The organism is Pseudomonas sp. Z4-20 (assembly GCF_051131955.1).
In the GTDB taxonomy this organism is placed as follows: Bacteria; Pseudomonadota; Gammaproteobacteria; order Pseudomonadales; family Pseudomonadaceae; genus Aquipseudomonas; species Aquipseudomonas marvdashtae.
The window spans coordinates 57,672-173,014 of the sequence record NZ_CP071641.1; the positions used below are offsets into that span (position 1 = coordinate 57,672).

101 protein-coding genes (1 of these 101 only partly in view) are annotated in these 115,343 nt (G+C 61.2%); 44 read left to right on the forward strand and 57 right to left on the reverse strand.

Translation table 11 applies throughout. The annotated features are described in order from the left end of the window. Positions 1–386: 386 nt before the first annotated feature. Positions 387–1,718 (forward strand): glutamate/aspartate:proton symporter GltP, encoded by a 1,332-nt coding sequence (gltP, locus tag J3P82_RS00285; protein ID WP_434559782.1) that lies wholly within the window; start codon positions 387–389, stop codon positions 1,716–1,718. A 119-nt stretch (positions 1,719–1,837) separates the two neighbouring features. Next, entirely contained in the window at positions 1,838–3,067 is a 1,230-nt protein-coding gene (locus J3P82_RS00290; RefSeq protein WP_434559784.1) for a nucleoside recognition domain-containing protein, read from the forward strand. A 10-nt stretch (positions 3,068–3,077) separates the two neighbouring features. Here the strand turns inward: J3P82_RS00290 and J3P82_RS00295 are convergent, their stop codons facing one another. The 6 genes from J3P82_RS00295 to J3P82_RS00320 all read right to left on the reverse strand — a co-directional run bounded on the left by J3P82_RS00295 (position 3,078) and on the right by J3P82_RS00320 (position 10,408). Further along, entirely contained in the window at positions 3,078–4,085 is a 1,008-nt protein-coding gene (locus J3P82_RS00295) for a DUF5924 family protein (protein ID WP_434559786.1), read from the reverse strand. Between the two features lie 87 nt (positions 4,086–4,172). Then, positions 4,173–5,561: a M16 family metallopeptidase gene (locus J3P82_RS00300; protein ID WP_434559788.1), complete on the reverse strand. Its 1,389-nt coding sequence runs from the start codon at positions 5,559–5,561 to the stop codon at positions 4,173–4,175. Between the two features lie 168 nt (positions 5,562–5,729). Further along, positions 5,730–7,388 (reverse strand): Na/Pi cotransporter family protein, encoded by a 1,659-nt coding sequence (locus tag J3P82_RS00305; protein ID WP_434559790.1) that lies wholly within the window; start codon positions 7,386–7,388, stop codon positions 5,730–5,732. 249 nt (positions 7,389–7,637) lie between these two features. After that, on the reverse strand, positions 7,638–8,405 hold the full coding sequence (locus J3P82_RS00310; protein WP_434559792.1) for a TerC family protein: 768 nt from the start codon (positions 8,403–8,405) through the stop codon (positions 7,638–7,640). Positions 8,406–8,482: 77 nt separating this feature from the next. Then, the gene (locus tag J3P82_RS00315) at positions 8,483–9,790 is read right to left on the reverse strand and encodes a CitMHS family transporter (protein ID WP_186633441.1); all 1,308 of its coding nucleotides are present in this window, start codon (positions 9,788–9,790) and stop codon (positions 8,483–8,485) included. A 279-nt stretch (positions 9,791–10,069) separates the two neighbouring features. After that, entirely contained in the window at positions 10,070–10,408 is a 339-nt protein-coding gene (locus J3P82_RS00320; protein WP_434559794.1) for a DOPA 4,5-dioxygenase family protein, read from the reverse strand. Positions 10,409–10,492: 84 nt separating this feature from the next. On the opposite strand from J3P82_RS00320, the gene J3P82_RS00325 reads away from it, so the two are divergent. Continuing rightward, on the forward strand, positions 10,493–11,152 hold the full coding sequence (locus J3P82_RS00325; protein ID WP_434559796.1) for an NAD(P)-dependent oxidoreductase: 660 nt from the start codon (positions 10,493–10,495) through the stop codon (positions 11,150–11,152). 5 nt (positions 11,153–11,157) lie between these two features. Here J3P82_RS00325 and J3P82_RS00330 read toward each other — a convergent pair whose 3' ends face one another. Next, positions 11,158–12,108: a choline sulfate utilization transcriptional regulator gene (locus tag J3P82_RS00330; RefSeq protein ID WP_434559798.1), complete on the reverse strand. Its 951-nt coding sequence runs from the start codon at positions 12,106–12,108 to the stop codon at positions 11,158–11,160. 114 nt (positions 12,109–12,222) lie between these two features. Between J3P82_RS00330 and betC the strand changes: the two genes are divergently transcribed. From betC to J3P82_RS00345, 3 genes are all read left to right on the forward strand, one after another. Further along, on the forward strand, positions 12,223–13,731 hold the full coding sequence (betC, locus tag J3P82_RS00335) for a choline-sulfatase (protein ID WP_434559800.1): 1,509 nt from the start codon (positions 12,223–12,225) through the stop codon (positions 13,729–13,731). Positions 13,732–13,754: 23 nt separating this feature from the next. Next, positions 13,755–14,675 (forward strand): choline ABC transporter substrate-binding protein, encoded by a 921-nt coding sequence (gene choX / locus J3P82_RS00340; RefSeq protein ID WP_434559802.1) that lies wholly within the window; start codon positions 13,755–13,757, stop codon positions 14,673–14,675. Between the two features lie 184 nt (positions 14,676–14,859). Next, on the forward strand, positions 14,860–16,428 hold the full coding sequence (locus J3P82_RS00345; RefSeq protein WP_434559804.1) for a SulP family inorganic anion transporter: 1,569 nt from the start codon (positions 14,860–14,862) through the stop codon (positions 16,426–16,428). Here the strand turns inward: J3P82_RS00345 and aroE are convergent. Next, positions 16,418–17,248 carry a shikimate dehydrogenase gene (aroE, locus tag J3P82_RS00350; protein ID WP_434559806.1) on the reverse strand — a complete coding sequence of 277 codons (831 nt, stop codon included), beginning with the start codon at positions 17,246–17,248 and terminating at the stop codon, positions 16,418–16,420. The genes J3P82_RS00345 and aroE overlap by 11 nt on opposite strands. Positions 17,249–17,260: 12 nt before the next feature. Beyond that, on the reverse strand, positions 17,261–18,175 hold the full coding sequence (gene hemF, locus J3P82_RS00355; RefSeq protein WP_434559808.1) for an oxygen-dependent coproporphyrinogen oxidase: 915 nt from the start codon (positions 18,173–18,175) through the stop codon (positions 17,261–17,263). 163 nt (positions 18,176–18,338) lie between these two features. Here hemF and J3P82_RS00360 point away from each other — a divergent pair, with 163 nt between their 5' ends. Beyond that, positions 18,339–19,316, forward strand: coding sequence for an NADPH:quinone reductase (locus tag J3P82_RS00360; protein WP_434559810.1), 978 nt, complete (start codon positions 18,339–18,341; stop codon positions 19,314–19,316). A gap of 50 nt (positions 19,317–19,366) precedes the next feature. Here J3P82_RS00360 and J3P82_RS00365 read toward each other — a convergent pair whose 3' ends face one another. The 3 genes from J3P82_RS00365 to J3P82_RS00375 form a co-directional block, all read right to left on the reverse strand. Then, positions 19,367–19,924, reverse strand: coding sequence for an L-threonylcarbamoyladenylate synthase (locus tag J3P82_RS00365; protein ID WP_186614241.1), 558 nt, complete (start codon positions 19,922–19,924; stop codon positions 19,367–19,369). A 60-nt stretch (positions 19,925–19,984) separates the two neighbouring features. Then, the gene (gene dprA, locus J3P82_RS00370) at positions 19,985–21,079 is read right to left on the reverse strand and encodes a DNA-processing protein DprA (protein ID WP_434559812.1); all 1,095 of its coding nucleotides are present in this window, start codon (positions 21,077–21,079) and stop codon (positions 19,985–19,987) included. Positions 21,080–21,159: 80 nt separating this feature from the next. Next, positions 21,160–22,185 (reverse strand): LysM peptidoglycan-binding domain-containing protein, encoded by a 1,026-nt coding sequence (locus J3P82_RS00375; RefSeq protein WP_434559814.1) that lies wholly within the window; start codon positions 22,183–22,185, stop codon positions 21,160–21,162. Between the two features lie 170 nt (positions 22,186–22,355). Here J3P82_RS00375 and def point away from each other — a divergent pair, with 170 nt between their 5' ends. The 5 genes from def (at position 22,356) to J3P82_RS00400 (ending at position 27,063) form a co-directional block, all read left to right on the forward strand. Next, the gene (def, locus tag J3P82_RS00380) at positions 22,356–22,862 is read left to right on the forward strand and encodes a peptide deformylase (protein WP_434559816.1); all 507 of its coding nucleotides are present in this window, start codon (positions 22,356–22,358) and stop codon (positions 22,860–22,862) included. A gap of 71 nt (positions 22,863–22,933) precedes the next feature. Further along, positions 22,934–23,893 carry a methionyl-tRNA formyltransferase gene (gene fmt / locus J3P82_RS00385; RefSeq protein WP_434559818.1) on the forward strand — a complete coding sequence of 320 codons (960 nt, stop codon included), beginning with the start codon at positions 22,934–22,936 and terminating at the stop codon, positions 23,891–23,893. Further along, positions 23,890–25,200 carry a 16S rRNA (cytosine(967)-C(5))-methyltransferase RsmB gene (gene rsmB / locus J3P82_RS00390; RefSeq protein ID WP_434559820.1) on the forward strand — a complete coding sequence of 437 codons (1,311 nt, stop codon included), beginning with the start codon at positions 23,890–23,892 and terminating at the stop codon, positions 25,198–25,200. Before fmt ends, rsmB begins: the two co-directional genes overlap by 4 nt. A gap of 22 nt (positions 25,201–25,222) precedes the next feature. After that, entirely contained in the window at positions 25,223–26,596 is a 1,374-nt protein-coding gene (trkA, locus tag J3P82_RS00395) for a Trk system potassium transporter TrkA (protein WP_434559822.1), read from the forward strand. 155 nt (positions 26,597–26,751) lie between these two features. Next, positions 26,752–27,063 (forward strand): tetratricopeptide repeat protein, encoded by a 312-nt coding sequence (locus tag J3P82_RS00400; protein ID WP_434559824.1) that lies wholly within the window; start codon positions 26,752–26,754, stop codon positions 27,061–27,063. Positions 27,064–27,587: 524 nt separating this feature from the next. Here the strand turns inward: J3P82_RS00400 and J3P82_RS00405 are convergent. Together J3P82_RS00405 and J3P82_RS00410 are read right to left on the reverse strand one after the other, a co-directional pair. Next, on the reverse strand, positions 27,588–28,235 hold the full coding sequence (locus J3P82_RS00405) for a YkgJ family cysteine cluster protein (RefSeq protein WP_434559826.1): 648 nt from the start codon (positions 28,233–28,235) through the stop codon (positions 27,588–27,590). 191 nt (positions 28,236–28,426) lie between these two features. Then, the gene (locus tag J3P82_RS00410) at positions 28,427–29,200 is read right to left on the reverse strand and encodes a hypothetical protein (RefSeq protein WP_434559828.1); all 774 of its coding nucleotides are present in this window, start codon (positions 29,198–29,200) and stop codon (positions 28,427–28,429) included. Between the two features lie 340 nt (positions 29,201–29,540). Here J3P82_RS00410 and J3P82_RS00415 point away from each other — a divergent pair, with 340 nt between their 5' ends. The 4 genes from J3P82_RS00415 (at position 29,541) to J3P82_RS00430 (ending at position 32,501) form a co-directional block, all read left to right on the forward strand. Continuing rightward, positions 29,541–30,428 carry a serine hydrolase domain-containing protein gene (locus J3P82_RS00415; RefSeq protein ID WP_434559830.1) on the forward strand — a complete coding sequence of 296 codons (888 nt, stop codon included), beginning with the start codon at positions 29,541–29,543 and terminating at the stop codon, positions 30,426–30,428. A gap of 187 nt (positions 30,429–30,615) precedes the next feature. Beyond that, positions 30,616–31,158, forward strand: a complete 543-nt coding sequence (locus J3P82_RS00420) for an ATP-binding protein (protein WP_434563969.1) — start codon at positions 30,616–30,618, stop codon at positions 31,156–31,158. 178 nt (positions 31,159–31,336) lie between these two features. Next, on the forward strand, positions 31,337–31,750 hold the full coding sequence (locus tag J3P82_RS00425; protein ID WP_434559832.1) for a GNAT family N-acetyltransferase: 414 nt from the start codon (positions 31,337–31,339) through the stop codon (positions 31,748–31,750). A 139-nt stretch (positions 31,751–31,889) separates the two neighbouring features. Beyond that, a complete protein-coding gene (locus J3P82_RS00430; protein WP_434559834.1) occupies positions 31,890–32,501 on the forward strand; it encodes a hypothetical protein in 612 nt (203 codons plus the stop codon). Positions 32,502–32,739: 238 nt separating this feature from the next. Here J3P82_RS00430 and J3P82_RS00435 read toward each other — a convergent pair whose 3' ends face one another. Continuing rightward, positions 32,740–33,102, reverse strand: a complete 363-nt coding sequence (locus J3P82_RS00435; protein ID WP_434559836.1) for a DUF6124 family protein — start codon at positions 33,100–33,102, stop codon at positions 32,740–32,742. Positions 33,103–33,639: 537 nt separating this feature from the next. Here J3P82_RS00435 and J3P82_RS00440 point away from each other — a divergent pair. From J3P82_RS00440 to J3P82_RS00455, 4 genes are all read left to right on the forward strand, one after another. After that, positions 33,640–35,625, forward strand: a complete 1,986-nt coding sequence (locus J3P82_RS00440) for a M10 family metallopeptidase C-terminal domain-containing protein (RefSeq protein WP_434559838.1) — start codon at positions 33,640–33,642, stop codon at positions 35,623–35,625. 315 nt (positions 35,626–35,940) lie between these two features. After that, the gene (locus tag J3P82_RS00445; protein ID WP_434559840.1) at positions 35,941–36,585 is read left to right on the forward strand and encodes a hypothetical protein; all 645 of its coding nucleotides are present in this window, start codon (positions 35,941–35,943) and stop codon (positions 36,583–36,585) included. After that, entirely contained in the window at positions 36,582–37,289 is a 708-nt protein-coding gene (locus J3P82_RS00450) for a hypothetical protein (RefSeq protein ID WP_434559842.1), read from the forward strand. The genes J3P82_RS00445 and J3P82_RS00450 overlap by 4 nt, the downstream gene beginning before the upstream one ends. Further along, positions 37,286–37,969 carry a hypothetical protein gene (locus J3P82_RS00455; protein WP_434559844.1) on the forward strand — a complete coding sequence of 228 codons (684 nt, stop codon included), beginning with the start codon at positions 37,286–37,288 and terminating at the stop codon, positions 37,967–37,969. Before J3P82_RS00450 ends, J3P82_RS00455 begins: the two co-directional genes overlap by 4 nt. Before the next feature lie 104 nt (positions 37,970–38,073). On the opposite strand, the gene J3P82_RS00460 is transcribed toward J3P82_RS00455, so the two are convergent. Then, positions 38,074–38,340, reverse strand: a complete 267-nt coding sequence (locus J3P82_RS00460) for a DUF2790 domain-containing protein (RefSeq protein WP_434559845.1) — start codon at positions 38,338–38,340, stop codon at positions 38,074–38,076. A 286-nt stretch (positions 38,341–38,626) separates the two neighbouring features. Here J3P82_RS00460 and J3P82_RS00465 point away from each other — a divergent pair, with 286 nt between their 5' ends. The 5 genes from J3P82_RS00465 to J3P82_RS00485 all read left to right on the forward strand — a co-directional run bounded on the left by J3P82_RS00465 (position 38,627) and on the right by J3P82_RS00485 (position 45,074). Next, positions 38,627–39,367: a response regulator gene (locus tag J3P82_RS00465; protein WP_434559847.1), complete on the forward strand. Its 741-nt coding sequence runs from the start codon at positions 38,627–38,629 to the stop codon at positions 39,365–39,367. Next, the gene (locus J3P82_RS00470; protein WP_434559849.1) at positions 39,364–40,677 is read left to right on the forward strand and encodes an ATP-binding protein; all 1,314 of its coding nucleotides are present in this window, start codon (positions 39,364–39,366) and stop codon (positions 40,675–40,677) included. Before J3P82_RS00465 ends, J3P82_RS00470 begins: the two co-directional genes overlap by 4 nt. 197 nt (positions 40,678–40,874) lie before the next feature. Then, positions 40,875–41,753, forward strand: a complete 879-nt coding sequence (locus J3P82_RS00475; RefSeq protein ID WP_434559851.1) for an alpha/beta fold hydrolase — start codon at positions 40,875–40,877, stop codon at positions 41,751–41,753. Between the two features lie 43 nt (positions 41,754–41,796). Next, positions 41,797–42,609: an alpha/beta fold hydrolase gene (locus J3P82_RS00480; protein WP_434559853.1), complete on the forward strand. Its 813-nt coding sequence runs from the start codon at positions 41,797–41,799 to the stop codon at positions 42,607–42,609. A gap of 272 nt (positions 42,610–42,881) precedes the next feature. After that, entirely contained in the window at positions 42,882–45,074 is a 2,193-nt protein-coding gene (locus J3P82_RS00485) for a TonB-dependent receptor (RefSeq protein WP_434563971.1), read from the forward strand. 154 nt (positions 45,075–45,228) lie between these two features. On the opposite strand, the gene J3P82_RS00490 is transcribed toward J3P82_RS00485, so the two are convergent. From J3P82_RS00490 to J3P82_RS00510, 5 genes are read right to left on the reverse strand one after another with little or no spacing between them, the layout of a single operon-like run. Beyond that, a complete protein-coding gene (locus tag J3P82_RS00490; protein ID WP_434559855.1) occupies positions 45,229–45,864 on the reverse strand; it encodes an SCO family protein in 636 nt (211 codons plus the stop codon). Next, on the reverse strand, positions 45,861–46,760 hold the full coding sequence (gene cyoE / locus J3P82_RS00495; RefSeq protein WP_434559857.1) for a heme o synthase: 900 nt from the start codon (positions 46,758–46,760) through the stop codon (positions 45,861–45,863). Before cyoE ends, J3P82_RS00490 begins: the two co-directional genes overlap by 4 nt. Continuing rightward, on the reverse strand, positions 46,748–47,827 hold the full coding sequence (locus J3P82_RS00500) for a COX15/CtaA family protein (RefSeq protein ID WP_434559859.1): 1,080 nt from the start codon (positions 47,825–47,827) through the stop codon (positions 46,748–46,750). The genes cyoE and J3P82_RS00500 overlap by 13 nt, the downstream gene beginning before the upstream one ends. A 10-nt stretch (positions 47,828–47,837) precedes the next feature. Next, on the reverse strand, positions 47,838–48,431 hold the full coding sequence (locus tag J3P82_RS00505) for a hypothetical protein (protein ID WP_434559861.1): 594 nt from the start codon (positions 48,429–48,431) through the stop codon (positions 47,838–47,840). Then, entirely contained in the window at positions 48,397–49,134 is a 738-nt protein-coding gene (locus tag J3P82_RS00510; protein WP_434559863.1) for an SURF1 family protein, read from the reverse strand. Before J3P82_RS00510 ends, J3P82_RS00505 begins: the two co-directional genes overlap by 35 nt. 70 nt (positions 49,135–49,204) lie before the next feature. On the opposite strand from J3P82_RS00510, the gene J3P82_RS00515 reads away from it, so the two are divergent. Beyond that, complete coding sequence (locus tag J3P82_RS00515) at positions 49,205–49,408, forward strand: twin transmembrane helix small protein (protein WP_434559865.1); 204 nt, start codon at positions 49,205–49,207, stop codon at positions 49,406–49,408. Positions 49,409–49,416: 8 nt separating this feature from the next. On the opposite strand, the gene J3P82_RS00520 is transcribed toward J3P82_RS00515, so the two are convergent. From J3P82_RS00520 to coxB, 4 genes are all read right to left on the reverse strand, one after another. Further along, a complete protein-coding gene (locus J3P82_RS00520; RefSeq protein ID WP_434559867.1) occupies positions 49,417–50,304 on the reverse strand; it encodes a cytochrome c oxidase subunit 3 in 888 nt (295 codons plus the stop codon). 24 nt (positions 50,305–50,328) lie between these two features. Next, complete coding sequence (locus J3P82_RS00525; RefSeq protein ID WP_186643361.1) at positions 50,329–50,880, reverse strand: cytochrome c oxidase assembly protein; 552 nt, start codon at positions 50,878–50,880, stop codon at positions 50,329–50,331. A gap of 33 nt (positions 50,881–50,913) precedes the next feature. Further along, positions 50,914–52,506, reverse strand: a complete 1,593-nt coding sequence (gene ctaD / locus J3P82_RS00530; protein ID WP_135843045.1) for a cytochrome c oxidase subunit I — start codon at positions 52,504–52,506, stop codon at positions 50,914–50,916. Positions 52,507–52,588: 82 nt separating this feature from the next. After that, entirely contained in the window at positions 52,589–53,716 is a 1,128-nt protein-coding gene (coxB, locus tag J3P82_RS00535) for a cytochrome c oxidase subunit II (protein ID WP_434559869.1), read from the reverse strand. Positions 53,717–54,090: 374 nt separating this feature from the next. Between coxB and J3P82_RS00540 the strand changes: the two genes are divergently transcribed. Further along, entirely contained in the window at positions 54,091–54,741 is a 651-nt protein-coding gene (locus tag J3P82_RS00540) for a hypothetical protein (protein WP_434559871.1), read from the forward strand. 63 nt (positions 54,742–54,804) lie between these two features. Here J3P82_RS00540 and J3P82_RS00545 read toward each other — a convergent pair whose 3' ends face one another. The 3 genes from J3P82_RS00545 to J3P82_RS00555 form a co-directional block, all read right to left on the reverse strand. Further along, positions 54,805–56,334 (reverse strand): SulP family inorganic anion transporter, encoded by a 1,530-nt coding sequence (locus J3P82_RS00545; protein ID WP_434559873.1) that lies wholly within the window; start codon positions 56,332–56,334, stop codon positions 54,805–54,807. A 93-nt stretch (positions 56,335–56,427) separates the two neighbouring features. After that, a complete protein-coding gene (locus tag J3P82_RS00550) occupies positions 56,428–57,159 on the reverse strand; it encodes a carbonic anhydrase (RefSeq protein ID WP_186615599.1) in 732 nt (243 codons plus the stop codon). Between the two features lie 216 nt (positions 57,160–57,375). Further along, positions 57,376–58,434 (reverse strand): PA0069 family radical SAM protein, encoded by a 1,059-nt coding sequence (locus J3P82_RS00555; protein ID WP_434559875.1) that lies wholly within the window; start codon positions 58,432–58,434, stop codon positions 57,376–57,378. A 185-nt stretch (positions 58,435–58,619) separates the two neighbouring features. On the opposite strand from J3P82_RS00555, the gene J3P82_RS00560 reads away from it, so the two are divergent. After that, positions 58,620–59,294 (forward strand): phosphatase domain-containing protein, encoded by a 675-nt coding sequence (locus J3P82_RS00560; RefSeq protein ID WP_434559877.1) that lies wholly within the window; start codon positions 58,620–58,622, stop codon positions 59,292–59,294. Here J3P82_RS00560 and J3P82_RS00565 read toward each other — a convergent pair. The 3 genes from J3P82_RS00565 to prlC all read right to left on the reverse strand — a co-directional run bounded on the left by J3P82_RS00565 (position 59,270) and on the right by prlC (position 63,755). Continuing rightward, entirely contained in the window at positions 59,270–61,285 is a 2,016-nt protein-coding gene (locus J3P82_RS00565) for a M3 family metallopeptidase (RefSeq protein ID WP_434559879.1), read from the reverse strand. The two genes, J3P82_RS00560 and J3P82_RS00565, sit on opposite strands and share 25 nt — an antisense overlap. Before the next feature lie 116 nt (positions 61,286–61,401). Beyond that, positions 61,402–61,680 (reverse strand): YheV family putative zinc ribbon protein, encoded by a 279-nt coding sequence (locus J3P82_RS00570; RefSeq protein WP_434559881.1) that lies wholly within the window; start codon positions 61,678–61,680, stop codon positions 61,402–61,404. Further along, complete coding sequence (gene prlC, locus J3P82_RS00575; RefSeq protein WP_434559883.1) at positions 61,677–63,755, reverse strand: oligopeptidase A; 2,079 nt, start codon at positions 63,753–63,755, stop codon at positions 61,677–61,679. The genes J3P82_RS00570 and prlC overlap by 4 nt, the downstream gene beginning before the upstream one ends. Positions 63,756–63,827: 72 nt before the next feature. Between prlC and J3P82_RS00580 the strand changes: the two genes are divergently transcribed. Both J3P82_RS00580 and J3P82_RS00585 read left to right on the forward strand, forming a co-directional pair. Next, on the forward strand, positions 63,828–64,373 hold the full coding sequence (locus J3P82_RS00580; protein ID WP_434559885.1) for a gamma carbonic anhydrase family protein: 546 nt from the start codon (positions 63,828–63,830) through the stop codon (positions 64,371–64,373). A 28-nt stretch (positions 64,374–64,401) separates the two neighbouring features. Continuing rightward, positions 64,402–65,052 carry an HAD family hydrolase gene (locus J3P82_RS00585; RefSeq protein ID WP_434559887.1) on the forward strand — a complete coding sequence of 217 codons (651 nt, stop codon included), beginning with the start codon at positions 64,402–64,404 and terminating at the stop codon, positions 65,050–65,052. A gap of 186 nt (positions 65,053–65,238) precedes the next feature. Here the strand turns inward: J3P82_RS00585 and J3P82_RS00590 are convergent, their stop codons facing one another. The 14 genes from J3P82_RS00590 to tssA all read right to left on the reverse strand — a co-directional run bounded on the left by J3P82_RS00590 (position 65,239) and on the right by tssA (position 83,534). Then, on the reverse strand, positions 65,239–65,904 hold the full coding sequence (locus J3P82_RS00590) for a hypothetical protein (RefSeq protein ID WP_434559889.1): 666 nt from the start codon (positions 65,902–65,904) through the stop codon (positions 65,239–65,241). Next, on the reverse strand, positions 65,901–70,232 hold the full coding sequence (locus J3P82_RS00595) for an RHS repeat-associated core domain-containing protein (RefSeq protein WP_434559891.1): 4,332 nt from the start codon (positions 70,230–70,232) through the stop codon (positions 65,901–65,903). The genes J3P82_RS00590 and J3P82_RS00595 overlap by 4 nt, the downstream gene beginning before the upstream one ends. A 9-nt stretch (positions 70,233–70,241) precedes the next feature. After that, positions 70,242–70,679, reverse strand: a complete 438-nt coding sequence (locus J3P82_RS00600; protein ID WP_434559893.1) for a DcrB-related protein — start codon at positions 70,677–70,679, stop codon at positions 70,242–70,244. Positions 70,680–70,697: 18 nt separating this feature from the next. Further along, the gene (tssI, locus tag J3P82_RS00605) at positions 70,698–72,635 is read right to left on the reverse strand and encodes a type VI secretion system tip protein TssI/VgrG (protein WP_434559895.1); all 1,938 of its coding nucleotides are present in this window, start codon (positions 72,633–72,635) and stop codon (positions 70,698–70,700) included. A gap of 88 nt (positions 72,636–72,723) precedes the next feature. Next, positions 72,724–75,414, reverse strand: coding sequence for a type VI secretion system ATPase TssH (gene tssH, locus J3P82_RS00610; RefSeq protein WP_434559897.1), 2,691 nt, complete (start codon positions 75,412–75,414; stop codon positions 72,724–72,726). After that, positions 75,407–76,459, reverse strand: coding sequence for a type VI secretion system baseplate subunit TssG (gene tssG, locus J3P82_RS00615; RefSeq protein WP_434559899.1), 1,053 nt, complete (start codon positions 76,457–76,459; stop codon positions 75,407–75,409). The genes tssH and tssG overlap by 8 nt, the downstream gene beginning before the upstream one ends. Further along, on the reverse strand, positions 76,423–78,282 hold the full coding sequence (gene tssF / locus J3P82_RS00620) for a type VI secretion system baseplate subunit TssF (RefSeq protein WP_434559901.1): 1,860 nt from the start codon (positions 78,280–78,282) through the stop codon (positions 76,423–76,425). The genes tssG and tssF overlap by 37 nt, the downstream gene beginning before the upstream one ends. Then, on the reverse strand, positions 78,279–78,791 hold the full coding sequence (tssE, locus tag J3P82_RS00625; RefSeq protein WP_186615140.1) for a type VI secretion system baseplate subunit TssE: 513 nt from the start codon (positions 78,789–78,791) through the stop codon (positions 78,279–78,281). The genes tssF and tssE overlap by 4 nt, the downstream gene beginning before the upstream one ends. After that, entirely contained in the window at positions 78,785–79,234 is a 450-nt protein-coding gene (locus J3P82_RS00630; RefSeq protein WP_434559903.1) for a hypothetical protein, read from the reverse strand. The genes tssE and J3P82_RS00630 overlap by 7 nt, the downstream gene beginning before the upstream one ends. Next, positions 79,231–79,686, reverse strand: coding sequence for a type VI secretion system amidase effector protein Tae4 (locus tag J3P82_RS00635; RefSeq protein ID WP_434559905.1), 456 nt, complete (start codon positions 79,684–79,686; stop codon positions 79,231–79,233). The genes J3P82_RS00630 and J3P82_RS00635 overlap by 4 nt, the downstream gene beginning before the upstream one ends. Positions 79,687–79,767: 81 nt before the next feature. Further along, positions 79,768–80,256 (reverse strand): Hcp family type VI secretion system effector, encoded by a 489-nt coding sequence (locus J3P82_RS00640; protein WP_186633606.1) that lies wholly within the window; start codon positions 80,254–80,256, stop codon positions 79,768–79,770. 147 nt (positions 80,257–80,403) lie between these two features. After that, positions 80,404–81,900, reverse strand: a complete 1,497-nt coding sequence (gene tssC, locus J3P82_RS00645) for a type VI secretion system contractile sheath large subunit (RefSeq protein WP_434559907.1) — start codon at positions 81,898–81,900, stop codon at positions 80,404–80,406. 12 nt (positions 81,901–81,912) lie between these two features. Then, positions 81,913–82,428: a type VI secretion system contractile sheath small subunit gene (gene tssB, locus J3P82_RS00650; protein ID WP_186633609.1), complete on the reverse strand. Its 516-nt coding sequence runs from the start codon at positions 82,426–82,428 to the stop codon at positions 81,913–81,915. 80 nt (positions 82,429–82,508) lie between these two features. Further along, on the reverse strand, positions 82,509–83,534 hold the full coding sequence (gene tssA, locus J3P82_RS00655; protein ID WP_434559909.1) for a type VI secretion system protein TssA: 1,026 nt from the start codon (positions 83,532–83,534) through the stop codon (positions 82,509–82,511). Positions 83,535–83,937: 403 nt separating this feature from the next. Here tssA and tagH point away from each other — a divergent pair, with 403 nt between their 5' ends. The 12 genes from tagH to tagQ all read left to right on the forward strand — a co-directional run bounded on the left by tagH (position 83,938) and on the right by tagQ (position 101,232). Continuing rightward, complete coding sequence (gene tagH / locus J3P82_RS00660; RefSeq protein WP_434559911.1) at positions 83,938–85,365, forward strand: type VI secretion system-associated FHA domain protein TagH; 1,428 nt, start codon at positions 83,938–83,940, stop codon at positions 85,363–85,365. A gap of 69 nt (positions 85,366–85,434) precedes the next feature. Further along, positions 85,435–85,941 carry a type VI secretion system lipoprotein TssJ gene (tssJ, locus tag J3P82_RS00665; RefSeq protein ID WP_186615156.1) on the forward strand — a complete coding sequence of 169 codons (507 nt, stop codon included), beginning with the start codon at positions 85,435–85,437 and terminating at the stop codon, positions 85,939–85,941. A 15-nt stretch (positions 85,942–85,956) separates the two neighbouring features. Next, entirely contained in the window at positions 85,957–87,291 is a 1,335-nt protein-coding gene (gene tssK / locus J3P82_RS00670) for a type VI secretion system baseplate subunit TssK (RefSeq protein ID WP_434559913.1), read from the forward strand. A gap of 6 nt (positions 87,292–87,297) precedes the next feature. Next, positions 87,298–88,608, forward strand: a complete 1,311-nt coding sequence (locus J3P82_RS00675; RefSeq protein ID WP_434559915.1) for a DotU family type VI secretion system protein — start codon at positions 87,298–87,300, stop codon at positions 88,606–88,608. Next, the gene (tssM, locus tag J3P82_RS00680) at positions 88,605–92,105 is read left to right on the forward strand and encodes a type VI secretion system membrane subunit TssM (RefSeq protein WP_434559917.1); all 3,501 of its coding nucleotides are present in this window, start codon (positions 88,605–88,607) and stop codon (positions 92,103–92,105) included. The genes J3P82_RS00675 and tssM overlap by 4 nt, the downstream gene beginning before the upstream one ends. Then, positions 92,102–92,755 (forward strand): type VI secretion system-associated protein TagF, encoded by a 654-nt coding sequence (gene tagF, locus J3P82_RS00685; RefSeq protein ID WP_434559919.1) that lies wholly within the window; start codon positions 92,102–92,104, stop codon positions 92,753–92,755. Before tssM ends, tagF begins: the two co-directional genes overlap by 4 nt. Continuing rightward, positions 92,756–93,487 (forward strand): PP2C family protein-serine/threonine phosphatase, encoded by a 732-nt coding sequence (locus J3P82_RS00690; protein WP_434559921.1) that lies wholly within the window; start codon positions 92,756–92,758, stop codon positions 93,485–93,487. It abuts the gene before it with no gap. Continuing rightward, the gene (locus J3P82_RS00695; RefSeq protein ID WP_434559923.1) at positions 93,484–96,573 is read left to right on the forward strand and encodes a serine/threonine-protein kinase; all 3,090 of its coding nucleotides are present in this window, start codon (positions 93,484–93,486) and stop codon (positions 96,571–96,573) included. Before J3P82_RS00690 ends, J3P82_RS00695 begins: the two co-directional genes overlap by 4 nt. Continuing rightward, positions 96,573–97,289, forward strand: coding sequence for an ABC transporter ATP-binding protein (locus J3P82_RS00700; protein ID WP_434563973.1), 717 nt, complete (start codon positions 96,573–96,575; stop codon positions 97,287–97,289). Before J3P82_RS00695 ends, J3P82_RS00700 begins: the two co-directional genes overlap by 1 nt. Then, a complete protein-coding gene (locus J3P82_RS00705; RefSeq protein WP_434559925.1) occupies positions 97,289–98,485 on the forward strand; it encodes an ABC transporter permease in 1,197 nt (398 codons plus the stop codon). Before J3P82_RS00700 ends, J3P82_RS00705 begins: the two co-directional genes overlap by 1 nt. After that, entirely contained in the window at positions 98,478–100,205 is a 1,728-nt protein-coding gene (locus J3P82_RS00710; RefSeq protein WP_434559927.1) for a formylglycine-generating enzyme family protein, read from the forward strand. The genes J3P82_RS00705 and J3P82_RS00710 overlap by 8 nt, the downstream gene beginning before the upstream one ends. 85 nt (positions 100,206–100,290) lie before the next feature. Continuing rightward, positions 100,291–101,232: a type VI secretion system-associated lipoprotein TagQ gene (gene tagQ / locus J3P82_RS00715; RefSeq protein WP_434559929.1), complete on the forward strand. Its 942-nt coding sequence runs from the start codon at positions 100,291–100,293 to the stop codon at positions 101,230–101,232. Between the two features lie 364 nt (positions 101,233–101,596). Here tagQ and J3P82_RS00720 read toward each other — a convergent pair whose 3' ends face one another. Continuing rightward, positions 101,597–101,980, reverse strand: a complete 384-nt coding sequence (locus J3P82_RS00720; RefSeq protein WP_434559931.1) for a DUF6124 family protein — start codon at positions 101,978–101,980, stop codon at positions 101,597–101,599. A 460-nt stretch (positions 101,981–102,440) separates the two neighbouring features. Here J3P82_RS00720 and J3P82_RS00725 point away from each other — a divergent pair, with 460 nt between their 5' ends. Then, entirely contained in the window at positions 102,441–102,818 is a 378-nt protein-coding gene (locus tag J3P82_RS00725) for a helicase (protein WP_434559933.1), read from the forward strand. A gap of 165 nt (positions 102,819–102,983) precedes the next feature. On the opposite strand, the gene J3P82_RS00730 is transcribed toward J3P82_RS00725, so the two are convergent. From J3P82_RS00730 to exbB, 6 genes are all read right to left on the reverse strand, one after another. Continuing rightward, positions 102,984–104,381, reverse strand: coding sequence for an HDOD domain-containing protein (locus tag J3P82_RS00730; RefSeq protein ID WP_434559935.1), 1,398 nt, complete (start codon positions 104,379–104,381; stop codon positions 102,984–102,986). A 79-nt stretch (positions 104,382–104,460) separates the two neighbouring features. After that, a complete protein-coding gene (gene recG, locus J3P82_RS00735; protein WP_434559937.1) occupies positions 104,461–106,536 on the reverse strand; it encodes an ATP-dependent DNA helicase RecG in 2,076 nt (691 codons plus the stop codon). Positions 106,537–106,545: 9 nt separating this feature from the next. Then, the gene (locus J3P82_RS00740) at positions 106,546–107,466 is read right to left on the reverse strand and encodes a hydrogen peroxide-inducible genes activator (RefSeq protein WP_186615182.1); all 921 of its coding nucleotides are present in this window, start codon (positions 107,464–107,466) and stop codon (positions 106,546–106,548) included. Between the two features lie 171 nt (positions 107,467–107,637). Continuing rightward, positions 107,638–108,393, reverse strand: a complete 756-nt coding sequence (locus tag J3P82_RS00745; protein ID WP_305497900.1) for an energy transducer TonB family protein — start codon at positions 108,391–108,393, stop codon at positions 107,638–107,640. Next, a complete protein-coding gene (gene exbD / locus J3P82_RS00750) occupies positions 108,390–108,818 on the reverse strand; it encodes a TonB system transport protein ExbD (RefSeq protein ID WP_305497902.1) in 429 nt (142 codons plus the stop codon). Before exbD ends, J3P82_RS00745 begins: the two co-directional genes overlap by 4 nt. A gap of 6 nt (positions 108,819–108,824) precedes the next feature. Continuing rightward, a complete protein-coding gene (exbB, locus tag J3P82_RS00755; RefSeq protein ID WP_434559939.1) occupies positions 108,825–109,802 on the reverse strand; it encodes a tonB-system energizer ExbB in 978 nt (325 codons plus the stop codon). A 188-nt stretch (positions 109,803–109,990) separates the two neighbouring features. Here exbB and J3P82_RS00760 point away from each other — a divergent pair, with 188 nt between their 5' ends. Beyond that, the gene (locus tag J3P82_RS00760) at positions 109,991–110,848 is read left to right on the forward strand and encodes an SDR family oxidoreductase (protein ID WP_434559941.1); all 858 of its coding nucleotides are present in this window, start codon (positions 109,991–109,993) and stop codon (positions 110,846–110,848) included. 68 nt (positions 110,849–110,916) lie between these two features. Here J3P82_RS00760 and J3P82_RS00765 read toward each other — a convergent pair whose 3' ends face one another. From J3P82_RS00765 to gmk, 5 genes are all read right to left on the reverse strand, one after another. After that, the gene (locus tag J3P82_RS00765) at positions 110,917–111,657 is read right to left on the reverse strand and encodes a hypothetical protein (protein ID WP_434559943.1); all 741 of its coding nucleotides are present in this window, start codon (positions 111,655–111,657) and stop codon (positions 110,917–110,919) included. A gap of 56 nt (positions 111,658–111,713) precedes the next feature. Continuing rightward, complete coding sequence (locus tag J3P82_RS00770) at positions 111,714–112,094, reverse strand: RidA family protein (protein WP_085685905.1); 381 nt, start codon at positions 112,092–112,094, stop codon at positions 111,714–111,716. 36 nt (positions 112,095–112,130) lie between these two features. Continuing rightward, a complete protein-coding gene (spoT, locus tag J3P82_RS00775; RefSeq protein ID WP_434559945.1) occupies positions 112,131–114,236 on the reverse strand; it encodes a bifunctional GTP diphosphokinase/guanosine-3',5'-bis pyrophosphate 3'-pyrophosphohydrolase in 2,106 nt (701 codons plus the stop codon). Positions 114,237–114,296: 60 nt separating this feature from the next. Further along, positions 114,297–114,560 (reverse strand): DNA-directed RNA polymerase subunit omega, encoded by a 264-nt coding sequence (gene rpoZ, locus J3P82_RS00780; RefSeq protein WP_003177259.1) that lies wholly within the window; start codon positions 114,558–114,560, stop codon positions 114,297–114,299. Between the two features lie 166 nt (positions 114,561–114,726). Further along, positions 114,727–115,343 carry the 3' portion of a guanylate kinase gene (gene gmk / locus J3P82_RS00785; RefSeq protein WP_047735756.1) on the reverse strand. It continues 4 nt past the right edge of the window, so the window shows 617 of its 621 coding nt (coding positions 5–621); its start codon lies off the right edge, out of view; the stop codon is at positions 114,727–114,729.

Consider the following 115,343-nt stretch of genomic DNA (forward strand, 5'->3'; position numbering starts at 1 on the left):
GTATATCGGAGAGCGCTCAACCTGTTTGGCCGGTCAAAGTGCATTTCCCCGCGCCGCCTTTCATCGAATCCTCCTACCTGAAAAACCAAGCCCTACTACGCTGAAATGGCCGGTTGACGGCGTTTATGCCTGATCGAATGTCGTATCCGAACCGCTTGGGACGAACGTTTCGATTTGTAAATCTCATGCCGATTCGGCATAGGGTAGGCGTTTACGGCATTAGACGATCCCCTCTTGCGTGGCAATAGTTGCGCCTTTTTTCGCCTGCCAGTAAGCGCGCCGTACGCGCTCCGGGTGACCTTATACGGGGGCAGAAGCATGACTACTGACGTCATTGGCGGTCAGTCCGCGCCCTGCCCGATTCCAACTGAAGTAAGGGTAATGATATGAAGCAGGCAAAATTAAGCCTCGCCTGGCAGATCCTCATCGGTCTGGTCCTCGGGATTGCAATCGGCGCGCTGCTCAACCACTTCAGTGCCGAGAAGGCCTGGTGGATCAGCAACGTGCTGCAACCGGCAGGCGATATCTTTATCCGTCTGATCAAGATGATCGTAATCCCAATTGTCATCTCCTCGCTGATTGTCGGCATTGCCGGGGTGGGAGATGCGAAGAAGCTGGGGCGGATCGGCTTCAAGACCATCGTTTATTTCGAAGTCGTCACCACAATCGCTATCGTCGTCGGCTTGCTCCTGGCGAATTTCTTCCAGCCGGGCAATGGCATTGATATGAGCACCCTGGGAACTGTGGATATTTCCAAATACCAGGCCACCGCCGCCGAAGTCCAACATGAACACGCGTTCGTCGAGACCATTCTCAACCTGATTCCTTCCAACATTTTCGCGGCCGTCGCGCGTGGCGAAATGCTGCCAATCATTTTTTTCTCGGTCCTGTTCGGCCTCGGGTTGTCCAGCTTGCAATCGGATCTGCGCGACCCGCTGGTGAAAATGTTCCAGGGCGTATCGGAAAGCATGTTCAAGGTCACGCACATGATCATGAAATACGCCCCTATCGGCGTGTTCGCCCTGATCGCGGTGACCGTCGCCAACTTCGGTTTCGCTTCCCTGCTGCCGCTGGCGAAGCTGGTGATCCTGGTTTATGTCGCTATCGCGTTCTTCGCCTTCGTGGTGCTGGGTCTGATTGCTCGGCTGTTCGGCTTCTCGGTGATCAGGCTCATGCGCATCTTCAAGGATGAGCTGGTGCTGGCCTACTCCACCGCCAGTTCCGAAACGGTGCTGCCGCGCATCATCGAGAAGATGGAAGCGTATGGTGCGCCAAAAGCCATTTGCAGTTTCGTGGTGCCTACCGGTTATTCCTTCAACCTTGACGGTTCGACGCTGTATCAAAGTATCGCGGCGATCTTCATTGCCCAGCTCTATGGCATTGACTTGTCCCTCAGCCAGCAATTGCTGCTGGTATTGACTCTGATGGTGACCTCCAAGGGCATCGCTGGCGTGCCGGGCGTATCGTTCGTGGTGCTGCTGGCGACCTTGGGCAGCGTTGGCATTCCATTGGAAGGCCTGGCGTTCATCGCGGGTGTAGATCGCGTCATGGACATGGCCCGCACGGCGCTGAACGTTATCGGCAACGCCTTGGCCGTGCTAGTCATTTCCCGTTGGGAAGGCATGTATGACGATGCCAAGGGCCAGCGCTATTGGAACTCCCTGCCGCACTGGCGCAGCAAAGAGTCGCTGCCGGCGGGTGAAACGTCCAACCGTTGATTCCTTGCTTGGATCATCGCGAGCGTTGTCAGCGTGCCAGGCAAACCCCGGAGAAATCCGGGGTTTGTCGTTTTGGCCAGCCCCGCTATCATTCGCCGCATCTTCCGGGGGACTTACCGATGCTCAATGGCCTGTGGCTTGGCTTCTTTATCGTGGCGGCCGTGTCGGCAATGGCGCAGTGGCTGATCGGCGGCAACGCCGGGATTTTCGCCTCCATGGTGGAAAGCATCTTCGCCATGGCCAAGCTCTCGGTCGAGGTCATGGTCTTGCTGTTCGGCACATTGACGCTGTGGCTGGGCTTCCTGCGCATCGCGGAAAAAGCCGGCATCGTCGATTGGCTGGCCAAGGCCCTCGGCCCGCTGTTCTTGCGCTTGATGCCGGAAGTGCCCGCCGGGCATCCGGCGATCGGCCTGATCACCCTTAACTTCGCTGCCAATGGCCTGGGACTGGACAACGCCGCCACCCCCATCGGCCTCAAGGCCATGCGCGCCTTGCAAGACCTCAACCCCAGCCCGACCATCGCCAGCAACGCGCAGATCTTGTTCCTGGTGCTCAACGCGTCGTCGCTGACGCTGCTGCCAGTGACGATCTTCATGTACCGCGCCCAGCAAGGCGCGCCGGACCCGACGCTGGTGTTCCTGCCGATCCTGCTCGCCACCAGCGCGTCGACGCTGATGGGGCTGCTTTCGGTGGCCTTCATGCAGCGCCTGCGCCTGTGGGATCCGGTGGTGCTGGCTTATCTGATCCCGGGTGCGCTGGTGCTGGGCGGCTTCATGGCGTTGCTGGCGACGCTCTCGGCCACGGCATTGGCGGGGCTGTCGTCGATTCTTGGCAACCTGACGCTGTTCGGCCTGATCATCCTGTTCCTGGTGGTGGGCGCGCTGCGCAAGGTCAAGGTGTATGAGGCGTTTGTCGAAGGCGCGAAGGAGGGGTTCGACGTTGCGAAGAACCTCTTGCCGTACTTGGTGGCGATGCTCTGTGCCGTCGGCGTGCTGCGTGCGTCGGGCGCGCTGGACTTCGGCTTGGACGGCATCCGGCACTTAGTGGAGTGGGCCGGCTGGGACACGCGCTTCGTCGATGCGCTGCCGACCGCCATGGTCAAGCCATTTTCCGGCAGTGCCGCCCGGGCGATGCTGATCGAAACCATGAAGACGTCCGGGGTGGATAGCTTCCCGGCCCTGGTGGCGGCGACCATCCAGGGCAGTACCGAAACCACGTTCTATGTCCTGGCGGTCTATTTCGGCGCGGTAGGTATCCAACGGGCGCGCCACGCGGTGGGTTGCGCGCTGCTGGCCGAACTCGCCGGTGTGGTGGCGGCGATCGGGGTTTGCTACTGGTTCTTTGGTTGAGGGTCAGGGTTCAAGGGTTCACCTTGAACCGCAACACGCCGATCAACTGGCCGTTCTCGGTCAGCACCCGCACTTGCCACTTGCCCGTCGGGTCGCCCGGAAAGTTCTGCTTGTGGGTCCAGGCGCGATAGCCTTCCTTGCGCCCGCCATGAATATCCAGGGCGATACGGTCGACCTCTTTGCCGTTGAATTGCCAGACGTGGTAGATCCGCTCATCGAGCCCTCGCGGCGCGTTGATGGCGGTGTAGGCGTACAGGCCATTGCTGCGGATCTGGGTGGCGCTGACTTCCTTCAGGCTGGCGCCCGGCGTGCGGTCTTCCAGCTGGGTGCTGATCGCGACTTCGGTCATCCACAGCGTGGCGGGTGGCACCCAGGAGCGCAGCACCCAGCCGGCGGCGCCAATCCCCAAGGTGATGCACAGAATCGCCAGGGCGTTGCGCACGGTGCGGATCGGAAAGATCGAGGCCAGGCTCGGGAACGACAACAGCATGGCGATGCCCAGCGCCAGCTTGAAGCTCTGGTCGGTGGTCAGGTGCAGGATCACCGGCAACGCCGTGAGCAGGGCGGCAAACAGGGTCAGTGTATGCAGCGCCAGGAAGGCCCAGCGCCGGGGGGCGAGCCATTTGTAGTACAGCGGATCGATGATCGAGACCAGCGCCGCCGCGGCGAGCAGCCCGGTAAAGAGCAATTGGCTACTGTTCCAAGTGGTGGTGATGAAGAAAAACGGCAGGACGAAAAACAGGCTTTCCTGGTGAATCATCTGCGTGGCGTAACGCAACAGCGGCTGGGGGATTTCCCGTTTGAAAACCTTGGTGAACAGCCGGGTCAGGCTGTTTTCCAGCATCAGCCAGAGCCAGCTCACCAGCATCATGATGGCGATCCAGGTCGCCAGGCCTTGCTGACGGTCCACCAGCATGAAACTGCCGACCCCGGAGATGAAACCGCCGAGGGCGATGACCCCTGGGTAGCGCTTCATCAGTTCGAGGATGCGCTGGATAAACTGAGTCAGGTTCGGCATTCGGCGGTTTCACAGTAAGTCGTAGGAAATATCCCTGACAGAGTATCGCCAGGACCTCGATGTGACGAGCGTCGCCTTGGCGAGGGTTTATGCCGTTTTGCGAAGCGCCCTTCGGCGCAAGCGCCACGCCAACAGCAGTAGCAACAACGCCACCAACCCGCTCAGGCCCCAGACAAGCTCGTCATCGCTGACCAACGGTTTTTCGATGCGTAAATACCCAGGATCCTTCAATAGTTCGCGCACGGCCTGGTTAGCCTGTTCCAGGCTCACAGCCTGCAAGCGGGCGGCGGGGTTGGCGAAGCGGCCATCCTCGTAATCGCCCAAGGCGCTCCAATAGTAATCGGCCAGTGCGCTGTTACCTTGAACGGCCCAGGATTGATGGGCAATGGCCGCGCGTTTTATCCGCACGAAGCTCTCGGGATCCAGGCCGTCCTTGAGCAGGGTGGTACGCAGCGCTTCCAGCGCCTGCTCGGCCTGGGGCAGATCCTCGCGGCTCAGGTCGGCGTTCAGGCCCATGAAACCGACGCCACCCAACACTTCCCGCTCGGCCCAGGGGCCATAAGACAGGTTGTTGGCCAGGCGCAGCTGGCGATAGAGCGCCCAGTCCAGGTAATCCTTGAGCAAGTCGAAGGTTTCGTCGTGTTGCTGCCCCAGCACCGGCTCTGGAAACAACCAGTGAAGCTTGGCGCCATCGCCGACCAGGCCGCGGGTCAGGTTGCGTTTGGTGACCGCGCTGTAGCGGATTTGCGGCAGCGGCGCGTGGACGCTGGGCTCGACCGGTTCGAGTTCGCCATACGTGCGCTCCAGGTAGGCCGGGAGCAGACGGTCGAGGTCTCCGACGACAATCAGCGTCATGTTGTTGGGGGCATACCAGGCCTTGCGCACCTGCTCGACCTTCGCAAGGGTGAGGTGCTCGACTTCGGCCCGTTCCGCGCAGCGCAAGCCCAGCTCCACGGCCAGCTGATTGCTGGCCTTGTGGCCGATGTCCTGGCGGTCCAGCCAACGTTGCAGATGGGTGTAATGCCCGCCGTCTTCGCGTTCAACCACTCGTTTGGCCGCTTGCAGGGCCTTGTCGTCAATGCGGGTGCGGGTCAGCAGCGCCAGCAACAAATCCAGGACCTTGCGTTGATTGCTCGCGGGCGCCTCGATGACGAACGTGGTATCGGCATTGCTGGTAAAGGCGTTCCATTCGCCGCCCAACGCCTGCATGCGTTCTTCCAGGCCGCCTTCGCCGCTATCGTCGACACCGCTGAACAGCAAGTGCTCAAGCAGATGCGGCAGCTCCTTGTCGGCGCACTTGAAATCATCAAGGCCCACGCCGACCACCAGCCGAATCGCTACGTGTCCACGGTCATTGCCGGGCTTGAGCAACAGCTGCATACCGTTGGGCAATGTGTAGCCTTCGACCTGGAACCGGTCCAGGGCAACCACGGGTAGGGAACCGAACAAAAGCAGGGCGAGTAACAGACAACGCATGGCAGGCTTCCTGGCGGCTGAATGACGATCCATGGTTCCGGGCCAGCCCTATCGCGAGCAGGTGCGCTCCCACTTTGGATTTGCGCTGTGTTCATGACCGTGGGAGTTGTCTGGCTCGATTGGCTTGAGGTCCGGCCCTTTTTAATGACTGGCCCAGGCGCCAGTCGTTCAAGGTGAATGCGTGATGTCGGAAATTTCATCAACGGCCAGCGCACCGATCTCCGAGGTTTCCAGCACCACGTACGCGCTGCCGCAGAACAGCGAATTCAAGCGCCTCATGTCGGCAATCAGCTCCAAGTGCAGGGAGCTGGTCTCGATACTCTGCACGACCTTGCGGTGCAGACGGCTGACATGGGCGTGGGCCATGCGCCGTTCCTGTGCGCGAAAACGCCGTTTCTCCCGTAGCAATTGGCGGGCGCTTTCCCGGTCGGCGCTAAGGAATACCGACAACCCCAGGCGCAGGTTGGCGATCAGGTGGCTGTGCAATCCCGCCAGCTCTTCCAGGCCCACCTCGGAAAAAGATCGACGTTGCGAGGTTTTCTGTTGCTGGACCTTACGCAACATGCGCTCGATGAGGTCGCTAGCCAGCTTGAGATTGATTGCAAGCTCGATGATTTCCGCCCAGCGACGACTGTCCTGCTCGCTGAGGTCCTCACGCGGCATTTGCGCCATATAAAGCTTGATGGCGCTGCACAGCGCCTCGACATCGTCGCTCATGCCGCGCACTTGCTGGGTGATTGCCGTTTGCTCGCCACGCAACACGCCGAGCATGGCTTCGAGCATGTTTTCGATCAGATCGCCGATGCGCAAGGTTTCCCGGGCCGCGTTCGCCAGCGCCAGGCTCGGGGTGGCGAGGGCGGCGGGGTCCAGGTGCCGGGGCGCGGCCGTACCCTTGATTTCCGCACGTTCCGGCAGCAGCCATGCGCACAACCTGCCCATGGGTCCGACGCTTGGCAGCAGGACCAGGCAACGCACGGAGTTGTAGAGCAAGTGGAAGCCAATGACGGTTTCCTGGGGGCTGAAATCCAGACCGTCCAGCCAGCCCACCAGTGGATCGAGCACCGGAATGATCAGCACCAGGCCGATCAGCTTGTACAGCAGGCTGCCCAGCGCTACTTGGCGTCCGGCGGCGTTCTGCATGCTGGTGCTGAGGAAGGCCAGGATGCCGCTGCCGATGTTGGCACCGATCACCAGGCCGATGGCCACTGGCAAACTGATCACGGCGGCGCCCGCCAGTGTCGCAGTCAGCAACACGGCCGCCAGGCTGGAATAGGAAATCATGGCGAACAGCGCGCCGACCAAGGCATCGAGCAGGATATCGCCGGTCAGCGAGGCAAAAATCACTTTTACGCCCTGGGCCTGGGTGATCGGCGCAGCGGCTTCGACGATCAATTGCAAGGCCAGGATGATCAGGCCGAGGCCGATGCCGACCCGGCCCATCTGCCCGACACGGGTCTGCTTGCGCGACAGAAAGAAAATCACCCCGAGGAAAATCAGTAGCGGTGACAACCACGACAGGTCCAGGGTCAGTACGCGGGCCATCAAGGCGGTGCCGACATCCGCGCCGAGCATGGTCGCCAGGGCAGGGGTCAGCGTCATCAGCCCTTGGCCGACGAAGGACGTGACAAGCATCGCCGTGGCGTTGCTGCTCTGGACCATGGCCGTGACCATGATTCCTGCAATAAACGCCAGCCAGCGCTTGGACATGTTCTGGCCAATGACATGGCGCAGGTTCGAGCCGTAGACCCGCAAAATGCCGGTACGGACGATATGCGTGCCCCAGATCAGCAAGGCCACGGCGGAGAGTAGATTCAGCAGGGTCAGCATGAGGAGCCCCCTGTTAGCGTCCCAAAGGGACAAATTGACGGTGCCACATCGTTCTACTTGTACTTAAGCTGTAGTTGGCGAACGGTTCAGGCGCCAGCATTGCACAGCTAAAGAATCGTTTGAAACAAAACTGTCATGAATAGGTTCTCTGCAAGAACGTTGCGGATCTTGAATGTTGCGCAACAGGTCACTTATCCGCAGGCATGAAAAAGGGGCTCCGAGAGCCCCTTCGTTCATCGCCCTACGATATTACTGACCGGGAAAATCCTTGCGCAGTTTCACCGGATCCTGTTGCTTGCGCTTGCGCGCCATGGCGATGCGCATCTTGATGTTGATCGCTTCCACCGCCAGCGAAAACGCCATCGCGAAGTAGACGTAGCCTTTTGGCACATGCACCTCGAACGACTCGGCGATCAGCACGGTACCGACGACCAGCAGGAACGACAGCGCCAGCATCTTCAGCGACGGATGCTTGTCGATGAAGCTGCTGATAGTACCCGCCGCCAGCATCATCACCAGCACAGCTACGATGATTGCCGCCACCATCACCGGGACATGGGAAACCATGCCGACTGCGGTGATCACCGAATCCAGCGAGAACACGATGTCGATGATCGCGATCTGGACGATGGTGTAGATGAAGCTGCCGCCCGTGCCCGATGGCTCGTCGGTGCTTTCATCCTCGCCTTCCAGCGCGTGGTACATCTCTTGGGAGCTTTTCCATAGCAGGAACAGGCCACCGAAGAACAGGATCAGGTCGCGACCGGAAATGCCCTGGCCGAAGACTTCGAACAAATCGGCCGTCAGGCGCATGACCCAGGTAATGGACAGCAGCAACAGGATCCGGGTGATCATGGCCAAGGCCAGGCCGAAGATCCGGGTGCGCGCCTGCATGTGCTTGGGCATGCGGCTGACCAGGATCGAGATCATGATGATGTTGTCGATGCCCAGGACGATTTCCAGGGCGGTCAAGGTAAAGAAGGCAACCCATATTTCCGGGTTGGTCAGCCATTCCATGTGAGTTCCTTTGAGCGAGTGTTAGGCCGCGCCGCGCCTTCGGTGACCCGAAAGGGGCGACGCAGCGGGCGTTGCTTTTATAGAGTGCTGAACAGCGGAAAAATCCCCATCAGCAAGGCGGCGAACATTATGCACAGGCAAACCAGTACTGCCCACTTCAAGGTGAAGCGTTGGTGATCGCCGAACTCGATCCCGGCGAGCGCCACCAGCAGGTAAGTCGACGGAACCAGCGGGCTCAGCAGGTGAACGGGCTGGCCGACGATGGAAGCACGGGCCATTTCGACGGCGGTGATGCCGTAATGGCTGGCGGCCTCGGCCAAAACCGGTAACACCCCGTAATAAAATGCATCGTTCGACATGAAGAACGTGAACGGCATGCTCACCAGCGCGGTAATGACCGCCAGGTACGGACCGAGGAACTCCGGAATAACCGCCAGCAAGCTCTTGGACATGGCATCGACCATGCCGGTGCCGGTCAGGATACCGGTGAAGATCCCCGCCGCGAAAATCAGCCCGACCACCGCCAACACGCTGCCAGCGTGCGCCGCGACGCGGTCTTTCTGCTGTTGCAGGCACGGGTAGTTAACGATCATCGCGATACTGAACGCCACCATGAACAGCACCGGCAATGGCAGCAGTCCGGCAATCAGGGTGCACATCAGGGCCAGGGTCAGCGCGCCGTTGAACCAGATCAACTTCGGACGACGGGCATCCGGAAACTGGGAAACGCTGATTTCGCTGTGGTCCATTTCATCACCGGCCAGGTGCAATTCACCCAGGCGGGCACGCTCGCGTTTGCCGTACATATAGGCAATCGCCAGGATCGCCACGACGCCGGCCAGCATCGCCGGGATCATCGGCACGAAGATGTCGGACGGGTCCACATGCAGCGCGCTGGCTGCGCGGGCGGTCGGGCCGCCCCACGGGGTCATGTTCATCACGCCGCCGGCGAGGATGATCAGGCCGGCCATGATCCGCGGGCTCATGCCGATGCGGCTGTAGAGCGGGAGCATGGCGGCTACGCAGATCATGTAAGTGGTCGCGCCGTCACCATCGAGGGAAACGACGAGCGCCAGAACGGCGGTACCGACCGAAACTTTCAACGGGTCGCCCTTGACCAGCTTGAGGATCTTGCGCACGGCCGGGTCGAACAGGCCGGAGTCGATCATCAGGGCAAAATACAGAATTGCGAACATCAGCATCACCCCGGTCGGGGCGAGCTTGGTGATGCCTTCGAGCATCATCGGGCCGATTTTCGGTGCGAAGCCACCGAACAAGGCAAACAGGATCGGGATGATGATCAGGGCGATCAGCGCGGACAGGCGCTTGGTCATGATCAGGAACATGAACGTGATGACCATGGCGAAGCCAAGGAAAGTCAGCATGGGAAATACTCCAGGCGTGGCGCGGCTATGAAATGCGAACCGGACAGGTCAGCGCGAAATGCAAAGCACGAGGGGAACGGATGGAGTGGGTGCAGCGGGACGGGAAGCAGCGGACATCAGAATCACCATTGTTGTTGTTAAAAGGGCCGCACGAGCTAACGAAGACTCGTTTTAGGCCACCGGTCTATTGCCGGTAGGTGAGGCGATCCTAATCGCGCAAGCTTTCAGCAGCCTTTCGTCGCTGCAATGGCTGATGATTGGCCTCCACAACAAAAGCAGTCAGGTTTTTGCTTTGAAGGCTGAGAGATTCAACGGCCGCACCGCCCCCATCCAGATCGCATGATCGGTGTGGTCCGCCAGGTCATCGCCGGTGTCGGGGTGAAGAAAAATTACCAGTCCCTTGCGATTGAGAGCCAGCCACGGCAAGACCACGCCGATGTACTGCGGATCGAATGCCAGCTGGCAGCTCCAGTCCGGGTGTGGACCGACCGGGCGTTGGTGCATCCGCCCCATCTTCAGCGCAAACAGTTGCGCCGCTTCCTCACACAGTGCCCGCGCCTGGTCGAGGGTGCTGGCGTCGAAATAAACGTGGGCGTGATAGCCCTTGATCCGTTGCATTTGTCACTCCTCGAAAGACCAGCCGAACCCTCGCGCTAAACCACGGGTCAGAGCCTTTACACGCGGGAAAAAGGAATATCAGCCATGAAAAACGCCGAAACCCCGGTCATTAAAGTGGTGCTTTATGGTGCCATGAGCAGCCTCGGCAGTGCGTTGATGGCTGAACTGTTGCGACGCCAGCATGAAATCATCGCCATTTTGGATGATCTTACCGCCTTGGCGCCGCGCCCGGGCCTGCGCGCCAAGACCGGGGATCTCTTCGACCCCGAACGAGTCAAGCAGAGCGTCGCCGGCGCCAGCGCTGTGGTGTGTCTGTTGAACGCGCCGGGGCTGCCAATGAACAGCGAGCAAGTGGAGCGCACGCTCATCCCCGGTCCTGTGGAGCAGGTCCTGGCTGTGGATGCGCTAATTGCCGGCATGCAAGCGGTGAAGATTCCCCGGCTGTTCCTGGTGGGCAACTTTGCCGTGCTGGAAGAAGAGCAGACAGACGATGACTTGCAGCACCACGCCGCCGAAGAAATCCTTGATGCCCTGAAAAACAGTGCCCTGCAATGGACGCTCGTCAATGCGCCTTATGCCGTGCAGGGGTTGAGCATCGAACATTTCAGCCACGTCAGCACCAGCCTGGAGCCTGGCATGGCCGAATCGCTAGAGCGCCTGAGCCGTGTAGCGGTCGGCATTGCCGACGAACTGCGCCTCAATCTGCACGTCGGTGAGCATGTCAGCTTTGTCCCAGCTACTTGAGGTGCTCACACCGCAATGGAAGGCAGCGGCAATCCCGTCAACGACTCTGCACTGTTGGCCTGTTCTTCCATCAGCCAATCGACGAACAACTTGATCAGCACACCCCGGCGCTTACGCTGGGGCAGGACCACGTAGTACCCCAGACGGGAAAGCACCGTCTCGGCGATCGGTCGGCACAGCAGCCCCTGCGCCAGCAAGTTATCCACAAGGTGTCGCCAGCCGATGGCGACACCTTGGCCGCCGATTGCCGCCTGGATGAGTAGCGTGTAGTTGTCGAAGCGCAATTGCCCGGGAGCGGGCGGCGAGATGATGCCCAGCTCACGGAACACGCCACTCCACTCGAACCAGCTGCTGCTGTTGCCGCCGCGCAAATGCAGCAAGGGGAATTCCGACAAGGCCTGGGCCGGCAAGGGCAGGGGGCGTTCCTTAAGCAGCAGCGGGCTGCATACGGGAAAAACTTCTTCGCTGAAAAGCCAGCGACTTTCGCCCTGTTTGAAACGACCGTCGCCAAACAGGACCGCAACGTCAATATCCGTGCGCAGCATGTTGTGGTTGCGCTCGCTAGTTACCAAGCTAACGTCCACTTGTGGGTTGGCCGCATGAAACCGGTGCAGGCGCGGCATTAACCAGTAAGCGGCGAACGCAAAGTCCGTCGCGACTTGCAGCACCTCGTGTTGGTGCTGGGCACTGATCGCGTTCAGCCCGGCGTCGATGCTTTGCAAGCCGGCCTGGACCTGTTCGAACAGAATGGAACCGACCTCGGTCAATTCGATGCCTCGGTAGATACGATCGAACAACCGTGCGCCGAGTTGTTCCTCCAATCGCTTGATCTGCTGGCTGATGGCTGGCTGTGTGGTGCCCAGCTCAATCGCGGCGGCCGTGAAGCTTTGCTGGCGAGCCGCTGCTTCGAAGGCGCGGAACAGGTCCAGGGACAGGTCACCCAAGGCGTCATACATAAGCTGTGCTTATCCTAGTCATTATCTTGCATGGGCTTTACCCCAAAGAGCATGGGCTACATGCTCAATCGCAGCAATATCGCATAACCGCTCACTATGGAATGCCGCGAATACATGAAGCGCAAGAACATTCTTTTCATCATGGCCGATCAAATGGCCGCGCCAATGTTGCCAATTTACGGTCCGTCGCCGATCAAGCTGCCGAATCTGTCACGCCTGGCCGACCAGGGCGTGGTGTTCGACGCTGCGTATTGCAACAGTCCGCTCTGCGCGCCGTCGCGTTTTACACTGGTGAGCGGCCAATTGCCGAGCAAGATCGGCGCCTACGACAACGCGGCGGACTTCCCTGCGGACGTTCCGACTTATGCCCACTACCTGCGGCGCCTCGGCTACCGCACGGCGCTGTCCGGCAAGATGCATTTTTGCGGGCCCGATCAGCTACACGGGTATGAAGAGCGCCTGACCAGCGACATTTACCCGGCCGATTACGGTTGGGCGGTGAATTGGGATGAGCCGGACGTCCGGCCAAGCTGGTATCACAACATGTCCTCGGTGTTGCAGGCCGGGCCATGCGTGCGCACCAATCAGCTGGATTTCGACGAAGAAGTGGTATTCAAGGCCCAGCAATACCTGTTCGATCACATTCGCGAAGACGGCGACCAACCGTTTTGCCTGACCGTATCGATGACGCACCCACACGATCCGTACACGATTCCCAAGGCGTTCTGGGATTTGTATGACGACAAAGACATCCCACTGCCGCAAACCCCCGACCAGGCTGAGCTTGATCCGCACTCCCAGCGTCTGATGAAAGTCTACGACCTGTGGGGCAAGCCGTTGCCTGTGGATAAGATTCGCGACGCCCGCCGTGCCTACTTTGGTGCTTGCAGCTACATCGACAGCAATGTGGGCAAGTTACTGCAAACCCTGGAAGAGACCGGTCTGCTGGATGACACCATCATCGTCTTCTCCGGCGATCACGGGGACATGCTTGGGGAAAAGGGCCTCTGGTACAAAATGCACTGGTTCGAAATGGCCGCGCGCGTACCGCTATTGATCAGCGCGCCGGGCCAGTTCGCCAGTGGCCGCGTCGGTGCCGCAGTGTCCACCGCCGACTTGTTGCCGACCCTGGTCGAGTTGGCCGGTGGCACGCTGGACCCCGGTTTGCCGTTGGATGGCCGCTCGTTGTTGCCGCATCTGCAAGGGCAGGGTGGGCATGACGAAGTGTTTGGTGAATACATGGCCGAAGGCACCATCAGCCCGTTGATGATGATCCGTCGCGGCCCGTGGAAATTTATCTACAGCGAGGATGACCCATGCCTGCTGTTTGATGTGCGCAATGATCCGAAGGAACTGGAAGACCTCAGCCATTCGCCTGGGCATCAGTCCCTGTTGGCTGATTTTCTCGCCGAAGCGCGGGCCAAATGGGATATTCCAGCCATTCATCAACAGGTGCTCGCCAGCCAGCGGCGCCGACGTTTTGTCGCCCAGGCGTTGACCCTGGGCAAACTCAAGAGCTGGGACCACCAGCCGCTGGTCGATGCCAGTCAGCAATACATGCGCAACCACATCGATCTCGACGACCTGGAGCGCAAGGCCCGTTACCCACACCCTGCCCAATAAACCAATAACGTAAGGGGAAGCACATGCAAAAGTTATCCACAGTACTGACCGCCGGGCTGTTGGCGTTGAGCAGTGCGTCGGCGTGGGCCGAGCAGAGTTGCGAGACGGTGAAGATGGCCGATCCGGGCTGGAGCGACATCGCCGCGACCAATGCCATTACCGGTTTCCTGCTCGAAGGCATGGGTTACAAGGCCAAGGTCGACACCCTGGCGGTGCCGATCACCTTTGGCGGGCTCAAGGACGGCCAGGTTGATGTATTCCTGGGTAACTGGATGCCTGCGCAGCAGGGGTTCTATGACAAATTCGTCGCCAACGGTGACGTCACGCAACTGGCGAAGAACCTGGATGGCACCGAATTCACCTTGGCGGTGCCGGACTACGTCTGGGACGCGGGTGTGCATAACTTTGCCGACCTGAACAAGTTCGCCGACAAATTCGATAAGAAGATCTACGGCATCGGTTCCGGCGCCCCGGCCAACCTTTCGCTCAAGGAAATCATCAAGTCCAACGATTTCGAGATGGGTGACTGGAAACTGGTGGAATCCAGCGAACAGGCGATGCTGGCCGAAGTCTCCCGGGCCGTGAAGAAACAGAAATTCGTGACCTTCCTCGGCTGGACCCCGCACCCGATGAACGTGCAACTGAAGATGCACTACCTCAAGGGCGGCGAGAAATACTTCGGCGACACCGGCAGCGTCTACACGCTGACGCGCAAAGGTTATGCACAGGCCTGCCCGAACGTAGGCAAGCTGCTGACCAACCTGAGTTTCACTCAGGAAATGGAAAACAGCATCATGGCTGAAGTGGTAAACAAGAAGGTCAGCAATGCCGAAGCGGCCAAGGCCTGGATCAAGGCTAATCCGGCGGTGCTGGATAAATGGCTGGACGGCGTGAAGACCGTTGATGGCAAGGATGCACTGGCGGCGGTGAAGGCCAAGCTATAAAGCTATTGTGGCGAGGGAGCTTGCTCCCGCTGGGTTGCGAAGCAGCCCCAGAACCTGAAAGCGCAGTATCAGCTGGATCTGCGTGATTGGTTTTGGGAGAGCTGCGCTCTCCAGCGGGAGCAAGCTCCCTCGCCACGTTGGTTCACCTGATACTCTTGCGCCAAACCCCGTTTTTTGAGGCCCCATGGCAATCCCCACCCGCCATTCACTTTTCCCATTCCTGAGCTGGTTGCCCCGGCAGACTCGGGCCAGTGTCAGCCGTGACCTGATCGTCGGCCTCAGCGGCGCGATTCTCGCGTTGCCGCAGTCCATTGCCTACGCCTTGATTGCCGGCCTGCCGCCGGAATACGGCTTATATGCGGCGATCGTGCCGGTGCTGATCGCCTGCCTGTGGGGATCGTCGTGGCACCTGATCTGCGGTCCCACGGCGGCGATTTCCATTGTCCTGTACGCCACTGTCAGTCCTTTGGCCGTGCCCGCTAGCCAGGACTACATCATGTTGATCCTGTTACTGACGGTGTTGGCGGGCATTTTCCAATGGCTGCTTGGGCTGTTGCGTTTCGGGGCGTTGGTCAATTTCGTTTCGCACTCGGTGGTGCTGGGTTTCACCTTGGGCGCGGCGGTGGTCATTGCCTTGGGGCAATTGCCGAACCTGCTGGGCTTGGACTTGCCGAACGAAGCCACGGCGTTGAAGAGCCTGCTCATGTTGTTCAGTCACATTGGGGCTGTGGATAACCCCTCATTGCTGATGGGTTTGGGGACGCTGGTGCTGGGCATGGTGCTCAAGCGCTTGCTGCCGCGCTGGCCGACCCTGTTGATAACCTTGGTCATCAGCAGCCTGGTGGTCTGGCTGTGGCCGGCGATGTTCGGGCATGTGGCGCTGGTCAGCGCCTTCGCCGGGCGCCTGCCACCGTTCACCCCGCTACCGCTGGACCTTGAGTTGATCCTGCGCCTGCTGCCCGGTGCCGTGGCGGTGGGCATGCTCGGGCTGGTGACCAGCCTGTCCATTGCCCGCTCGTTATCGGTGCGCTCCGGGCAGTTGCTCGACGCGAACCAGGAGGTCAGGGCGCAGGGCCTTTCCAATATCGTTGGAGGATTTTTCGCGGGATCGCTGTCAGCCGGTTCCTTCACCCGTTCCGGTCTCAGTTATGAGGCGGGCGCTCGCTCGCCCTTGGCCGGCGTGTTCTCGGCTTTGTGGGTGGCGTTGTTTGCGCTGGCCGGGGCGAAACTGATCGCGCACATTCCCATTCCCGCCATGGCCGGCAGTATCTTGCTGATCGCCTGGGGCCTGGTGGACCACCGGGGTATCCGTGCGTTGTACCGCGTGAGTCGCTCGGAATTCCTGGTCATGGGCCTGACCTGCCTGGCCACGCTGCTGCTCGAACTGCAAACCGCCATTTATGCCGGCGTACTGGCCTCGCTGTTCTTTTATCTCAAGCGCACCTCACAACCGCGGGTGCAGCAATTTCGCGAAGGCGAGGCGGATGTCCTGCGGGTGGGCGGCTCGATCTTTTTCGGCGCCAGCCATTATCTGCAAGTGCGCTTGCAACGCATGCCCGCGCAACAGGTGGTGATCGATGCCCAGCAGATCAACTTCATCGATTACTCCGGCGTGGAAATGCTCCATCAGGAAGCCCGGCGCTTGCGTGGCCAGGGGCGCAGCCTGACCTTGCGCGGGGCAAGGCCACAGGTGGTAGAGGAATTATTGAAGCTGGAAGGACCGGAGCGATGCCCGATCCTTTTCAGGGACTGACCGCCGCGAGCTGACGACGCAGCTCCGCCAGCACCGGCGCGGTATCCGGGCGCACGCCACGCCACAGGAAGAACGCTTCGCCCGCCTGTTCGGCGAGCATGCCCAAGCCATCCATAGCCACCGCCGCGCCTTGCTCCCGGGCCCAGCGACAGAACGAAGTGGGTTCCTTGCCATACATCATGTCGTAGCAAAAGGTCTTGCCTGGTTCGATCAAACATCCGGCAATCGGCGGTACATCGCCTGACAGGCTGGCGGACGTAGCATTGATAATCAGGTCCACCGGTTCTCTCAACCAGGCGAAATCGCTCGCCGAGACCGGCCCGAGGTCGGCGAACAGTTCGGCCAGCATCTCGGCTTTTTCCACCGTCCGATTGGCGATGATCACCGAGGCCGGCGCTTCTGCCAGCAGCGGTTCCAAGGCGCCCCGCACCGCGCCGCCGGCACCCAGCAACAGGATGCGCTTGCCCTTGAGGCTGAAACCGGCATTGACGGTCAGGTCCCGCACCAGCCCGGCGCCGTCGGTGTTGTCCCCCAACAGGCTGCCGTCGGCCAGCTTGCTCAAGGTATTGACCGCCCCGGCCCGCTGGGCCCGTTCCGTCAGGCTGTCGGCCAAACGGAAGGCGTCCTCCTTGAACGGCACGGTGACGTTCGCCCCACGACCCTCAAGGAAAAATGCCCGCGCGCAACCGACGAAATCCTCCAGCGGCGCCAGCAACGTGGCGTAGTCCAAGGCCTGCGCGGTCTGCTCGGCAAACAGACGATGGATCAGCGGCGACTTGCTGTGGCCGATCGGGTTACCCATTACAACGTAGCGATCCATGGTGTCCCCTGTTCAGGCTGTCGCCAGCCAATCGCGATCCTGCAGGAAGTACTCGGTCAACCGCGCCTCTTCGCTGCCCGGTTCGGCTTTCCAGTCGTAGCTCCAGCGGACCTGGGGCGGCAATGACATCAGGATCGACTCGGTGCGCCCGCCCGATTGCAGGCCGAACAGGGTGCCGCGGTCATACACCAGGTTGAATTCCACATAGCGCCCACGGCGGAACTCCTGGAATTCCCGTTGCTTGGGCGTGAACTCGTCGTTCTTGCGGCGACGCACGATAGGCAGGTAGGCATCGATATAGGCATCGCCGATGGCGCGCATGAAAGCGAAGCTGGTGTCGAAGTCCCACTCGTTCAGGTCATCGAAAAACAGCCCGCCGATGCCCCGGGGCTCGTTTCGATGCTTGATGTGGAAATAGCTGTCGCACCAGGCTTTGTAGCGCGAATACACGTCCGGGCCGAACGGCTCGCAGGCTTGCTGGGCGATGCGGTGCCAGTGCACGCAATCTTCTTCCACGCCGTAGTAAGGGGTCAGGTCGAAACCGCCGCCAAACCACCAGACCGGTTCTTCGCCTTCCTTTTCGGCGATGAAAAAGCGCACGTTGGCGTGGGACGTTGGAATGTGCGGATTGTGCGGATGGATCACCAACGACACGCCCAGGGCCTCGAAGCCGCGCCCGGCCAGTTCCGGCCGGTGGGCGCTGGCCGAGGGTGGGAGACCGCTGCCGAAGACGTGGGAAAAGTTGACGCCGCCCTTCTCGATGACCGTGCCGTTTTCAATCACTCGGGTGCGCCCGCCACCGCCGGCAGGGCGGGTCCAGGCATCCTCGACGAAGCGAGTGCCGCCGTCCTCGGTTTCCAGGGCGGCGCAGATGCGGTCTTGCAGGTCGAGCAGATAGGCTTTCACGGCCTCGGTGCGAGTAGTCATGACATCACCTTGATCAGGGCTACGCTGCGCGGCGTACAAGGGCCGCCGGCAAATGGGCGCACAGAATAACACCGCATCCACTCACACCACAGTTGACGAAGATCAAGCTTAGGAGTCCGATAGCAGGCTTGGTAAAAAGTCCCACGATAAGGAGAAGGTGAAGATGGCCAAACGTATCCAGTTCAGTTCCCACGGCAGTCCAGAAGTGCTTGAGTACGTGGAGTACTCGCCCGCCGAGCCAGGTCCGCAGCAGGTGCGCGTCAGCAACAAGGCGATCGGCCTGAACTTCATCGACACCTATTATCGCAGCGGGCTTTACCCGCCACCGGCGCTGCCGTCGGGGCTTGGCGCCGAAGGGGCGGGTGTGGTCGAGGCCGTCGGGTCGGAGGTGACTCGCTTCAAGGTCGGCGACCGCGTGGCTTATGGCAGCGGGCCGCTGGGCGCCTACAGCGATGTGCATGTGTTGCCCGAGGCCAATCTGGTTCATTTGCCCGAAGCCATCAGTTTCGAACAGGCCGCCGGGGTGATGCTCAAGGGCCTGACCGTGCAGTACTTGTTGCGCCAGACGTACGAGCTCAAGAGCGGCGAAACCATCCTGTTCCATGCCGCCGCTGGTGGCGTGGGCTCGCTGGCCTGCCAATGGGCCAAGGCCCTAGGCGTGAAGCTGATCGGCACCGTCAGCTCGGCGGAAAAAGCCGCTATCGCAAAATCCCACGGCGCTTGGGAAGTGATCGACTACAGCAAGGAAAACGTCGTACAGCGTGTGCTGGAATTGACTGACGGCAAGAAGGTCCCTGTGGTGTACGACGGCGTCGGTAAGGACACCTGGCTGACCTCTCTGGACTGCACCGCTCCCCGCGGCCTGATGGTGAGCTTCGGCAATGCATCCGGTGCGGTGGACGGCGTGAACCTGGGGATTCTCTCGGCCAAGGGCTCGCTGTACGTCACCCGCCCCACACTGGCGACCTACGCCAACAACGCTGAAAACCTGCAGCGCATGGCTGATGAACTGTTCGAAATGATCAGCAGCGGCAGGCTTACTGTGGATATCAACCAGCGTTATCCGCTGGCCGAAGCAGCCAAGGCCCATACCGAACTGTCGGCACGGCGCACGACGGGGTCGACCATACTTTTACCTTGAGCCAGAAGGGCTCTTATGGCGAGGGGGCAAGCTCCCTCGCCACAGGGCATCTAGTCAGGTCGTACAATCTTGCCGGTAGCGAGGTCGCGGATCACGCTCGGGTTCTTGCGTCCGCCCAGGTTGCCGCCCAGCACCAGGTCGATCTGCCCACGGAAATACTGCTCGACGCGGATCCGCGTCCGCGCCGCCGGGCGCCCTTGGGGATTGGCCGAGGTGGAGACAAGCGGGCCGACCAATGAGCACAGATCCCGGACAATCGGGTGATCGCTGACCCGCAGCGCGACGGTGTCGTGCACGCCAGTGATCCACTCCGGCAGCAGATCCTGGTGCGGCACCAGCCAGGTATTGGGCCCCGGCCACGTGCTGGCCATGCGGTCCATCCAGGTCTCGGGGAAGTCTTCGAACAGAAAATCGAACTGGCGGATATTGTCCGCCACCAGTATCAACCCCTTGTCCGGACGGCGGGACTTGATCGCCAGCAGACGCTCCACCGCATCCTCGTTCCACGGGTCGCAACCCAGGCCCCAGACCGCTTCGGTTGGATAGGCAATCACCGCCCCTGCGCGAATTTCTCGCGCGGCTTGTTGCACACGCCAACTGTTGACCATGAAAGATTCTCCGCAACACAAATAAGGCTGTGCGCAGTTTACCGATCTTCCCCATAAAACCTAGCGAGCAAACCAACGCCCGTGCTCGCACGTCGCCCGCCCGTCCATTTCCAGGTCGGTCAGTGCCGCCAGGACTTTGGACAAACCCCAACCGCTGGCATCGGCCAATGCTTCACTGGTTTGCGGCGCGGCATGGAGCAGGCGCAACAGCGGATGCGTTACCGGGACAGGCTCTGCGGTGAAGGGCAAACGCTGCCAACCGCGCAACGCTTCGAGGATATGCTCGACCGTTTCCACCAGCGCCGCGCCGTCACGGATCAATTGATGACAACCCCGGGCGCCGGGGTGATGGATCGACCCCGGAATCGCATACACCTCGCGGCCCTGTTCCGCCGCCAGGCGCGCCGTGATCAGCGAACCACTGGCGACACTGGCCTCGACCACGAGCACGCCAAGGGACAAGCCGCTGATGATTCGATTGCGGCGCGGGAAGTTGCTGGCGTGAGGCGGCGCGTCCAGCGGGAACTCCGAAAGCACCGCGCTACCCTGGGCAATCATCGCTTGCGCCAGCCGGCGATTGCGCTGTGGATAAAAATTTTCAAGGCCCGTGCCGAGCACGCCGATGGTTTGCCCGCCGACATCCAACGCTGCTTGATGAGCGGCCGCGTCGATGCCCAAGGCCAAGCCACTGGTGATGACAAATCCGGCCCCGGCCAGGCTCCGGGAAAATGCCGCCGCCGTGTCCATGCCCGGACGCGATGCCCGGCGACTGCCGACCATCGCCAGCTGCGGTTTTTCCAGGATCGTCGGGTCGCCAGCCACAAACAGCAGCGGTGGCGCGCCGCTGATCTGCGCCAGCAGTGCCGGGTAGTCTGGCTGGTCCCACATCAACAAATGCTGGGCCTGGCCCTCTAGCCAGGCCATCGCATGGGCTGCGCCGTCACGGATTTCCGGAAGGCGCCGGGCCTCGGCGCACTGGGCAGGCAATCCCAGTGCTCGCCATGCGCTGGCCGGGGCGCTGATGGCTTTGGAGGCTGAGCCGAAGGCCTCCATCAGGGTCATGAAGCGTCTAGGTCCCACGTCTGGCAAGCGATGCAAGCGCAGACGGGCCTCCAGTTCCGCAGGCGGAACCGAAGCGGATTCAGGCAATGGCATAGATCAATCCTTGATCGTTAGTAACCCCGTTCAAACGAGGACAAGCTGTGGATAACTCTGTTGGTAACTTGTGAGACCCGTTATGGATTGCGCACCTTGTCGAGCACCGCCAGCGACCGCGAGGCATACAGGACCAGGCCATAACTGAGCTTGTCGTAGGTGCGGAACACCATCAGCAGGCCGGCGCGTTCGTCCGGGATCTTCACCGGCGCGCCCGTGATCCGGTCGCGCACCGTTTCGCCGGTCTTCATCACGGCCAGCACGTTGCCTTCGGCCAACCCGTCGCGCCGCCCCTTGTTCAGGGTGACCACGTCCAGCGCGCCGATCTGGGTTACACCCCGTGGCACATCGAGAATCAAGCCATTGATATCGGATTTCGGCGCACTGGGCATGAAGGTCGAATTGATCAAGCGTTCTTCGCCACTGAACAGGCGATCACCCAGGCGCACCTCTTGCGTGGTGCGTTGCAGGGCCAGGGTCGTGACGTCGCCTTCAGTGGCGACGATTTCACCGCTGCCGATGTCATCGGCGTTGATCCCTAAAAATTCCTTGGTCTCAGGGTCGGTGTAGAGCTTGCCCTGGCGGAATATCCCGTAGGCCGACTGGCTCGCGTCGAAGGTGCCGCGAGCGAAGATCCGGTCGCCGGTGCCGCTGAGCACGCGCTCGGCATCGCCTGCGACGACATAGGGCGCTTTGTTGAAATCTTCCGCTGTGTCGACGATGCGGTTGCTCAGCAAAAAGCTGTTGATGGCTTGCAGGGGAATACTGGGGATGGCGTCGGCCACCGGCGAGCTGCGGATGCGCGGCGACAACTTGATGGTGCCGCGCGAGGCGCCGCGATTGAGGGTCAGGCGCGGCTGGCCGTTGACGTAGACCAGCGACAGGGTGTCGCCGGGGTAGATCAGGTTGGGGTTTTCGATCTGCGGGTTGGCCTGCCAGAGTTCGGGCCATTTCCAGGGCTCGCGCAGGTATTTGCCGGAAATGTCCCACAGCGTATCCCCCTGGACCACCGTGTATTGCTGCGGAAAACCTTCCCGAAGTTGCACTTGCCCATGCGCAATACCGGTCGAGGCCAGGAGCAGCAGGGCGAGTAGTGATTTCCTCATGCGGTGAATCCCTTTATTATGTGCGTTCGCGTAAAACGCCAGAGCCCCCGTGGCTCGCTACCTTGCGGAGCTGTTCTCCATAAGGGCAACGTTTTACAACGGTAGCCTGCATCCCGACACACGCCAGGCCAGCCACCCGACTTTACCTCACACGTGCATTTATCAAGCTTATGGCCATTTTGAACATTCTCGAATTTCCGGACCCGCGCCTGCGCACTATCGCCAAACCGGTGGCCGTAGTGGACGACGAAGTGCGTCAGCTGGTCGATGACATGTTTGAAACAATGTATGAGGCGCCAGGCATCGGCCTCGCCGCGACCCAGGTCAACGTGCACAAGCGTATCGTCGTCATGGACCTTTCCGAAGACCGCAGCGAGCCTCGGGTGTTCATCAACCCCGAGTTTGAAACCCTCACCGACGAGATGGAGCAGTACCAGGAAGGCTGCCTGTCGGTACCGGGTTTCTACGAAAACGTCGACCGTCCGCAGAAGGTCAAGATCAAGGCCTTGGACCGTGACGGCAAACCCTACGAACTGATCGCCGAAGGCCTGCTGGCGGTGTGCATCCAGCACGAATGCGACCACCTCAACGGCAAGCTGTTCGTCGATTACCTGTCTAATCTCAAGCGTGACCGGATCAAGAAAAAACTGGAAAAGATTCATCGCCAGAATGCTTGATGCCCCCCTTCAAAGGCTTGCCGCGGCAAGCCTTTTTCTTTTTGCGACTGCTTTGTAACTGAGAGCTTCCCATGACTGAGCCCCTGCGCATCGTCTTTGCCGGCACTCCCGAATTTGCCGCCGAACACCTCAAGGCCCTGCTGGCCAGCCCTCATGAAATCGTCGCGGTCTATACCCAGCCGGATCGCCCTGCCGGTCGTGGACAGAAACTGATGCCCAGCCCGGTCAAGCAGCTCGCATTGGAAAACGCTTTGCCAGTGTTGCAACCGCCGACCCTGCGCGACGCGCAAGCCCAGGCCGAACTGGCCGCGCTGAAGCCGGACTTGATGGTGGTAGTCGCCTACGGCCTGATCCTGCCGCAAGTGGTTTTGGATATTCCGCGCCTGGGTTGCATCAACAGCCACGCCTCGTTGCTGCCGCGCTGGCGCGGTGCGGCGCCGATCCAACGCGCCGTGCAGGCGGGCGATGCCGAAAGCGGCGTGACCGTGATGCGCATGGAAGCCGGCCTGGACACCGGGCCGATGCTGCTCAAGGCCAGCACCCCCATCAGCGCCGAAGACACCGGCGGCAGCCTGCACGACCGCCTCGCGCTGATCGGCCCGCCCGCCGTGATCGAAGCCATCGGCGGCCTGGCTGCCGGCACCCTGCAAGGCGAAGTGCAGGACGACAGCCTCGCCACTTATGCGCACAAACTGAACAAGGACGAAGCCCGCATCGACTGGAGCCGCCCGGCCGTGGAACTGGAACGCCTGGTACGGGCCTTCAACCCGTGGCCGATCTGCCACAGCACCTTGAACGGCGAAGCCTTGAAAGTCTTGGCCGCCAGCTGTGCCGAAGGGAAGGGCGCACCGGGAGAAATCCTCAGCGCCAGCAAGGACGGCCTCGTCGTTGCCTGCGGCGAACAGGCGTTGTGTCTGACCCGTCTGCAATTGCCTGGTGGCAAGGCACTGAACTTCAGCGACCTGTTCAACAGCCGCCGTGAGAAATTTGCCGTCGGCACCGTTCTCGGCCAAGCGGCGGACGCTTCATGAACCCGCGTCTGGCCGCCGCCAAGGCACTAGCAGCGGTACTCAGCGGCAAAGCCTCGCTCAACAGTTCCTTGCCGACCCAACTGGACAAGGTTGAAGATCGCGATCGCGGTTTCACCCAGGACCTGGCGTTCGGCACCGCCCGTTGGCAACCGCGCCTCTCGGCCCTGGCAGCCAAGCTGTTGCAGAAGCCGTTCAAGGCCGCCGACGCCGACGTCGAAGCGCTGCTGCTGGTGGGCCTCTATCAACTGCTCTACACCCGCGTCCCGGCCCACGCCGCCATCGGCGAAACCGTGGGCTGCGCCGACAAGCTGAAAAAGCCCTGGGCCAAGGCCCTGATCAATGCCGTGTTGCGCCGCGCCCAGCGCGAAAGCGAAACCCTGCTGGCCGAACTGGAACACGACCCGGTGGTGCGCACCGCCCACCCGCGCTGGTTGCAGAAATCCCTCAAGGCCTTCTGGCCCGAGCAATGGGAAGCCATCTGCGCGGCCAACAACGCCCATCCGCCGATGATTCTGCGGGTCAACCGCCGTCATCACAGCCGCGATGCCTACCTGGCGTTACTGGGCGAGGCCGGCATCCCGGCCATCCCATGCCAGTACAGCCGCGACGGCATCGTGCTGGAAACCCCGGGCGATGTCCGTGCCCTGCCGGGTTTTGCCGAGGGTTGGATCAGCGTCCAGGACGAAGCCGCCCAACTGGCCGCCGACTTGCTGGAGCTGGCGCCCGGCCAACGGGTGCTGGACGCCTGCTGCGCGCCAGGGGGCAAGACTTGCCACATCCTCGAAGCCGAGCCGAAACTGGCCGGCGTGGTGGCGGTGGACCTGGAGGCCAAGCGCCTGGTGCGGGTGAAGGAAAACCTTGCACGCCTGGGCCTGGACGCCGAGCTGTTCGCCGCCGACGGTCGCGATACGGCGGCTTGGTGGGACGGCAAGCCGTTCCAGCGCATCCTGCTTGACGCGCCTTGCTCGGCCACCGGCGTGATCCGTCGCCATCCGGACATCAAGCTCACCCGCCAACCGGACGACATCGCCGCGCTGGCGCAACTGCAAGGTGAATTGCTCGATGCCCTATGGATGACACTCGATGTCGGCGGCATGCTGCTGTACGCCACCTGCTCGGCCTTGCCGACCGAGAACACCGAAGTGATCGAAGCGTTCCTGGCTCGCACGCCGGGCGCCCGCGAGCTGGACATCGCCACCCAGGCCGGCCTCAAGCAGCCCCATGGCCGCCAGTTGCTGGTCCAGGAAGGCGGGCATGACGGGTTCTACTACGCCAAGTTGATCAAGATCGCCGCCGCACGCGGTTAACCGATTCGAAAGGAGTGGCTGGATGAAAATCATCATCCTGGGTGCAGGGCAGGTCGGCGGTTCGCTGGCGGAACATCTGGCCAGCGAGGCCAACGACATCACCGTGGTCGATACCGACGGCGAACGCCTGCGCGACCTTGGCGACCGTCTCGACATCCGCACGGTACAAGGGCGCGGTTCCTTGCCCACGGTATTGCGTCAGGCCGGTGCCGACGACGCCGACATGCTCGTGGCCGTGACCAACAGCGACGAAACCAACATGGTCGCCTGCCAGGTCGCCCACACGTTGTTCCACACCCCAACCAAAATCGCCCGAGTGCGCGAAGCGGCCTACCTGACCCGCGCCGAGCTGTTCGACAACGAAGCGATTCCCGTGGACGTGCTGATCAGCCCCGAGCAAGTAGTGACCAACTACATCAAGCGCCTGATCGAACATCCCGGCGCCTTGCAGGTGATCGACTTCGCCGAAGGCAAGGCGCAGCTGGTGGCGGTCAAGGCCTACTACGGCGGGCCGCTGGTGGGCCAGCAACTGCGCCAACTGCGCGAGCACATGCCCAATGTAGAAACCCGCGTCGCCGCGATCTTCCGCCGTGACCGGCCGATCCTGCCCCAGGGCGATACGGTGATCGAAGCGGACGACGAAGTCTTTTTCATCGCCGCCAAGGCGAATATTCGCGCAGTCATGAGCGAAATGCGCCGCCTCGACGAAAACTACAAGCGCATCGTCATCGCCGGCGGCGGCCAGATTGGCGAACGCCTGGCCGAAGCCATCGAAAGCCGCTACCAAGTCAAGATCATCGAAATGAACCCGGCACGCTGCCGCTACCTCTCCGACACCCTCGACAGCACCGTGGTGCTGCAAGGCAGCGCCTCCGACCGCGACCTGCTGCTGGAAGAAAACATCGCCGACGCCGACATCTTCCTGGCCCTGACCAACGACGACGAAGCCAACATCATGTCCTCGCTACTGGCCAAACGCCTGGGCGCGAAAAAGGTCATGACCATCATCAACAACCCGGCCTACGTCGACCTGATCCAGGGCGGCGACATCGACATCGCCATCAGCCCGCAACTGGCCACCATCGGCACCTTGCTCGCCCACGTACGCCGCGGCGACATCGTCAGCGTCCACTCCCTGCGCCGCGGCGCGGCCGAAGCCATCGAAGCCATCGCCCACGGCGACGCCAAGTCGAGCAAAGTGATCGGCAAAGCCATCCGCGACCTCGGCCTGCCGCCCGGCACCACCATCGGCGCGATCATCCGCGACGAAGAAGTGCTGATCGCCCACGACGGCACCGAGATCCAGACGGGCGACCACGTGATCCTGTTCCTGGTGGACAAAAAGCATATTCGCGATGTCGAGAAGTTGTTCCATGTGGGGTTGAGTTTTTTCTAACTAAACCTTCTGGCTGGATGAGCTCTTCCTAACAAAACAATCCCCGTGGCGAGGGAGCTTGCTCCCGCTGGCCTGCGCAGCAGGCCCAATTTTGCGACCGCTACGCGCCCAAGCGGGAGCAAGCTCCCTCGCCACGAGTTCATAGGAGTCTTCAAATGCTCGATTCCCTGGAAAAAATGCTCGCCAAGGGCGTGGACAACGCCCTGCTGCGCTTCGGCCTGGGCAAAGGCTACCTCGACCAAGGCGAATTCCCCCGCGCCGCTGAACACCTCCAACGCTGCGTCGAATTCGACCCCAAGTATTCGGCGGCATGGAAGCTGTTGGGCAAGGCTCATCAGGGCCAGGGCGATGCTGCGGCGGCTCGCCAAGCCTGGGAACGAGGTTTGGAAGCGGCCCGGGCGCATGGCGATAAGCAGGCCGAAAAAGAGATGACGGTGTTCCTGAAAAAGCTGGATCGCAACCCCTGAACACCACGCACCTGTGGCGAGGGAGCTTGCTCCCGCTTGAGTGCGCAGCACTCACAAAAAAAGTCCACCGCGTTCTCAATACCCGCCCGCCAAACAACCAATACACGACCCCCCTTTGGTGAGGGGATTTTTCCCCGCTGGGCTGCGCAGCAGGCCCAAACAGCCATCCAGTTTGGCTGATATATTGGAAACTAGCAGGGGTTCTTCTTAACAGATGTCTGCTTTCGGCCGATTGTGTTGAAAAAGTCGGTTGTTCCAGGCGGCCCGCGTACTGACTGCTGAAAACGCCTTTCTTGCGCACAGTTATGTGAATCTGAGCCGGAACCCTCTGCTGAAAATAAAGATTTCAATCCAGGCGCGTACTTTTCTGCCGTGGAAACGGTGGTCGACTTTTTCTACACAATCGACCAGAGCAGACAGTCAGCGCAGTAAATAAATCTGTCCCCTTCGTCCCCTTTAATCGTCTCCTTTAACCCTGAGGCTTTAGCTGGCGAAAAAGCGTAATTTGCAATTTTAAACGGTTTTTAGAGCATTATTCTTTCCGGTAGCAACTCGTAAACCTGCACGCCATTTGCCCATTTTTCAGGGAGCTCCTCATTGTCTAAGGCGGCCAAAACGCCTTGCGTTAATTCGGTCGGGTGCATGACGCACCCTTTCGACTTGTATTTATTAACTGTCTCAGTAGTAATTACGTTGTGGAGGTGCTTTATTTCTTGGACTTCCACGGCGTTGCGCGTTGAAATGCACGCCTTTACGCTAGTCGATATGTTTGAGCGGCATTTATGTGGGCGTACAGAATAAATTTGACACTCCCCATTTTCTGCCAGAAAAGCACATGCCTTGTTGTACGCATGAAAAGTTTTATCTTTAGCGTATATGGCGTGTTCGCGTAGCTTACTTACCAATAGCTCTCTTCGTTCGACGGGTAGTGATTTGACGTGATCTGCGATGAGAAAAGCCTCTGGAGGTAGAATTTCAACTCTCAGGTTGCAACAATGGTGGCATCCTCTTTTGCACTCAACGCTAGTTTTTGTCGTTGAAAGGATATTTTTTGTAATCGAGTCAGTTTCCAACTCAAATTCCGAAATTGCGGCTACTAAAACTCTAGGGTCTTTTCCGATGCGAATTTTTTTCTTCAGTTTTGTGGAGTACTTTCTGATGTTGTACTTCATTTTTGCGTACTCGAATGATTGGACCGTAGCGCCGTTCGACGGAGTCCGAAACAGGGGGGGCAGCCTAGCGTTTCGCTCGAAGGTAGCATTTAGCAGGCCGTCGAGCGACTGTTTTTGGGCCGATAGCCGCCTGCCGGCGAACCGGGGACAAACCAAGATTTGGGTTCACCCGTAATCGGACTCTCTCATAATTATGGTCTGCCCCCGTTTCCCCGATCAGCGAGCGACCCAGAACCCTCCTCTTGGGGATCGATGAGCGCTTTGAAAAGTTGGTTATTTACATGCATAACAAAGTCATGGATATCTCTCATCATTGCTAGGATCGCTATGCTCGAGAATTCCTGTTCTTTGCCTTGAGGGTTTCTCCCGTTACGATGCACGATATCGTGCCGAAGAGTCACCGCACGGTGAAGTCGTGCCTTAAGTTCAAGGTTCGGGAAAACTTGGATATTGAAGGCAATCTCATAAAGCTGCTCAACTTTTCCCAGCCGATGATAGATCTGATCTCGCAAATAATCTTGGACACGTCTTTCTACCGTCAGGCTCTCATTCCATGCCTCAAAGAGGGTGAGCTTCTGAGAAGATAATTTTTCCTCTTTCAAGAGAAGATTCTCAGTCGCGCCTACCTCTTCCGCCACTAGTGTCATGAGTGTGTTGGCGAGGTAAGCCTCCATTGCGCTGATGAGTCCAGATAGAACCAGCTTATTAATTTCCGGCGCAGAGCTCTTGAGTAGTCCTGAGCCGCCAATGCCATACGTGTGCAGTACCTCAGTCATGTGACTGTAGCTCGACAAAAACTCGAATAGCGGATCATCAGTAGTCCGAACGTTATTTTGATCAGAGCTTGTGCCATGCGAATCGGAAAGATCTGTGAGCTCACTGGAAAATACCTCCACATTTTGATAATCCACTAACGTGACTTCGTACCTGTAGGAAGTTTTTTTCACGGTGGCGTCGTAACGCATTCCGCAGGTGTCACAGTCAATCACGGTATTACGAGTGGAAGGCTCTTCAAGCCAGCTTGTGTCGGGAGCAGGTACCGAGGTTCGACTCGCGCGTGTACAACTAGGGCATTTAAACAGAACGATGGTGCTAAGGGGCATTGGAGAGATCCGGGAATGAGGGCGCGAAAGGAACGTTGCACAACCCTAGCTGAGTACGGTGATGCCTTAAAGTTTTGATACTCGATTGCAACGATCTCCAGTCGTTCAGGGCAGTGCAGCAGCTGACTTTTGCCTCTGGCGAAGAAGAATGATTGAGGTATCTTGTCAAGCTGCCGATCTGCTTAAGACTCCAAGGAAGCCAATGCTCAGTTCACTCGTTTCAAATGGTCAGCTACAAGCGACTGATCTCTCAGAACTGATGGTCCCGTGGTGGAGTTTCACGAAAACAGTCTTGGCTGCTACGGCCCTATCGTTGGTGCGTGACGGGCTGGTCGGATTGGATGACCCCGTTCTTGATCAGCCTTTTACGCTACGCCAGTTACTGCGGCATGAGGCCGGTCTGGCTGATTACGGAGAACTTGCGGAGTATCACACCGCCGTTAAAAACAGTGAGCCAGCCTGGCCAGCCGATGAAATGATGCAACGCCTTGACGGTGCTCGACTCCGATACACTCCCGGAAACGGTTGGCGTTACTCGAATGTCGGCTACCTGCTTGTCGGCAGGCTAATTGAACGGCTGACTGAGATGAAGCTTGATGAAGCGGTAATTCAACGCACACTTTCTCCTCTGGGCTTATCGAGCGTTCGCTTTGCAAAAACGCGAGCAGACTTACAAACGACCCACCTTGGAAGTTCCTCAAATTATGATCCCGCCTGGGTTTACCACGGTTTGTTGATCGGCCACATTTCGCAAGCAGCGTTATTTCTGGATCGACTCTTCTGTGCGGACCTGCTCTCCACGGGCTTGCTTCAGGAAATGCAGAGAGCGCGAGCATTGGGCGGCTCGATTTCCGGTCGCCCTTGGCTCACGCCGGGCTATGGCCTAGGCGTGATGCAGGGGGCGATTGATGGAGGGTATTCACTATGCGGGCACACTGGCTGCGGGCCGAGCAGCGTCATTGCCGTCTACCATCTCTGCGACGGCGACGCATCGGCTTGTTGTGCTGTTTTTGAGGCGGGGTCCAGTGAAGGCTCCGTCGAAGCCGTCGTCGTTGAGCAGCTCATGCAAGTTCTGCGTGAGGGGAGCTGACTGCTCTCCGGTCCATACACGTCGGTCTAAAGTTTCGCCAAATGACTGCTTTGGGTCGTTTTCTGCCTCTCGCGACCGGCGGAAAACGGCCAGAAGCGGTCATTCACAGCTCAGAAAAAAGTGAGGCCTGACCGTGCATGAGATATCTTGCCTGCCTCGAAACCGACTTGTATTCATGGAGGAAAAATTGCGGATTTACATTACAGGTGCTTCGTGCGCGGGCGTGACCACGTTGGGTCAACACGTCGCAACTCTGCTCGGTGTACGACAGGTCGATGTCGATGATTATTTCTGGATGCCCACTAACCCTCCTTTTACGACCAAGCGACCTCCCAGTGACCGCGTGTCATTGATCCAGCAAAAGTTCGGTGACGACGATTGGGTGCTAACCGGTTCTTGTATGGGGTGGGGAGAAGCGCTGATTACCCATGTCGATATGATTGTGTTCGTTGTAACACCAACGCCCGTTCGCCTTGACCGGCTGGCCGTACGTGAAAAGGAACGCTTTGGAGATCGGATAGCACTGGGTGGTGACATGCATGAGATACATGTGGCCTTTCGGGAATGGGCTTCGCAGTATGACGATCCGAACTTTTCAGGACGCAACCTGGCGTGGCACGAGGCCTGGCTATCAACGCAGAACGCTCCGGTCTTACGGATTGACGGGATGAACAGTGCCGAAAAGATGGTCGCGGATGTCATTCATGCTTTGTCGCAAGCAACGCAATAGCTCGAAACCGGAACGGCTGAGGCACGAATCTCGACGCGCGCCTTAGTAATGTCCGCTTTGGGTCGATAGCTGCCGCTTGCGTGCGCACGGTCCGCACATCAAGATCCCTAGCAACTCAGAAGCTTCGTACCCAATCAGGGAGGACTGACCGCCAATGGAGATTCAACGGGTTACGCACATGCCGTCACAAATTTCTGCCCTTGAGAAAGAGGCTGTGGCAGAAGGTTTCATGTTTATCACCCGGCTGACTTCGGAATGGTATTCAGGCACCAATTGCTTCGATGCGCCAGGCGAATGCCTAATGGCAGCGTATCTAGACCGGCAACTGGTGGGCGTTGGAGCTCTGTCTGTTGATCCGTTCACGCATACCCGCACAGGAAGGCTGCGGCGTGTTTATGTGACTCCTGCGTCACGGGGGCAACAGATTGGCAGGCGACTGGTTAGCGCCTTGCTTGCCCACGCCGCTTTGCACTTTGAAAGTGTGCGTCTTTACACCGACACTTTTGAGGGAAGCACTTTTTACCTGCGCTGCGGCTTCACACGAACTCAAGACGCTCATGCGACTCACATCGTGCAGCTAAGAAGCCTCTGACTCTGGCAGCTATCGGCCAGAAGGGCACACTGGGTTGACTCCCCATCCCTATAAATAACAGCATGCGGGTCTCCAGCCTATACAGGGTGTCGATGCCCCTTACCAGCCTGATTTTTTTGTCGATAGCCAAGGATGAGAAATGGACGTTCCCTCTCCGGACATAGCTGAAGAGTTGGAGGATGAGGGCAGTGATCTCGTCTTCCCGGAGCCTGAGCCCCGCAGCTTGGCCGCCAGTGCGCACCTCCTGGACTCAGGGCGCGATCAGCTTTATCAGGTCACTTACCGCCTCGCCACTGACCAGCAGATCAAAGGGCTTTTTCGTAGGAAAAGGCCAGTAGGGGATTTGCTGCAGCCTTCGAATTTTCTCGGTCGTCCTTGCTATGAGCTGTGGACCAAAGGTTCGCTGGCCGGCATTGCTGTGCTGGGTTTCTCCGGCATGGAGTTCTCTGACGAAATCTGTCTCACTGTCACGCTAGATGCGGTGTATCTCGCCAATAGCAGTCGTGGTACGGGGCTGGTCTACTCCTTTTTGGAGGAGGTGGCCAAAGCTGCATACCTGCTGTCGATGGCGCCTCTTGCTGGGCCTGGTCGCGAGTTACCAAAGAAGCTAGTCAACCTGACCATTACGGCCGAGCTACATTCAGATGGCGGGCTGAATGCTGTGAGGGCACTAGGTGATTCGCTTTCATGGATGTTCTCGCTGAGTGGGTTCCCGTCTCTAAAAATTATTGTTGAGGACAGCAATTTCTAGAGCGCCAAATACGGTGAAATCGATGTGATGCAGGGGTTCTTAGGAGGGCTGGCGGACAAGGGTCGATGAAGGCTAATTAGTTCTGCAGAAAATCGGGAAAACGGACGGACAGATTGAGAGGGGAACCAATCTAAGTGCTAGGGAAGGGCATCTAATGGCCGTTTTCGGTCGCTCTCGGAGGGCGGAGGCAAAAAGAAACCCGGCGCAGAACGCCGGGTTTTTTATTGGAAAAATATACCTACTGCCGCGGCTCCACATTATCCAACACCCGATTCGCCAGCAGCGAACTCAACTCAATCAACTGCTGAATCCCCTGCGCCACATGACGCCTCGATCCTTCCAGATCAAACGCCAGGTCACTCACCATCGCATCAGCCGAAGCCAGCGTCTCACTGAGGTTGGCGAGTAGGCATTCGTTATCGAGGCCTTTCACGACGGCGTACAGCTGCCCCGGTTTAGGGTCGTCTTTGGATTTATCCGGTTTCGGCCGCAAGTAGTGATCGAGCACGCGTTTGGTGGTTTCGTCTTGCTGCTTGGCTTTGGATTTTGCGGATTGTGGGGTGGGGCCTGCATCTGGAGGATTTGGAGTTGCTTTGAACATTTTCACGTTTCCTTTGTTAGTAGGCCGCTACCGTCTCGCTACTAAACGAAAGGGGAGGCAGCTGTGCGCAAGTTAGTAGACCGGTAGGAAAACGGAAAACCCGGCGCGCCCGAAGGCGCCATGCGCACAGCCACCATCGAGTGCAGGCAATGCCCGACTGATGAGACTCATGCGACCGTATCCTTAACCGAACTACTAAACCCGACCACTGATGAGCAGTGGCAAGACGACAATAGAACCCAGGAACAAGGTGCACAAGCGGGCGGATTCTGGCGTAGTTGTAGGCAAAGGCGCAAGGATGCGTAGCTTGATGGAGGTTGTAGGCGGGGGCTGTAGGAGAGAGTCTTTTTGGCGCTGCGGGCGGCTTGTTCTGCCTGGATCCGGGGCTTGCTCGCGATAGCGGTCCAACTCCCAAACAGTCAATCACGGGCACAACTGATAAAGACGCTTCAAGAACCGCCCTTCGTTCCGTTAAGTGGCAGCCTGACCAAGCCATGTCTATAGTTTTTCCCCCAGATACCCATCGGAGGCATGGACATGAGCCAGAGCATTTCGCCCGCCGCTTCAGCTGCGCGGAACACAGGCATGGTCGCCACGACTTTATGGGGCTCGGACAAGATCGCGGGTATCACGGTCGATCCGGACGGTGCTATCTGGCTTGGCGCTTATAGTCGCCTGGGGCTGGGGGGCGAAGAGGATTCGGGTTTCACCGCCAGCCTGGTCCGGTTCAATGCCAACGGTAGCCTGGACCGCAATTACAGCGGAGACGGTAAATCCCTGCTCCCTGTGGCGCTCGATATCGAGGACGGCGGGAATGGCGCCGTGCAGCCGGGAGGGGGCTATCTGGTGGCGCGCTACGTGAAAGTAGGCGACGCCTGGGTGTCGGGCGTCAGTCGTAACTTGGCTGACGGCAGCCTTGATACAAGTTTCGGGAACGGCGGCGCTGCGACAGTGCCTTTCTACTGGAATGAAGACCTAGGCCAGCAAGCGTCGTTCTCCGTGCAACGCGACGGCAGCTTTTTCGCCAGCGCCGCGTATCCCTCTGGGGAGATCTATATCGCTCGCTTCGACGCGACGGGGGCCTTGGTTTCGTCTTTTGGAGAGGCTGGGGTCCTGCATCTGCCAGCGTCCTTGGGCATTCATCCCGGCCGCACGATCGATGTTTCGCTGCAGGCAGACGGGAAGGTTTTGGTCACGGGGCAAGCTACCCTGACTCGCCTGAACCCCGACGGTACGCTGGACAGCAGCTTTGCGAACGGCGGCAGCCTGGCCCTGGATGTTCACGCCGACGCCCTCGTCATCCAGGATGACGGAAAAATCCTGCTGGCGGGCGCCTTGGGCGGGGTGGCGAGCGTCATTCGACTCAACGCCGACGGCTCGCTCGACACCGATTTCGGTGATCAGGGCCAGGTACGTTGGGGCTCGGAAAGCGCTCCTTTTGCAGTCGCCGACATGATCGTGCTGGCCGATGGCAGGCTATTGATAGGCGGAACCCAAGGGACGAGCGCGGACGGCTATCTGGCCGCCTTGGTTCAGTTGAACCCCGACGGTAGCCTGGACCACAGCTTTGGCAATCCCGACGACGGCTATTACCACCTTGATGGTGGTCGCGATGATGACTTCTTGCTCGGTACCGACTCGTTCGACGATGCGATCTCTGGCGGGGCCGGCAACGATCTGCTCGATGGCCAGCAAGGTCGTGACCTGCTGACGGGCGGGGCCGGGGCCGATACGTTCCATTACCAATCAGTCGCAGACAGTTACCGAACCGCAACCGCGGCCCATAGCGACCGAATCACCGACTTCGACCCCAGCAGCGATACGCTGGACCTTTCCTCCCTGGGCTTCCTCGGGCTGGGCACTGGGTATGACGGAACGCTGGCGATACGCGTCAATGAAAGCGGGACGCGGACCTACCTCAAGAGTTTCGAGGCCAACGCCGATGGGGAACGCTTCGAAGTGGTCTTCGACGGTAACTTGGGCCAAGCGCTGAATGAAACCAACCTCCTGTTCCAGCAAGCCAGGTTGACGGGCACCGAAGGGGCCGATCGTTTACAAGGCAACGCTAGAGGCGAAATCATCGAAGGGTTCGCGGGCGACGATCGCCTTTATGGAGCGCTCGGCAATGATGTCTTGGTTGGCGGAGAGGGCCGGGACCTATTGGTGGGTGGCGGCAATAACGATGTGTTCCGCTTCGATGCCCTGAGCGACAGCTACCGTACCGCCACCGAAAACCATACTGATCGCCTGATGGACTATACGGTGGGTGAAGACACGATCGATTTGTCCGCCTTGGGCTTTTCCCGACTGGGGAACGGTTACAACGGCACGTTGGACGTGATTTTCAATGAAGCCAAGAACCTGACTTACTTGAAGAGCTATGAAGCTGACGCCTCTGGGGCTCGATTCGAGTTGAGCCTGGCAGGGGACCACTCCGGTTACCGTAACTTGAACATCATCTTCACCGAGCCTTCGGAAGAAGAGCTCTATCAATTGATCGGCGTGGCTGGCTCGCTGGTGTAAAGATTATTCCTTGCCTTGGGCCGCTTTCCGGGCGGTCCAAGGCGCTATGAAGCTACAGCTCGACTGCTGCCACATGCGCCCCGCTTTGCAAAAAATCGAATGTCGCTTGGTTTGCAAACGCACCCACCGCTGGCGTCAGACGGGCCAGCCAATCTCATCCTCACCGCAACTGCGCGCGCAGCCCTTGCTGCTGGAGAGCTTCTGACTTGGATAGGCAATGAAGTGCTTTTTTCAGAAACCGTCTTGCTTCCAAAATGAATACATGAACTAATTGTCCCGAGTCCCGGGATCTGGGACAGATGGTTCGAGGTAGACATGAAAGGTCAAGACATTGGCGTACTCCTCAAATTAATTTGTCTGCAACGACACGAATTGCGCGGGAAGGCTATGGCTGCCTGGCCGCATGACTGGAAAGACTGGAGGAGCCTTGAAGAGGATCCTTTGGGAGCAACGGAAGAAGAGCTGGATCCGGATGTCGGAATCATCAGCCTTTCACGCTATACGGCCCGCTCTCTGGAGATGCAGACTGGCATCAGCAAGACTCAGATAAACCGCTCGCTCAAACACTGTATGGACATTGGTCTGGCCAGGAACGACCGCAAGCTAAATGTTCCCAGGGTCAATACTAAAGCGCTGCTGGAGTTCATCGTTTACGGTGTGAAATATGTTTTTCCTGTTCGACCCAGCGAACTGACTCGTGGCATTTCGACCAGCTTTGCCGCCCCTGTGCTGGCCAATCAGCTTCTCAGCGCTGGAGAGCACCCGCTGGTTTGGTCATACGCACGCGGCAACACCATGGGCATGAAGGTTGAACCGCTGTTCAAGACAGCGCCCGACGCGGCGAGAAGGGACCCGGAAATGTACGCGCTACTCGCCTTGGTCGACGCAGTACGCCTCGGCCAGCCACGCGAAAGCAATCTGGCAGCAAAAAACCTGCAAGAGCGCTTGGAGTTTCGATGACCGTATTCAATGTCCTGCGAGACATGCTTAAAGAGGTTGCCAAGGCCCTTGGGCCCGATATGTGCCAGCAGATGACCTTTGTTGGTGGTTGTACCACCGGTCTACTGTTGACCGATGACTTCACCCGCGAGCAGGTCCGAAGTACGGAAGATGTCGATCTGATCGTGCATGTTATGGGGGCGATAGGCTTCGTCCGCCTACAAGAACAGCTTTCCCTGCGAGGCTTTCGGCTCAGCCCGAACGACGAGGGGGATGACCTACCGATCTGCGCTATGAAGCTGGGCGAGTTGCGCGTCGATTTCATGCCGGACGACGACACCCTCGGATTCAGCAATCGTTGGTACAAAGACGCCATGGCCACTGCAACGCCATACGAGCTGGATGCGGAAACCACCATCAATCTGGTCAGCCCCGTCTACTTTGTAGCCACCAAACTGGAGGCTTGGAAAGGCCGTGGCCGTGGCGATGCGCTAACCAGCCGAGACATTGAGGACATTCTCCACTTGGTCGATGGGCGCTCCGAGTTGTTGGGCGAAATTCAGAGCGCCAAGGTTGAGGTCAGCACTTACATAAGCCACGAAGTCGCCAAGCTGCTGGACGATAACAATTTCGAGTATGCGGTAAGCGCCCAATCTAGAGGCGATTCAGATCGCGAAAATTTGTTGTTCGAACGTCTGGAGTCACTGGCCGGAGTCCGTCCTTGACGCAAATTGACTGGAGCAGCCGCCAAGGATGGCGGACACAAAGCAACAATGATGCCGCCGCTGTCGGTCAAAAAGGTCACTTCCTGCTGGCAATGCTGGTGGATGCAGCCGAGAGAGGTGAGGGTCAGGCCCTGGCGCGACACTGGGCCCAAATCATTGTCAGAAACGCACTTGTCGCCAACGAGCCGCCGAGTACGGCCAGCCTGCTCGATGTGATGCGCGTCGAACAGCATAAGCTGCGCCATCAGCACCTGCATGCCGTCGCCAGCTACTGCTGCGCGCTTATCGACCTGCGGCTGCAGCACCTGTATCTCCTGCACGTGGGAGATTGCCGGGCCGGCATCCGCCAGAGCAGCGGTCATATCGATTGGCTGACCCGTCCGCATGATCTGAGCCAGCAGCCCATTTGGCCGGCCTCATACGCGGAGGCTTTGCAGTACCGCCATATGCTGACCCGCTCTTTGAATGCAAAGCGCTTCTACGTTCCGGAATGCCAGGATATTCCCTTTCCTGCGGATGCCAGTCTGGTCCTTTGCAGCGATGGTTACTGGTACGAACACCAACAACTGGGTGTTGCTCTGCAAAAAGCAGAGGACGACACAAGTATCCTGGCTTTGCAGCCGAACAAACCTGCTCGCGTTCCAACGAACAGCGAAGGGCTTTTCGTCATTTCGGTATGAGCGAATCGATTAACCCGACTTGATAGGCATCAGATAATCGCTTTTGGGCCGGTTTTGGCTTCTGGCAACGAGCAGCTTCTGGTCGACCCCCCCCGAACCACCCCTCAGCTCCCCTCATTGTTGCAACTAGCCGCGTGCTTCAGGTACGTCAGGGCTTTCCGCTCACCCATCGAATCAAGGTAGGTGATTTGCGCATTCACCAACCCGCAGGTCTGGCTGCTGTCCTCCGTCAGCGAGATCACTTTGTCGATGTCCAGGTGGGTGCTGTAGCCGTAGGTTTCGCTTGCCACTTTATCCTGGGCCATGGCGGGTAATGCGCCGGCGCTCAGAGCGGTGAACAGGCAAGCAGTAGCGATGGTTTTCAAGTTCATGGTCGTTTCCCTTCAATGAGTTCGATGGCGTTTTCGAGGCGATGCTTGTTGTCTCGATGGCGCTCATTAAAAGCCCGTGAGGTATCTCGGCTGTGTCGGGAAACGCCGTGCTTGGATGCGTACGTATCTGAGGTGAATTGCGATACAGATCGATACAATCGCCACTGTTTTTGCTTAGTTCTGGCTTGATCTCGGGCTGGACAAGCTGAACGACGGTGCGTCGCCAACCGGCAACCGGGCATCGTCACACTGCGCAAATCGATGCGCGCATTTCGGAGAGCAGGGCATGGAACATGTCGATCACGTATTGATCGTGGATGATGATCGGGAGATCAGGGAGCTGGTCGGCAACTATCTGATAAAGAATGGTCTGCGCACCACCGTGGTCGCCGATGGCCGTCAAATGCGGGCTTTTCTCGAAGCCAATCAGGTGGATCTGATCGTGCTTGACATCATGATGCCGGGGGATGACGGGCTGCTGCTGTGCCGCGAACTGCGCGCCGGAAAGCATAAGGCAACTCCCGTGCTGATGCTGACGGCTCGCAGCGACGAGACCGACCGCATCATTGGCCTGGAAATGGGCGCCGACGACTATCTGGCCAAACCCTTCGCGGCCCGGGAGCTGCTCGCGCGCATCAACGCCGTGCTGCGGCGCACCCGCATGCTGCCGCCCAATTTTGTCGTCACCGAAAGCGGCCGCCTGCTCAAGTTCGGCCGGTGGCGCCTCGACACCACCGCCCGTCATCTGCTCGATGAAGACGACACGCTGGTCTCGCTGAGCGGCGCCGAGTACCGGCTGCTGCGGGTATTTCTCGATCATCCCCAGCGGGTCCTGAGCCGCGACCAGTTGCTCAACCTGACGCAGGGCCGTGACGCGGACATCTTCGACCGCTCCATCGACCTGCTCGTGAGCCGCGTGCGTCAGCGCTTGCTGGATGACGCCCGCGAACCCCTCTACTTGAAGACGGTGCGCAATGAAGGCTACGTCTTTACCTTTGCAGTCGAAATGCTTGAGGAGCAGGCATGAAACTCGCGTTGCAGTGGCCCCGCACGCTGGCCTCGCGGCTGTGGCTGGTGTTCCTGGTCGGCCTGATACTCGCCCAGGCCGTGACGTTCGCAGCCCAGTACTACGAACGCTACGAAAGTACCAAGACCGCCATGTTGGGCAATTTCGAACACGACACGGCGACCTCCATCGCCATCCTCGATCGTCTGCCTGCCGACGAGCGCCTGGCGTGGACCAAACGTTTGCAGCGTCGCAACTATGACTATTTGCTGCGCGAACATGATCCTGGCATTCCACTCACTTCGAACGATCTCGCTGCGACGGCGGCGCAATCCCTTCAAGTCTCGCTGGGTCGCAACTATGACCTGACGGTTGTCGAAATCCCGGGCCCACGCCAGCATTTCCAAGCCCAGGTGCGACTGGCTGACGGCAGCCCGGTGACCATCGATGTGCGCCCCTCGGTCAGGCCGTTGTCGCCCTGGTTGCCCTTTGCCCTGGCCGGTCAGTTGCTGTTGATGATCGGCTGCACCTGGCTTGCCGTGCGGATCGCGATACGCCCGCTCAGTCGCCTGGCCGAGGCGGTCGAGAACCTCGACCCGAACGCCCATCCGGTGCAGTTGGATGAAACCGGTCCACGGGAAGTGGCCTACGCCGCCCGGGCGTTCAACAGCATGCAGGCGCGCATTGCCGCTTACCTGAAAGAGCGCATGCAATTGCTGGCGGCCATTTCCCATGACTTGCAGACGCCCATCACGCGCATGAAGCTGCGCGCCGAGTTCATGGACGACTCGGTCGAGAAAGACAAACTGGGCAACGACCTGAGCGAAATCGAGCATCTGGTGCGTGAGGGCGTCGCTTATGCGCGCAGCGTCCATGGTGCGACCGAGACCAGTTGCCGCATCAGCCTGGACTCCTTTCTCGACAGCCTGGTGTGCGACTATCAGGACACTGGTCACGAGGTCAGCCTGCGCGGCCAGAACGGCGCGGTGATCGAGACAAGGCCCCATGCCCTGCGGCGTGTTCTGGTGAATCTGGTGGATAACGCGCTGAAGTACGCCGGCACCGCCGAGGTGGAAATCAGCGGCGATACGAACGCTGGCGTTTCGATCAGTGTGCTTGACCGAGGCCCGGGCATCCCGGAGGAGGTCCTGGCCGAGGTGGTCAAGCCGTTCTATCGGGTGGAAAGCTCACGCAACCGCAACACGGGCGGCACCGGCCTGGGCCTGGCCATCGCTCAGCAGTTGGCCGTCGCCATTGGTGGTTCACTGAGCCTGCGCAACCGCGACGGCGGCGGTCTTTGCGTGACCCTCGACTTCGGCATCGATCGGTAGGCCACGCTGGCTGCACGCAAGTGCAGCCTCTACCATGCATTTGTAAGCCACTGTATCCAGCGCATCTACAGACTCAAAAGAACGCATAACGGCCGGGTGTCGAACATTTCCGGTATACATGCCGCTGCAAGAATTCTCCCTATCAACTCGCCATCGGATCCCCCGAATGGCGAGCCCTGACCTAAGGAGATCTTGCCATGAATACCCAGTCCTCCCGCGCTCAAGCAGCCAACCAAGCCCAGGCCGGCAGCTATGTCACCACCCAGGACGGCGTACAGCTCTATTACAAGGACTGGGGTCCGAAAGATGGGCCAGTCGTCACTTTCAGCCATGGCTGGCCGCTGAATTCCGATAGCTGGGAATCACAGATGCTGTTCCTGGCCGAACAAGGCTATCGAGTGATCGCCCACGACCGCCGCGGCCATGGCCGTTCCAGCCAGCCGTGGGAAGGTAACGACATGGATCACTACGCCGACGACCTGGCCGCTGTGATCAACACCCTGGACCTTAACGATGTCACCCTGGTGGGTTTCTCGACCGGGGGTGGCGAAATCACCCGCTACATCGGCCGCCACGGGACCGATCGGGTGAAGAAGGCCGCACTGATCAGCGCCGTTCCACCGATGATGCTCAAGACTGAAGACTACCCAGGCGGCTTGCCGATCGAAGTGTTCGACGGCCTGCGCAGGGCCTCGCTGGACAACCGCTCGCAGCTGTATCGCGACATCGCCTCTGGCCCGTTCTTCGGCTTCAACCGCGACGGGGCGAACGTCTCCCAGGGGTTGATCGATTCGTTCTGGGTGCAGGGTATGCAAGCGGGCCACAAAAACACCTATGACTGCATCGCGGCGTTCTCGGCGACGGACTTTCGCGCCGACTTGGCTGCGTTCGATGTGCCGACACTGATCGTGCATGGCGACGATGACCAGATCGTCCCGATCGACGCCTCCGCCCATGCCGCCGCCAGGCTGGTGCAGAACGCCGAATTGATCGTCTATCCGGGCGCGCCGCACGGCCTGACTGACACCCACAAGGACCGCCTCAATCAGGATCTGTTGGATTTCCTGGCCAAGTGAATCCATCGCTGCAGCGTCACCCCTCTAATCAATGAAAAAAGGAATGATCATGCTCAATATCAAATCGCTGTTGGCCGTCACCATTACCGCTGCGTTGGCGCTGACAACCCTGAATAGCGCAACCGCCGCGCAACCCGACGCCGCCAAACCGACCATCGTGCTGGTCCATGGCGCATTCGCCGAATCGTCCAGTTGGAATGGCGTTGCCGCCCAGTTGTTGAACCAAGGTTATCCGGTCGTGGCAGCCGCCAACCCGCTGCGCGGAGTGAAGCAGGACGCCGATTATGTCGCCGATATCGTCGAGCACACCGCCGGCCCGGTGATCCTGGTGGGTCACTCCTACGGCGGAGCCGTGATCACTAACGCGGTGCACAACAACCCCAGGGTCAAGGCGCTTGTCTACGTCGCGGCCTTCGCGCCGGACAAAGGCGAAACCGCTATCGAACTGTCCGGTCGCTACCCCGGCGGCACCCTTGGGCCAACCTTGGCCGCTCCGGTACAGTTGGACGACGGCAATAAGGATCTCTACATCCAGCAGGACAAATTCGGCCAACAGTTTGCCGCCGACGTTCCAGCGGCAGACGCTGCGCTGATGGCCGCCACGCAACGCCCAATCAGCGAGGCAGCATTAAAAGAAGCGTCGGGCGACCCGGCCTGGAAAAAACTGCCGTCTTGGTTCATCTACGGCTCGGCGGACAAGAACATCCCCGAGGCGGCCCTGAAGTTCATGGCCGAACGCGCAGGTTCGAAAAAGACCGTCACCGTCCAGGGCGCCTCCCATGTGGTGATGACGTCGAACCCGGGGAAAGTGGCGGAGCTGATCATTGAAGCGGCGCAGGCCAGTTCCAAGGGGTGATCAGTTAAAGCGGGCTTTCGAGAAGAACCAAAAAACCGGCGCAAAACGTCGGTTTTTTTCGTTGAGATAATCTCCAGGCAAACCGCATCGCCCGGTTTTGCGACTGCTGCGCAGCCGAGCGGGAGCAAGCTCCCTCGCCACGGGTACTGTCTGGGCTGACTGGACCGCTTTCCAAATCTTTATGGCAGCGCGCCCATTGGTATAGATAATCTATCTGCGAATCATTAGCATTGCCTGCATTGGCTCCCCGTTTCCCCGCAGGTACTCACTCCATGCTATTTCCATCTCGTCTTACGTTGCTTGCTGCGTGCTGTTCGGTCAGTTTTCTTGCCCAGGCGGCAGAGCCTATTGAATTGGGCGTAACCGACGTTACTGCCAGTGCGGCCAAACCCAATTCCAACACGCTACCCACGCCCTATGCTGGAGGTCAGGTGGCGAGGGGAGGTCAGATGGGGGTGCTGGGCAATCAGGACAACATGGATGTCCCGTTCGTGATGACCAGTTACACCTCGCAGCTGATTGAAGATCAGCAAGCGGAAGACGTGGGTGATGTGCTGCTCAATGATCCGTCGGTGCGTCAATCCTATGGGTTTGGTAACCAATCCCAAGTGTTCGTGATTCGAGGCCTGCCGCTTGCCAGCGACGACATTTCATACAACGGGTTGTATGGGGTTTTACCCCGCCAAATCCTGTCGACGGATGCGATCGAGCGTGTCGAGGTGTTCAAAGGCCCCAACGCGTTTATCAACGGTGTCAGTCCGACGGGCTCGGGTCTTGGGGGCGGCGTCAACTTGCAGCCCAAACGCGCAGAGGATGTCCCGACTCGTCGCTATACCCAGGACATCAGCACCGATGGCCGCATTGGCGAGCATTTGGATATCGGACAGCGATTCGGCGAGGATAACCGCTTTGGCGCCCGGTTGAATCTGAGCCAGCGCGAAGGCGAAACAGCGATCGATAACCAGGATCAGCGCACCAAGTTGTTCGTGGCGGGCTTGGACTATCGAGGCGATGACTTCCGCATTTCCACCGATTTCGGCTATCAGAAACAGCGTATCAACGGCCTGCGTAACTCTGTGAATATCGGCAGCGCCACCCGCCTTCCCACGGCTCCGCACGCGAGCCACAATTTTGGCCAGGACTGGACTTACTCCGAAACCGAAGACACCTTCGGCATGGTTCGTGGCGATTGGGACCTGAACGAAAACTGGACCGCCTACCTGGCTGGGGGTGTAAAGCACACCCGAGAAACCGGGGTCTACGCCACACCAACACTGGTCGGCAATAACGGTGTCGCGACGATCGGTGGCTCGGAAATTCCCCACAATGAAGACAACACATCGTTCAGTGGCGGGTTGAACGGGCGCTTCAACACGGGCCCTGTTTCCCACCAGGTAGCGATCGGTGGCTCGACGATCTGGACCCAGCAGGAAAACGCCTACACGTTCTATCGTTCCGTCACTGGGAACAGCAATCTCTACAACACCCCACAGGTTCCCAAGCCGACTGCGGTGTCCCGTACTGGCGGTGAAATGGGCGATCCCGGGGTGACCGGCAAAATCCGCAACCGTAGCCTGGCGATCTCCGACACGTTGGGCTTGTTCGATGACAAGTTGCTGGTCACTTATGGTGTTCGTCGTCAGCAGTTGCGTGTCGAAAACTATAAGTACGACGGCACCACTTCAAACGGTGTAGCCAATCCAGCAAACGATGGCAGTCGTAGCACTATCAACGATAAAGCCATTACCACGCCCGTCTACGGCATCGTCTACAAGCCTGTGGAGAGCGTGTCGCTCTACGCCAACAGGATCGAGGGCCTTGCAAATGGACCGGTGGCGTCCGGTAGCGACATCACGAACCTGGGCGAAGCCTTTCCCCCTGGCCGCACAAAACAGTTGGAAGCGGGCATCAAGCTGGACATGCAAACCTTCGGTGCCAACTTGGGTGTTTTCCGCATCGAGAAACCTGCCGATGGTTACGTCGACAACGCGCAGAACCTCTATGTGCGTGATGGTGAGCAGGTCAACAAAGGGCTGGAGATCAGCGTTTTCGGCGAGCCAATCGAAGGCCTCCGGCTAATGGCCGGCGGTACCCGCATGACGTCGGAACTCAAAAATACCGCTGGCGGCCTCAACGATGGCAACCACGCCGTTGGCGTGCCAACGTTCCAGCTCAATGCCAGCGTGGATTGGGATATCCCGGGTATCGAAGGGGCCGCTCTGAGCGCAAGGATGTTGCGCACTGGCGGGCAGTACGCGGATCAGGCCAATAACCTGAGCTTGCCTACCTGGAACCGTTTCGACGCTGGCGCACGCTACAAAATGAAATTCGTGGAGAAAGACCTGACGTTGCGCGTCAATGTGGAAAACATTACCGATAAAAACTACTGGGCTTCGGCAAACGGCGGTTACCTCTCGCAGGGTGATCCGCGGTTGGTGAAGTTTTCGGGGACTGTTGATTTCTGAGTATTCGCAGAGAAGCTTTTGTGGCGAGGGGGCTTGCTCCCGCTGGCCTGCGCAGCAGGCCCCTGCGTTTTTTCAGGCAAACCGCATCGTTCGGTTTTGCGACTGCTGCGCAGCCGAGCGGGAGCAAGCGCCCTCGCCACAGGGGTTGCAGCGTTTATTTACGCTTGAGCATCTCCGGCAACTGCGCCACCAACTTCTGATTATTCAACGGCGCGCGAATAAATCCACGTTGGGTGCCGTCCGGGCCAATCACGGCGAGGTTGCCGCTGTGGTCGACGGTGTAGTTGGGTTTGCTGGTGTCCGCCGGAATGAACGGGATGCTCACCGCATTCGCCAGTTTCTGCAGGTCTTCCACCGAGGCGGCGGTCAGGCCTTTGAACTGCGGGTCGAAGTAACCCAGGTACTGCTTGAGTTGCTTGGGGGTGTCGCGGTTCGGGTCGACGCTCACCAGCACGACCTGCAACTTATCCACAGCCTCGGGCGGCAGCTCGCTCTTGATCTGGCGCAGCTGGGCGAGGGTGGTCGGGCAAATGTCGGGGCAGAAGGTGTAGCCGAAGAACAGCAGGCTCCATTTTTCTTTCAACCCGTCCATCGCCACCGGCTGGCCGTCCTGGTCGGTCATTTTCACGTCCGGCAGGTTGCGGCTTTGCGGCAGCAGGATAATGCCGGCGTCGATCAGTGCGGTCGGGTCGCCCTGGCCTTTGCTGGACAGCACTTTGTTGATGGTCAGGCCGAGGATCACTGCGATCACGGCCGCGAGGACGAAGACGGTTTTTTGGGTTCGAGTCATAGGCTCAACAGTAAGTAGTGATCTACAAGCAGGGCGATGAACAGCAGGAACAAGTACCAGATAGAGTACTTGAAGGTGTTGATCGCCGCGTGCGGCCGACTGCCACGGTACAACACCACGGCCCATTGCAGGAACCTGGCGCCCAATACCAGGGCGCACACGAGGTAAATCAACCCGCTCATCTGGATCACGAACGGCATCAGGCTCACCGCCAGCAGCACCAGGGTGTAGAGCAGGATGTGCACTTTGGTGTAATGCTCGCCGTGGGTCACCGGCAGCATCGGGATGTCCGCCTTGGCGTATTCCTCCTTGCGATGAATCGCCAGCGCCCAGAAGTGTGGCGGGGTCCAGGCGAAGATGATCAACACCAGCAGCAACGGTTCGGCGCTGACATGACCGGTAGCGGCGACCCAGCCCAGCAGCGGTGGCGCCGCACCGGCGAGGCCGCCGATGACGATGTTCTGCGGCGTCGCGCGCTTGAGAAAGCCGGTGTAGATCACCGCGTAGCCGAGCAGCGAGGCCAGGGTCAGCCAGGCGGTCAGCGGATTGGTGAAAACCAGCAGCAGCGCCTGGCCAGCCACCGCCAGCGCCATGGCGAACGTCAACGCGGCGGCCGGCGAAACCCGGCCCTCGGCCAATGGCCGCTTATGCGTGCGAGCCATCACCGCGTCGATGCGCCGGTCCACCACGTGATTGACCGCCGCCGCGCCACCGGCGCACAGCGCAATCCCCAGGTTGCCGAACACCAAGACCGTCCACGGCACGCCGGCACGGGTGGCGAGGAACATGCCAACCAGCGACGTGATCAGCATCAGCACCACCACTTTCGGCTTGGTCAGCTCCAGGTAATCGCGCCAGATCGCCTGGCTGTGGCGTTCACCGGTCAAGGTTGCCATGGCATCGCTCCTTTAATCGTGATGGGGCCGACGCTGTGTTTATGCGGGTTGAAGCGCCAGCGCAGCGGGACCTGATGCTTGACCCGGACCAGGCTGGTACGGGCGTGATAGTTGACCAGCACCAAGGTCAGCAACAGCGCTGCGCCCCCGGCGTTGTGGGCCACGGCCACCGGCAGCGGCAAGTGAAACACGACGTTGCTGATACCCAAGGTGATTTGCGCGGCGAGCGCGGTGAGCACCAGCCCCGCCAGTCGGGTCATGCCTACCGTTTTCAGTTGCCAGGACAGTCCCAGCAGCACGAGCGTCACCAGCAATGCGCCGATGCGGTGAGTTACGTGGATGGCGGTGCGGGCGTCGCTGTCCAGTTGTCCGCCCAGGTAGTTCGGTCCGATGTGCTGGGTCAGGTGAAAGCCATTGGCGAAATCGGCCGGCGGCATCCATTGGCCATGGCAGGTGGGAAAGTCGACGCACGCCACGGCGGCATAATTGGAACTGACCCAGCCGCCCAAGGCAATCTGGCCAATCACCAGCAGCAGCCCGGCCGTCGCCCAATGTTGCAGGCGCTTGGGCACGGTCAGCGCCGGTAGTACGCCAGACAACCTCAGCGTCAGCAGGAACAACAGGCTCAACGTCGCGAACCCGCCCAGCAAATGCCCGGTGACCACCTGCGGCCAGAGCTTGAGCGTCACGGTCCACATGCCGAACGCTGCTTGGGCGAACACCACGGCCAGCAGGAACAGCGGCAACTTCACAGGCTGGCCGGGGCGGCGACGGTTCATCCAGGCCCGGGCGGCCAGCGCGGTAATCATCAGCCCCAAGGCTCCAGCGAAATAGCGATGGACCATCTCGTTCCAGCCTTTATGAGCTTCCACCGGAGCATCGGGAAAATGCAGTTCGGCATGGGCCAGTTGGGCTTCGCCCTTGGGCACGCTGATGAAACCGTAGCAACCGGGCCAATCGGGGCAACCGAGGCCGGCGTGAGTCAGGCGGGTGTAGGCGCCCAACAGTACGACAATCAATGCCAGCAGCGTGGCAAACAGCGCGAGGCGAAATCCTGGCTTGGCCATGTATATGCCCTTATCCGATGTTCGACAGTTTCAGCAGATGCCGCAGGTCGTTGAGCAAATCCTTGCCCTTGACCCGGGCGTCGTAGCGCAGCACCAGGTTGCTGTGGGGATCGATAATCCATAGCTGGGCGCCGCCGGAACCCTCGGCACCTTTCTGATACGCCGGCAGGTCCAGCGGGTAGCGCTGCAATTGCGGGTATTCGCGCTGCAGTTGGGCGTCGTATTCGGCGTCCAGCGGTTGCGCAATCGCCAGGGCATGGCTGGCGCGTCCGGCCTCGCGGCCCAGGCCGATTTGCACCTGCCGGGCCAGGTAAACCAATTGCCGGCAGTCCACCGAGCACTCTTGCGGCGCGGTGACGAGGATCTGCCAGCGCTGCTCGTCGGCCTGCACGCCGATTTCGGCGCGGGTCTGGCCGTTACCGATCAGCTCACCGTGGTAGCTGCGGCTGTCGGGCACCCAGAACTGGAATTTGTACATGCCGGTGGCCAGGATCATCGGGCCGATCACGCCCAGCACGATCAACAGCAATTGCACGCGCCCCTTGCGCCGGCTGCGCGCCGTGGGTGCCTCAGACATGTTGGTTGGATTCATGGTGGTGCCCATGGTGTCTCCCTGCGTTGTGCCATCCGAGATAAAGGAAAAGACCGAACAGTGCCGCCGCCATGGCAAACCACTGCACGGCATAACCGAGGTGTTTTTCCGGCCCCATGGCCACGACCGGCCAATCGGTCCGGTAGGCGCCGGGGCCGCTTTGTTGTCTCAGTTCGTAGGCGAAGCCGCCGCGGCCCAGTTCGGCCCAGAGCTTGTTTGGCTCGACGGTGGTGACCAGTCGCGGCCACGGTGCGCTGGCCGGGTCGGCATGCAATTGGAACGTGGCGCCAGGCGCGACATAGACCCACGCCTGCAAGTCGACCGTTTGTTCGGGAGTGCTGAAGACCGGCGGGGTGCGGCGATCAGGCCACGGCAGCCAGCCACGATTGACCAGCAGCCACAGGCCGGTGGCATGGTCGAGGAACGGTTGCAGCAACTCGACGCCCACCTTGCCGTCGTGCTGGCGGTTATCCAGCAGCAGGCTGTGCTCGGCGTCGAACTGGCCGTGCAGGCTGACGGGGCGAAAGGCCGGGTCCGCCGTGCGTTGCAGTTCGGCACTGTCCATCGGCGCCGCCACGCGACGCTCGGCGTAGGTGTCCATGAGCACGCGCTTCTGCTCGCCCCGGCTCAATTGCCAGAACCCCAGGCACACCATCACCGGCACCAGCACGGCGACCACCAATGACGGCACGATGCCTGGCCGGAAGCCTTTCATGGCGCCGTCCGAAAGCTGTTGAACGAGATAGCTATACTCACGTGCATCGCGTCCCCCCGGAGTGTTCCCAATGCTCAAAGCAGCCATCGCCCTGATGCTGATCGCCACAGTTGCCAGCCTGTTCAGCGGCCTGTTTTTTCTGGTCAAGGACCAAAGCAATTCCAATCGTTTGGTCATTGCCTTGGCGATTCGGGTCACCTTGGCTGCTGTCACCGTCGGCTTGATCGCCTGGGGCTTTTTCAGCGGCCAGTTGGTCTCCCAAGCGCCCTGGTAGCGGTGGCCTCAGAGTATGTAGACGAAGAAGAACAAGCCGATCCACACCACATCGACGAAGTGCCAGTACCAGCTCGCCGCCTCGAAGCCGAACTGATGCTCGTTGTCGAAATGCCCGCGCATGACGCGCATCAGCATCACGAACAAAATGATCGTGCCGATGGTGACGTGAGCGCCGTGGAACCCGGTGAGCATGAAGAACGTCGCGCCGTAGATCCCCGAGCCCAACGTCAGGCCCAGCTCTTTATAGGCGTGGATGTATTCCTCGGCCTGGAAGCCCAGGAAGGCGCAACCCAGCAGCACGGTGATCCCCAGCCAGATTTTCAGTGCACCGCGATGGCCTTTTTTCAGGGCGTGGTGGGCGATGGTGACGGTGACGCTGGAAGTGACCAGCAGGATGGTGTTGAGCAGCGGCAGGCCCCAAGGGCTGATCACGTCCTTGGGCGGTGGGAAGAGTTTCGGGTCGGGGTTGTTCAGTAGCGGCCAGACGTACTCGAAGTTCGGCCAGAGCATCTCCGACAATCCCTTGCTGCCTTCGCCGGCCAAGCCTGGCGCCGAGACCATCCGCACGTAAAACAACGCGCCGAAGAACGCGACGAAAAACATCACTTCGGAGAAGATGAACCAGCTCATGCCCCAGCGGAACGAGCGATCGAGCTGTGCGCTGTACAGCCCGGCGCGGCTTTCCTTGATGACCGCGCCGAACCAGCCGAACAGCATGTAGGCCACCAGCAGGCCGCCGACGAAAAAGATCAGCGGGCCATTGGAATCCGGACGGTCGGCCTTCAGGTCGTTGAACCAGGTCGCCAGGCCATACACCGTGACGAACATCCCGACCGTGGCGATGATCGGCCATTTGCTTTGGGCCGGAACGTAATAGTGTTCATGAGTTGCCATTTATTGTTCTCCTTATCGGGCACGCTATCGCTCAGTGTTTACGGCCACCGGTGGATGACGGGCAGTGATGTCGAACAGCGTGTAGGACAGCGTCAGGTGCTTCACTTCCTTGGGCATGTCCCGGTCGACGATGAAGCGCATGGGCATTTCGATGCGTTCGCCGGGTTGCAGCACTTGCTGGGTAAAACAAAAGCATTCGGTCTTGTGGAAATACGCCGCGGCGTTGCTCGGTGCGATGCTCGGTACCGCCTGGGCACTCATCGGCCGGTTGGTGGGGTTGTGGGCGACGAACACCATCTCGTTGACCGCCCCCGGCTGGACCACCAATTGATCGCCCTTGGGATAGAAGTCCCAGACCATGTCCACCGAATTGGTCGACAGGAACTGCACCCGAACCTGCCGCGATTCGTCGACGGTCTGCTCGCCTTCGTACTGCCCGCCGGTCTTGCCATTGATGCCGAACGCCTTGCACATCACGTCGTAGATCGGCACCAGGGCAAATCCGAAGATGAACATGGCCACCACCACCAGCAACAGGCGGGTGACCAGTTTTTTCAGCGAAATCGAATCAGCCATGGACGCTGCTCCGGGCACCTAACCCTGTGGTGTTCATTTCACTTCCGGCGGCGTGGTGAAGGTGTGATACGGCGCCGGCGACGGCACGCTCCACTCCAACCCTTCGGCGCCATCCCACGGCTTCGCCGGTGCCGGCTCACCGCCGCGGATGGTCTTGATCACAATGAACAGGAAGAAGATCTGCGTGGTGCCGAACATGAACGCACCGATGGACGAAACCATGTTGAAGTCGGCGAACTGCAGGTTGTAGTCGGGAATCCGCCGGGGCATGCCCGCCAGGCCGACGAAGTGCATCGGAAAAAACGCCAGGTTCATGCCGACGAACGACAGCCAGAAATGCAGCTTGCCGAGGGTTTCGTCGTACATGTGGCCGGTCCATTTCGGCAGCCAGTAGTAGGCCGAGGCGAAGATCCCGAAGATCGCGCCAGGCACCAGCACGTAGTGGAAGTGCGCGACCACGAAGTAGGTGTCCTGGTACTGGAAGTCCGCCGGCGCGATGGCCAGCATCAGCCCGGAGAACCCCCCGATGGAAAACAGGATCACGAACGCGACGGCAAACAGCATCGGCGTCTCGAACGTCAGCGAGCCTTGCCACATGGTGCTGGCCCAGTTGAACACCTTCACCCCGGTGGGCACGGCGATCAGCAGGGTGGCGTACATGAAGAACAGCTCGCCCACCAGCGGGATGCCGACCACAAACATATGGTGCGCCCAGACAATGAACGACAGGAAGGCAATGGCTGCCGTCGCGTAGACCATCGAGGTGTAGCCGAACAGCGGCTTGCGCGAAAAAGCCGGGATGATCGAGCTGACGGCGCCGAAGGCCGGCAGGATCATGATGTACACCTCGGGGTGACCGAAGAACCAGAACACGTGCTGGAACAAGACCGGGTCTCCGCCGCCGGCGGCACTGAAGAAACTGGTGCCGAAGTGGATGTCCATCAGCATCATCGTCACGCAGCCGGCCAGCACCGGCATCACGGCGATCAGCAGGAATGCGGTGATCAGCCAGGTCCAGACGAACAGTGGCATCTTCATCAAGGTCATGCCCGGGGCACGCAGGTTGAGGATGGTGGCGACCACGTTGATCGCGCCCATGATCGAGCTGATGCCCATCAGGTGGATCGCGAAAATGAAGAACGTCACGCTTTCCGGCGCGTAGGTGGTGGACAGCGGGGCGTAGAAGGTCCAGCCGAAGTTCGGCCCGCCGCCGGGGGTGAACAGCGTCGAGACCAACATCAGGAACGCCGCCGGCAGCAACCAGAAGCTGAAGTTGTTCATGCGCGGCAGGGCCATGTCCGGCGCGCCGATCATCAGCGGGATCATCCAGTTGGCCAGGCCGACGAACGCCGGCATCACCGCGCCGAAGACCATCACCAAGCCGTGCATGGTGGTCATCTGGTTGAAGAATTCCGGCTGGACGATCTGCAGGCCCGGCTGGAACAGCTCGGCGCGGATCACCATGGCGAACGAGCCGCCCAACAGGAACATGGAGAAGGCGAACCACAGGTACAGGGTGCCGATGTCCTTGTGGTTAGTGGTCAGTACCCAGCGCATCAGGCCTTTGGCGGGGCCGTGGGCGTGGTCGGCGCCGGCATGACCGTGGTCATCGATCACAGCACTCATGTCCTGTCTCCTTCGAACGAATGGGCTGGTCGGCGCGGGGCAACGAGCCCCGGCCAGTTGCGGGAACGAACGTCAGGCCGGCTCATTGGCTGTCCGCCTGTTTGAGTTCCAGCACTTCTTTGGGCGTCACCATGTCGCCCTTGTTGTTGCCCCAGGCGTTACGCTCATAGGTCACGACCGCGGCGATATCGACTTCCGACAGCTGCTTGCCGAACGCTGCCATCGAGGTGCCGGGTTTGCCGTGGAAGACGATGTCCAGGTGATCCTTGATCGGCCCGGTGGCGATTTTCGAGCCCTTGAGCGCCGGGAACATCGGCGGCAGGCCCTGGCCTTCGGCTTGGTGACAGGCCACGCACGTGGTGTGGTAGACCTTGTCGCCACGCTCGACGAGTTCTTCGCGCGTCCATTCCTTGCTGGTCAACTCTTTAAGCTGCGCGGCTTCGGCCTTGCGTTCGCCCAGCCATTTCTCGTAGTCGGGCTTGCTCTTGACCTCCACCACGATCGGCATGAACCCGTGGTCCTTGCCGCACAGCTCGGCGCATTGGCCGCGATACAGGCCGGGCTTGTCGACACGGGTCCAGGCTTCGTTGACGAACCCGGGAATGGCGTCGCGCTTGACCGCGAACGCCGGCACCCACCAGGAGTGGATCACGTCGGCGGAGGTCACCAGAAAGCGCACCTTGGCATCGACTGGCAGCACCAGCGGCTTGTCGACTTCCAGCAGGTAGTGTTCACCCTTGGCGCTCTGGTTGTTGATCTGTTCGGCAGGCGTGGCCAGGTTGCTGAAGAACTCGACGTCCTGGCCCAGGTATTTGTAGTGCCACTTCCATTGGTAGCCGGTGACCTGGATATCGATCTCCGATTCGCTGGAGTCGTACATCTTGATCAGGGTGGCGGTGGCCGGAACCGCCATGGCCACCAGGATCAGCAGGGGCACGATGGTCCAGAGGATTTCGACGCGGGTGTTTTCATGGAAGTGCGCGGCGTTCTGGCCGGTTGAGCGGCGGTGCATCATCATCGACCAGAACATGGCGCCGAAGACAATGACGCCAATGACCACACAAATCCAGAAGATGGTCATGTGCAGGTCGAATACTGCGTTGCTGATCTGTGTCGCTCCAGGCGCCATATTCACAGTCCAGGCCGCTTGCGCCTGACTGAAAATCGACCACAACAGGAGGCCCATCCATACGTGTGGATGTCGCGTCATTGCGGGTTCCCCTTATCGTTCTTGTTATCCCGTAGGCGTAACGCCTGCGGCAAGGGATCGGCTACTTCAGACTACTCACTTGATTCGCCGCGCCTTGCTGCACATGCAATCGGGTGTCATCAGCTAACTCCATTCCAACCCGAGTATAGACAGCACCTGCAACCTCGCAACGCGACGGCGTAAATCGTTTGAAACAGCCGGGGCTTGCGCTAGAGCCCACGAATGGAGAAGGATGCGAACCTGAGTGATGGCAAACCGATATAACAGCGACGCATCAAGGAAGGGGCAGTTATGAAAAATAGGTCTTAGGAGTCAATTTGCGCCAGCTAAGTTATGTCATTCCTATTTCATTGCCGTTGTTTCCTGGAGTTGTCATGAACACCGCCGCATTGCGCGAGCAGATCCAAAAAGCCCAACAACACGAGGCTGAGACCGGCCTGTTGACCCGTCAATTGACGGCCCAGTTGCCGACCCTGCACCGTGCCATCCAATTGCCGGACGCCAACGCCAATGACGTCCTGGCGCGGTTTGTCGCTGCCTACATCGATGAAGTGCCTGACCTGCTGGACGCCGCCAATGACGTCGCCAGGGAGGCGGGTATCGAGTCGCAGATCAAACCCGTACTGAAAATCGCCGAACAGTACTTCCTCCAACCGCCGACGATCATGGCCGGGCACGTCGGGCTCGACAGCCTGCTGGACGAAGCTTACCTGGCGCACCGGTTTGTCGAAGAGGTCAACGACCTGTACATCAAGCATTTCGGCCAGCCACTGATCCCCTTGGACATGACGGTCGCCAATCTGATTGCTCACCAGTTGATCGGCGAGGAATTTGCCAACCAACTCGATGAGGTGGTGCATCACACGTTCGATGAGATGCTCAACGACGAGACGTTTGCACTGGAGTCGGTAGAAACCTACCGCGAGAAACTCAGCAGCCCGCAGACCGGCGCGGCCTGGAAGCGCTGGCCGTGCATGTCACGGCGCTTGGGCGTGGGTCTTGAGTTGGATCAGCCGGCGGCTTGATCCTTAGCGACAGCCGAACCATGGAAGCGAGCCAGCTCGCTTCCATGGTGCTTGATGGGGATGTCAGGAAGCCGTTGCGCCAACCCCAACGGTTGTACGCAATCGTCCTTCCAGCCGGCGCTTGAGTCCGCGCGACTCAATCAAAAGCTTCGAACCCTTGCTGGCATTCGCCCGGCCCCATTCCTCCAGCAATTCCAGGCACGAGTGGTCGATGTAGCTCAGGTTGTTGAGCGGCACATGCACGGTCGCGCCTTCCGGTACGGTATTGAGCACTTGGGTCAGCGCTGGCACCTTCAGGAAGGTTGCCGCGCCCACCAGGCGCAATTCCATCTCACCGTCCTGGGGCAGATCGATCAGGCTGATCTTCAGGCGCGAGGCTTTCCACGCCAGTTTCGCCAAGGTCAGGCCGAAACCGATCAGCACGCCGGTCAGCAGGTCGGTGAAGATGATTGCCAGCGCCGTCGCGGCGTAGGTGAACATCGGCATCCGTCCATAACGGCCCAGACTGCGAAACGCCTTGAGGTCCACCAGTTTGAAACCGGTGTACACCAACACGCCCGCCAGGCTCGCCACCGGAATGCTTTGCAGCACGCTGGACAACAAGAGCACGAAGAGCAGCAGCCACAGGCCGTGGAAGATCGTCGACATCCGTGTGGTTGCGCCGGCCTGCACGTTGGCGGAACTGCGCACAATCACACCCGTCATCGGCAGGGCGCCGAGCAAGCCACACAGCATGTTGCCGATACCTTGGGCGGACAGCTCGCGGTCGAAATCGGCGCGTTCGCCGCTGTGCATTCGGTCCACGGCGGCCGCCGAGAGCAAGGTTTCGGCACTGGCGATGAAAGCGACGGCGAACGCCGCGATCAGCACCGACGGGTCGGCCAGGTTCAGCAGATCGGCCGGGCGCAGCCAGTCGATGGCTTCGGCCATATTTTCCGGGACTTCCACGCGCTTGACCTGCAAGGCCAACAACAGGCTCGCAGCCGTTGCCAGGCCAACGCCGAGCAGGGCGCCGGGAACGAAGCGCAGGCTGTGAGGACGAAATTTTTCCCACAGCCACATCACGGCAATTGTCGAAAGACCGAGCAGACCCGCCTGCCAACCGAACGACGGTAAAGCCTGGGCCACTGCCGCGGGGAACGCCGCCAGGTTATCCAGTCCCGAGGGCTTGGGCGCTGCGTCGAGCATCACATGGACCTGGGACAAAATGATCAGCACGCCGATACCGGCCAGCATGCCGTACACCACCGCAGGCGCGGTGACCCGGAACCAGCAACCGAGGCGAAAGCGTCCGGCCAATAACTGCAGGAGACCGGCCAGCAGCAGGATCGGCCCGAGCATTGCCACGCCATGCTGGCGCACCAGCTCGAAGACCAACACCGCCAGGCCGGCGGCTGGACCGCTGACTTGCAGCTTGGAGCCCGCCAGGAAACCGACCACCAATCCACCGATGATGCCAGTGATCAAACCTTTGGCGGGTGGCAGCCCGGACGCGATGGCAATACCCATGCACAAGGGCAGCGCCACCAGGAACACAACCACGGAAGCCAAGAGCTCCCGTGGCAGAACAGCTTTTAATTGAGCAGCACGCATGGCGACTCTCCCGAAGATTTCTTCAGGCATGGCGAGGCCCGCCCGCGAAATAGCGGGCAAGGCTTTGAACCATGCAAGGATTTTTAGGAGCGCTTAGAAGCGCGCTTTGGGCGTCGCCACCGGTATCGGATGGCTGCCATCGAGCGGCAGGAAACAGCCCCGGTCCGCGTCAAAGGCTTTGATTTCGCTGGTCTCGATGTTGTACACCCAGCCATGGATGAACAACTGGCCGCTGGCCATGCGAGAAGCCACCGAGGGGTGCGTTCGCAAATGCTGCAACTGCGCGATCACGTTCTCTTCGGTGAGGATGGGCATGGTCTGCTTCTCATCACCGCACGGGCAGTTGTCGTGAACCATGGTCTTGGCCACTTCGGCGTGGCGCAGCCAGGCTTTTACCGTGGGCATTTTTTCCAGGGTGTCGGGGTTGAGCACCGCACGCATGGCGCCGCAATCGGAATGGCCGCAGACAATGATGTGTTGCACACCGAGGGCCAGTACGGCGTATTCAATGGCGGTGGAAACGCCGCCGTTCATTTGCCCATAGGGGGGAACGACGTTGCCGACGTTACGGGTCACGAACAGGTCGCCGGGGGAGCTGTGGGTGATCAGCTCGGGCACGATGCGCGAATCGGCGCAGGTGATGAACATCGCCCGTGGTGTCTGGGCGGTGGCGAGTTTCTTGAAGAGCTCTTCCTGTTGCGGAAAGATCTCGTGATGGAAATGCAAAAAGCCGTCAACAATATGCTGCAGCGCTGCATCGGCGGTCTCCGCCTCGGGTTGGGCTGAAGCCGACGCAGCCAACGGCTGTTTATCCTTGTCACTCATGATTCATCCTCTTTGACGGTTACGACGCCAGTGGCTGGTTAAAAAACATCCAGGTCGAGATGCCCGACCCGTCAGTCACTCGCTGAACAAGGTAGCCGCCGAAACTTAACTCAAACTGAATGGAAGGCTCTAAACCGTATCTTACAAGGGATAAACAGGCCGCTGCGGCGCGTTTGCGCGGTCATGGCCCAAGATTCGATTCAAGACCAATTGTAGTTAAATCAATGACATCTGTCGGCCCGGCGGACAGAACGCCTCGCAGTCGAGATTGTAAACATCGCGTCGATCAAAGCTCAAACGCTTCAGCATTTTGCTGAAGCGCTGGGCCAACAGATCGGCAAAAGGCCCCTCGCCGCGCATTCGCGCGCCGAACCGGCTGTCGTACAGCTCGCCGCCGCGGCTCTGGCGCACCAGGCTCAGCACGTGAGCGGCGCGTTGCGGATAGTGCGCCTGCAGCCATTCTTCAAACAGCGGCGCCACTTCCAGCGGCAGGCGCAGCATGACGTAGGAGGCGGTCTGCGCGCCGGCGGCGCGGGCTTCGGTCAGCAGGCTTTCGATTTCGCTGTCATTGATCATCGGGATGATCGGCGCGCATAGGACACCGACTGCGATGCCCGCCTCGCGCATCACCTTGATCGCCCGCAACCGCGCCTTGGGCGCTGCCGCGCGCGGTTCGAGGATACGCTTGAGTTCATCGTCCAGGGTGGTGAGGCTGATCATCACCTTGACCAGGCGCTGTTGCGCCAGCTCGGTCAGCAGATCCAAGTCCCGCAGGACCAGCGAACCTTTGGTGACGATGGTCACCGGATGCCGATAGCGCAGCAGCACTTCCAGGATTCGGCGGGTAATCCGTTGCTCGCGCTCGATCGGCTGGTAGGGGTCGGTGTTGGAGCCCAGGGCGATCGGTGCGCATTGATAGCCGCGCTTGGATAATTGTTCCTCCAGCACATCGGCGGCGTTGGTCTTGGCGATCAGCTTCGTTTCGAAATCCAGTCCGGGCGACATGTCCCAATAGGCATGGCTGGGCCGCGCGTAGCAATAAATACAGCCATGTTCGCAGCCACGGTAAGGATTGATCGAGCGGTCGAACGAAATGTCCGGCGACGTATTGCGGGTGATGATGGTCTTCGCCGTTTCGATGCGCACTTCGGTGCCTTGGGTGGGCGGGACTTCCTGGTACCAACCGTCATCCTCAACCACCGAACGACTCGGGGCGAAGCGGTTATGCGGGTTGGTGGCGGTGCCGCGACCGCGGGGCGGAAGGGGGACGGACATAGGATTACTCCGAAAGCTGTATGTGCATACAGTATTCTGCGAATCCGATTTAGACCAGTGCCATTCGGCAGACCGCGCCCGCGCGCTTGGTCCCTGGCTGATTCACAGCGCGTTGACATCTTTCTCACAGGTCTTTAACCGGAGCGAGCCGAGACTGCAGCCTTTCCAACTTGCTGGTTAACGTCATGTACAAGCGCTTCTCTGTGTTGATGCTCTGCCTGGCCTTGCTCGCGGTGGCCGACTCTGCGGCGCAAGCCGCCGATGTTGCGCAGAGGCCCGATGAATGGGCCCAGCCAGTGGCCGAGCGCTACCACCTGTTCCAGATGTCGCCCACGCTTTATCGCAGCGCCTTGCCGGACGGCGCTGCGTTGCCCTTGCTGGCCAAACTCGATATCGGCACCGTCATCACATTCCTGCCCGAGTCGGATGCCAACTGGTTGTCGACCTCCGGCATCCGGCAAGTGCAGTTGCCTTATCGCACCAATCACGTCGACGACAGCGACATCCTCAAGGCTTTGCGCGCCGTCCAGGACGCCGAGGCCAACGGCCCGGTGCTGATGCATTGCAAGCACGGCTCGGACCGCACCGGGTTGGTGGCCGCCATGTACAGGGTGGTCGTCCAGGGCTGGAGCAAGGAAGACGCCCTGGACGAAATGACCGAAGGCGGATTCGGCGACAGCCACCACTTCAAGGATGGCGTTCGCTACATGATGCAGGCCGATGTGGAAAAGCTTCGTCTCGCCTTGAAGAACGGCGATTGCAGCACCAGCGTCTTCGCGCTCTGTTCGTTGAAAAGCTGGGTGAACTCAACGACCACCGCACAGCACCTCGACCCTCAGGTGCTCGCGCCGGCACGATGATCGGTCGCTTTCAGGAACGCGGCGATGGATTCGGACAGCGGCCGTGAATCGCCCCGTTCGAGAATCGTCTCGCGCAAGGCTTTGGCCGTTTGCCTATCGTAGAGCCCGTTGCGCTGGAATCGCTTGAACACGGTGTCGGCCAGACGTTTCGACCAGGCATAGGCGTAGATGCCGGCGGCATACCCCGTGACGATGTAATCCAGGCCGTTGGGCCAGCGTTCGTTTGCAAACACGGGCAGATGCCCCACTTGGGCGTTGACTTGGTCAAATACCTGCTGGGCCGTTCGCCCGTCGCCATGGCTGCGGTGCAGCTCCATGTCGAATAGGGCATCGCGCAAGAACGCAGCCGTGTCCCAACTGGCCTGGATTTTGAGATACGCCAGCAACTGTTCGGCAATCGGCTCTGGCAGGGGCGCGCCAGTTTGGTAATGCCGGGACAACCGAACCAGGCATTCCTTGGAAAAACACCATTGTTCGAACAATACGCCAGCAAATTCGGCGGCATCCCGGGACAGTTCGGAAATGCCCGACACCGCACGATACTCCACCAGGCTCAACACATGGTGCAAGCAATGGCCCAGTTCGTGAAAAAGCGTTCGCAGTTGACGATGGTCCAGCAGCACGGGGCTGTCACTTGAACCACGCGGCAACCAGCCGTGCAGCGTGGCAATCGGATAGCGAGGTCGTCCCTCGGCGGTGATGCGGCGGTTTCGCAGGGTGCTGGTGTTCGGGAAACTATCCTGATCAGCGTCCTCGAACGGATCGAAATAAAGGTAGCCGAGGAGCTCGCCCCGTTCGCGAACCTCAAAAAGACGCACCTGCGGATGCCAAGTAGCCACGTCCCGACGTTCGATGATGTCCACGCCAAACAGGTCTTTTGCCATCCGCAACAGCTGTGAAAATGTCGATTCCAACTCAAACCAGGCGCTGACGGTCTGTTCCGAGACGCCCGTCGTTCGATGGCGGAGCTTTTGCGCCAGATATTGATAATTCCACGGCTGCAGGCTGCTGAAACCTTGGGCTTGAGCAAATGCCTGCAACTGCGCGGCGTCCTGGATAAACACGCTTTGCTGCTGTTGCAGCATGCCTTGCAGGAATGCCAGGACCTCTTCGGGCGACTGGGCTTGTTCCGGCAGGATCGCCAACTGAGCGTAATTCGAATAGCCCAGCAAGGTTGCCAGCTCATGGCGATCCCTGAGCAACTGCCACAGCACGTCGCCATTGTCGAACACGCCGGCATGCGGCCCCTGATCGGACGCACGCGTGCTGTAGGCGACATACACCTGCTTGCGTAGGACGGCATCGTCCGCGTAACGCATGACGATGCGAAACGATTCCTCATTGAGGGTCAGCAACCATCCCGTGCGCCCCTGTTCACGAGCCTGCGCGGCCATTCGCTGCCTGAAGGAAAGCGGCAGGCCACTCAATCGGGCTTGATCATCAAATGTTCGGCTCCAGGCCTTGTTGGCCTCATGCAAATGTTCCAGGAACAGGCTTCGGGCGCCTTGGATGCGCAGCTGCAAGTCCTTCAGAACCGGCTGCGAATCGGACCCCCATCCGTTACGGCGAAATTGCCTGAGGATCTTTTCCAGGGTCCTCGTTCTCACTGGGGAGAAATGCTTGGCTATCTCGCTGTCCGCCAAGCGTTGAAATAACTGAAACAGCTCGGGGTTCTGCTTCAACGACCGCTTGAACTGTTGCAAGCGTGGGGTGCAGTCGAGCGAAGCCTGTTCCCAGGCTGATTCGGTCCTGGTGGAAGCCAGGCGCTCCAGCACATAACCGAACCCCTTGAGTCGCGCATGAATTTCATCCATGGCCAGGACCAAGTCGTCCCAGGTGGGAAAGGGTGCTTGAGTCTTGATGATCTCGGCGACTTTGGCGCGGCTCTCGTTGATGATCTGATCGAGGGCCGGGGAAAAGTGTTCGGCTTGAATCTTGGAAAAAGGCGGCAAGTCATAACGTTGCAACAGCGGGTTTTCGGCGGGGTGCATGGAGACTTCCTGTCAGTCTGAGCGTGTCGGACCAGTCTGGAGAGGAAGGGGTTTGACGCGGCGGTATATAAGTATCGCTTCCGGACCGGGCGGCCCGGAAGTTGATGCCTAAGATTTCAGTCGGTTTTTTTCTTCAACTTGGGGTTGGGGAAAAACTGCACCGCCTGAACCTTGGCGTCAGGCGTCTTCAGCGCCGAGGTGTTTACCCGGGTGCCCAATTCCTTGGGCACCGACAGGCCTTGCTCGTTGAGTGTGTCGCAATAACCGCACGCCACACATTCACGGTGCGGCACGCCGTCTTCGTTCCACATCATCAACTTGTCCGGCTCACTGCACGCCGGGCAGACCGCCCCGGCGATAAAGCGTCGTTTGGTAATCACAGGCCCCTCGCTCATGCTGCCGCGTCCTCGCTCAGGCCGCTATGGCGCAAGAGTGCGTCAATCGATGGCTCGCGGCCACGGAAGTCGACGAACAGCACCATCGGCTCCTGGGAGCCACCGCGGGCCAGGATTGCCTCGCGGAAGGCGCGGCCGGTGTCGGCGTTGAGCACGCCGTCTTCTTCGAATTTGGAAAAGGCATCGGCCGACAGCACTTCTGCCCACTTGTAACTGTAATAACCCGCCGCGTAGCCGCCGGCGAAGATATGCGCAAAGCTGTTCGGGAAGCGGTTGTAGGCCGGTGGGCGCATCACCGACACCTCGTCGCGCACGCCTTCGAGCACTTGCAGCACGCTGCGGCCGTCGCCGTGGGTGGCGTGCAATTCGAAGTCGAACAGCGAGAACTCCAACTGGCGGACCATCATCAGGCCGGATTGGAAGTTTTTCGCCGCGAGCATTTTCTCCAGCAGGTCCTGGGGCAGCGGTTCACCGGTTTCATAATGGCCGGAAATCAGCGCCAGGCCTTCGGGCTCCCAGCACCAGTTTTCCATGAACTGGCTCGGCAGCTCGACGGCGTCCCAGGCCACGCCATTGATGCCGGACACGCCGGCATGTTCAACGCGGGTCAGCAGATGGTGCAGGCCGTGGCCGAACTCGTGAAACAGGGTGGTGACTTCGTCATGGGTCAGCAGCGCCGGCTTGCCACTGTCAGCCGGGGTGAAGTTGCACACCAGGTTGGCGACCGGGCTTTGCAGGACGCCCTCGAAGGTGCGACGACGGTCGCGGGCACCGTCCATCCAGGCGCCGCCACGCTTGTTGGCGCGGGCATAAAGGTCGAAGAAGAAACGACCGACGTGCTGGCCGTTTTCCTTGATTTCGAACAGGCGAACGTCCGGGTGCCAGGCGTCGAAGCCTTTCAACTCGGCGATCTCGATGCCATAGAGACGCTGGACGATGGCGAACAGGCCGCTCAGCACCTTGTCGATCGGGAAGTAGGCGCGCAGGGCTTCCTGGGCGACGCTGTAACGTTGCTGGCGCAGTTTTTCACCGTAGAAACCGCTGTCCCAGCTTTGCAGGTCGGGGCAGCCCTGTTCGGCGGCGTAGGCTTTCAGTTGTTCCAGGTCCTGGGCGGCGAACGGTTTGCTGCGCTTGGCCAGGTCGCGCAGGAAGCTGAGTACCTGATCGCTGGATTCGGCCATTTTGGTGGCCAGGCTCAGTTCCGCGAAGTTGGCAAAACCGAGCAATTGAGCCAGTTCCTGGCGCAGGTCGAGGATCTGCTCCATCACCGGGCCGTTGTCGTTCTGGCCGGCATTCGGGCCTTGGTCCGAGGCGCGGGTGCAGTAGGCCGCGTAGACTTCTTCGCGCAGGGCGCGGTCTTCGGCGTAGGTCATCACCGCGTAATAGCTGGGGAATTCCAGGTTGATCAGCCAGCCGTCCAGCCCTTTGGACTGGGCCGCGGCGGCCATTTGTGCCTTGGCCGAGTCGGTCAGGCCGGCGAGGGCGGCTTCGTCTGTGACGTGCTTGGTCCAGGCCTGGGTGGCGTCCAGCAGTTGGTTGGAGAAGCGGCTGCCCAGCTCGGACAGTTTGCTCTGCACTTCGGCGTAGCGCTTCTGCTGTTCGGGCGGCAGGTCGATACCCGACAGGCGGAAGTCACGCAGGGAGTGTTCGAGGATGGTTTTCTGCGCCACATCGAAACCGGCCGCCTCGGGGCTGTTCGCCAGGGCTTCGAAGGCCTGGAACAGTTTGCGGTTCTGGCCCAGCTCGGTGGAGTAGGCACTCAACGCCGGCAGGCAAGCCTCGTAGGCTTCACGCAGTTGCGGGCTGTTGCGCACGGCGTTCAGGTGACTGACCGGGCTCCAGGCCGCGCCCAGGCGATCGTTGAGCTCGTCCATCGCCAACACCAGGCCGGCCCAGGTAGGCTGTTGGACTTGGGTCTTGAGGATTTCGGCAATGGCCGCACGGTTGTCAGCCAGGATCTGCTCGATGGCCGGTTGCACGTGCTCGGCACGGATCGCCGAGAAGGGCGGCAGGTCGTAGGGCTGCAAAAGAGGGTTGTTCACGCTCACGGTTGACACCTTGGCTGGAAGAAACATGCGCCCATCTTAATTACAATCGACGTTCACCGCAGCTAGCAGCGCCTATCACCGGATAAGAGAGAGCCTATCGTGACCCTTCGCACGTACCAGAACCACAGCCCGCGGCTTGCCCGTGGGGCTTTTGTCGACAGCACCGCGGTGGTGATCGGCGACGTCGAAATCGGCGAAGACAGCTCCGTCTGGCCGCTGACGGTCATTCGCGGCGACATGCACCGCATCCGCATCGGCGCGCGCACCAGCGTCCAGGACGGCTGCGTGCTGCACATCACCCACGCCGGTCCGTTCAACCCGGATGGATTCCCGTTGCTGATCGGCGACGACGTGACCATCGCCCACAAGGTCATGCTCCATGGCTGCTCCGTCGGCAGCCGGATCCTGATCGGCATGGGCAGCATCGTCATGGACGGCGCCGTGGTCGAGGATGACGTCATCATCGGTGCTGGCAGCCTCGTGCCGCCGGGCAAGCGCCTGGAAAGCGGCTTTCTCTACGTCGGCAGCCCGGTGAAGCAGGTCCGGCCGCTGACCGACAAGGAGCGGGCATTTTTCACCTACAGCGCGGCTAACTACGCAAAACTCAAGGATCTGCATCTGGCCGAAGGTTACGACCAGCCCTGAACCGTCCCGCCACTGACCAGGATTTTTCATGCATTACCAGACCGTACTGTTCGACCTCGACGGCACCCTCACCGATCCAAGGGAAGGCATCACTCGTTCGATCCAGTTCGCCTTGGGCAAACTGGGCATCGATGAGCCCGACCTGACCCGCCTCGAACACTTCATCGGCCCGCCGCTGTTGCAAGCGTTCATGCAGTTTTATGACTTCGACGAAGCGAAGGCCTGGGAAGCGGTGAACTTCTATCGCGAACGCTTCAAGGTCACCGGCCTTTACGAGAACCGCGTCTTCGACGGTGTCTTGCCCCTGCTGGAAACTCTCGGCGGCCAGGGTCGGCAGCTGTACATCGCCACGTCCAAACCCTGGGTATTCGCCCGGGAAATCGCCCGCCACTTCGACTTCGCCAAGCACTTCAAGGTGATCTACGGCAGCGAACTCGACGGCACCCGTACCAACAAAATCGAGCTGATCGCCCACCTGATGGCCGAAGAAAACCTCGACCCGACCAACACCCTGATGATCGGCGACCGCAAGCACGACCTGATCGGCGCCCGCAGCAACGGCCTGGACGCGGCGGCGGTGGGGTATGGGTTTGGCAGTTTCGACGAGCTGAGCGCTGAAAACCCGGTGCATCATTTCCGGACGCTGGATGAGCTGCACCGGGCGTTTTTGCGGGGGTGACGGTGTGGCGAGGGGGCTTGCTCCCGCTCGGCGGCAGTCGTCGTGAACCGGTTGATGCGGTTTATCTGGAGAATGCGTCAGTCTGTTTTGGGGCGGCTTCGCCACCCAGCGGGAGCAAGCTCCCTCGCCACGTGATCTGTGTTTTGTGGTGTTGGCTCGATCGGCATTTCGCCCTTTGGACAGCTGTCAAAGCTTGTCCAAGCTAGAAACCGTGGTGGTATAGAAGGCCACGCCGGACTTGTCGATGACTTTTATTCTGCCGCCTTCTTCCTTCAGGTCTTTGAGGTACGGACCGAACGCTATTTCGTCGGGCGCGGTTCGCATGATTTCTTTGTCGAGCACCGGTGTGTCTTTCCTCAAGACCTTGAAGTTCATGAGGAAGCAGTCGATGGTTAACTGGCACTCCAGGGCGCAGACATAGTCCGACCCTTTTATTTTTTTCTGCTTGAAGGTCCACTCGTTTTTATAGTGGTTGCGACGGAACTCATCCATTGCGTTTTTCAGCAGATCAAGCGGCAACGCTATGTGCGGGCGGCATGTTTCCAGGCCTTCCAACAACCGTTGTATAAAGAACTCATTGAGCTCGTTGACCGATGTGCATTTTTTATACTGTTCGGTATCCAGGCTGACATTGACGATGAGCGCACCGCTGGAGTTTACATAGGGCTCGTTGACGGTTTGGCGGGTGCCGACAAAGCAGATTTTCTTGAAGTTGGGCGTTTCGAATTTTTCTGCACTCAGGTGGCGCTCAAGAAAATTGCAGATCGATCGGCTTTGGTCGCGAAACGGACGAATAATGTCGTCGCTGAATTCGCCCAGGTCGGGGTACAGGTAGATTTCTTTTAAGATCATGGTCTTGAATGCCTCGCTGGGTCTAGTTCCTGCCTGCGTCGATTTGCGTTTCTTCGCTCCCAGTGCTCGATTTTCCAACGAGCACCTGGGCCGGCCGGCACCTTTTTGATGACTCTGGATTCGTAACGTCCCGTGTTACCCGGTTCGTTGTTCCATTTCCTCACCTGGGTCTCGGCGCGTACGGATTTTCCGTTTGTTTTTATCTTGCCGCCACTCACGCCGGTTTTGGCGACTTTACCCGTGCGCGTGTCCACGATCTCGTAACCATGTTGCGGTTTGCGACTGGTTTTTGAGTTGCCGTGGCATGACCAGCCCCAGGGGTCTATCCAGCCGAGCGGGTTGGGGGCGTATTGATAGAGATTGATTCCGCCCAGCAGTTCGATGGGGTCGGGTGTCGTAAACCGCCCTATATCCGGGTCGTAAAAGCGAAACGTGTTGTAGTGCAGGCCCGTCTCTCGGTCCAGGTACTGGCCTTGGAAGCGCAGGTTCTGTTCTTCGATGTAGTGAGGCTCACGCACTTCCTCAACGGTGTTGCCCCACACGCGGTAGCGCGCTTGCCAGACGATGTCGCCCTTGGCGTCCGAGAGCTGCTCGGGTAGCCCGTTCTGATCATTGTGGTAGTAGTGGATGTTCTGTTGAGCATCGATACCATCCACTCGGGCGATGGGTTCGTGGCTTTCCGTGTCGTAGAGGTAAACGCTGCACTGGCTGTGTTTGTGTTCTTGAAGCAGCCGCAAACCGTCCCAGATGAAGCGTGTTTCACCCAGTGGATAACCACGACTGTCATGTTCGGTTTTCGCCGTCCTACGACCCAGTGGGTCATAGGTCATTCGGACGACCGTATCTTGGGAATCGCTGCGGTTATGCACCTCGATCAAACGGTGTTCGGCATCGTAGAAAAAGCGTTGTACCCGATGGCCACCGCTGCGTTTTTCGATCATCCGGCCAAAGGCATCGTAACGATAACGCTTGTCCTGATAGGTCAGTAATTTGTTATGCACCACCAGCCCGGCGCCGGGTTGTGGGCCATCCAGCAAGTTGGCGGCAGCATCGTAGGCGAAGGTTTCGCTCGGGCCCTGGATGTTGTCTTGGCTGGCGAGAATGCGCCCCGTCGCATCGTAGTGCAGCAGCCGTTGGCGATCACCGCTGGTCGTCTGGTCGAAGCGACTGATCAGGTTGTCATTGGGGTCGTAGTTGAATTGTTTCTGCGCCACAGGTGGCAGTAGTGTCGACTGGTCCGCATGACGTTGCAGGCGCGAGCGCACACGTCCGCCCCGGTCATATTCGCTACGGGTGATGAGTCGTCCCTGAGTGCGAAGGACTTCACGGTGCAATCGATCGCGCTCGAAATCACTGATCAGTTGCCCGTCGATGTTGAGTTGATGTAGATGGCCGCTGCCGTAATACAACCGATTGAGTCGACGACCGTCAGGCAGCTGCGTTTGTATCAGGCTGCCCAACTCATCGTAATGATGCCGCAGGCAGCCAGCCGAGCTTTGCTCTTCCAGCAGTTGGCCGATGGCGTCGTAGGCAAAGTTCAGGTCTTTTTGGTTGCCCTGATTGTCTGTAAAGGTGACGGCAATGAGTTGGTCCACTGCATCGTAGGTGTACGCGGTTCGGCCGTCTGCCGTCACTTTGCCAATCAGCCGCCCGGCCGCATCTCGCTCAAGGTGATGAACGATGGGCTCTATGGGACTGTTGGATACCAGCGCCATACCCTGGCCAAAAGGGGCAGGGCAGTGTGTTTCGCGAATGGCGTTATTCAGCTTATCGTAGGCATAAAGTCGGGCGCTGCCATCCAGGTCCTGTTGCTCGATCATCCTGTCGCCGGCGTCCCAGGCAAATCGATAGCTTTCCCCGTTTTCGTTGGTTAGCGCCTGGAGGCGTCCATAAGCGTCGTAGCTGAATTGAACCGACCTTCCATGGGCATCGATGCGTTGGCGAACGTGTCCGCGACCATCGTGCTGATAGACGGTGGTGTGACCGGCCGCATCGATGTAACGGGTGAGTTGACCGCTTGCGTCGCGCAAGTATTGTTCGACGCGGCCATCGGGCAGCTGATAACGCAGCAGGCGGCCGCGTGTGTCATGTTCATAGACAGTGCGCTCGCCGAGCGCATCCGTGATGACCTGCAGATAACCGCGATGGTCATAGCTGAATTTTGTCGAATAGCCGGAGCAATCAATATGTTCAGCCAGCCGCCCCATAGCGTTCCAACGCAAGGTGTTGCTTTTGCCGGTGGGGTCGACAATTTCTGTGATCTGTCCGTGAGCGTTGTAGCGATATCGGGTGACGAGGCCCAGAGGGTCTGTTTCGCGAATGCAATTGCCGCGGCGATTGTATTCGTATCGCCAGTTGTTGCCGGCGGCGTCGGTTTCTACTAACGGTAGCGACCAATGATCGAGCCATAAGACGGACTCAATGCGTCCGAGCGGATCGCTGGATTGGCTGAGGTTGCCGGCCTCGTCATAGCTATAGGTGTAGCGCCCGCCCTGCGGATCGGTAGCACCGAGCATCTGGCGCTCATCGTTCCACTCGAACAACCAGGTCTGGCCGAGGTTGTCGCTGAACCGGGTGATCTGGTGCTGACTGTTCCAGTACCGAATGCTGACCCGTTGCAGGCTGTCGCTGATGCGGGTGATGCCAGCCTTGAGGTCATAGTCGAACTGGTAGGCGTCGCCTTCGTCGGTCCAGTGCCGGACCACGCGCCATTCCTGGTCGTCGATCAGGGCCCATTCGTAAAAGCAATGCAGGCCGCTGGGCAGTTGGTGCTCGACCATTCGTTGCCCGGCGTCGTAGCTGAAGCGCCGTTGCACCTGGCCGGTGGCGTCGCGCACTTCGGCGAGGGTGTTCGCCGCGTCGTAGGCGTAGCTGACCAGCACTTCGCGGGATTGGTCGGTGTAGAGGCGCTCGATGTGGGTGACGCGTTCGCCTGCGCGGATCAGCTCGACTTGCACCAGGTCGAAGGTGTCGCGCAGCCGCATCAGGCGTCCGGTGTCGTCGTAGTCGAGGTGGATGCGGTTGTCGTTGCGGTCGCCCAATTGGCTCAGGCGCAGGTGTGATGGGTTGGCTGGCGAAGGTTCGAACAAACGGTACAGGCCGTCTTCGCTCTCGATCAGCAATTGCCCGTTCACATGGCGGCGCACGGCCAGGCCTTCGCCGACGCTGAACACCGCGCCGCCCAAGGGGATGGAGCCCATGTCGATGGGGCGGCCCTGTTCGTCGGTATAGATCAGGGTTTCGCCGCCGTCGAGGTGGGGCAGGATTTCTACCTGGACTTCGTAGGCGACGCTCCAGCCGGCGCCGAACAGGCTGTCACGGCGCTCGTCGCGGCTGTTGTAGAAGCGTTGCCAGTCAATCGGCAGGATGCCGGGCAAGACGAAATCCAGGTCCTCGTCACCGCCTAGCACCTTGGCCCCGGTAGCGGCGTGCACCGGGTTCGACGAACCCATGGCCGCATTGGCGGCCGCGTTCGCCGCGCTGCTGGCGGCCATGGACACCGCGCCGCCCACCAGCATGCACGGCAGTTTGCTGAAGAACTTGCCCTTGCCGCCCTTGAGCATCAGCAACGCGGTGACCGCCAGGCCCACGCCCGGCGTCTTGCCGCTGCGGATCTCGCGCACCACCACTGAGCCGCCGCCAATGGTCACGTCAGGGGAAATCAGCCCGGCCGACACCACCGTCGCATCGCAGGTGCTGCGGTCGCCGCTGCGCACGGCGGGCTGGCCATTGATGGTGACTTTCTCCGAGCCTTCGGCCATGAACTGCGGCGGCATGGGCGGGTGCTTGGTGCAGATGACCAAGTCTTCCGGCTTGGGCACGGCGCCTGGGGCGGGCGAGGCGACGGTGGGGCGCCACATCTGCGAGAAGAAGTTTCCGGCCATGTCCAGGTAGCTGGGCTCTTCTTCAGGCTCGGGCGCCTCGAGCTCCGTACCGGCGGGGGCAACGTGGGATTCAATCGCCCCGGCGGCGCGGGCGGCGGGGATGTTGTTGGTGAGGGTGTCGGTGGAGCCGGTGAGAATGTTGGCCTGCACCGTGGGCGGAAACAGGGCGTTGCCGATGCCTTCGCATATATTGCTCAGGCCCTTGTCGGCCCCGGTCTTGCTCATCGCCAGGCCGACCACCGTGCCCACCACCAAACCGAGCACAAAGCAGCCCAGGCCGCCGGTGACCACGGTAATGCCCGTGGCCGCCACTACGGCAGCCGTCGCCACGGCCGTGATTGCAATGTTCGCCGCCACTTCCAGCACGCCGCCGAGGATGTCGGCCATCATCGAGGTGTGGTTGAGTGCATCACCCAGGCGGGCGGCCCAGAGTGCGTCAGACATGCACGTTGCTCATCCGGCCGGAGCGTCGAATATCAGCGAACCCTTGATCGTCGCCCAATGTGCCGCCTCAGCATCCCCCAGCTTCTCGGCCTTCACGTAACTCAAGGCAAGCATCTTGCGAGTACCTGGCAGTACCAGCGCCAACTGGAACTGGAAGACCTTTTCGTTGCCCTTGTTGAACTGGCTGCGCAGTTCGATGGCTTCGACTTCCTGGTTCGCTCCCACACGCAACGTGGCGCCTGGTTGGCAGCGCAGGTCCTGGACCTGTTTTTCCAGGCGCTTGAGCTGCTCGTCCAGGTTGCTTTGCAAGGTTTCGCCCTCGGCCAACAGGCTACGGCTGACGATCAAGGACGTACCCAATTCGGGGAACTTGAGGATGTTGATCGAGGCGTCCAGCAGTTCGCTGGGCGGTAGCTGGAGCTGGAATTCGTTGAGACGGTAAGTCATGGGGCATCTATCTCCTGGTTAGCCCTTGGGCGGCGGGAACGCGGCGGCGACGTTGGCGTCGATGCTGGCCTTGACGCCCTGGCCGTCCGGGGTGGCGCCGGGACCGCCGCCGTTGTTCAGGTGCAGCACGCCGCCGGTGTTGAACTCGGCATCGCCGCTGGCATAGAAGCTGATTTGCACGCCGGTCAGGTTGATCTGGCCGCTGGCGTTGAGCTCCAGGATGCTTTCGCCGCAGACCAGGCGCAGGTTCTCGCCCACTTCGATGACGTAGCTCTGGCTGATGCTGTCGGTCTTGCGCTGGCCCACCGAGAGGATGTCCTCCTGCTTGACGATGCGCAGCCGGTTGTTGCCGATGGTCACCGTCTCGTTGTGGCCGATGCTTTTGTTGCGGTCGTGGCCCACCGAATGGCTTTCATCCACCTCGACCACGATGTCCTGGTTGCGCTCGGCATGGATGTACAACTGCTCTGCGCCTTTTTTGTCTTCCATGCGGATTTCGTTGAAGTTCGCCGGCGTACCGCCCTTGCTGGAACGACTTTTCATACCGCTCTGGGTGGCGTTTTCCGGCAGGTCGTAGGGCACGGTCTGTTCGGCGTTGTAGACGCGGCCGGTGATGATCGGCCGGTCCGGGTCGCCTTCGAGGAAGCTGACGATGACTTCCTGGCCGATGCGCGGAATCTGCATCGAACCCCAGTTTTTACCCGCCCAGGATTGCGACACGCGGATCCAGCATGAGCTGTTTTCGTTGGACTGGTCGTGACGGTCCCAATAGAAATGCACCTTCACCCGGCCGAACTGATCGGTCCAGATTTCCTCGCCCTTAGGGCCGACCACCAAGGCGGTTTGCGGCCCCTTGACGATGGGGCGGTGGGTAATCGCCATCGGGCGAAAGCTTTGCTGGGCGTCGATGCAGGTCAGGCTGCTTTCAAATTGCGCCGAGGGCGCGCCGACACCGGATTCACCGCTCTCCTGGGAGACGTAGTAACGCGCGCCGACGATCAGGTATTCGCGGTTCTGGTCCTGGCGAGTAAAGCCGGTGAGGCTGAACAGGTGCCCCGAACCCAGGCCGCGGGCGTTGCCCGCCAGCTCGACCTGCTCATGCAGGGTCTGCAAGGCTTCGATGCGGGTGCGAGCATAATGTTCGCCATCTGCGCTTTGCACGTAGGTGCCGGGGTAGTCGTACAGCGGATAGTCACCGGCGGCATGGGGGCGCGGCATGGCCGAGCGCACATCGATGCGGGCGCTGGGGCGCTGGAAGTCGTAGTCGTTAAGCTCCAGCGAGCCGGGCTGGACTTCCTGAGCCAGGTGCCAGTCATGGATATGATCGCGTTCGCGCTGCTGCTCATTCTTCGGGTAGTAGGGCACCGACCCGTAGCCGGGCGCCGTGGTGTGGGCACCATAGGCGTCGGCCAGCACCAGCACATGGCGGCCCTGCTCGTGGCGGAAGAAGTAATAGATGCCTTCCTGTTCCATCAGGCGACTGACGAAATCGAAGCTGGTCTCGCGGTACTGGACGCAGTATTCCCACTCGCGATACGGGCGACTGAGGGCGTCTTCGAAGTCGGAGAAGCCGAGGTCGCGGAACACCTGCTTGATGATCTGCGGAATGGTCAGGTTCTGGAAAATCCGGCAATCGGAGGTGCGCGTCAGCAGCCACAGCCAGGGTCGCAGCGTGGCCTGGTAGCTGGCGAACTGACCTTGGTCGATGTTTTGGCTGAAGCGCGCAACGATGCCGTGGAAATGCCGCTCACCGCCGCCATCCAGTTGAACGCTCACGCACATGGGCTTGCCGAGCACCTGGTTGAGATCGATGGCGTTGTCCAGCGAGTGCAACTGCAACTCGTAGTTGAACAGCCGCCCCAGCTCTTCGCCGCCGCCCATGTCCTTGAGCAACAGCACCTCGGGTCCCAGGGGGCTGGTGATTTTTGCCAGGCGTGAGGCTTGGTTGAATAACATCGAGTGTCCCGTGCAAGTTGTATGAGCTGGCGGCGCCGAGTTCCATGTGGGCGCAAGCGCGCCCACACGGTTATCGCGTTCCTGCAGGTCAGGCCGCGTCGCTGAAGTCGTATTGCAATTCGTTATCCCGAGCGCTGATCCGTACGCCGGCCAACGCCTTGCCTTCAAGCATGCGGGTCAGGAACTCGCGGCTCATGTCCGGCAACAGGCTGTTGGTCAGGATGGTGTCGATCATGCGGCCGCCGCTTTCGGTTTCGGTGCAGCGCGAGACGATCAGGTCAATCACTGCGTCGTCGTAGTCGAACGAGACCTTGTGAGTGCTCTCCACGCGCTTCTTGATGCGGTTGAGTTGCAGACGGGTGATCGCCTTGAGCATCTCGTCGCTGAGCGGATAGTACGGAATCGTCACCAAGCGTCCGAGCAAGGCCGGCGGGAAAATCTCCAGCAGCGGCTGGCGCAGGGCCTTGGCGATTTCTTCCGGCTCGGGCACGTTTTGCGGGTCCTTGCAGACCTGGGCAATCAGCTCGGTGCCAGCGTTGGTGGTGAGCAGGATCAAGGTGTTCTTGAAGTCGATCACCCGGCCTTCGCCGTCCTCCATCACGCCTTTATCGAACACCTGGAAGAAAATCTCATGCACGTCCGGGTGAGCTTTTTCCACCTCGTCCAGCAGCACCACGCTGTAGGGTTTGCGCCGCACGGCTTCGGTCAGCACGCCGCCTTCGCCGTAGCCGATGTAACCCGGTGGCGCGCCCTTGAGGGTGGATACGGTGTGGGCTTCCTGGAACTCGCTCATGTTGATGGTGATGACGTTCTGCTCGCCGCCGTACATGGCTTCGGCCAGGGCCAGGGCGGTTTCGGTCTTGCCCACGCCGGAGGTGCCGGCGAGCATGAACACGCCAATCGGCTTGCTCGGGTTGTCGAGGCCGGCGCGGGAGGTCTGGATGCGCTTGGCGATCATCTGCAAGGCGTGATCCTGGCCGATGATGCGTTTTTTCAGGTGCTGGTCGAGGTTGAGCACGGTTTCCAGTTCGTTGCGGGCCATGCGGCCCACCGGGATACCGGTCCAGTCGGCGACCACCGAGGCCACGGCCTGGTAATCCACGGTCGGCAGGATCAGCGGGGTTTCGCCTTGCAGGGCGGTCAGGCGCTGTTGCAGGTCCACCAGTTTTTCGCGCAGTTGGTGACTTTCGTTGTCGCAAGCTTCGCTGTTGTCCTCGCTGTCCACCACGCCGACACGCTCGCGCAGGGTGGCGCGGGTGGCGAGCAGTTCGTCCACCAGGGTTTTCTCTTCGGCCCAACGGCTTTCCAGCTCGGCCAAGCGCTCGCGCTCGGCGTTCAACAGGCTTTCGCTGTGGGTCTGGCGAGTGCCGATGACCACGCCAATCGCGTGCTCACGGGCGATGATCTGCAGTTCGGTTTCCAGGGCTTCGATGCGCCGACGGCTGTCGTCCACTTCGGCCGGCACGGCGTGCAGGCTGATGGCGACGCGGGCGCAGGCGGTGTCCAGCAGGCTCACGGACTTGTCCGGCAGCTGGCGCGCGGGAATGTAGCGGTGGGACAGCTTGACCGAAGCTTCGAGGGCTTCGTCGAGGATCTGCACCTGGTGGTGTTTTTCCATGGTCGAGGCCACGCCGCGCATCATCAGCAGCGCCTTGTCTTCCGACGGCTCGGCCACTTGCACCACTTGGAAACGGCGGGTCAGCGCCGGGTCTTTTTCGATGTGCTTCTTGTACTCGGCCCACGTGGTGGCGGCGACGGTGCGCAAGGTGCCGCGGGCCAGGGCCGGCTTGAGCAGGTTGGCCGCGTCGCCGGTGCCGGCGGCGCCGCCGGCACCCACCAGGGTGTGGGCTTCGTCGATGAACAGGATGATCGGTTTTGGCGAGGCCTGAACGTCTTCGATGACCTGGCGCAGGCGCTGTTCGAATTCGCCTTTCATGCTCGCGCCGGCCTGCAACAGGCCCACGTCGAGGCTGCGCAATTCAACGTCCTTGAGGGCCGGCGGGACGTCGCCGGCGACGATGCGCAGGGCAAAGCCTTCGACCACGGCAGTCTTGCCCACGCCGGCTTCACCGGTGAGGATCGGGTTGTTCTGCCGGCGGCGCATGAGAATGTCCACCAGTTGGCGGATCTCTTCGTCACGGCCGACGATGGGGTCGAGCTTGCCGCTGCGAGCCTGTTCGGTGAGATCCACGGTAAAGCGTTTGAGGGCTTCTTGCTTGCCCATGGCGCTGGGGGCCATCGCGCCGCTGGCTTCGCCGGGCACGGCGCCTGCGTTGAAACCGTCGCTGGCGGTCAGGGCGTTTTCCGGCGAGTCGCCGACGTATTCGTCAAAACGCTCGCTGAGGGCTTCGACCTTGACCTTGTCGAACTCCGACGACAGGCCCAGCAGCGCGTGGCGCAGGCTTGGGGTCTTGAGGATGCCCAGCACCAGGTAACCGGTGCGCACCTGGCTCTCGCCGAACATCAGGCTGCCGTAGACCCAGCCGCGTTCCACCGCTTCTTCCACATGGGAGGACAGGTCGGTGATCGACGTCGAACCCCGTGGCAGACGGTCCAGTGCTTCGGTCAGGTCGCGGGCCAGGCGCGCCGGCTCGATGTTGAACTGGCGGATGATGCGATGCAGGTCCGAGTCCTGCAATTGCAGCAACTGATGAAACCAGTGGGCCAGTTCCACATAGGGGTTACCGCGCAACTTGCAGAACACGGTGGCGGCTTCGATGGCCTTGTAGGCCACGCTGTTGAGTTTGCCGAACAACGCGGCGCGACTGATTTCACCCATGCTCATGGCTCCTTGAGGTCTGTGAGGTGTTGGCCTGATCGGCGTAGTGCCGGGCCAGTATTAGATCGTTGGCATCTGTTTCGGGGCGTCCCAGCCAGGTGTTGAAACCCAGGCGGAAGCGCCCATTGAGTTGTAGCGCCGGGACTTCAGGCTGCTCGAGGACCAGATTCAGATCCCAGTCCAGTTCATGGCCCAGGTATTCGGCGACCCACGCCACCAGCTCATTGAACGGTTGGCTGCCTGGCAGCATGCCCATGTAGTCGACGAGCTTGAGCGGCCCCAGGCGAATGCGGAATTTGTGCTGGCGATCCCAGACGTAGCGGCCCAGGCAGAAGTCCACGCCCAGTTGATGGGCGCTGACACCAACGCGGCTGCGCTCCGGCAGTTCCAGCCATTGGCCGACGTATTCTTCGATTTCCACCGGCAGGCCGAAGTACTCGCTGAGGATCGCTTTCAAACCGTCCGGGTAGCGGGTTTGCGCCGACAGGTGACCGCTGTAATGCAGCTTCGCCGTATCGGGAATCAGCCCCTGGTTGAGCAGGCTCGGCATGCCCCGGCCGCTGAGTGCCGCCAGGCGCGCCGACCAGTAATCATCGTCCGGGCGATCGTGGCTGACCGTTGGCCGTGCTTCGGCCCAGGCCCGGTAGAACAGGCTGAGCAGGCGGTGGTGGAACACGTCGAGGAAACGTTTACTGGTGCTGTCGCCGTTGTTGCGCTGGCGTTCGCGCACGTATTCGGTGATGTGCAACGGCATCGGGCCGTTGGGGCCGCCGAGGCCGAAGAAGAACTGCTCCAGGCGCGCCGGCGTGCCGTCGACGCCTGGTTGCACCGAGGCCAGGGTCGCCGGGGCGAAGGTGCACTCGGCCTGCTGCCCGAGGCGCAGCGGGTCATCGGCCAGGCGCAGGGAATGGCCCAGGCGCGGCAGTTCGGGGGATTCGCACTCGATGCGCCGCAACGCCTGGAAAAAATCGTATTCCCAGGGTTCCTGGTGCATCGCCTCCAGGGTACTCACAGGGTCGGACGACGTCCGGGCTTGGCTTTCCATCGCATGATCTCGCCGCGTTCGGTGGTACGGATCACCGTCTCGGTAAAACTGTTGATCGACACATAGCGTGCCAGGAAGCGTTCGAACACCGCACCGAGCAGGAACACCCCGGTGCCGCGAAACGCGTTTTCATCGAATTCCAGGGTGATCTCCAGGCCACGACCGAACACGATCGGGCCAGGCATCGGCAAGCGTCGGGTGCAGGCCTCGCTGGTGACTTCGCGCAGGCCTTCGATTTGCAATTGCAGCGCCGCGTCGTTGCTGTCGCCGTACAAGCGCAGCAGTTCACGCAAGGCGGCGGCGCCTTGGCCTTGTTCGCTCAACGACAAGTAGTTCAGCGACAACTGACTGATCAACCGCCAGGCCTTGGCGTCGTGGGCATGGCTGGCCCGTGGCCGACTGGGACCTGCCACACACCGCACCGCGCCCACCGGTGCACTGTCGGCCAGGGTGAAGTCGGTCTTGCCGTTGCCCACGCTCATGAACAGCGGCAGGTCGCGGTTGGTGCACAACGCGGTCACGCCCAGTTGGCGCAAGTCGTGGCGATAGGGCGCCTGCTGACTGTCCACCAGGCTGACGAAGGTCTCGCTGCCGACGTAAGTCGAGCGCGGACCATTGCGCCGCTGATCGCTGGACAGCACGCGCGGTTCGCGCCGTACGGTGTAGTAAGCCTGGTCGCGGCCATAGCGGGACGGATCGCGTACCGCATAAAACGGCAGGAACGGCTGCTCCGGACCGGTGCCGTGGCCGGTCAGCCCGGTCAGCGAATGCACCTCGAAATCCATCGGCCGGGTGCGGTCGGCAATCACATGATGTTCGTTGACCCGGTCGGACAAGTGGATGCGATCCAGGCGCTTGGGAAACAGGTTGATCGCCGGCGTGCAGAACGGTAGGAATTGCGAGGCGCCGACGCTGCCTTCCAGGCTCGGATCGTGGCGGTCGAACAGTACGATCAACTCCAGCTCCTGGCCGTTGCAGCGCTTGACCGCACGGCCGAGCTGGGTGAAATCGACAAACAGGAAGCGGTGCGGCAGGGCGAAATATTCCTGTAGCAGGCGATAACCCTGGAACGCCCGCGGCACCACTGGCAGCGCGGCCTCGGCGTCATCGAAGCCCTGGGAGCGCAACGCATCCTGCGGCAGCCGTTCGACCCAATCGCCGCCCGGCTGGCGAGCGAACACTGCGCAGGCGTTACTCAGCAGCTGTTCGTACAGGCGGAACGGTTGTTCGTCAGCGCCGCTCAAGTACAGCGGCAGGTTGTCCAGGGCCAGGCTGTTGAACGGCAGCTCGGCGCCGGTGCGCAGGGTCAGGCGCAGGCCGGCCTTGGCTTTCGGTTCGCTGGCGGCCAGGCGCCCGAGCACGGCGGACGGGTTGCCGAAATACTCGGCCTGGCTGACTTGCAACGGCCACAACGTCACCGCGTGAGCAGTGCGGTACTCGCAGCAGGTCTGGGATTCACGACCGAGGGCGGCGCGCAGGACGGTGTCGCGGGGCAGCGGGAAACCGCTGCTCAGCGAGCCTTCGTCCGGGTCGGCCTGCATCTGCACCACGGTCATCGACGGCGTCGGCGCCAGGTAATGCGGATAGGCGATTTCCAACAGGTTGTGGGTAAAGGTCGGGTATTCGGCGTCGAGCTTGAGCTGGACCCGCGCCGTCAAATAGGCAAAGCCTTCCAGCAGACGCTCGACGTAGGGGTCGGCGCAGTCCATGCCGGCCAGGGTCAGCCGACTGGCGATCTTCGGGTATTCCTTGGCGAATTCCGCCGCGCTTTCGCGCACGTGGTGCAGTTCCTGGTTGTACAGCTCGAGCAGGCGCGGATTCATGGGCGTCTCCGCTGGTCGGCGTTGACCACCCGCACGTGACCGGTTTCCAGGTCCAGGTCGGTTTGCAGCATCAGGCGCAGCGGCACCGGTTGGGCCCAGAGGTCGCCTTCGATCTCGAAACTCAAGGCGTTATGGTTCATCTCGGCGGTTGCCCGGGCGCGCACGCGCAGGGTGTGGCGCAAGATGCGCGGCTCGAACGTGGCGATGGCTTGGTGAATCAGGCTTTCCAGCGCAGGAACATCGATGTTCGAAGCGCTATTGCCCGCTAGCGCCGGCAGCCCGAAATTCACCACCGAGGTGCCCGCCGGAGTATGCAGCGTGGCGTCGGCGTCAAGCAAAGACGTGGTGTTGAGCAGCCACGCCAGGTCCCGCAGCACCGAGGCTTTCAATTGGGTCAGGGACAGCACGCGCTTGTCGGCGCTTTCCTTGGGGTTGCTCGGATCGTCGTCGGTCAGCCGGTCCAGCAGGGACGGTTGCAGGCGATCGCGGGTGGCGATTTCGGTTACCAAGTGAAAAGGCCCGTGTAATTCTTCTGGTCACCTGCGCCAGTCATGCAGCTGGCAGTACGAGCGATTATCGAGGGTTCGAGTTGTCCATTGATCTGGCGTATGGCGCGATACTCGGAGCGACACTCCTGATTGTTATGGGGGCCAGCAGATACATGGACAACGATGACAATAGGCACCTCGCCGAAGGTCTCGACGTGGGGTTTGCCTTGTCGATCGACCCTGAACTGGCAGGGCCAGGCCAAGTCGAGTGGCATCAGGGTCTGGTCGGGTTTGCGCAGCGCGCAGCGCGCCTGGTCGTTCTCCAGTGTCAGCGTTTGCCTGCCCATCGAGACGACATGCTCTACCGGGACGGAGGAGGTTGCCGATGGCGATTGCTGCTGGGCACAGGCGGTCAGGCTGGTCAACAGGCAGCCGACCCATATCGCGCAATGGGCCTTGATCATACGAGCTCCCAGAACCAGATCGCTCGGGATCGATAAGCCGGATCGTCATAGCCTAGGGTCAGGCCACGGTTCCAGAGGTCGATATGATCGCCGGTGCGACCTTCCGAGGCTTCTCCCACTTGCTGGAAACAATCCTTGAAGAAAATCAGGCCAGTCTTGTCTTGCAGCTTGCGCCGGTCCGCGGCCGTTGCGCCAAGGATCAACGGGCGGCCCAGATGATGTTTCCACAGCCAGTTTGCCAATGACTCGGCCCCACGCGCATGCCCATGGGCACATTTGGGTTCGGTGTAGGTGGACTTGTTGACCTTGATGGTCAGTTCGTTATTGAGCGTGATGCTCATGCGAATCGCGCATTGGTTCGCCCAAGGGCCGTCGCAAGGTTTCGCGTCGGGATGGGTGACCAGCAAATCGGAATAGGCTTTCCACAAATTGATAAACGCAGGCTTGGCCATGACTCAGATACCGGAGGGGAAAAGATTGGTTGCGAGCAAGCACCAAACACCCCCGGCGCGTGGCGCCGGAGGCGTGTTCGATTACACCTTGACGTTCTGACGGATGTTCCAGCCGAACTTGACCGGACCGCCTTCCTTGGTGCCGTCGGCTTTCTGCGGCTGGTAGTCCACCATCACCTTGGCAAAGTTCAGGGTGACGTTTTCGGTCAGGCGATCATCGCCGCCCGAACCGCCAGTGCTCAGGGAGGTGATCAGCACTTCTTCCAGGTTGATGATCATGTACTCGACCTGGCTTTCGCCACCGGCCTTGCGCACGGTCAGCTTGACCTTGTCGACGTGCTTGCCGCTGGCGCAGTGCATCATCAGGTTCGGCGAAGCCTTGTCGACGTACTTGGTCAGCGACAGATCCTGGATGCTCACCTTGCCCGCGCCACCGCCACTGCCTACATGCATGTTGCCGGTCTGGGACATGCCCCAGCTCCAGTTCAGGACGTCGATCTCGTCCTTGTGGGCCTTGTCCATGGACTCGCCCTTGATGTCGCCGATCTTGATGAAAATATCAACAGCCATGTTTTCTCCCTGTGTGGTGTCTACCACATTGCGTTTTGTTGATCGCTCCCACGCTTTGCGTGGTCACGCATCTGATGTCGCTGCGCATCACTCGGACGCGCAGCGTTCCCACGCGGAGCATGGGAACGATCACATCAAGGTCGGTGTTTATGCGCCCTTGGCCGACGGCAGTTTCGATACCAGGCGCAACGACACGGTCAGCCCTTCGAGCTGATAGTGCGGGCGCAGGTAGAACTTGGAGTTGTAATACCCCGGGTTGCCTTCGACTTCTTCGACGATCACTTCGGCGGCAGCCAGTGGATGCTGGGCCTTGGTGGTCTCGGTGGAGTGCGCCGGGTCGCCGTCGACGTAGTTGAGGATCCAGTCCTGCAACCAGCGCTGCATCTCGTCCTTCTCTTTGAAGGAACCGATCTTGTCGCGCACGATGCACTTCAGGTAATGAGCGAAGCGGCAGGTGGCGAACAGGTATGGCAGGCGGGCGGCCAGGTTGGCGTTCGCGGTGGCGTCCGGGTCGTCGTATTCGGCCGGTTTCTGCAACGACTGCGCGCCGATGAACGCGGCGAAGTCGGTATTTTTCTTGTGCAGCAGCGGCATGAAACCGTTCTTCGCCAGTTCCGCTTCACGGCGGTCCGAAATGGCGATCTCGGTTGGGCACTTCATGTCCACGCCACCGTCATCGGTAGGGAAGGTGTGGGCCGGCAGGTTTTCCACTTCACCGCCCGACTCCACGCCGCGGATGCGCGAGCACCAGCCGAAGTGTTTGAACGAGCGGTTGATGTTCACTGCCATCGCGTAGGCGGCGTTGGCCCAGGTGTACTTGGAGCTGTCGGCGCCGTCGGTGCTTTCTTCGAAAGCGAAGGCTTCCACCGGGTCGGTCTTGGCGCCGTACGGCAGGCGCGCCAGGAAACGCGGCATGGTCAGGCCGATGTAGCGCGAGTCTTCCGATTCACGCAGCGAACGCCAGCCGGCGTATTCCGGGGTGGTGAAGATCTTGGTCAGGTCGCGTGGGTTCGACAGTTCCTGCCACGAGCCCATGCCCATCACGGTCGGCGAGGCGGCGGCAATGAACGGAGCGTGCATGGCGGCGCAGACTTTCGACAGCTCGCCCAGCAGTTCCACGTCGGGTGGGGACTGGTCGAAGTAGTAGTCGCCGACCAGGCAGCCGTAAGGTTCGCCGCCGAACTGGCCGTATTCTTCTTCGTACATCTTTTTGAAGATCGGGCTCTGGTCCCACGCGGTGCCCTTGAATTTCTTCAGGGTCTTGTGCAGGTCGGTCTTGGAGATGTTGAGCACGCGGATCTTGAGCTGCTCATCGCTCTCGGTGTTGTTGACCAGGTAGTGCAGGCCACGCCAGGCGCTTTCCAGTTGCTGGAAATCCGGGTGATGGATGACCTGGTTGACCTGGGCGGTGAGCTTGGCGTCGATGGCGGCGATGATCGACTCGATCGACTTGATGGCATCGTTGGACACCAGGTCGGTCTGCGCCAGGGCCTGTTCGGCCAGGGTCCGCACGGCGGTCTCGACGGCTTCGCGGGCGCGCTCGGTCTTGGGTTTGAATTCTTGCATCAACAGCGAGGCGAACTCGCTGGTTTCTTCGGTGGCGCCCAAGTTCTGGGGCTGATTGTCGCGTACCAAATCGTTCATGATCGTTAGTCCTTAAGCCTTGGGCTCAGCGTCGGCGGGCTTCGGCGCGCTCGCCAGGGCTTGCAACAGCGCTGGGTCCTTGATCGCCTTCATGATGATTTCTTCGGCGCCGGTCTTGCCGTCCATGTAGGTCAGCAGGTTGGCCAGTTGGGTGCGCGCTTCGAGCAGCTTGTTCAGCGAGTCGATCTTGCGAGCCACGGCCGCGGGGCTGAAGTCGTCCATGCTTTCGAAGGTCAGGTCCAGGCTCAGGTTGCCTTCGCCAGTCAGTTCGTTCGGCACATGGAACGCTACGCGAGGTTGCATGGCCTTGAGGCGCGAGTCGAAATTGTCGACGTCGATCTCGAGGAACTTGCGGTCGGCCACGGGTGCCAGAGGCTCGGCAGGCTTGCCGGCGAGGTCGGCCATCACCCCCATGACGAAGGGCAACTGGACCTTCTTCTCGGCGCCGTAGAGCTCGACGTCGTACTCGATCTGCACTCGAGGCGCGCGGTTGCGCGCGATGAATTTCTGAGAACTTTGCTTCGCCACGTTGCTGCTCCTGGTCGCTTGAGCGACGGTGTTGGCGTCATCGGGGGTACCTATGACGTGACTGCGTGATCCGCTGGCTTTTATTCGCTATCTGGGCCGCGCAGGTTTTCAAATTGACTCATGCCGTCGGGAATCAGGTTGCGCACGATGGCCGCGAAGTCGGCGTGCACCAGGTTCTTCGCCCGATTCAACAGCACCGGCAGCGGGCTAGAGGGCTCATGACGGGTGTAGTACGCGAGGATCCGATCCAGGCTGCGCAAGACGTCGTCGCGGTTGTTGATTTCTCCCGGGACGGTATTGCGCGGTGCGCTGGGGGCGCTGGCGTATTCAATCGGTGCGGCGTTGTCGGCTTCGACAGGATCGGCAAGGGCACTGTCGCCACTCTGCGGGGCGAACTGTCCGAGAATCTGCAAGGCCATTTTCAGCGGTTGTTTCAACGGGCCGAGGTCCACGCCTTGGGCGGAACCGACCTGGTCGCTGACTTGCTGTTCGATGGCTTCGGCGGCGCTGCGGGCTTGCAGCAGGGCGGCGCGGATGATTTCCAGCTGCTCGGGATTGCTGTCAAGCAGGGCGCCGGCGAGCTGCTCGGCACCCAGGCTTTCATCGGCAAAACTTTGCAGGCCGCTGGCGTTGGCGGCGGCGCGCAGGCTGACGGCACCAAAGGTCCGGGAGCGGGCCAGAATGCTTTCGCGCAGCAGGCCAATGGTAACGTCCGACGTCAGGCCGGCGAGGGCATTGATGCGAACGGTGGGGTCGTTGTCGTCATCAGCATCCAGGCGTGGATGCAGGTCGGCCCAGTATTGCTTGAGCAATTCGCTGATCAACGTCAATACGCGGGCAAGACCGGGAATGCCTTCCAGGGCCAGGGAGCTTTGCAACAGGAAATGGGTGATGCGCAGGTCTTTGCTGCGCGCAAGCAGGTCCAGGCTTTGCTGCTGGATGCTGCGCCATTCAGGCGGTTCGGCGGGCAGGATCGAGTCGCCCATGCTGCGCTCGGGCTGGCCTCGGGAATCGCGTTCCAGGCGCAAGAAATCCGCGTCATATTCCAAGTCTTCACCGCAAGGCGAATTCGCGGAAACGGCGGCGAGCAACAAAGGCACATCCACTTGGATCGATCTCCCTATCACCCGTTGAAGAAATCGGGCAGTGCACACGAAAGTTTCGGATGAAACTCCACATGTTCCTTGACGGTAATGGCGCTATAAAAGCGCAATGATCTTATAGTGCCATCATGTATATTCAAGAAGTTGTGCATTTTTGGTGTAGTACTTATCCGTTGTCAAGGTAAGCTATTTCGCCGATGTGACAGTTGTGAGGTGCTTAACAACCCGCGCGACTCGCAGGTCTGAGTAGGTACTGACGCAGGTTTTTTGTCACGCAAGCCGGTTAAGATCAGCAATCATGCTGGCAAAAAGCCGTTTCGCGGTGTTTGGCAAGGTTTGTAGGCGCTTTCGTGGGCTTAGGCGCGATGTATCGCCGCCGACAAGAAGTATTCAGCAAGGAGGCGAAATGCCGCTGTGTTTGACTATCACTAGTTATCACAAGATTACCCCCGGCCAGTGTTCTGAAAAGACGCTGGACCAGGGAATGATGGCAATTGGCCGTAATTCCGATAATGACTGGGTACTGCCGGATCCGGAGCGTTTGGTCTCGGGTAAACATTGCGTTATCCAATACAAGGACGGACGTTATTACCTGACCGATAACAGTACTAACGGTGTGGAATTGATCAAGGCCGGTATTCGCCTGCGCAAAGGCAACAGCGAGCCGCTGCAGGATGGCGAAGTCATCCGCATCGGTGACTATGAAATCCAGGCGCGGGTGGACTTCAACCTGCCGGTGACCGACAGCAATCCGTTTGCCGAAGCGCCCAGCAGTTTCGAAGCCTTGATGGGCCGCCAGAGTGCTCCGGTGAACTCGCCGTCGCCGATGCCCGTGTCCGTTCCTGCGCAATTTCAAGGCGTGTCGGCCATGGACACGCTGCCTGACCTGTTCGACTTCCTTGCCCCGACCAGCGTCCCCCCCGCCGCTCAGCCTGACCATGTGCCGGCCGAGCAGCATGATTTCCGTCCGCCTACGCCGGTTCCACGCCCGAGCCCGCCGCCAGTGATTGAGCCCGTGGCCATGACCTCTGCGCCGGTGATCCCGGATGACTGGGACCCGTTCAGCGACAAGCCCGCACCGACGCCAGTGGCGCCCATCGCCGTCGCGCCGCAGCCTGTGCTTGAGTCCGTTGCCGTGCCGCCAGTTCCGCTGGCCGAAGCCAGCGCGCCAATCGAGCCTGCGCCCGTGCGCGAAGCGCCGGTCAGCCGTGCCGAATCCTTGTCTACCCCGGTTGATACTTCCCAGCCCGACCTGCTGCGAGCCTTCCTGCGTGGCGCCGGGCTGGATCAGTTGCGACTGGACAAGGCCCAGGCCGAAGCGCAGATGGAGAGCATCGGGCGCAGCTATCGGCTGATGGTCGAGGGACTGATCGATGTACTGCGCGCCCGCAGCAGCCTCAAAGGCGAGTTCCGCATCCAGCAGACGATGATCCAGCCGGTGGAAAACAACCCGTTGAAGTTCGCCCCCAATGTCGACGAGGCGCTGCTGTTGCTGTTGCGCCACGGCAACCAGGCCTTCATGGCGCCGGACGTGGCGGTGCGCGACAGTTTCGATGATTTGCGTGCCCACCAACTGGCGGTGATGGCCGGCGTGGAAGCGGCAATCAAGCATCTGCTGGCGCGTTTCGAGCCGGCGCAGTTAGAGGCGCGCATGGGCAAGCCCGGCGGACTGTCGGGCATTTTCAGCGGTTCGCGACAGGCCCAGTACTGGCAGCAATTCACTGAGCTCTACAGCAACATCTCCCGCGAGGCCCAGGAAGATTTCCAGGACCTGTTCGGTCGTGAATTCAGCCGTGCCTACGAAGAACACAGCACACGACAGCGACGCCCTTGAGCGTCGCCGGGCCAAAACACTTTTCATAACGCACACAACGGATAGCTCAAACGTCATTGAGGACGCAGGATGATTCCCAGGTTTTTACTCGCCGTCGCCACAGCGCTGCTGCTGACGGCGTGCGCCAAGGATGCGGCCGCACCCGAGCCCGAAGAGGCCCAGGCCGATACCGCGGCGGTCGAGCTGCACTTTCACGCCATCTCCGGGCTCAACCCCGGCGCCACTGGCCAGCCGGCACCGGTCCGGGTGCGTATCTTCGAGCTCAAGAATGCCGCGACCTTCGGCCGTGCCGATTATTTCGCCTTGGCCGAACGGGCCCAGGCAACGCTGGGCACCGACCTGATCGACCAGGACGAAGTACTGATCCAGCCCAACCAACAGTTGAGCCTGCAACGCGACCTTGACCCGGCCACCCGTCACATCGGAATACTGGTGGGCTATCGCGAGCTGGACCAGTCGCTGTGGCGCACAGTGATGAATGTCCCGGCGCGCCAATACACCGAATACCAGATCAGCCTCGACGTGCGCGCCGTACGCAGCGCCGTCGTCGTCCCCCCATCCAGCCCTGCCCAATAAGCAATCGGAGCCCCCATGTCCTGGAACAATCGCGTGGTCTGGTCGGAAGGCATGTTCATTGGAACGCAGCACTTCCAGCAGCATGACCGTTACCTGGAAAACCTCATCGACGCTCGCAGCCGCCCGTTGACGGCAGGCGCCTGGGGTTTTTCCGAATTGCTGATCGACCAGGGCCTGTTGGCCCAGGGCAAGCTGGCGATCATTTCGGCACGCGGCCTGTTACCGGACGGCACCCCGTTCAACATTCCCCAGGATGACCTCGCGCCGACGCCACTGAATGTCGACGATAACCTGCGCGACGGCGTGGTGTACCTGGCCCTTCCGCTCAAGCGCGCCGGTGCCCGCGACACCGTCGATGAAGGCGAAGAGCTCGGCGCCGCCCGCTACGTGAGCCAGGTCTGCGAAGTGCGCGACGACAACGCACCGTTTGAAAACCGTGCGCCGGTGGCCGTGGGTTCCCGGGCGTTGCGCTTGTTGACCGAGCAGGACGGCCTCGGCGACTACGCGGCGGTGGGCGTGGTGCGCATCAAGGAAAAACGCGCCGACCGTGCCCTGGTGCTCGATGACACTTACATCCCACCGCTGCTGGATGTGACGGCTTCCAAGCTGCTGGCGGCGTTCCGCAGCGAATTGCTCGGCCTGCTGCACCAACGCGGCGAAGCCTTGGCCGGGCGCGTGGTGGCTTCCGGCGCCGGCGGTGCCTCGGAGATCGCCGATTTCATGCTGCTGCAACTGGTCAACCGTGCCCAGCCGTTGATTCAACACCTGAGCCAAGTGACGCCGCTGCACCCTGAGCGTTTCTACAGTGAACTGGTGAGCCTGGCCGGAGAGTTCTCGACCTTTACCGCGGCCGGGCGACGACCGCAGCAATACCCGCAATACCAGCACGACGACCTGGCGCTCAGCTACGCACCGGTGATGCAGGCCCTGCGCGAGGCCTTGTCGATGCTGATCGACAGCCGGGCCACGCCGATCCCGATCGTCGAGAAAGCCTACGGTATTCACGTGGCGATGCTGGCCGACAAGACCCTGCTCGACAGCGCCAGTTTCATCCTGGTGGTGCGCGCCGATGTGCCGGCCGAAACCTTGCGCGGCCGCTTTGGCCAGCAGAGCAAGGTCGGCTCGGTGGAACACATCCGCGACCTGGTCAACCTGCAACTGCCGGGCATCGGCCTGCTGCCGTTGCCGGTGGCGCCGCGTCAGCTTCCGTACCACGCCGGTTCCACCTACTACGAACTCGACCGGGGCAGCGATCACTGGCAACAGCTGAGCAACTCCGGCGGCTTTGCATTCCACATCGCCGGCCAGTTCCCGGGGCTGAACCTGGCTTTCTGGGCGATCCGAGGATAAACCGCGATGAGCAACGACGATCGTACCCAGTTCATGCCGACGCCCGGTGGCCGTGGCGCGGACCCTTTCCGCCCGGACCCGGGACGGGGGCAACCGGCACCCTCGCCGGCGCCGCTGTCGATGCCGGCCGCGCCTGTCCTGACCGGCAAGGCCCAGGGCCTCAACCCGCTGGAAAGCGCCGCCGGTCCGTTGCTGGCCCTGCTGACGCGCTTGCGCAGCACCATCGCCCACCCGGCGCCGGCCAGCCTGCGCGCACAGTTGCTGGCGTACCTGCGCCAATTCGAAGAGCGCGCCGAGGCCGCCGGCGTGGTGCGCAACGAGGTGTTGCTGGCCCGCTACGCCTTGTGCACCGCGCTGGACGAAGCGGTGTTGAGCACGCCTTGGGGCGGCGCCAGTGACTGGGGCAAGCAGAGCCTGTTGATCACCGTGCACAACGAAGCCTGGGGCGGCGAAAAAGTCTTCCAGTTGTTGGAGCATTGCCTGCAAAGCCCACGGGAACGTTTGTACCTGCTGGAGCTGTTGTACCTGTGCATGTGCCTGGGTTTCGAGGGGCGTTATCGGGTGATGAACGACGGCCGCAGCCAACTCGAAGCATTGCGTGAGCGCACCGCTGGCGTCATTCGCAGCGCCCGTGGCGACCACGAGCGCGAGCTGTCGCCGCATTGGCGCGGTGTCACCGTGGCCCGCGACCGCCTGGCGCAGTTCATGCCGCCGTGGATCGCCGTGGCCATTGGCGTCGCCCTGTTGCTGGCGTTGCTGTTCGGCCTGCGCATGAAACTGGCCTCCGACGCCGAACCGGTGTTCAAGAACATTCATTTCCTCGGTGAAATCCCGGTGCAGACCATCGACCGTCCCGTGGTGCAACCGAAAGTGATCGAACGGCCCCGCCTGGCTGGTTTCCTCGCCGATGAGATCAGGGCCGGTCGGATTGCCGTGGAAGACGCCGTCGACCGCTCGGTAGTGACCATCCGTGGCGACGAACTGTTCGCCTCGGGCAGCGCCAGCATCAAGGACGATTTCCAGCCGCTGATGCTGCGCATCGCCGACGCGGTGCGCAAGGTCAAGGGCCAGGTGTTGGTCACCGGCCACAGCGACAATCGGCCGATCGCCACGCTCCGGTTCCCGTCCAACTGGGCGTTGTCCGAAGCGCGGGCCAGGTCAGTGCTGGACATTCTTTCGGCCAAGACCGGCCAACCCGAGCGCTTCAACGCCGAAGGCCGCAGCGACACCGAGCCGCTGGCGTCCAACGCCACGACCGAGGGACGCGCGCGCAATCGACGGGTTGAAATCACAGTGTTGGCGGAGGGGGTCGAGTGAAGGCGTTTTTCAGTTTCCTGACCCGTTGGGTCATTCCGTTGCTGGGCCTGGTCGCCCTGAGCCTGATCATCTGGTTCGTCGGTCCGCTGCTCGATTGGCTGGTGCCCGAAGGCCGCCGCTGGGCGCTGATCATCCTGGTGTTCGCGGTATGGATCGCCTTCCGCGTGTTCCGTATTATCCAGGCTCGTCGGCAGGCCGCCGAAGTCATGCGCAGCCTGGCCGAGCAAACCCCTCCGGACCCGACCAGCGTCGCCACCGCCGAAGAACTCGAAACCCTGCGCCAGCGCATGGACGAAGCCTTGGCGTTGCTCAAGAAAGCCAAGCTGGGCGGCGACGAGCGTCGCAACCTTTATGAGTTGCCGTGGTACGTGATCATCGGTCCGCCGGGTTCGGGCAAGACCACCGCGCTGGTCAATTCCGGGCTGCATTTCCCGCTGGCCGCGCAACTGGGCGCCGGTTCGGTGCGTGGTGTTGGCGGCACACGCAATTGCGATTGGTGGTTTACCGACCAGGCCGTGCTGCTCGATACTGCCGGCCGCTACACCACACAGGACAGCGACGCGACGGTCGACAAAGCCGCGTGGCTGGGCTTCCTCGGCCTGCTGAAAAAACAACGGGCACGGCGCCCGATCGATGGGGCGTTCATCGCCATCAGCCTGTCGGATCTGCTACTGGGCAGCGACGCCGAACGCGCCGCCCACGCCGCGGCGATCCGCCTGCGCATCCAGGAGTTGTACACCCAGTTGGGCGTGCGCTTCCCGGTCTACCTGATGCTCACCAAGCTCGACCTGGTGCCGGGTTTCATGGAGTACTTCGATAACCTGAGCAAGGAAGAGCGCGCCCAGGTCTGGGGCATGACCTTCGCCCTGGACGATGGCAAGAGCAACGACAACCCGCTGGCACACCTGCAAAGCGAATTCGTCCTGCTCGAACAGCGCCTTAACGACCGCCTGGTGGAACGCTTGCAACAGGAACGCGACCCGGCGCGGCGCGACTTGATCTACGGTTTCCCACAGCAGTTCGGCGCCCTGAAAGATTGCCTGCAAAGCTTCCTCGATGGCGTGTTCAAGCCCAACGCCTTTGAAGAGCGCGTATTGCTGCGCGGTGTGTACTTCACCAGCGGCACCCAGGAAGGCAGCCCGATCGATCGCCTGATCGGTTCCATGGCCCAGAGCATGAACCTGGACCGCCAGCACCTGGCGCGCCAGACCGGCACCGGGCGCAGCTACTTCATCGAAAAACTCTTCACCGCCGTGGCCTTCGCCGAGCGCGGGCTGGTGGGCGTCGACCCGAAAGTCGAGCGTCGGCGCAAATGGATCGCCCGAGGCGTGTTGGCCTCCACCGTCGTGCTGGTGCTGGTGGTCAGCACCTTGTGGTGGGTCAGCTATCGCGCCAACCAGGCCTACATCGCCCAAGTCGACCAGAAAGTCGCGCCGCTGGGCCAGACCGTGCAGAACCTCAGCCCGGCCCAGCGCGACGTGCTCGCCGTGTTGCCGCTGCTCAACGCTGTAAAGCATCTGGCTGACGACGCCCCGGACTGGGCTGAAGGCCTGGGTTTGTATCAGGGCGACATGCTCGAAGCCGAGTCCGGCAGCGTCTACCGCAAGCTGCTGATCGCGGTGTTCGCGCCACGGCTGCTGACGCGCATCGAAGAGCAACTGCACAGCGGCGGCAATTCGGATTTCCTCTACGAAGGCTTGAAGGCCTACCTGATGCTTGCCGACAACGAGCATTACGACGCCGACTTCATCAAAGCCTGGATCGCCCTGGACTGGGACCGCAGCCTGCCGCGCGATCTGCCAGCCGAGCAGCGCCTGGCCTTGGCCGGGCATTTGCAGGCGTTGTTCGAGCGGCGCCCGCCAACCGCGCGCCTGGACCCGCGCCTGATCGAAGACCTGCGCCGCCAGTTGCAGCAACTGCCGGTGGCCCAACGCGTCTACGACCGCATCAAGCGCCAGAACCTGCCCGAAAGCATCCCGGACTTCCGTATCAACGAAGCCGCCGGCCGTGACGCCGCGCTGGTGTTCAGCCGCAAGAGTGGCAAGCCGCTGGGCGAGCCGTTGAGCGGGTTCTTCACCGTCAAGGGCTACCGCCAGGGCTTCTTGCTCACCAGCCTGAGCCAGACCGGCACCTTGGCCGAAGAGCAATGGGTGCTGGGCCACGAACAGGCTGATCAACAGAACGTCGCCAGCCTTGCGGCCGATGTGCGTCGCCTGTACTTCCAGGACTATCAGCGTCAATGGGACGCCTTGCTGGCCGACATCGACTTCGTGCCGATCACCAGCGTGGCCCAGGCTGCCGACGTGCTGCGGGTGATTTCCGGCCCGACCTCGCCATTGAAAAAGCTGCTGGTGGCGGTGGCGAAGGAAACTGATCTGCAACAGGACGAACGCCTGTTGGCCGCCCAAGGCGTGCCAGCGAGTGACGGCGTGGACAAGCTCAAGGAACGCCTGGGCAGCTTGCTCGGCCAGGAGCAGGCGACACAAAACGCACCGGCGACCAGCGATGACCCGATCACCGCACACTTTGCCGAGCTCAACAGCATCGTCAGCAAAAACGAAGGCGAACCGGCGGCCATCGATGGCTTGCTGGCGGACATGAACGCCCTGTACGTGCAGGTTAGCGCCATGGTCGGTGCCAGCGGCGACGCCTTGCTCGGCGAAGCCAAGAACCAGGCAAGCGCCGCCGCCACCCGCGTCAGCCTCAACGCCGAACGCCAGCCGCCGCTGGTGCAGGGCCTGGTCAAGTCGGTGGTCAACTCCACCACCAACACCATGATGGGCGGCGTGCGCAATCAACTGAATGCGGCGTGGACCAGCGAAGTGGTGAACATCTATCGCCAGTCCCTGGCCGGACGCTATCCGATGTCGCCAGGCAGCGCGCGGGACGCGACCCTGGATGACTTCGGCCAGTTCTTCGGCGTTGGCGGAGTGATGGACAACTACTTCCGCAAGTACCTGCAACCCTACGTCGACACCTCGACCCAGACCTGGCGCTGGCAGCCCGGCGCAGCGCAGAAGCTCGGCATCGCCCCCGGCGTGCTGCAGACCTTCCAGCGCGCGGCGACCATTCGCGATGCGTTCTTCCGTTCCGGCGGCACCCAGCCGATGGTGCGTTTCGAGCTGAAACCAGTGGCGATGGACTCAACCATCACCCAATTCCTGCTCGACCTCGACGGCCAGCAGTTGAGCTACGACCACGGCCCGAGCCGACCGACCGCCATGCAGTGGCCGAACCCCGGCAGCATCGGCGTGGTGCGGATCTCGATCATGCCGCCTTCATCCAGCGGTCGTTCCGGCATTACTTTGGATGGACCGTGGGCCTGGTTCCGCCTGCTGGAGCAGTCGGACCTGACTGCCGGCAATTCGCCGGACCGCTTCAACTTGCGGCTGCGGGTCGATGGCGCCAGCGCCTCTTATGAGCTACGGGCCAACAGCGCTTTCAACCCGTTCAAGAGCCGGGTGCTCAGTGGCTTCAGCCTGCCGGAGCGTCTATGAGTACTCCGGGTTTCTATGGAAAGCTGGCCAGCCGCGGGGATTTTGTCAGCCGCGGCTTGCCCCAGAGCTTTGTCGGCCCGTGGGATTCGTGGCTGGCGGCGGGTTTGCTCGCCAGCCAGGCCAGCCTCGGCGAGCGCTGGCTGGATGCCTACCTTGTCAGTCCGCTGTGGCGCTTCATGGTCGCCCCCGGCGTGTGCGGGCCGGACGCCGCCGCTGGTGTGGTGATGCCGAGCATCGACCGGGTCGGGCGCTATTTTCCGCTGACCGTCGCGGTGTTGCTCGACTCGGAGGCGGACCCGGCCTCGGTGGTCGGTGGCGCTGACGACTGGTTCGAGCGGGTCGAGAATTTGCTGCTGAGCACGTTGAGCGTGGAGGCCAGTTTCGAAGCGTTCAACGAACAGCTGGACACCCTCGGCAGCCCGATATGCCAGCCGCGCACGCCGAGCAGCCGCTTCGCCAGCCTGCATCGCTTCGATGCCACCGACCCGCAGCAGCGGATGAGTGCTTTGGCCGAGTCGGCCTGCGAAGGCGTCAGCCTCTGGTGGGGCCAGGGTTCGGAACGCATCGCGCCCGGTTTGATGCGGTGCCAGGGATTGCCGGCCGCCGCCGATTTTGCGCAATTTTTGCTCGGCCAAGAAGGTGTTGTGTAGATGCGTCCAAGTGCTGGAAAAGCCTTCAAATCAGCAAGCAAGAGCCACGTCGGCATGGTCCGCCAGGTCAACGAAGACGCCTGCCTCGACCTGCCGGAAAACGGCCTGTGGGTGGTCGCCGACGGCATGGGCGGGCACGCGGCGGGCGACTACGTCAGCAGCCTGATCGTCGACAGCCTGCGGGGCATCGCCGTGGGTCGTTCCCTGGACGAATACGTCGTGGCGCTGCAAAGCGATCTGCTGCGGGTCAACGCCGCCGTGCGTGAAGAAACCGCCAACCGTGGCGTGACCATGATGGGCAGCACCGTGGTGGTACTGGCCGCCCGCGACCTGCGTGGCATGTGCCTGTGGGCCGGTGACAGCCGCCTGTATCGCCTGCGCGACGGCGTGCTCGAAGGCATTTCCAGGGACCACAGCTACGTCCAGGACTTGCAGGACAGTGGCCTGCTCAGCGAAGCCGAGGCGCGTGTGCATCCACGGTCCAACATTGTCACCCGCGCCATTGGCGTCGAAGGGCAACTGAACCTGGCGATGACCGAGTTGCTGCTGGTGCCCGGCGACAGCTACCTGTTGTGCAGCGACGGCTTGACCAAGACCGTCGAAGACGAAGAAATCCGCGAAGTGCTGAGCCACGACGAGCCCGGCGAAATTGCCAGCAGCCTGGTGTCCCTGGGCTTGATGCGCGGCGCGCCGGACAACATCACCGTGGTCGTTGTGAAGGTGCCGTCATGAGCTTGACCCTGAACATTGTCATCCCCGGCTACGACATTGAAGGGCCGATCGGCGAAGGCGCGATGGCCAGTGTCTACCTGGCGACCCAGCGTTCACTGGAGCGCAAGGTGGCATTGAAAGTCATGGCCGCGGCGCTGGCGGCCGACCCGACCTTCTGCGAGCGCTTCTTGCGCGAGGGCAAGACCCTGGCGCGCTTGTCTCACCCACACACCGTCACCATCCATGACATCGGCAACGTCGGTGAGTTGTACTACATGGCGATGGAGTACCTGCCCAACGGCACGCTCAAGGAACGCATCGCCGCGGGCCTGACGCCGGAGCAGGGCTTGACCTACATCCGCCAGATCGCTTCGGCCCTGGGCTATGCCCACGGTTTGGGCTTGGTGCACCGTGACGTCAAACCGGCCAACATCCTGTTCCGCGCCGATGGCACGGCGGTGCTCTCGGACTTCGGCATCGCCAAGTCGCTGGACGACCGCACCCAGTTCACCCAGGCCGGTTTTGCCGTCGGTACGCCCAGCTACATGAGTCCGGAACAAGCCCGCGGCCAAGACATCGACGGCCGCGCCGACCTGTATGCGCTGGGCGTGGTGCTCTACGAAATCCTCGTCGGCAAGCTGCCGTACACCGGCAACGACGCGCTGTCCACGGCCCTGGCCCACCTGACCGAACCGCTGCCGGAATTGCCGGTGCACCACGGTCGTTATCAGGACGTATTGCGCAAGTTGCTGGCGAAGGACCCGGCGGAGCGATTCCCGGATGCGACGGCGTTGTTGCGGGCGTTGGATAACCTGCCTGAGGCATCGGCGCAAGCGACGCTGATCCGGCCGTTGTCGTGGCAACTGCCGACCACGCTGCCCCCGGTGGATGACTTGGCGGGCTTGACGCCGATGTCCATCGACATTCCCAGTGGCCCGGCGGACTCACAACCGCAGCCTCAACCGCAGTCCAAACCCGTTCCGCCGCCGATAAAACCGCCGCTTCAATCCTCGGTCTCGGAGCAACGCAAGGGGCCGGTGTTCGCCCTCGCCGCCGTGGCGGTGGCCGTGGCGCTGGCGCTGGGTGGCGCCGGTTACTGGTGGTTGTCCGGCGATGATGGGAAACAAATAAAGACGCCGGTTGTGTCCACGCCGCCCGTCAACAAAACCCCTGAGAAAAAGCCCGAAGCGCCGCCGGCCAAGCCCCCCGTGGCGCCGCCGGTAAACCCGCCCGTAGCGACCGAGGCCGATGGCGGCCAGCGTCCGCTGTTGATGGCCGGCAAGAAAACCCTGTTCCAGCGCGTGCTCAGCAAACCGGGGGCCAAGCTCGCCGTCGAACCGGGCGCCGCGCCGGGCAAGGCATTGCCGGCGTTTTCGGTGCTGTACGTCTATCAGCGCAAGGACGTGGATGGCGGCGCGTGGGTACGGGTCGGCGCGGCCACCGACGGACGCAGCGATGGCTGGTTGCCCGCCGCCCAGGTCAGCGACTGGAAGCAGAGCCTGGTGCTCAAGTTCACCGAGCGCTCCGGTCGTGCGCCGGTGATGTTCCTGCGTCAGCCTGGCGAAGTCGAGAAATTGCTGGCCAATCCGGCAGCCGCCAAGAACGCGCTGCTCAAGGCCCAGCAAAACCCCCAGGACAACCAGCAAGTGCTGGCCCTGGAGCCGACCGCCAGCGCCGTGCCGCAGAACCAGTTCTACCTGTTGCCGATCTTCGATTCACGCGAGAGCTTCGACGATAACGGCCAGCCGGTGCAGCTGCTGAACGTGGCCTCCATCGACCCCGGCAGCGCCCCCAAAGCCGCGACCAACACGCCGATCACAACTGCCAACGCCGACGCGTTCCGTACCGCCGTGGTGCTGGTGGTGGACACCACCGTGTCCATGCAGCCTTACATCGATCAGGTCCGCGATGTGGTGCACCAACTGCAAACCCGCATCGGTGAACGTGGCGAGCTCGATAGCGTCAGCTTCGCCATGGTGGGGTTTCGCAGCAGCACCCAGAAAACCCCCGGCCTGGAATACGTCGCCAAGACCTTGATCACCCTGGAACAGGGCCGCGACCCGCAACGGTTCCTGGAAATGGCGCGGCAGGTCAAGGCCTCCACCGTGTCGAGTCATTCGTTCAACGAAGATGCGTTCGCCGGCGTCATGGAAGCGGTGGAGGGCATGGACTGGTCCGGTTACGGCGGGCGCTTGATCCTGCTGGTCACCGACGCCGGTGCGCTGCGCAAGAACGACCCGTTTGCCGCCACGCAAATGAACGAGGCCGAAGTACGTCAGGCGGCGTTGGGCAAGCAGATCAAGATCTACGCCCTGCACCTGCTCAGCGACGCCGGCAAGAAAACCCATGGCGGCGCCCAGGCTCAGTACCGGACGCTGACCGCCGATGCGAACCCGCAGATTGGCGACTTGTACATCCCGGTGCCGGGCGCCGATGTGCGCAAGTTTGGCGAACGGGTCGACGAAATCGGCTCGGTGTTCGCCGACCTCGTGCACCAGGTGCGCAGCAACAAGCCGCAAAGCGTGCCGCTGCTGAGCGCCGCGCCGAGCCTGGCCGACAAATCGGCGGCGGTCGGCTACGCCATGCATATGGATTTTCTCGGGCGCAAAAGCGCCAGCCAGGCGCCGCAACTGGTCAGCGCCTGGACCGCCGACCGCGACCTGACCAACCCAGCGCTACCGGCGTTCCAGGTCTGCGTGATGCTGACCAAGCTGCAACTCAACGATTTGCAGCAATCGCTGAAGCTGATCGTCGACGCGGCCCGCAAGACCCAGAGCTCACCCAAGGATTTCTTCCAGGAAATCGCCAGCGCCAGTGCCTACATGAGCCGCGACCCATCGGCCCTGCGCAAGGGCGGCAACCTGGCCACCGGCGGCATCCTCGGCGAGTACCTGGAAGGGCTGCCGTACCGCAGCAAATCGCTGAACATGACCCAGGACCTGTGGCTGTCCCTGAGCGTGGCCGAGCAGGAAGATTTCATTGACGAGCTGGAGTCCAAGATCCGTCTCTACGAAACCTTCCACAACGACCTCGCCAACTGGGTGCGTTTCGGCGATGCCGAGCCGGGCGATGCCTTGTACCGCGTTCCGTTGTCGACGCTGCCGTGATGCTGAACCTGAGCGCAGTGCACAAAAGCCGGGGCGCCGGCAGCCAGCGCTACAGCCTGGTGATTCCACGGCTGCAATTGCGCGGCGGTGAACAACTGGCGGTGGTCGGCCCCAGCGGGTGTGGCAAGAGCACGTTGCTCGATCTACTGGCACTGGTGCTGGCGCCGGATCAGGCCGCTCAGTTCGACTTCACGCCCGCCAAAGCGCCGCTGGACATCGCCAAACTGTGGCGTACGTCGCAACAGGACACCTTGGCCGAGCTGCGCAGTCGTCACCTGGGCTATGTTCTGCAAACCGGTGGCCTGTTGGGCTTCCTGGACGTACGCGGGAACATCGAGTTGTCGCGAAAACTGCTGGGTTTGAAGGATGACGGCAGCGTGAAGCGCCTGGCCGGACAATTGGACATTGCCGATCAACTGGACAAGAAACCGGCGGACCTTTCCGTCGGCCAGCGCCAGCGGGTCAGTTGCGCCCGTGCCTTGGCCCACGGGCCGCGCCTGCTGCTGGCGGATGAGCCGACCGCCGCGCTGGATCCGCTGAATGCCGAGCGCGTCATGCAATTGCTGGTGACCCAGGCCCGCGAACACGGCGTGGCCTGCGTGGTCGCCACTCACGACGAGGCGCTGGCCCGCGCCAGCGGCTTGCAGGTGCGGCGCATCAGTTGCCGTCGCGACACGGACGGCGGCGTCACCGCCACCCTCGGGGAGGCTTGCTGATGCGCGGCGCGCTGGTGGCTTCCCTGGCCTGGCAGGATTACCGCAACGACGCCTGGCTGTCGGCCTGTTCGGTGCTGGCGCTGGTGGCTGTGGTGGCGCCGCTGCTGGTGTTGTTCGGCCTCAAGTTCGGCCTGGTCAGCAGCCTGACCGAACGCTTGCAGAACGACCCGGCCACCCGGGAAATCATCCCCTTGGGTGGTGGTCGCTTCAGTGCCGGTTTCGTCGAGCAGTTGGGGCAGCGCAGCGATGTCGCGTTCGCCTTGCCGCGCACCCGGCAGATCGCCGCCACGGCGGATCTGAGCGGTGCGGCGTCGGCCGTCACGGTCGAGATGATCCCCACCGCCGCCGGCGATCCTTTGCTCGATCAGCTGCCGTTGCCCCAAGGGTTGGACCAAGTGGTGCTCAGCCAGACCGCCGCGGAAAAACTCGGTGCCAAGGCCGGCGATTGGTTGCAGGCCAGCTTCGGTCGGCAAGTGGCCGGTCGCAGCGAGGCGCAGCGCACGCGGGTGCAGGTTCTGCACGTGTTGCCGCTGGAGGCCTTCGCCCGGGATGGTTTGTTCGCGCCACTGGCCTTGCTGGAGGCGGCCGAGGATTACCGCGACGGCCGCTCCGTGCCCGCGTTCGGCTGGCCGGGTGAGGCAGTAGGCGAGGCGGGGCAACGGGTGTACCCGGCGTTTCGCTTGTACGCCCGCAGCCTCGGTGATGTCGAACCGCTGCGCCAGTTCTTCGCCGGGCAGGATCTGTTGGTATCGACCCAGGCCCAGACCATCGCACAAGTGCAATCGTTGAGCCGCAACCTGTCGATCGTGTTCTGGATCATCGCCGGGTTGGCGTTGGCCGGCGCCTTCGCGGCCATTTTTGCCGGCGCCCTGGCGGCGGTCGAGCGCAAGCGTCGGGAGTTGTCGGTGTTGCGCTTGCTGGGTGTGTCGACGGTGGCGCTGTTGTTGTTCGTGGTGTTGCAGGCGCTCTACAGCGCCACGTTTGCGGCCCTGTTGAGTGCCGGCCTGTATGGCCTGGCGCAGTCGGGCCTGAACTATTTATTTGCGCAGATGCCCGGCGAATACGCCAGTCATCTGCTGGTGCGTCATTACACTTTGGCCCTGGTGGCCGTGCTCGGCATCAGCGCCGTCGCGGCGGCTTGCGGTGGCTGGCGGGTGGCGCGCATCCAGGCGTCTGAAGGAATTCGCGATGTATAAGTTACTGTGCGCCGCCGTGGCGCTGAGCCTGGCCGGTTCAGTCTGGGCTGATGAAGGCACGGACAAACTGGACAACCCCAAGCCGTTGCCCGACGACGTCAGCCTACCGCTGCCGTGCGAGGGGCAGATGGTGTTCCGCTACGTCTACATTCTTGCCCAAGGCACTTTGGACGACCGCGAGATCAGCCTCGGCTACCCGTTCAGCGAGGGCGAGGCGGGCTACCAACAGTCGTTCATTTCGGGTTACCGGCGCGACTTCATCAACGGCCAGTTCACCCTCAAGGACTTGCCCAAGGACTGGAACAAGACCATCACGCCGTTGATGCCCAAGACCGACGCCAAGACGCCGCTCAAGCCGATGTTGTATTTCATCGGCAAGTACGAAGTCACCGCCCGGCAATACGCCCAAGTCATGGCCCAGGCCCAGTCGCTGGCCAGCGGCGAACCGGCGCCGGCCTGCGAGGCGCTGCTGGCCGAGCTGCCCCAGGGCATGGCCGGGCGCTTGCCCAAGGTCAAGCTGTCGAAGTTCGAGGCCGAGCGCTTCTCGGCGGTGTACAGCGCGTGGCTGATGAAATACCACAAGGACTTGCTGCCAGTGAGCGGTCGCGGCAGCTCCGCCGAAGATGGCGGGCTGGGTTTCGTGCGCCTGCCCACCGAGGTGGAATGGGAATTCGCCGCCCGTGGCGGCCACGCCGTCAGCCGTCAGGACCTGGAAGGACGCTTGTTCCCCCGGCGCCTGGAAGGCAGCGAAAGCGAAGGGCCGCTGGCCGACTGGGCAGTATTCAACCAAGTCGCCGGTGGCACCGGCCAGGCAGCGCGACTGATGCCCGTCGGCACCAAGTTGCCGAACCCCATCGGTTTGTTCGACGTGGTGGGCAACGCCGCTGAAATGGTCCAGGAATCCTTTCAATTGGTGCACGCTGGTCGCCGCCAGGGCGCCTATGGCGGCTTCGTGGTCAAGGGCGGCAATTACCTGGAAGGCGAGGGCACGCTGTTCACCGGCATGCGCCGCGAGTACCCGTTGTTCGCCGCCGATGGCACCGAGCAAAGCAACGAAACCACCGGCTTTCGCGTGGCCGTCGGGGCGTTGTCGGCGCCGCGTTCGCGCTACAAGGAACTGTTCGCCCAGTGGCAGAAAGAGGGGCGGCTCGCGTCGCTGACCGACGCCATCGATGACGCCGATGACCCGACCAAGCGCCTGGACAGCATCATTGCCGCCAGCGCCGACCCACGCTTGCAAGCCGAGCTCGGGCTGGTCAACGAAGAACTCAAGCGCAACGTCTCGCTGATCGCCCAGCAGCGCGAGGAAGCGGCGGGCAACCTGATCCAGTCTTCGGCCCTGGTGGCCGAGACCATCAACAACTACAACATTCGCCTGACCAATCTGCAGAACAGTCGGCAGGCCGCCTTGGACGCCAAGGACGAGGCCAGCGCCACGCTGTTCGCCACCGCCATCGACAATGGCCGCAGCGCGCTGGACGGTGCGGTGGCGATCTACATCGACAACCTGGCAACCGGCACGCGCTACACCGATGCCGTGATCCAGGCGCAGTTCCAGCGCATCAAGCAAGAGCTGGAGCGCAAGCCGGTACTGGGCAAGAGCCTGGTGGCGCGTGCAACGTTATTCGTTCGTCATGTCGGGGATTATCGTCAGCAAAAACGAGCCGACCCGGCGGCGATATTGAAGCAATTGCTCGCATCGAGTGCTCAGCGGTCTTGAGTGTTCGTTGTCAGCGAGCTTGGAAGGGACTCAGGCGGCGATGGGGCTGTGCTGAGCTGGTCAAAACTTAAACGAGAACACAACTATGCTTTTCTCCCGTAAACCTTTTGCTTCGGTTTCCAAGCGTCACTTGCTGATGGTCGCTGTCGGCTTCAGCACCGTACTGACCGGTTGCGCCACGTCGCCGACGTCCAAGGTCGCCTCGAGCACCAAGGTCGAGTACTACCCGAACTGCTACGAGCCGGTGCAGCACTTGCGCTCCACCGAAGGCAGCATGACCAAGTCGGTCGTCACCGGCGCAGCCGTTGGCGCTGTTGGCGGTGCACTGCTGGGCGCCCTGACTGCCGACAAGGAAGATCGTGGTCGCAACGCCGCCATCGGTGCCGCGGGCGGCGCATTGGCCGGTGGCGCCGCCGGTTACTACACCGAGCGCCAGAAGCAGATCGCCGATGACAACATGCGCATCGCCTCTTACGCTGCCGACGTCAACAAAAGCGCTTCGGACATCGACCGCAGCACCGCCTACGCCAGGACCTCGCAACAGTGCTACCAGAACGCGTTCAGCAAACTGGTTGCCGATCGCAAGGCCAAGACCGTCAACGATACTGAGGGCCGCAAGCGCCTGGCGGAAATCGTCGCTGGCTTGAAAGAGTCCAACGACCTGATCGTCGCGGTGAATGGCAAAGCCGCCGAAGACCTGAACAATTACACCCAGGCCTACGAGAAAGACCTGCAGCAAGTGGGTGTGCAGCGTACTGACGTGGTGACCGTGGCCACTGCCGACACCACGCCGGTCGTGGCTCAGACCAGCACCAAGACCAAAAAAATCGTGAAGCCGGCGAAGAAGCCACCGGTGCTGCCAACCGTGCCGAAAGAAGCGGTCGCCACCGAGAAGACCCTGCAGACCGCCAAGGCCAAGCAGGCTGAAAGCAAGCAGGTTGCCAGTGCTGGTACCACTCAGGTCAATAGCATGTGCAAAAACCCGGACCTGGGTGATTGGGCACCGGTGCCTTGCCCGAATGTTTGATTGAGTGCATATCCATTGCTGCGGTGATGGCGGCTGGCGGTTACGCCCTTACGGCGTGTCACTTTTGGCAGACGCCCCAAAAGTAACCAAAAGGTCTTGCCCCACCACTCGGCACCTCGCCTAGGCTCGGTGTGCCCGAACGCAGGCATTGCTCCATGGGCCGCCGCGAAGGGTCATCCATGACCCAGCGCGGCTATCCCGGCATCCATGCCGGGATGCCCACTGCGCAATACCTGCGTTCGGCCAGCGTGGTTAACGGGGCGCCGAGATCAACGTCCACCGCGAGGCGGCCTTATAACCGACCTGTGTCTCTTGTCATACCTCGATCCAATTGCGGGGGTTGCCCCCGAAGGCGTCGCAAGCACTATCCCTCGGCGCCAGGCGCCACTGTTTCCCTTGTCTCCAGATGATCCAACGCCCCCTCAACCAACAACTGAACCCCATCGGCCATGCGGCTGATCGCCAGGGCGACGCAGCGGCGTGAGTCGTCGATGTCGTCGGCCAGGTCGGCGGCGATGGTGCTGATGGACAGCAGGTCTTCGGAGGCGTTGGCGAGCAGGGTTTCGGTGTCGATGTGCGGGGAGACGATGAAGAGCTGGTCTTTGTCCGGTTCCGGCGGCGGGGCGGGCTGGGGTTTTAGGTAGTAGTCGAGGGCGCGGTTGGTGGCGTCTTCGAGGCGTTTTTCTTCGAGTTTTTCGACGCGGGATTTGTGTTCGTTTTGCGGGGGATTCGGAGTTGCTTTGAACATAGTGAAAATTCCTGGAAGTGGAGCCGGCACCCTCCGATTGCACGTCGAAAAATGGGTGGCAGCTGTACGTAGGTGTGCAAGACCGGTCCAGGAACCCGGCAGACCCGAAGGTCTCCCACGCGCAGCCGCCATAACAGTCGGCGAGCATAGAAAAATGCTCGGCGAATAGCCATAACGAATACGCTCCTAGATCGGACTTGCACGTCCGTATCACCGTTTTTGCGATGACGAACAGAGGTTAGCGGCGCTCGAAAGCGCTGCCTAGTTCATGAACAGCCCGGCGTTTTGAAGGAAATGTCCGAGGAACTTGAAGGCCAACGAATGCCACTTCTAAACGTGACTTGGCAGTCATCATGCGCAAAATAAGGCCTATCTCCCGCTAACCTGATTCGATGATGGCGTTCCGCTGGGGAATCGCTAAACTGCGCCAGCCGTTCATTTTTCTCACGAGGCTGTGCCGATGAAATTTCGTTTTCTGCTGTGGATGCTGGGGTTGTTGATGGGCAAGGCCAGCCGGACCAATCCGGCGTTCCAGCAGCAGTTGGGCGACAAGGAATTGGTGTTCCAGCTGCAAACCCAGGACGGCAAGGTCGCTCGGCATTTCACCGTGAAGAACCAGCGCATCACCAGCCAGTCCGGTGTTTACCCGACGCCAGCCTTCGCCATCGCCTTTAAGAACGCTGCCTACGGCTTTGCCACGATGCAGGCGAAGAACAAGCAGTTGGCGTTCATGACCGGGATCCAGGACAAGTCGATCCAGATCAAAGGCAACCCGGCGCTGGTGATCTGGTTTCAGGGGCTGATGAAGTATTTGAAGCCGAGGAAGCCTAAAGCCTAGTGGATGATTGTGGCGAGGGGATTTATCCCCGCTGGGCTGCGAAGCAGCCCTAAAACCTGGCTTCTCGGTTGTGCAGGCTTACCGCAGTAGCCTTTTTGGGCCTGCTGCGCAGTCCAGCGGGGATAAATCCCCTCGCCACAAAAGCTCAACTGCCTGCGCCAGCAATCAATGGCTGAACTGCGAAGCCAGTTCCCGCAGCAGCGTTTCAGCCTCAAGCACCTTGCTGACCACGTCGTTGGCCTTTTCCCGGGTCAGCCCCACGCGTTCGAGCAGGGCGTCGGGGATGTCTTCATCCGGGCCGGAGCCGATGCTGCGTGAGCGCAGCAGCCGCACGGCCAGGCAGACGAGGTTCGGGTAGGCGGCGTATTCGCCGTCGTAGTGGGGGTCGTGCTGGAAGCGCAGGGCGGTGGCCAGTTCGTCGGGCATGTCCCAGTAGCGCATCAGCCAGGCGCCGATCTGCTCGCGACTGATACCCAGCAGGTGTTGTTCCACGTAGCTGTGGCACAGGTGCGGGTTGACCTCCAGGTGTCGGCAGATCAGTGAGAAATGCGGCGGGAACACGTGGGCCAGCAGCAGATAACCAAAGTTGTGCAGCAGGCCCGACAGGTAGGTCAGGCCGCCTTCGGGGCGCTGTGCGCGGGGCATGGCGCGGGTCAGGCCTTCGATGACGGCGGCGGTGTAGATCGACTGCTGCCAGTACGGCGTGGTGTGTTGCGGGTGGTCCTTGGGCAGGCTCAGGGTTTTGCCCAGGGCCAGGCCCAGCGCCAGGTTGATGACCAGGTCGAAGCCCAGCACCCGGACGATGGCGTCTTCCACTGAGCGAATCTTGCCCGGCGAGGCGTAGTACGGCGACGCGGCCCAGCTCACTACCTGTGCGGCCAGGGCCGGATCGGTTTCCACCACGCCAGTGATGTCATCAATGGTCGCGTCGGGGTCGACGCGCAGCTTGATGATTTTCTGCGCGGTTTCGGCCAGCGGCGGAATCTCGATGGTTTCTTCGAGGCGTTGCTGGATACGCCGCGCGGTAAACGCCTGCACGGCCAGGGTGATTTCCTTGCGGTCGTCGTCCGGGCGGTCCAGGTTTGGCGTGATATTGCTCAAGGGCTCGCCGAAGGTCGCGGCGCTGGCCTTGGTGAGCATAGTCCTGAAGGCTTCGCTGGTGACCTCCAGCAGCAACCCCGGCTCGCCCGAGTTGATCAGCAGCTTGGGCTCGCGCAGCAGGCCTTCTTCGTACAGGCAAGGGGAACTGGTCAGCGCCGGCAGGCCGGGCAGCAGGCTGAGGTTGTGCTTGCCGAGCATGCGTTCCAGGCGTTCGGTCGGCACCGCCGTGAGTTTACGACCGGTAAGCTCGGCCAGCCGGTTGAGGTCCAGCAACTGGTTTTGCGGAAACAGCACCATGAGCGCGCCCACGGCATCGTGCAACAGCACGGCCTGCACTTTGCGAGCGGGGTTGAGGCCCGGTCGCTCGAGGACTTCGTCAAAGGCGATGCCCAATTTCTCGAGCAATTGCCGAATAACAGACGGAGCGTGCGGAGCTTCGGGGACGAGGGCAGCTTCAGTCATGGTCTGTATCCGTTTTCCTACAAGTTGGTCAGTATAACCAGCTTGTCCAGCGGGCGCGTCCAGAAAACTGAGCGCGTGCTCACACTTGGCCGTATTGCTGTCCGTGACGCAGCCAGCGGTCCAGCAACGGGCTGACGTGGTCGGGCCAGCGTTCGAGCAATGCCTGGGCGGCGTCGCGTACTGCCGGGAGCAGATCGGCGTCGCGCATCAGGTCGGCCACTTTGAATTGAAGCAGACCCGTCTGGCGCGTGCCGAGCATTTCACCGGGGCCGCGCAATTCAAGGTCTTTCTCCGCGATGACAAAACCGTCATTGGTTTCGCGCATGATCCCCAGCCGCTGGCGACCGATCTGTGACAGCGGCGGGTGGTACAACAGAACGCAATGGCTGGCGGCGCTGCCCCGGCCAACCCGGCCACGCAGCTGATGCAGCTGCGCCAGGCCCAGGCGCTCGGGGTTCTCAATGATCATCAGGCTGGCATTGGGCACATCGACGCCAACCTCGATCACCGTCGTGGCGACCAGCAATTGCAGGGCTCCGGCTTTGAATTCGGCCATGACCGCGGCTTTTTCGGCGGGTTTCATGCGACCGTGGATCAGCCCGACCTTCAACTCGCCGAGGGCGGCAGTGAGGTCTTCGTAAGTGGTTTCGGCCGCCTGGCAGGTCAGCTCTTCCGACTCTTCGATCAACGTGCACACCCAATAGGCCTGCCGCCCTTCGGCGCAAGCGCCGCGCACGCGTTCGATCACTTCGCCCCGGCGGGTGTCGGTGACCAGCACGGTGTTGACTGGCGTGCGGCCTGGGGGCAATTCATCGAGGATCGAGGTGTCGAGGTCGGCGTAGGCGCTCATCGCCAATGTCCGGGGAATTGGCGTGGCGGTCATGATCAGTTGGTGCGGGCACATCCGCCCGCCCACGCCTTTCTGCCGCAGGGCCAGTCGCTGCTGGACACCGAAGCGGTGCTGTTCATCGATGATCACCAGGGCCAGGTTCTTGAACTGCACTTCATCCTGGAACAAGGCGTGGGTGCCGACCACCATCGGCGCGCCTGCGGCGATCTGCGCCAGGGCGGCGACGCGGTTCTTGCCCTTGAGTTTGCCGGCCAGCCAGGCGACTTCGATGCCCAGCGGTTCGAGCCAGCGCTGGAAGGTGATGAAGTGTTGTTCGGCCAGGATCTCGGTGGGCGCCATCAACGCTACTTGATAGCCCGCCTCTAGCGCTTGCAGCGCGGCGAGAGCGGCGACCACGGTCTTGCCGGCGCCAACGTCGCCCTGGATCAACCGCAGCATCGGCTCGGGCTGGCTGAGGTCGTAGGCGATTTCGTTGCCGACCCTTTGCTGGGCGCCGGTGGGGGCAAAACCAAGGTTGGCGAGATAGCGGTCCGGCAGTTTCGTCGCCTTGGGCATGGCCGGGGCGCGCAGCGAGCGCAGGCTTTCGCGCAGGCGTTGCTGGGACAGTTGATGGGTCAGCAGTTCTTCGAAGGCGAGGCGATGCTGGGCCCAGTGATGCCCGAGGGCGAGTTCTTCGACGTCGGCATCGGCGGGCGGGTGATGCAGATAGCGAATCGCATCGGCCAGCGGCGCCAATTGGTAGTCCCTCGCCAGTTCCTTGGGCAACCAGTCGGGCAGGCTGGTGGGGCCGAGCAGGGTCAGGGTTTGTTGGCAGAGCTGGCGCAGGCGTTGTTGGGTCAGGCCTTCGGTGAGCGGGTAGACCGGCGTCAGGGTTTCGGCCACGGGCGGTGGTTCGTCACCGCTGATGGCGCGGTATTCCGGGTGATAGATCTCCAGCCCGGAGGCACCGGGCCGCGCCTCACCGTAGCAGCGCACGCGGGTGCCACGCTTGAGGCCTTCCTTTTGCGCGTTGCTGAAATGATAGAAGCGCAGGCTGAGCCCGCCGGTGCCGTCCTGCAGGCGCACCACCAGGCTGCGCCGTCGGCCCATGACCACGTCGGCGCCGCTGACGGTGCCTTCCACCACCGCATCCTGCCCCGGCCGCAAATGACCGATGGGCACCACGCGGGTGCGATCCTGATAACGCAGCGGCAGATGAAACAGCACGTCCTGAAGGGTTTCCAGGCCGACCTTGGCCAATTTCTCGGCCATGGCCTCACCAACACCCTTGAGCGTCGTGACCGGCACTTTCGACAGCTCAGTCATGGCAGCGGCTTACTTGGCGGCGGGCGGCTTGGCCACGGAACACAGGCGGATCGAATCGGCGAGGATCTCGATGGCCTTGGGTCGCGGGAAGCTGGCGCGCCAGGCGATGGCAACGGTGCGGAACGGCACGGGCGCCGTCAGTGGACGCACTTCGATCACGCCTGGAGCGTAGTGATGGCTGTCTACCGCGGACAGCGGCAGGATCGAAATGCCCAGCCCCGAGGCGACCATGTGGCGAATGGTTTCCAGGGAGCTGGACTCCACCGTGGTGTGCTTGGCGCCTTCGCTGCCCTTGGTCAGGGTCGGGCAGGCTTCGAGCACCTGGTCGCGGAAGCAGTGGCCTTCACCCAGCAACAGCAGGCTCTTGTCGTTGAGCAGGGCGGCGTCGATGGTTTTTTTCTGAGTCCACGGATGTTGCGCTGGCATCAAGACATAGAACGGCTCGTCGTAGAGCGGCAGGGTCAGGACATCGGCTTCGTTGAACGGCAGGGCGATGATGATGGCGTCCAGCTCGCCGTTGCGCAGCTTGTCGCGCAGCACATGGGTAAAGTTTTCTTCGATGTACAACGGCATCTGCGGGGCGACCCGGTGCAGTTGCGGAATCAGGTGCGGGAACAGGTACGGCCCGACGGTGTAGATCGCGCCGACCTTCAACGGGGCGGTCAGTTGGTTCTTGCCGGCCTGGGCCAGTTCGCGAATGCCCTGGGCCTGCTCCAGCACTTTCTGCGCCTGGGCAACGATGCCTTCGCCGACCGGCGTGAGGCGCACCGCGCTTTTGCTGCGCTCGAAAATAAGCACACCGAGCTCGTCTTCAAGCTTTTTCACGCCCACCGAAAGCGTCGGTTGGCTGACATGGCAACGCTCGGCCGCATGGCCGAAATGTTGCTCTTGGGCGAGGGTCACGATGTAGCGTAATTCTGTGAGGGTCATGGCGAGCGTCCGTGAAGTTGCGAGCCAAGCATACCGGCTGCAATCGATAGACGCACGTTATCAGACTGCGGGCGCGGTGTGACACTGGCGAATGTGAGTTGGGTCGTTGCCGGATATGAAAAAGGCACCTTTCGGTGCCTTTGTTTTCATGTGGCGGGGCGTGTCTGGAACTCAGCGCCGGCGCTTGTCGATGGAATAGAGGAACGGTGCCGTCAGTTCCACCGTGCCGTTGCTCAACAGGTCGGCCGGTGGCTTGGGCAGCGGCTGGGCGCGACGGATCATTTCCAGGGTGGCCCGGTCCAGATCGGCATTGCCTGACTTGCCCACCAGTTCGAACGACACCACGTTGCCTTCGGCATCCACCACGAACCGCAGGCGGTTCATGCCTTCCTTGCCACGTGCCTGGGCGCTGGCCGGGTACTTCTTGTACTTGCCCAGGTGCGCGAGCAGCGTGCCTTGCCAACTGGCCTTGGCCGCCATCTGTGCGGGGGACGGACCAGGAGCCGGTTGCGCTGACTTCTCGGTCGGTGCCTGGGTTGGCTGTGTGTCGGCGGGCTTTTGCTCCGACGGCGTTTCCTTCGGCGGCTCCGGCTTTTTCTCCACTGGCTTGGGCTTGGGCGGTTGTGGCTTGGGCTTGGGCTTGACCGGTTTGGGCACGGCGATTTCCGCCTTCGGTGCTTCGGCCAGTTTAGGCAGCGGCAATTCTTCGACCGGCTCGGGAGGTTGCGGCGGTGTGACGACTTTCGGTGGCGCAGGCGGTGGTGGCGCAGGAACTGGCGCCAGTTCGACCATCATTGCCTGGGGGGGCAATTCGATGGGCGCACGTGTCGTCCAGTTCAGCGCCAGCGCGATGGCAAGCGCATGCACGCCTAGCACCACGGCCAGGCTACCGCTGTAACGCGTCAGCTTTTGGCGCGTCGTGATCATTTCTTCGGCGCCGTCTCGAGTCCGACCAGGCCGACTTTCAAGTAGCCGGCACCGCGCAGGGCGTCCATCACACTCATCAGGTCGCCGTAATCCACGCCTTTGTCGGCCTGGAAGAAAATCGTCGTGTCTTTCTTGCCCTGGGTCTTGGCGTCCAGGGTCGCGCCGAGGCTGTCGACCTTGATTTCCTCTTCGCCCAGGAACAGGCGCTGGTCGGCCTTGACGCTCAAGAACACCGGTTTCTCAGGGCGTGGCGACGGCTTGGCCGTCGACGCGGGGAGATCAACCTTGATGTCCACGGTGGCGAGCGGGGCGGCCACCATGAAGATGATCAACAGCACCAGCATCACGTCGATGAACGGCGTGACGTTGATTTCGTGGTTCTCGGCCAGATCGTCGTCTGCGCCTTCTTTCAAATGCAGGCCCATGGCCGATTACCCCACTTTCACCATGTGCGGTTGCGCGCCGCGCTCGGGCGGCAGGTGATCCAGATCGCGGCTGACCAGCAGCAGGACTTCGGCCGAAGCGTCGGACACTTGCGCCTTGTAGCCAGCGATGGAACGGGCGAAAACGTTGTAGATGACCACGGCCGGGATTGCCGCGACCAAGCCCAGCGCCGTTGCCAGCAGGGCTTCGGCGATGCCGGGGGCTACGACGGCGAGGTTGGTGGTCTGGGTCTTGGCGATGCCGATGAAGCTGTTCATGATCCCCCAGACGGTGCCGAACAGGCCGACAAACGGTGCGGTGGAGCCGATGGTGGCGAGCACGCCGGTGCCGCTGCTCATGTTGCGACCGCAGGCGGCGACCAGGCGCTCGAGGCGGAAGCTCACGCGTTCCTTGATGCCTTCTTTCTCGCGGCTGTTGGCCGACAGGCGCATCTCTTCGAGCGCGTCGTGCACCAGCAGGTTGGCGAGGGTGCCTTCCTTCGCAGCGGTGGCGCTGGCTTCCTTGAGGGTGGTGGCTTTTTTCAGCGCAGCGATTTCACCCCGCAGGCGACGCTTGGCGCCCAGCAGCTCGAAGCCTTTGGCGATCCAGATGGTCCAGGTGATGATCGAGGCGATGGCCAGGCCGATCATTACGGCTTTGACGATGATGTCGGCATTCTTGTACATGCCCCAAGGCGACAGGTCGTGGGCCATGCCCAAGGTGTTATCGGCTTCGAGCACTTGAGGGGCGTCTGCGGCGCTGGCTTCCACGGCCTGGGTCGGGTCGCTGGCTGCTGGCGTCGCTACGGGAGCGGCAGCGTCGGTCGGCGCCTGGGTAGCGGCTGGCCCCGTGGCGGGAGCGGTGGCCGGCGTTTGCGCATCGGCAAAAGCGCCGGGCGCCAACAGCAGGCTAAGCAGCAAGGCCGCCGTGGCGCTCCAGGCGCGAGGGCGGTTGGTTGGCGAAGCGGAGAAGAGTGAGCGTGTCATGCTGGCCGGACCTGAGAAAAAAAGAAGGTTGATGTTCTTCCAGGCCTCGTGAGGCCGAGAACAAAAGTGGCACGCATTATTGCAAGTAATTCTTGTTAACAAAAGTAATACAGTAACTTTTTTTCTCACATGGCTAGCCGCTCGTCCCCTGCGGAGGCTAGTCTGCGGCTTTGCCAGAGGAAATCTTGATGTCCGCGCCTTCTGTTTTGATCGCCGGCTGCGGTGATATCGGCGGCCGCCTGGCCAGCCAATTAGTGGCTGAGCATTGGCGGGTCCATGGCTTGCGGCGGACGGTTTCTAACCTGCCAGCCGGGGTCATTGGGGTGGCGGGGGATTTGTTCAGCGAACAATGCCCCGCCGATTGGCCCACGGATCCGTTGGATTACCTGGTGTACAGCGCCGCCGCCACCGACCATGACGAAGCGGGCTATCGCAAGGCTTACGTCGAAGGGTTACAACATGTGTTGGGCTGGTTGAAACAGCATGGCCAGCAGCCCAAGCGCCTGCTTTTTGTGTCCAGCAGCAGCGTTTATGGGCAGCAGCAGGGCGAATGGATGGATGAAACCTCGGCTACGGTGGCCGGCGGATATTCCGGTCGGCTGATGCTCGAAGCCGAACAGGTGGCCTTGGACAGCGGTATCCCGGCCAGTTGCGTGCGCTTGACCGGCATCTATGGTCCGGGCCGTGAGTGGTTGCTGAGCCAGGTGCGCCAGGGTTATCGCGTAGTGACCGATCCGCCGCTATATGCCAATCGCATCCACGCCGACGATGCCGCCGGCCTGCTGGCGTTCCTGCTGGAAGCCGATCGCCAGGGCAAGGCGCTGGAGGATTGTTACATCGGCGTCGACGATGCGCCCGCGCCGTTGGCGGAGGTGGTGGGCTGGCTGCGCGAATACATGGGCATCTCCGAGTGGGCCGAAGACGCCAGCGTGCGTCGTGCCGGCAGCAAGCGTTGCAGCAACGCCAGGGCCAAGGCCTTGGGCTGGACGCCGCGTTATCCGAGTTTTCGCGAAGGGTATGCGGCGATTCTCGAAGGGCGTTGCTGATTTTCCAGTCGCCAAAAACCGCTGTGGAGCGAGCTTGCTCGCTCCCACCAGGGCTCCTTCAGGCAGGGCTACTGCTTTTCAAGCACCCATTTGCGATCACCCGGCGTGAACGACGGCATCTCATCGGCCAGTGCTGCATTCACGGTCTGGAAGATTTCCAGTTTCTTGCCGTCACGGGCAAAGATCCAGGTGTTGCCCTGGCCGTTCTGTTGCAGCCAGATGTTGTCGTTGCCGCCGCTCATGGAGGCGCAGTCGCCAGCCAGGCACAATGCGTAGCGATCAGCGCCGGGCAGGCCGCTGACCTGGCCGTCGGGTTGAAATTGCACCGTGGCGCCTTGGCCGGGACCTTCGTTGATTTTCCAAGTGCCACCCAGGTAGGCGGCATATAACGCGCGCTCGAAGCTGGCGCCGATCGGTGCGCCTTCCGGTACCTGGACTTGCGCACGGTCGAACACCTGCTGCGGTTCGTTCTCGGTGGCAGCCTGGCTCAACTGGTCGCCGTCGCGCTTGAGTTCGCTGGCCGAGCTGCCGTAGAAGTCGACCTTCCAGGCGCCGTCCTGTTCGCCGAGCAACTTGCCTTCGACGTTTTCGAAGCCGTTGGTGTAGCGCGCCTGGCCGGCCCGAGTGTTGACATCCCACTCCAGGTTCGGGCCGTAGCCCTGCAGCGCTTCGCGAAGCGGGCCACCCTTGGCGGCAGCGTCGATGGCCGCCTGGTTGATCCAGGTGCCGCTGATGTCACGGTCGGCAGGGTCGCTGGCGCAGCCGCCGAGAAGCAGGGCGAGCAGCGAGAGAGCAAGCGCTTTGCGCATGGTGGATTCCTTTCAGAACGAAAACGGCGCAGCGGGGGACGCTGCGCCGACCTGTATTACTCGATGACCAGTATGGCGTCCATCTCGACCTGCGAGCCCTTTGGCAGGGCGGCCACGCCAATGGCGGCGCGGGCAGGGTAAGGCTGGTCGAAATACTTGCCCATGATCTCGTTGACCTTGGCGAAGTGGCTCAGGTCGGTGAGGAAGATGTTGAGCTTGACGATGTCCTTGAACGAACCGCCCGCAGCCTCGGCCACGGCCTTCAGGTTCTCGAATACCTGCACGGTCTGGGCTTCGAAGCCCTCGACCAGCTCCATGGTTTTCGGGTCCAGTGGGATCTGGCCCGACATATAGACCGTGTTGCCGGCCTTGATCGCCTGGGAATAAGTGCCGATGGCGGCCGGGGCCTTGTCGCTGGAGATAACGGTCTTGGTCATTGATGACTCCTTGTAATGAGGGCGGCAGTTGAGGCGCTATGCGCGCATCCGGGTGATGCGGATGACGCCGGTCAAGGCGCGCAGTTTCTTGATCACGCGGGCCAGGTGCACGCGGTCGTGCACGCTGACCACCAGTTGGACAACGCTGATGCGGCCATCGCGTTCGTCCATGCTGATCTTCTCGATGTTGCCGTCGGCGGCGTTGACGCTGCTGGCCAGCAGGGCGATCAGGCCGCGCTGGTGCTCCAGCTCGACCCGCAGCTCGACATTGAATTCGCCGGTGACATCCTTGGCCCAGGAGAGCTGGATGCATTTTTCCGGGTTGTGGCGGATTTCGCTGATGTTGCGGCAGTTGTCCAGGTGCACCACCATCCCCTTGCCGGCGGACAGATGACCGACAATCGGGTCGCCCGGAATTGGCGTGCAGCACTTGGCATAGCTGAGCACCAGGCCTTCGGTGCCGCGAATCGCCAGCGGGCCTTCGGGACTTGGCAGCTGTTCGCCTTCGCCCAGCAGGCGGCGAGCGACGACGTAGGCCATGCGATTGCCCAGGCCGATGTCTTCGAGCAGGTCCTCGATCAATTCGAGGCGGTATTCGTTGAGCATGATCTGCACGCGTTCGGCCGGGATCTTGTCCAGCGAGCTGTCGAAGCCGTTCAGCACTTTATTCAGCAGGCGTTCGCCGAGGCTGATGGATTCGGAGCGACGTTGCAGTTTCAGCGCATGACGGATGTGGGTGCGGGCCTTGCCGGTGACCACAAAGTTGAGCCACGCCGGGTTGGGCCGTGCGCCGGGAGCGCTGACAATCTCGACGGTGGAGCCGCTTTGCAGTGGTTCGGACAACGGTGCCAGGCGGCGGTTGATGCGACAGGCGATGCAGCTGTTGCCGACGTCGGTGTGCACCGCATAGGCAAAGTCGACGGCCGTGGAGCCCTTGGGCAGCTCCATGATCCGGCCCTTGGGCGTGAAGACGTAGACCTCGTCCGGGAACAGGTCGATCTTCACGCTCTCGATGAATTCCAGGGAATTACCGGCGCGCTGCTGCATTTCCAGTACGCCCTTGACCCACTGCCGGGCCCGGGCGTGGGTGCTCTTGGGCTGTTCGTCACCGCTGGATTTGTAGAGCCAGTGGGCAGCGATGCCGTTGTTGGCCATCTCTTCCATTTCGCGGGTGCGGATCTGGATTTCGATCGGCACGCCGTGCATGCCGAACAGCGTGGTATGCAGCGATTGGTAGCCGTTGGCCTTGGGGATCGCGATGTAGTCCTTGAAGCGTCCCGGCAACGGCTTGTACAAATTATGTACAGCGCCCAGCACGCGGTAGCAGGTGTCGACCTTGTCGACGATGATCCGGAACGCATAGACGTCCATGATCTCGTTGAAGGCCCGACGCTTGCCGCGCATTTTCTTGTAGATGCCGTAGAGGTGTTTCTGCCGCCCGCTGACTTCGCCCTCGATGCCGTCGATTGCCAGGCAATGGCTCAGGGACTCTTCGATCTTGTTGACGATTTCCTTGCGGTTGCCCCGGGCGCGCTTGACGGCCTGGTTGATCCGCGCCGAACGCATCGGGTGCATGGCCTTGAAGCCGAGGTCTTCGAACTCGACGCGGATCGCGTGCATGCCCAGGCGGTTGGCGATGGGTGCGTAGATCTCCAGGGTTTCCTTGGCGATGCGCCGGCGTTTTTCGCCGGACAGCACTTCCAGGGTGCGCATGTTGTGCAGACGGTCGGCGAGCTTGACCAGGATCACGCGGATATCGCGCGCCATGGCCATGGCCATTTTCTGGAAGTTTTCAGCCTGGGCCTCCGCCTTGGTCTCGAAGTTCATCTGGGTCAGTTTGCTGACCCCATCAACCAGTTCGGCCACGGTTTCGCCGAATTGCGCTTGGAGCGCTTCCTTGGCAATACCGGTGTCTTCGATCACGTCATGCAGCATGGCGGCCATCAGGCTTTGATGGTCCATGTGCATGTCGGCAAGGATATTCGCCACTGCAAGCGGGTGCGTGACGTACGCTTCGCCGCTGCGGCGGCGCTGGCCGTCATGGGCTTGTTCGGCGTAGAAATAGGCTCGGCGGACCAGATTGACCTGGTCCGTGCCGAGGTAGGCCGATAAGCGATCGGCGAGGGCGTCTATGCTCGGCATGATGATGACTCCTGCCGTCTGCTGTGACCCCGCGCCGTGCTACGTCGACCAGGCATAGGCTTAGACCGCCTCGTTGGACTCGTCCTCGAACGCCGCGAACAGCGGTTCGTCTTCAACGATTTCAGCGTTGGCGATGAACTCGTAGCTCATCAGGCCTTCGGCGATTTCACGCAGCGCTACCACGGTAGGCTTGTCGTTTTCCCACTGGACCAACGGCTCTTTGCCACCGGTGGCCAGTTGACGGGCACGCTTGGTAGAGAGCATGACCAGCTCAAAGCGGTTTTCCACGTGTTCTAGGCAGTCTTCAACGGTTACGCGGGCCATGGTATTCCTCGGAGCGAATGCAATATGCGCGCTGCCCGGTTGGGCGAGCGGACTCGACAGTTTAAAAAAACACCAGCGTTTAGGGAAGCGCTGATTTTTTGACCAACCTCTCGACGCGCTGCGAGCACCAATGTAAAGCCCTCGCAGCGGTTTTGGGAAGAGCGGTTCAGCCCAGCAGTTCGGCCAATAATTTACCGAAACGTTGCTGCTGGCGTTTCTGCTGGAGCTGGCTGGCGCGGAAAATAGCCTTGAGGTCGTCCAGTGCGTGGGCGAAATCGTCGTTGATGATCAGGTAATCGTAATCGACGTAGTGGCTCATTTCGCTGACCGCTTCGCGCATCCGGCCTTCGATGATCTCGTCGCTGTCCTGGCCCCGGTTCGTCAGGCGCTGGCGCAACGCCTGCTGGCTCGGCGGGAGGATGAAGATCGAACGGGCCTGGGGCATCAGCTTGCGCACCTGCTCGGCGCCTTGCCAGTCGATTTCGAGGATCAGGTCGTGGCCTTCGTCGAGGGTCTGCTGCAGGTAACTTTGCGACGTGCCGTAGAGATTGCCAAAGACCTCGGCGCGCTCGAGGAAGTCGCCGTGCTCGGCCATTCGCACGAACTCTTCACGGTCGACGAAGTGATAGTTCACCCCGTTCACTTCGCCCGGGCGCATGGCGCGAGTGGTGTGGGAGACCGAGACGCGGATCTGCGGCTCGGCATCGATCAATGCCTTGACCAGGCTGGTCTTGCCAGCGCCCGAGGGCGCGGAAATGATGTAGAGGGTGCCGGTGCTGTGGG

Coding starts and splice junctions, on each gene's coding strand:
- J3P82_RS00475 (WP_434559851.1), top strand. CDS start 40,875: ATGAATACCCAGTCCTCCCGCGCTCAAGCAGCCAACCAAGCCCAGGCC.
- J3P82_RS00565 (WP_434559879.1), bottom strand. CDS start 61,285: ATGCACCCCGCCGAAAACCCGCTGTTGCAACGTTATGACTTGCCGCCT.
- J3P82_RS00305 (WP_434559790.1), bottom strand. CDS start 7,388: ATGCTGACCCTGCTGAATCTACTCTCCGCCGTGGCCTTGCTGATCTGG.
- J3P82_RS00320 (WP_434559794.1), bottom strand. CDS start 10,408: ATGCAACGGATCAAGGGCTATCACGCCCACGTTTATTTCGACGCCAGC.
- hemF (WP_434559808.1), bottom strand. CDS start 18,175: ATGACTACTCGCACCGAGGCCGTGAAAGCCTATCTGCTCGACCTGCAA.
- exbB (WP_434559939.1), bottom strand. CDS start 109,802: ATGACACGCTCACTCTTCTCCGCTTCGCCAACCAACCGCCCTCGCGCC.
- J3P82_RS00675 (WP_434559915.1), top strand. CDS start 87,298: ATGAGCAACGACGATCGTACCCAGTTCATGCCGACGCCCGGTGGCCGT.
- betC (WP_434559800.1), top strand. CDS start 12,223: ATGAAGCGCAAGAACATTCTTTTCATCATGGCCGATCAAATGGCCGCG.
- J3P82_RS00330 (WP_434559798.1), bottom strand. CDS start 12,108: ATGTATGACGCCTTGGGTGACCTGTCCCTGGACCTGTTCCGCGCCTTC.
- J3P82_RS00430 (WP_434559834.1), top strand. CDS start 31,890: ATGGACGTTCCCTCTCCGGACATAGCTGAAGAGTTGGAGGATGAGGGC.
- tssJ (WP_186615156.1), top strand. CDS start 85,435: ATGATTCCCAGGTTTTTACTCGCCGTCGCCACAGCGCTGCTGCTGACG.
- J3P82_RS00600 (WP_434559893.1), bottom strand. CDS start 70,679: ATGACTTACCGTCTCAACGAATTCCAGCTCCAGCTACCGCCCAGCGAA.
- J3P82_RS00725 (WP_434559933.1), top strand. CDS start 102,441: ATGAAATTTCGTTTTCTGCTGTGGATGCTGGGGTTGTTGATGGGCAAG.
- exbD (WP_305497902.1), bottom strand. CDS start 108,818: ATGGGCCTGCATTTGAAAGAAGGCGCAGACGACGATCTGGCCGAGAAC.
- tssF (WP_434559901.1), bottom strand. CDS start 78,282: ATGAATCCGCGCCTGCTCGAGCTGTACAACCAGGAACTGCACCACGTG.
- J3P82_RS00300 (WP_434559788.1), bottom strand. CDS start 5,561: ATGCGTTGTCTGTTACTCGCCCTGCTTTTGTTCGGTTCCCTACCCGTG.
- J3P82_RS00295 (WP_434559786.1), bottom strand. CDS start 4,085: ATGCCGAACCTGACTCAGTTTATCCAGCGCATCCTCGAACTGATGAAG.
- J3P82_RS00590 (WP_434559889.1), bottom strand. CDS start 65,904: ATGATCTTAAAAGAAATCTACCTGTACCCCGACCTGGGCGAATTCAGC.
- J3P82_RS00525 (WP_186643361.1), bottom strand. CDS start 50,880: ATGGCTGATTCGATTTCGCTGAAAAAACTGGTCACCCGCCTGTTGCTG.
- J3P82_RS00700 (WP_434563973.1), top strand. CDS start 96,573: ATGCTGAACCTGAGCGCAGTGCACAAAAGCCGGGGCGCCGGCAGCCAG.
- dprA (WP_434559812.1), bottom strand. CDS start 21,079: ATGCCATTGCCTGAATCCGCTTCGGTTCCGCCTGCGGAACTGGAGGCC.
- J3P82_RS00710 (WP_434559927.1), top strand. CDS start 98,478: ATGTATAAGTTACTGTGCGCCGCCGTGGCGCTGAGCCTGGCCGGTTCA.
- tssI (WP_434559895.1), bottom strand. CDS start 72,635: ATGTTATTCAACCAAGCCTCACGCCTGGCAAAAATCACCAGCCCCCTG.
- J3P82_RS00730 (WP_434559935.1), bottom strand. CDS start 104,381: ATGACTGAAGCTGCCCTCGTCCCCGAAGCTCCGCACGCTCCGTCTGTT.
- J3P82_RS00635 (WP_434559905.1), bottom strand. CDS start 79,686: ATGGCCAAGCCTGCGTTTATCAATTTGTGGAAAGCCTATTCCGATTTG.
- aroE (WP_434559806.1), bottom strand. CDS start 17,248: ATGGATCGCTACGTTGTAATGGGTAACCCGATCGGCCACAGCAAGTCG.
- J3P82_RS00740 (WP_186615182.1), bottom strand. CDS start 107,466: ATGACCCTCACAGAATTACGCTACATCGTGACCCTCGCCCAAGAGCAA.
- gltP (WP_434559782.1), top strand. CDS start 387: ATGAAGCAGGCAAAATTAAGCCTCGCCTGGCAGATCCTCATCGGTCTG.
- J3P82_RS00515 (WP_434559865.1), top strand. CDS start 49,205: ATGCTCAAAGCAGCCATCGCCCTGATGCTGATCGCCACAGTTGCCAGC.
- J3P82_RS00765 (WP_434559943.1), bottom strand. CDS start 111,657: ATGCGCAAAGCGCTTGCTCTCTCGCTGCTCGCCCTGCTTCTCGGCGGC.
- cyoE (WP_434559857.1), bottom strand. CDS start 46,760: ATGGCAACCTTGACCGGTGAACGCCACAGCCAGGCGATCTGGCGCGAT.
- fmt (WP_434559818.1), top strand. CDS start 22,934: ATGACTGAGCCCCTGCGCATCGTCTTTGCCGGCACTCCCGAATTTGCC.
- J3P82_RS00425 (WP_434559832.1), top strand. CDS start 31,337: ATGCCGTCACAAATTTCTGCCCTTGAGAAAGAGGCTGTGGCAGAAGGT.
- J3P82_RS00375 (WP_434559814.1), bottom strand. CDS start 22,185: ATGAGGAAATCACTACTCGCCCTGCTGCTCCTGGCCTCGACCGGTATT.
- J3P82_RS00360 (WP_434559810.1), top strand. CDS start 18,339: ATGGCCAAACGTATCCAGTTCAGTTCCCACGGCAGTCCAGAAGTGCTT.
- J3P82_RS00445 (WP_434559840.1), top strand. CDS start 35,941: ATGAAAGGTCAAGACATTGGCGTACTCCTCAAATTAATTTGTCTGCAA.
- choX (WP_434559802.1), top strand. CDS start 13,755: ATGCAAAAGTTATCCACAGTACTGACCGCCGGGCTGTTGGCGTTGAGC.
- J3P82_RS00460 (WP_434559845.1), bottom strand. CDS start 38,340: ATGAACTTGAAAACCATCGCTACTGCTTGCCTGTTCACCGCTCTGAGC.
- tssG (WP_434559899.1), bottom strand. CDS start 76,459: ATGGAAAGCCAAGCCCGGACGTCGTCCGACCCTGTGAGTACCCTGGAG.
- J3P82_RS00485 (WP_434563971.1), top strand. CDS start 42,882: ATGCTATTTCCATCTCGTCTTACGTTGCTTGCTGCGTGCTGTTCGGTC.
- J3P82_RS00720 (WP_434559931.1), bottom strand. CDS start 101,980: ATGTTCAAAGCAACTCCGAATCCCCCGCAAAACGAACACAAATCCCGC.
- J3P82_RS00435 (WP_434559836.1), bottom strand. CDS start 33,102: ATGTTCAAAGCAACTCCAAATCCTCCAGATGCAGGCCCCACCCCACAA.
- spoT (WP_434559945.1), bottom strand. CDS start 114,236: ATGCCGAGCATAGACGCCCTCGCCGATCGCTTATCGGCCTACCTCGGC.
- J3P82_RS00770 (WP_085685905.1), bottom strand. CDS start 112,094: ATGACCAAGACCGTTATCTCCAGCGACAAGGCCCCGGCCGCCATCGGC.
- J3P82_RS00505 (WP_434559861.1), bottom strand. CDS start 48,431: ATGGGCACCACCATGAATCCAACCAACATGTCTGAGGCACCCACGGCG.
- J3P82_RS00450 (WP_434559842.1), top strand. CDS start 36,582: ATGACCGTATTCAATGTCCTGCGAGACATGCTTAAAGAGGTTGCCAAG.
- J3P82_RS00405 (WP_434559826.1), bottom strand. CDS start 28,235: ATGAAGTACAACATCAGAAAGTACTCCACAAAACTGAAGAAAAAAATT.
- J3P82_RS00695 (WP_434559923.1), top strand. CDS start 93,484: ATGAGCTTGACCCTGAACATTGTCATCCCCGGCTACGACATTGAAGGG.
- prlC (WP_434559883.1), bottom strand. CDS start 63,755: ATGTTTCTTCCAGCCAAGGTGTCAACCGTGAGCGTGAACAACCCTCTT.
- J3P82_RS00550 (WP_186615599.1), bottom strand. CDS start 57,159: ATGAGTGACAAGGATAAACAGCCGTTGGCTGCGTCGGCTTCAGCCCAA.
- coxB (WP_434559869.1), bottom strand. CDS start 53,716: ATGACGCGACATCCACACGTATGGATGGGCCTCCTGTTGTGGTCGATT.
- J3P82_RS00760 (WP_434559941.1), top strand. CDS start 109,991: ATGTCCGCGCCTTCTGTTTTGATCGCCGGCTGCGGTGATATCGGCGGC.
- trkA (WP_434559822.1), top strand. CDS start 25,223: ATGAAAATCATCATCCTGGGTGCAGGGCAGGTCGGCGGTTCGCTGGCG.
- rpoZ (WP_003177259.1), bottom strand. CDS start 114,560: ATGGCCCGCGTAACCGTTGAAGACTGCCTAGAACACGTGGAAAACCGC.
- J3P82_RS00595 (WP_434559891.1), bottom strand. CDS start 70,232: ATGTCTGACGCACTCTGGGCCGCCCGCCTGGGTGATGCACTCAACCAC.
- tagQ (WP_434559929.1), top strand. CDS start 100,291: ATGCTTTTCTCCCGTAAACCTTTTGCTTCGGTTTCCAAGCGTCACTTG.
- J3P82_RS00365 (WP_186614241.1), bottom strand. CDS start 19,924: ATGGTCAACAGTTGGCGTGTGCAACAAGCCGCGCGAGAAATTCGCGCA.
- tssC (WP_434559907.1), bottom strand. CDS start 81,900: ATGAACGATTTGGTACGCGACAATCAGCCCCAGAACTTGGGCGCCACC.
- J3P82_RS00315 (WP_186633441.1), bottom strand. CDS start 9,790: ATGCTGACTTTCCTTGGCTTCGCCATGGTCATCACGTTCATGTTCCTG.
- tssK (WP_434559913.1), top strand. CDS start 85,957: ATGTCCTGGAACAATCGCGTGGTCTGGTCGGAAGGCATGTTCATTGGA.
- J3P82_RS00555 (WP_434559875.1), bottom strand. CDS start 58,434: ATGTCCGTCCCCCTTCCGCCCCGCGGTCGCGGCACCGCCACCAACCCG.
- J3P82_RS00490 (WP_434559855.1), bottom strand. CDS start 45,864: ATGACTCGAACCCAAAAAACCGTCTTCGTCCTCGCGGCCGTGATCGCA.
- ctaD (WP_135843045.1), bottom strand. CDS start 52,506: ATGAGTGCTGTGATCGATGACCACGGTCATGCCGGCGCCGACCACGCC.
- J3P82_RS00480 (WP_434559853.1), top strand. CDS start 41,797: ATGATCATGCTCAATATCAAATCGCTGTTGGCCGTCACCATTACCGCT.
- J3P82_RS00570 (WP_434559881.1), bottom strand. CDS start 61,680: ATGAGCGAGGGGCCTGTGATTACCAAACGACGCTTTATCGCCGGGGCG.
- J3P82_RS00290 (WP_434559784.1), top strand. CDS start 1,838: ATGCTCAATGGCCTGTGGCTTGGCTTCTTTATCGTGGCGGCCGTGTCG.
- J3P82_RS00325 (WP_434559796.1), top strand. CDS start 10,493: ATGAAAAACGCCGAAACCCCGGTCATTAAAGTGGTGCTTTATGGTGCC.
- J3P82_RS00465 (WP_434559847.1), top strand. CDS start 38,627: ATGGAACATGTCGATCACGTATTGATCGTGGATGATGATCGGGAGATC.
- J3P82_RS00640 (WP_186633606.1), bottom strand. CDS start 80,256: ATGGCTGTTGATATTTTCATCAAGATCGGCGACATCAAGGGCGAGTCC.
- J3P82_RS00540 (WP_434559871.1), top strand. CDS start 54,091: ATGAACACCGCCGCATTGCGCGAGCAGATCCAAAAAGCCCAACAACAC.
- J3P82_RS00510 (WP_434559863.1), bottom strand. CDS start 49,134: ATGAAAGGCTTCCGGCCAGGCATCGTGCCGTCATTGGTGGTCGCCGTG.
- recG (WP_434559937.1), bottom strand. CDS start 106,536: ATGACTGAGCTGTCGAAAGTGCCGGTCACGACGCTCAAGGGTGTTGGT.
- J3P82_RS00440 (WP_434559838.1), top strand. CDS start 33,640: ATGAGCCAGAGCATTTCGCCCGCCGCTTCAGCTGCGCGGAACACAGGC.
- J3P82_RS00690 (WP_434559921.1), top strand. CDS start 92,756: ATGCGTCCAAGTGCTGGAAAAGCCTTCAAATCAGCAAGCAAGAGCCAC.
- J3P82_RS00705 (WP_434559925.1), top strand. CDS start 97,289: ATGCGCGGCGCGCTGGTGGCTTCCCTGGCCTGGCAGGATTACCGCAAC.
- J3P82_RS00470 (WP_434559849.1), top strand. CDS start 39,364: ATGAAACTCGCGTTGCAGTGGCCCCGCACGCTGGCCTCGCGGCTGTGG.
- def (WP_434559816.1), top strand. CDS start 22,356: ATGGCCATTTTGAACATTCTCGAATTTCCGGACCCGCGCCTGCGCACT.
- J3P82_RS00400 (WP_434559824.1), top strand. CDS start 26,752: ATGCTCGATTCCCTGGAAAAAATGCTCGCCAAGGGCGTGGACAACGCC.
- tagF (WP_434559919.1), top strand. CDS start 92,102: ATGAGTACTCCGGGTTTCTATGGAAAGCTGGCCAGCCGCGGGGATTTT.
- J3P82_RS00545 (WP_434559873.1), bottom strand. CDS start 56,334: ATGCGTGCTGCTCAATTAAAAGCTGTTCTGCCACGGGAGCTCTTGGCT.
- tssH (WP_434559897.1), bottom strand. CDS start 75,414: ATGGGTGAAATCAGTCGCGCCGCGTTGTTCGGCAAACTCAACAGCGTG.
- J3P82_RS00585 (WP_434559887.1), top strand. CDS start 64,402: ATGCATTACCAGACCGTACTGTTCGACCTCGACGGCACCCTCACCGAT.
- J3P82_RS00345 (WP_434559804.1), top strand. CDS start 14,860: ATGGCAATCCCCACCCGCCATTCACTTTTCCCATTCCTGAGCTGGTTG.
- J3P82_RS00500 (WP_434559859.1), bottom strand. CDS start 47,827: ATGGCCAAGCCAGGATTTCGCCTCGCGCTGTTTGCCACGCTGCTGGCA.
- J3P82_RS00310 (WP_434559792.1), bottom strand. CDS start 8,405: ATGGAATGGCTGACCAACCCGGAAATATGGGTTGCCTTCTTTACCTTG.
- J3P82_RS00745 (WP_305497900.1), bottom strand. CDS start 108,393: ATGATCACGACGCGCCAAAAGCTGACGCGTTACAGCGGTAGCCTGGCC.
- J3P82_RS00630 (WP_434559903.1), bottom strand. CDS start 79,234: ATGATCAAGGCCCATTGCGCGATATGGGTCGGCTGCCTGTTGACCAGC.
- tagH (WP_434559911.1), top strand. CDS start 83,938: ATGCCGCTGTGTTTGACTATCACTAGTTATCACAAGATTACCCCCGGC.
- J3P82_RS00410 (WP_434559828.1), bottom strand. CDS start 29,200: ATGCGTTACGACGCCACCGTGAAAAAAACTTCCTACAGGTACGAAGTC.
- J3P82_RS00560 (WP_434559877.1), top strand. CDS start 58,620: ATGTACAAGCGCTTCTCTGTGTTGATGCTCTGCCTGGCCTTGCTCGCG.
- J3P82_RS00415 (WP_434559830.1), top strand. CDS start 29,541: ATGCTCAGTTCACTCGTTTCAAATGGTCAGCTACAAGCGACTGATCTC.
- rsmB (WP_434559820.1), top strand. CDS start 23,890: ATGAACCCGCGTCTGGCCGCCGCCAAGGCACTAGCAGCGGTACTCAGC.
- J3P82_RS00520 (WP_434559867.1), bottom strand. CDS start 50,304: ATGGCAACTCATGAACACTATTACGTTCCGGCCCAAAGCAAATGGCCG.